Annotated in this window: 105 protein-coding genes and 3 pseudogenes (1 of these 108 only partly in view); 52 read left to right on the top strand and 56 right to left on the bottom strand. The window is 72.7% G+C overall.

Annotated elements, in window-relative coordinates:
- The 5 genes in view from D0D28_RS03420 to D0D28_RS03400 are tightly spaced (at most 1 nt apart) and all read left to right on the top strand, a layout consistent with a single transcriptional unit that may run on beyond the window.
- Positions 1-1,996, top strand: partial view of a xanthine dehydrogenase family protein molybdopterin-binding subunit gene (locus tag D0D28_RS03420; RefSeq protein ID WP_116109689.1) — the 3' portion only. 407 nt of this gene lie to the left of the window's left edge; only the last 1,996 of its 2,403 coding nucleotides appear in the window; its start codon lies beyond the left edge, outside the window; the stop codon is at positions 1,994-1,996.
- Positions 1,993-2,490 (top strand): (2Fe-2S)-binding protein, encoded by a 498-nt coding sequence (locus D0D28_RS03415; RefSeq protein ID WP_116109688.1) that lies wholly within the window; start codon positions 1,993-1,995, stop codon positions 2,488-2,490. The genes D0D28_RS03420 and D0D28_RS03415 overlap by 4 nt, the downstream gene beginning before the upstream one ends.
- The gene (locus tag D0D28_RS03410; RefSeq protein ID WP_116109687.1) at positions 2,487-3,152 is read left to right on the top strand and encodes an SRPBCC family protein; all 666 of its coding nucleotides are present in this window, start codon (positions 2,487-2,489) and stop codon (positions 3,150-3,152) included. Before D0D28_RS03415 ends, D0D28_RS03410 begins: the two co-directional genes overlap by 4 nt.
- Positions 3,139-3,822, top strand: coding sequence for an isochorismatase family protein (locus D0D28_RS03405; protein ID WP_116109686.1), 684 nt, complete (start codon positions 3,139-3,141; stop codon positions 3,820-3,822). The genes D0D28_RS03410 and D0D28_RS03405 overlap by 14 nt, the downstream gene beginning before the upstream one ends.
- Position 3,823: 1 nt before the next feature.
- A complete protein-coding gene (locus tag D0D28_RS03400) occupies positions 3,824-4,732 on the top strand; it encodes an alpha/beta fold hydrolase (RefSeq protein WP_116109685.1) in 909 nt (302 codons plus the stop codon).
- Here D0D28_RS03400 and D0D28_RS03395 read toward each other — a convergent pair.
- Positions 4,676-5,554 (bottom strand): helix-turn-helix domain-containing protein, encoded by an 879-nt coding sequence (locus tag D0D28_RS03395; RefSeq protein ID WP_116109742.1) that lies wholly within the window; start codon positions 5,552-5,554, stop codon positions 4,676-4,678. The genes D0D28_RS03400 and D0D28_RS03395 overlap by 57 nt on opposite strands.
- A gap of 142 nt (positions 5,555-5,696) precedes the next feature.
- On the opposite strand from D0D28_RS03395, the gene D0D28_RS03390 reads away from it, so the two are divergent.
- The 4 genes and pseudogenes from D0D28_RS03390 to D0D28_RS03380 form a co-directional block, all read left to right on the top strand.
- A complete protein-coding gene (locus D0D28_RS03390; RefSeq protein ID WP_116109684.1) occupies positions 5,697-6,335 on the top strand; it encodes a DUF6338 family protein in 639 nt (212 codons plus the stop codon).
- Positions 6,335-6,475 carry a hypothetical protein gene (locus D0D28_RS36005; protein ID WP_167481433.1) on the top strand — a complete coding sequence of 47 codons (141 nt, stop codon included), beginning with the start codon at positions 6,335-6,337 and terminating at the stop codon, positions 6,473-6,475. The genes D0D28_RS03390 and D0D28_RS36005 overlap by 1 nt, the downstream gene beginning before the upstream one ends.
- A gap of 3 nt (positions 6,476-6,478) precedes the next feature.
- Entirely contained in the window at positions 6,479-9,946 is a 3,468-nt protein-coding gene (locus D0D28_RS03385) for a CHAT domain-containing protein (RefSeq protein WP_116109683.1), read from the top strand.
- A 186-nt stretch (positions 9,947-10,132) separates the two neighbouring features.
- A pseudogene (locus tag D0D28_RS03380) lies at positions 10,133-10,408 on the top strand (type II toxin-antitoxin system death-on-curing family toxin); the annotation flags it as partial.
- Between the two features lie 278 nt (positions 10,409-10,686).
- On the opposite strand, the gene D0D28_RS03375 reads toward D0D28_RS03380, so the two are convergent.
- Genes D0D28_RS03375 through D0D28_RS03360 form a run of 4 tightly spaced genes read right to left on the bottom strand, consistent with a single transcriptional unit; the run spans position 10,687 to position 17,603 of the window.
- Positions 10,687-11,853 (bottom strand): Wadjet anti-phage system protein JetD domain-containing protein, encoded by a 1,167-nt coding sequence (locus D0D28_RS03375; protein WP_116109682.1) that lies wholly within the window; start codon positions 11,851-11,853, stop codon positions 10,687-10,689.
- Positions 11,850-15,254: an ATP-binding protein gene (locus D0D28_RS03370; protein WP_162830966.1), complete on the bottom strand. Its 3,405-nt coding sequence runs from the start codon at positions 15,252-15,254 to the stop codon at positions 11,850-11,852. Before D0D28_RS03370 ends, D0D28_RS03375 begins: the two co-directional genes overlap by 4 nt.
- Positions 15,251-16,102, bottom strand: a complete 852-nt coding sequence (locus D0D28_RS03365) for a DUF4194 domain-containing protein (protein WP_116109680.1) — start codon at positions 16,100-16,102, stop codon at positions 15,251-15,253. The genes D0D28_RS03370 and D0D28_RS03365 overlap by 4 nt, the downstream gene beginning before the upstream one ends.
- The gene (locus D0D28_RS03360; RefSeq protein ID WP_116109679.1) at positions 16,095-17,603 is read right to left on the bottom strand and encodes a DUF3375 domain-containing protein; all 1,509 of its coding nucleotides are present in this window, start codon (positions 17,601-17,603) and stop codon (positions 16,095-16,097) included. Before D0D28_RS03360 ends, D0D28_RS03365 begins: the two co-directional genes overlap by 8 nt.
- Positions 17,604-17,887: 284 nt before the next feature.
- Between D0D28_RS03360 and D0D28_RS36510 the strand changes: the two are divergent.
- A pseudogene (locus tag D0D28_RS36510) lies at positions 17,888-17,950 on the top strand (type II toxin-antitoxin system CcdA family antitoxin); the annotation flags it as partial.
- A gap of 159 nt (positions 17,951-18,109) precedes the next feature.
- On the top strand, positions 18,110-18,577 hold the full coding sequence (locus D0D28_RS03350) for a type II toxin-antitoxin system VapC family toxin (protein ID WP_116109740.1): 468 nt from the start codon (positions 18,110-18,112) through the stop codon (positions 18,575-18,577).
- Here D0D28_RS03350 and D0D28_RS03345 read toward each other — a convergent pair.
- The 3 genes from D0D28_RS03345 to D0D28_RS03335 are packed head-to-tail and all read right to left on the bottom strand — an operon-like array spanning position 18,537 to position 22,306.
- Complete coding sequence (locus D0D28_RS03345) at positions 18,537-19,799, bottom strand: mannitol dehydrogenase family protein (RefSeq protein WP_116109678.1); 1,263 nt, start codon at positions 19,797-19,799, stop codon at positions 18,537-18,539. The genes D0D28_RS03350 and D0D28_RS03345 overlap by 41 nt on opposite strands.
- Positions 19,796-21,223, bottom strand: a complete 1,428-nt coding sequence (uxaC, locus tag D0D28_RS03340) for a glucuronate isomerase (protein ID WP_116109677.1) — start codon at positions 21,221-21,223, stop codon at positions 19,796-19,798. The genes D0D28_RS03345 and uxaC overlap by 4 nt, the downstream gene beginning before the upstream one ends.
- Positions 21,224-21,259: 36 nt before the next feature.
- Entirely contained in the window at positions 21,260-22,306 is a 1,047-nt protein-coding gene (locus D0D28_RS03335) for a LacI family DNA-binding transcriptional regulator (RefSeq protein ID WP_240323075.1), read from the bottom strand.
- Positions 22,307-22,373: 67 nt separating this feature from the next.
- Here D0D28_RS03335 and uidA point away from each other — a divergent pair, with 67 nt between their 5' ends.
- The 3 genes from uidA to manD are packed head-to-tail and all read left to right on the top strand — an operon-like array spanning position 22,374 to position 26,739.
- Complete coding sequence (gene uidA, locus D0D28_RS03330; RefSeq protein WP_116109675.1) at positions 22,374-24,152, top strand: beta-glucuronidase; 1,779 nt, start codon at positions 22,374-22,376, stop codon at positions 24,150-24,152.
- A gap of 8 nt (positions 24,153-24,160) precedes the next feature.
- Positions 24,161-25,489, top strand: a complete 1,329-nt coding sequence (gene uidB / locus D0D28_RS03325; protein ID WP_116109674.1) for a glucuronide transporter — start codon at positions 24,161-24,163, stop codon at positions 25,487-25,489.
- 11 nt (positions 25,490-25,500) lie between these two features.
- Complete coding sequence (manD, locus tag D0D28_RS03320; protein ID WP_094002737.1) at positions 25,501-26,739, top strand: D-mannonate dehydratase ManD; 1,239 nt, start codon at positions 25,501-25,503, stop codon at positions 26,737-26,739.
- A 203-nt stretch (positions 26,740-26,942) separates the two neighbouring features.
- Here the strand turns inward: manD and D0D28_RS03315 are convergent, their stop codons facing one another.
- Positions 26,943-27,497: a TetR family transcriptional regulator gene (locus D0D28_RS03315; protein ID WP_116109673.1), complete on the bottom strand. Its 555-nt coding sequence runs from the start codon at positions 27,495-27,497 to the stop codon at positions 26,943-26,945.
- A gap of 107 nt (positions 27,498-27,604) precedes the next feature.
- On the opposite strand from D0D28_RS03315, the gene bioB reads away from it, so the two are divergent.
- The 4 genes from bioB to D0D28_RS03295 all read left to right on the top strand — a co-directional run bounded on the left by bioB (position 27,605) and on the right by D0D28_RS03295 (position 32,401).
- Positions 27,605-28,666 (top strand): biotin synthase BioB, encoded by a 1,062-nt coding sequence (gene bioB, locus D0D28_RS03310; RefSeq protein WP_116109672.1) that lies wholly within the window; start codon positions 27,605-27,607, stop codon positions 28,664-28,666.
- Positions 28,666-29,925, top strand: a complete 1,260-nt coding sequence (locus D0D28_RS03305; RefSeq protein ID WP_116109671.1) for an adenosylmethionine--8-amino-7-oxononanoate transaminase — start codon at positions 28,666-28,668, stop codon at positions 29,923-29,925. The genes bioB and D0D28_RS03305 overlap by 1 nt, the downstream gene beginning before the upstream one ends.
- Positions 29,922-31,058, top strand: a complete 1,137-nt coding sequence (locus D0D28_RS03300) for an 8-amino-7-oxononanoate synthase (RefSeq protein WP_116109670.1) — start codon at positions 29,922-29,924, stop codon at positions 31,056-31,058. Before D0D28_RS03305 ends, D0D28_RS03300 begins: the two co-directional genes overlap by 4 nt.
- 152 nt (positions 31,059-31,210) lie before the next feature.
- Positions 31,211-32,401 carry a cytochrome P450 gene (locus D0D28_RS03295; protein WP_116109739.1) on the top strand — a complete coding sequence of 397 codons (1,191 nt, stop codon included), beginning with the start codon at positions 31,211-31,213 and terminating at the stop codon, positions 32,399-32,401.
- Here the strand turns inward: D0D28_RS03295 and D0D28_RS03290 are convergent.
- From D0D28_RS03290 to D0D28_RS03280, 3 genes are all read right to left on the bottom strand, one after another.
- Positions 32,391-32,549: a hypothetical protein gene (locus D0D28_RS03290; protein ID WP_205413177.1), complete on the bottom strand. Its 159-nt coding sequence runs from the start codon at positions 32,547-32,549 to the stop codon at positions 32,391-32,393. The genes D0D28_RS03295 and D0D28_RS03290 overlap by 11 nt on opposite strands.
- A gap of 150 nt (positions 32,550-32,699) precedes the next feature.
- Positions 32,700-33,263 (bottom strand): TetR/AcrR family transcriptional regulator, encoded by a 564-nt coding sequence (locus D0D28_RS03285; RefSeq protein ID WP_094002742.1) that lies wholly within the window; start codon positions 33,261-33,263, stop codon positions 32,700-32,702.
- 5 nt (positions 33,264-33,268) lie between these two features.
- Positions 33,269-34,084, bottom strand: coding sequence for a mycofactocin-coupled SDR family oxidoreductase (locus D0D28_RS03280; protein ID WP_094002743.1), 816 nt, complete (start codon positions 34,082-34,084; stop codon positions 33,269-33,271).
- A 145-nt stretch (positions 34,085-34,229) separates the two neighbouring features.
- Here D0D28_RS03280 and D0D28_RS03275 point away from each other — a divergent pair, with 145 nt between their 5' ends.
- Both D0D28_RS03275 and D0D28_RS03270 read left to right on the top strand, forming a co-directional pair.
- Complete coding sequence (locus D0D28_RS03275; RefSeq protein ID WP_094002744.1) at positions 34,230-35,516, top strand: MFS transporter; 1,287 nt, start codon at positions 34,230-34,232, stop codon at positions 35,514-35,516.
- Positions 35,516-36,832 carry an alpha/beta hydrolase gene (locus D0D28_RS03270; RefSeq protein ID WP_240323074.1) on the top strand — a complete coding sequence of 439 codons (1,317 nt, stop codon included), beginning with the start codon at positions 35,516-35,518 and terminating at the stop codon, positions 36,830-36,832. Before D0D28_RS03275 ends, D0D28_RS03270 begins: the two co-directional genes overlap by 1 nt.
- Here the strand turns inward: D0D28_RS03270 and D0D28_RS03265 are convergent.
- Positions 36,799-37,281, bottom strand: coding sequence for a MarR family winged helix-turn-helix transcriptional regulator (locus tag D0D28_RS03265; RefSeq protein ID WP_094002746.1), 483 nt, complete (start codon positions 37,279-37,281; stop codon positions 36,799-36,801). The genes D0D28_RS03270 and D0D28_RS03265 overlap by 34 nt on opposite strands.
- A gap of 35 nt (positions 37,282-37,316) precedes the next feature.
- Positions 37,317-38,003 carry a type 1 glutamine amidotransferase domain-containing protein gene (locus tag D0D28_RS03260; protein WP_116109668.1) on the bottom strand — a complete coding sequence of 229 codons (687 nt, stop codon included), beginning with the start codon at positions 38,001-38,003 and terminating at the stop codon, positions 37,317-37,319.
- A gap of 82 nt (positions 38,004-38,085) precedes the next feature.
- Between D0D28_RS03260 and D0D28_RS03255 the strand changes: the two genes are divergently transcribed.
- From D0D28_RS03255 to D0D28_RS03245, 3 genes and pseudogenes are all read left to right on the top strand, one after another.
- Positions 38,086-38,964: a LysR family transcriptional regulator gene (locus D0D28_RS03255; protein ID WP_116109667.1), complete on the top strand. Its 879-nt coding sequence runs from the start codon at positions 38,086-38,088 to the stop codon at positions 38,962-38,964.
- A gap of 526 nt (positions 38,965-39,490) precedes the next feature.
- Positions 39,491-40,222, top strand: coding sequence for a hypothetical protein (locus tag D0D28_RS03250; RefSeq protein WP_116109666.1), 732 nt, complete (start codon positions 39,491-39,493; stop codon positions 40,220-40,222).
- A gap of 25 nt (positions 40,223-40,247) precedes the next feature.
- Positions 40,248-40,859: pseudogene (locus D0D28_RS03245) on the top strand (aspartate/glutamate racemase family protein).
- A gap of 55 nt (positions 40,860-40,914) precedes the next feature.
- Here the strand turns inward: D0D28_RS03245 and D0D28_RS03240 are convergent.
- The 3 genes from D0D28_RS03240 to D0D28_RS03230 all read right to left on the bottom strand — a co-directional run bounded on the left by D0D28_RS03240 (position 40,915) and on the right by D0D28_RS03230 (position 43,806).
- A complete protein-coding gene (locus D0D28_RS03240) occupies positions 40,915-41,616 on the bottom strand; it encodes a lysophospholipid acyltransferase family protein (protein WP_116109665.1) in 702 nt (233 codons plus the stop codon).
- A 74-nt stretch (positions 41,617-41,690) separates the two neighbouring features.
- Entirely contained in the window at positions 41,691-42,782 is a 1,092-nt protein-coding gene (locus tag D0D28_RS03235; RefSeq protein ID WP_094002751.1) for an LLM class flavin-dependent oxidoreductase, read from the bottom strand.
- Positions 42,783-42,852: 70 nt separating this feature from the next.
- Complete coding sequence (locus D0D28_RS03230) at positions 42,853-43,806, bottom strand: threonine ammonia-lyase (RefSeq protein ID WP_116109664.1); 954 nt, start codon at positions 43,804-43,806, stop codon at positions 42,853-42,855.
- 83 nt (positions 43,807-43,889) lie between these two features.
- Here D0D28_RS03230 and D0D28_RS03225 point away from each other — a divergent pair, with 83 nt between their 5' ends.
- Both D0D28_RS03225 and D0D28_RS03220 read left to right on the top strand, forming a co-directional pair.
- On the top strand, positions 43,890-44,948 hold the full coding sequence (locus D0D28_RS03225) for a DUF917 domain-containing protein (protein ID WP_116109663.1): 1,059 nt from the start codon (positions 43,890-43,892) through the stop codon (positions 44,946-44,948).
- Positions 44,945-46,306, top strand: coding sequence for a hydantoinase/oxoprolinase family protein (locus D0D28_RS03220; RefSeq protein WP_116109662.1), 1,362 nt, complete (start codon positions 44,945-44,947; stop codon positions 46,304-46,306). The genes D0D28_RS03225 and D0D28_RS03220 overlap by 4 nt, the downstream gene beginning before the upstream one ends.
- Here the strand turns inward: D0D28_RS03220 and D0D28_RS03215 are convergent.
- Entirely contained in the window at positions 46,282-47,781 is a 1,500-nt protein-coding gene (locus tag D0D28_RS03215; protein WP_116109661.1) for a PucR family transcriptional regulator, read from the bottom strand. The genes D0D28_RS03220 and D0D28_RS03215 overlap by 25 nt on opposite strands.
- A gap of 149 nt (positions 47,782-47,930) precedes the next feature.
- On the opposite strand from D0D28_RS03215, the gene D0D28_RS03210 reads away from it, so the two are divergent.
- Genes D0D28_RS03210 through D0D28_RS03195 form a run of 4 tightly spaced genes read left to right on the top strand, consistent with a single transcriptional unit; the run spans position 47,931 to position 53,128 of the window.
- Positions 47,931-49,964, top strand: coding sequence for a hydantoinase/oxoprolinase family protein (locus tag D0D28_RS03210; protein WP_116109660.1), 2,034 nt, complete (start codon positions 47,931-47,933; stop codon positions 49,962-49,964).
- Positions 49,961-51,712, top strand: a complete 1,752-nt coding sequence (locus D0D28_RS03205; protein ID WP_162830965.1) for a hydantoinase B/oxoprolinase family protein — start codon at positions 49,961-49,963, stop codon at positions 51,710-51,712. Before D0D28_RS03210 ends, D0D28_RS03205 begins: the two co-directional genes overlap by 4 nt.
- Positions 51,709-52,758 carry a dipeptidase gene (locus D0D28_RS03200; RefSeq protein ID WP_116109658.1) on the top strand — a complete coding sequence of 350 codons (1,050 nt, stop codon included), beginning with the start codon at positions 51,709-51,711 and terminating at the stop codon, positions 52,756-52,758. The genes D0D28_RS03205 and D0D28_RS03200 overlap by 4 nt, the downstream gene beginning before the upstream one ends.
- Positions 52,742-53,128 carry a RidA family protein gene (locus D0D28_RS03195; protein ID WP_094002759.1) on the top strand — a complete coding sequence of 129 codons (387 nt, stop codon included), beginning with the start codon at positions 52,742-52,744 and terminating at the stop codon, positions 53,126-53,128. Before D0D28_RS03200 ends, D0D28_RS03195 begins: the two co-directional genes overlap by 17 nt.
- 44 nt (positions 53,129-53,172) lie before the next feature.
- On the opposite strand, the gene D0D28_RS03190 is transcribed toward D0D28_RS03195, so the two are convergent.
- Positions 53,173-54,096, bottom strand: a complete 924-nt coding sequence (locus D0D28_RS03190) for a LysR family transcriptional regulator (protein ID WP_240323073.1) — start codon at positions 54,094-54,096, stop codon at positions 53,173-53,175.
- Between the two features lie 97 nt (positions 54,097-54,193).
- Here D0D28_RS03190 and mdlC point away from each other — a divergent pair, with 97 nt between their 5' ends.
- On the top strand, positions 54,194-55,762 hold the full coding sequence (gene mdlC, locus D0D28_RS03185; RefSeq protein WP_116109656.1) for a benzoylformate decarboxylase: 1,569 nt from the start codon (positions 54,194-54,196) through the stop codon (positions 55,760-55,762).
- 27 nt (positions 55,763-55,789) lie between these two features.
- The gene (locus D0D28_RS03180) at positions 55,790-57,025 is read left to right on the top strand and encodes an MFS transporter (protein WP_116109655.1); all 1,236 of its coding nucleotides are present in this window, start codon (positions 55,790-55,792) and stop codon (positions 57,023-57,025) included.
- Here D0D28_RS03180 and D0D28_RS03175 read toward each other — a convergent pair.
- Positions 56,996-57,817, bottom strand: coding sequence for an alpha/beta fold hydrolase (locus tag D0D28_RS03175; protein WP_116109654.1), 822 nt, complete (start codon positions 57,815-57,817; stop codon positions 56,996-56,998). The two genes, D0D28_RS03180 and D0D28_RS03175, sit on opposite strands and share 30 nt — an antisense overlap.
- Positions 57,818-57,914: 97 nt before the next feature.
- Here D0D28_RS03175 and D0D28_RS03170 point away from each other — a divergent pair, with 97 nt between their 5' ends.
- The gene (locus D0D28_RS03170; RefSeq protein ID WP_116109738.1) at positions 57,915-58,283 is read left to right on the top strand and encodes a winged helix-turn-helix transcriptional regulator; all 369 of its coding nucleotides are present in this window, start codon (positions 57,915-57,917) and stop codon (positions 58,281-58,283) included.
- A 205-nt stretch (positions 58,284-58,488) separates the two neighbouring features.
- Positions 58,489-60,198, top strand: a complete 1,710-nt coding sequence (locus tag D0D28_RS03165) for a BCCT family transporter (RefSeq protein ID WP_240323072.1) — start codon at positions 58,489-58,491, stop codon at positions 60,196-60,198.
- Between the two features lie 28 nt (positions 60,199-60,226).
- Here D0D28_RS03165 and D0D28_RS03160 read toward each other — a convergent pair whose 3' ends face one another.
- On the bottom strand, positions 60,227-61,075 hold the full coding sequence (locus D0D28_RS03160; RefSeq protein ID WP_116109652.1) for an SGNH/GDSL hydrolase family protein: 849 nt from the start codon (positions 61,073-61,075) through the stop codon (positions 60,227-60,229).
- Positions 61,076-61,213: 138 nt separating this feature from the next.
- Positions 61,214-62,095, bottom strand: coding sequence for an alpha/beta fold hydrolase (locus D0D28_RS03155; protein ID WP_162830964.1), 882 nt, complete (start codon positions 62,093-62,095; stop codon positions 61,214-61,216).
- Between the two features lie 173 nt (positions 62,096-62,268).
- Here D0D28_RS03155 and D0D28_RS03150 point away from each other — a divergent pair, with 173 nt between their 5' ends.
- Complete coding sequence (locus D0D28_RS03150; RefSeq protein ID WP_116109736.1) at positions 62,269-62,901, top strand: TetR/AcrR family transcriptional regulator; 633 nt, start codon at positions 62,269-62,271, stop codon at positions 62,899-62,901.
- 101 nt (positions 62,902-63,002) lie between these two features.
- On the opposite strand, the gene D0D28_RS03145 is transcribed toward D0D28_RS03150, so the two are convergent.
- Positions 63,003-63,857, bottom strand: coding sequence for a GNAT family N-acetyltransferase (locus tag D0D28_RS03145; RefSeq protein WP_116109651.1), 855 nt, complete (start codon positions 63,855-63,857; stop codon positions 63,003-63,005).
- 72 nt (positions 63,858-63,929) lie between these two features.
- On the opposite strand from D0D28_RS03145, the gene D0D28_RS03140 reads away from it, so the two are divergent.
- Positions 63,930-64,265, top strand: a complete 336-nt coding sequence (locus D0D28_RS03140) for a VOC family protein (protein ID WP_094002769.1) — start codon at positions 63,930-63,932, stop codon at positions 64,263-64,265.
- 13 nt (positions 64,266-64,278) lie between these two features.
- On the opposite strand, the gene D0D28_RS03135 is transcribed toward D0D28_RS03140, so the two are convergent.
- From D0D28_RS03135 to D0D28_RS03085, 11 genes are all read right to left on the bottom strand, one after another.
- A complete protein-coding gene (locus tag D0D28_RS03135) occupies positions 64,279-64,911 on the bottom strand; it encodes a GrpB family protein (protein WP_240323071.1) in 633 nt (210 codons plus the stop codon).
- On the bottom strand, positions 64,908-65,351 hold the full coding sequence (locus tag D0D28_RS03130) for an ABA4-like family protein (protein WP_116109650.1): 444 nt from the start codon (positions 65,349-65,351) through the stop codon (positions 64,908-64,910). The genes D0D28_RS03135 and D0D28_RS03130 overlap by 4 nt, the downstream gene beginning before the upstream one ends.
- Positions 65,348-66,307: a hypothetical protein gene (locus tag D0D28_RS03125; protein ID WP_116109649.1), complete on the bottom strand. Its 960-nt coding sequence runs from the start codon at positions 66,305-66,307 to the stop codon at positions 65,348-65,350. The genes D0D28_RS03130 and D0D28_RS03125 overlap by 4 nt, the downstream gene beginning before the upstream one ends.
- Positions 66,308-66,391: 84 nt before the next feature.
- Positions 66,392-67,240, bottom strand: coding sequence for a TIGR03620 family F420-dependent LLM class oxidoreductase (locus D0D28_RS03120; protein WP_116109648.1), 849 nt, complete (start codon positions 67,238-67,240; stop codon positions 66,392-66,394).
- 69 nt (positions 67,241-67,309) lie between these two features.
- Positions 67,310-67,642 (bottom strand): ArsR/SmtB family transcription factor, encoded by a 333-nt coding sequence (locus D0D28_RS03115; RefSeq protein ID WP_116109647.1) that lies wholly within the window; start codon positions 67,640-67,642, stop codon positions 67,310-67,312.
- A gap of 26 nt (positions 67,643-67,668) precedes the next feature.
- On the bottom strand, positions 67,669-68,028 hold the full coding sequence (locus tag D0D28_RS03110) for an MmcQ/YjbR family DNA-binding protein (protein WP_116109646.1): 360 nt from the start codon (positions 68,026-68,028) through the stop codon (positions 67,669-67,671).
- A gap of 65 nt (positions 68,029-68,093) precedes the next feature.
- Positions 68,094-69,077, bottom strand: coding sequence for a pirin family protein (locus D0D28_RS03105; RefSeq protein ID WP_116109645.1), 984 nt, complete (start codon positions 69,075-69,077; stop codon positions 68,094-68,096).
- Between the two features lie 25 nt (positions 69,078-69,102).
- Positions 69,103-69,561: a DUF4383 domain-containing protein gene (locus tag D0D28_RS03100; RefSeq protein WP_094002776.1), complete on the bottom strand. Its 459-nt coding sequence runs from the start codon at positions 69,559-69,561 to the stop codon at positions 69,103-69,105.
- A 199-nt stretch (positions 69,562-69,760) separates the two neighbouring features.
- Positions 69,761-70,936: an RNA polymerase sigma factor gene (locus D0D28_RS03095; RefSeq protein ID WP_233157001.1), complete on the bottom strand. Its 1,176-nt coding sequence runs from the start codon at positions 70,934-70,936 to the stop codon at positions 69,761-69,763.
- Between the two features lie 37 nt (positions 70,937-70,973).
- Positions 70,974-71,354 (bottom strand): YciI family protein, encoded by a 381-nt coding sequence (locus D0D28_RS03090; protein ID WP_094002778.1) that lies wholly within the window; start codon positions 71,352-71,354, stop codon positions 70,974-70,976.
- Between the two features lie 145 nt (positions 71,355-71,499).
- Positions 71,500-71,799 (bottom strand): DUF1540 domain-containing protein, encoded by a 300-nt coding sequence (locus D0D28_RS03085; RefSeq protein WP_094002779.1) that lies wholly within the window; start codon positions 71,797-71,799, stop codon positions 71,500-71,502.
- A 353-nt stretch (positions 71,800-72,152) separates the two neighbouring features.
- Here D0D28_RS03085 and D0D28_RS03080 point away from each other — a divergent pair, with 353 nt between their 5' ends.
- Both D0D28_RS03080 and D0D28_RS03075 read left to right on the top strand, forming a co-directional pair.
- A complete protein-coding gene (locus D0D28_RS03080) occupies positions 72,153-74,225 on the top strand; it encodes an N-acetylmuramoyl-L-alanine amidase (RefSeq protein ID WP_240323070.1) in 2,073 nt (690 codons plus the stop codon).
- A gap of 324 nt (positions 74,226-74,549) precedes the next feature.
- On the top strand, positions 74,550-74,921 hold the full coding sequence (locus D0D28_RS03075) for a DUF4267 domain-containing protein (RefSeq protein ID WP_094002859.1): 372 nt from the start codon (positions 74,550-74,552) through the stop codon (positions 74,919-74,921).
- On the opposite strand, the gene D0D28_RS03070 is transcribed toward D0D28_RS03075, so the two are convergent.
- A complete protein-coding gene (locus D0D28_RS03070) occupies positions 74,893-75,741 on the bottom strand; it encodes an SDR family NAD(P)-dependent oxidoreductase (protein WP_094002781.1) in 849 nt (282 codons plus the stop codon). The two genes, D0D28_RS03075 and D0D28_RS03070, sit on opposite strands and share 29 nt — an antisense overlap.
- A 71-nt stretch (positions 75,742-75,812) precedes the next feature.
- Between D0D28_RS03070 and D0D28_RS03065 the strand changes: the two genes are divergently transcribed.
- Together D0D28_RS03065 and D0D28_RS03060 are read left to right on the top strand one after the other, a co-directional pair.
- A complete protein-coding gene (locus D0D28_RS03065; protein WP_116109643.1) occupies positions 75,813-76,730 on the top strand; it encodes a LysR family transcriptional regulator in 918 nt (305 codons plus the stop codon).
- Positions 76,731-77,022: 292 nt separating this feature from the next.
- Entirely contained in the window at positions 77,023-77,631 is a 609-nt protein-coding gene (locus D0D28_RS03060; protein WP_116109642.1) for a class I SAM-dependent methyltransferase, read from the top strand.
- A gap of 103 nt (positions 77,632-77,734) precedes the next feature.
- On the opposite strand, the gene D0D28_RS03055 is transcribed toward D0D28_RS03060, so the two are convergent.
- A complete protein-coding gene (locus tag D0D28_RS03055) occupies positions 77,735-78,664 on the bottom strand; it encodes an AraC family transcriptional regulator (protein ID WP_094002784.1) in 930 nt (309 codons plus the stop codon).
- A 139-nt stretch (positions 78,665-78,803) separates the two neighbouring features.
- Between D0D28_RS03055 and D0D28_RS03050 the strand changes: the two genes are divergently transcribed.
- Entirely contained in the window at positions 78,804-80,027 is a 1,224-nt protein-coding gene (locus D0D28_RS03050; RefSeq protein WP_094002860.1) for a cytochrome P450, read from the top strand.
- A gap of 1 nt (position 80,028) precedes the next feature.
- Positions 80,029-81,033 (top strand): 2Fe-2S iron-sulfur cluster-binding protein, encoded by a 1,005-nt coding sequence (locus D0D28_RS03045; RefSeq protein ID WP_116109641.1) that lies wholly within the window; start codon positions 80,029-80,031, stop codon positions 81,031-81,033.
- Here the strand turns inward: D0D28_RS03045 and D0D28_RS03040 are convergent.
- The 3 genes from D0D28_RS03040 to D0D28_RS03030 all read right to left on the bottom strand — a co-directional run bounded on the left by D0D28_RS03040 (position 81,017) and on the right by D0D28_RS03030 (position 82,582).
- Positions 81,017-81,325, bottom strand: coding sequence for a DUF1905 domain-containing protein (locus tag D0D28_RS03040; protein ID WP_116109640.1), 309 nt, complete (start codon positions 81,323-81,325; stop codon positions 81,017-81,019). The genes D0D28_RS03045 and D0D28_RS03040 overlap by 17 nt on opposite strands.
- A gap of 58 nt (positions 81,326-81,383) precedes the next feature.
- A complete protein-coding gene (locus D0D28_RS03035; protein ID WP_094002861.1) occupies positions 81,384-81,716 on the bottom strand; it encodes a TfoX/Sxy family protein in 333 nt (110 codons plus the stop codon).
- A 143-nt stretch (positions 81,717-81,859) separates the two neighbouring features.
- Positions 81,860-82,582 (bottom strand): LysR substrate-binding domain-containing protein, encoded by a 723-nt coding sequence (locus D0D28_RS03030; RefSeq protein WP_240323069.1) that lies wholly within the window; start codon positions 82,580-82,582, stop codon positions 81,860-81,862.
- Positions 82,583-82,627: 45 nt separating this feature from the next.
- Here D0D28_RS03030 and D0D28_RS03025 point away from each other — a divergent pair, with 45 nt between their 5' ends.
- The 5 genes from D0D28_RS03025 to D0D28_RS03005 all read left to right on the top strand — a co-directional run bounded on the left by D0D28_RS03025 (position 82,628) and on the right by D0D28_RS03005 (position 85,897).
- Positions 82,628-82,996: a DUF5997 family protein gene (locus tag D0D28_RS03025; protein WP_094002862.1), complete on the top strand. Its 369-nt coding sequence runs from the start codon at positions 82,628-82,630 to the stop codon at positions 82,994-82,996.
- A 109-nt stretch (positions 82,997-83,105) separates the two neighbouring features.
- Positions 83,106-83,537 carry an SRPBCC domain-containing protein gene (locus tag D0D28_RS03020; protein ID WP_116109638.1) on the top strand — a complete coding sequence of 144 codons (432 nt, stop codon included), beginning with the start codon at positions 83,106-83,108 and terminating at the stop codon, positions 83,535-83,537.
- Positions 83,527-83,862 carry an ArsR/SmtB family transcription factor gene (locus tag D0D28_RS03015; protein WP_094002789.1) on the top strand — a complete coding sequence of 112 codons (336 nt, stop codon included), beginning with the start codon at positions 83,527-83,529 and terminating at the stop codon, positions 83,860-83,862. Before D0D28_RS03020 ends, D0D28_RS03015 begins: the two co-directional genes overlap by 11 nt.
- Before the next feature lie 28 nt (positions 83,863-83,890).
- On the top strand, positions 83,891-84,556 hold the full coding sequence (locus tag D0D28_RS03010; RefSeq protein ID WP_094002863.1) for a DUF899 domain-containing protein: 666 nt from the start codon (positions 83,891-83,893) through the stop codon (positions 84,554-84,556).
- Between the two features lie 123 nt (positions 84,557-84,679).
- Positions 84,680-85,897, top strand: coding sequence for an MFS transporter (locus D0D28_RS03005; RefSeq protein WP_116109637.1), 1,218 nt, complete (start codon positions 84,680-84,682; stop codon positions 85,895-85,897).
- 12 nt (positions 85,898-85,909) lie between these two features.
- On the opposite strand, the gene D0D28_RS03000 is transcribed toward D0D28_RS03005, so the two are convergent.
- Both D0D28_RS03000 and D0D28_RS02995 read right to left on the bottom strand, forming a co-directional pair.
- A complete protein-coding gene (locus D0D28_RS03000) occupies positions 85,910-86,164 on the bottom strand; it encodes a helix-turn-helix domain-containing protein (protein WP_094002791.1) in 255 nt (84 codons plus the stop codon).
- Entirely contained in the window at positions 86,164-86,643 is a 480-nt protein-coding gene (locus D0D28_RS02995) for a DUF2975 domain-containing protein (protein ID WP_116109636.1), read from the bottom strand. Before D0D28_RS02995 ends, D0D28_RS03000 begins: the two co-directional genes overlap by 1 nt.
- Positions 86,644-86,798: 155 nt before the next feature.
- On the opposite strand from D0D28_RS02995, the gene D0D28_RS02990 reads away from it, so the two are divergent.
- The 3 genes from D0D28_RS02990 to D0D28_RS02980 are packed head-to-tail and all read left to right on the top strand — an operon-like array spanning position 86,799 to position 90,319.
- The gene (locus D0D28_RS02990; RefSeq protein WP_116109635.1) at positions 86,799-88,157 is read left to right on the top strand and encodes a GntP family permease; all 1,359 of its coding nucleotides are present in this window, start codon (positions 86,799-86,801) and stop codon (positions 88,155-88,157) included.
- A 16-nt stretch (positions 88,158-88,173) separates the two neighbouring features.
- Complete coding sequence (locus D0D28_RS02985; protein ID WP_094002794.1) at positions 88,174-89,379, top strand: CaiB/BaiF CoA transferase family protein; 1,206 nt, start codon at positions 88,174-88,176, stop codon at positions 89,377-89,379.
- Positions 89,372-90,319: a hydroxymethylglutaryl-CoA lyase gene (locus tag D0D28_RS02980; protein WP_116109634.1), complete on the top strand. Its 948-nt coding sequence runs from the start codon at positions 89,372-89,374 to the stop codon at positions 90,317-90,319. The genes D0D28_RS02985 and D0D28_RS02980 overlap by 8 nt, the downstream gene beginning before the upstream one ends.
- Here the strand turns inward: D0D28_RS02980 and D0D28_RS02975 are convergent.
- Both D0D28_RS02975 and D0D28_RS02970 read right to left on the bottom strand, forming a co-directional pair.
- The gene (locus D0D28_RS02975; RefSeq protein WP_094002796.1) at positions 90,285-91,079 is read right to left on the bottom strand and encodes an IclR family transcriptional regulator; all 795 of its coding nucleotides are present in this window, start codon (positions 91,077-91,079) and stop codon (positions 90,285-90,287) included. The genes D0D28_RS02980 and D0D28_RS02975 overlap by 35 nt on opposite strands.
- A gap of 23 nt (positions 91,080-91,102) precedes the next feature.
- Positions 91,103-92,224 carry an extracellular catalytic domain type 1 short-chain-length polyhydroxyalkanoate depolymerase gene (locus tag D0D28_RS02970; protein WP_116109633.1) on the bottom strand — a complete coding sequence of 374 codons (1,122 nt, stop codon included), beginning with the start codon at positions 92,222-92,224 and terminating at the stop codon, positions 91,103-91,105.
- Between the two features lie 174 nt (positions 92,225-92,398).
- Between D0D28_RS02970 and D0D28_RS02965 the strand changes: the two genes are divergently transcribed.
- Positions 92,399-94,612, top strand: coding sequence for a serine/threonine-protein kinase (locus D0D28_RS02965; RefSeq protein ID WP_205413176.1), 2,214 nt, complete (start codon positions 92,399-92,401; stop codon positions 94,610-94,612).
- A gap of 30 nt (positions 94,613-94,642) precedes the next feature.
- Here D0D28_RS02965 and D0D28_RS02960 read toward each other — a convergent pair whose 3' ends face one another.
- Genes D0D28_RS02960 through D0D28_RS02950 form a run of 3 tightly spaced genes read right to left on the bottom strand, consistent with a single transcriptional unit; the run spans position 94,643 to position 97,427 of the window.
- Entirely contained in the window at positions 94,643-95,449 is an 807-nt protein-coding gene (locus tag D0D28_RS02960; protein WP_094002799.1) for an HpcH/HpaI aldolase/citrate lyase family protein, read from the bottom strand.
- Entirely contained in the window at positions 95,446-96,264 is an 819-nt protein-coding gene (locus D0D28_RS02955; RefSeq protein WP_116109632.1) for an FAS1-like dehydratase domain-containing protein, read from the bottom strand. The genes D0D28_RS02960 and D0D28_RS02955 overlap by 4 nt, the downstream gene beginning before the upstream one ends.
- A gap of 11 nt (positions 96,265-96,275) precedes the next feature.
- Complete coding sequence (locus D0D28_RS02950) at positions 96,276-97,427, bottom strand: acyl-CoA dehydrogenase family protein (RefSeq protein WP_116109631.1); 1,152 nt, start codon at positions 97,425-97,427, stop codon at positions 96,276-96,278.
- A gap of 121 nt (positions 97,428-97,548) precedes the next feature.
- On the opposite strand from D0D28_RS02950, the gene D0D28_RS02945 reads away from it, so the two are divergent.
- On the top strand, positions 97,549-98,247 hold the full coding sequence (locus D0D28_RS02945) for a GntR family transcriptional regulator (RefSeq protein ID WP_116109630.1): 699 nt from the start codon (positions 97,549-97,551) through the stop codon (positions 98,245-98,247).
- Here the strand turns inward: D0D28_RS02945 and D0D28_RS02940 are convergent.
- From D0D28_RS02940 to D0D28_RS02925, 4 genes are all read right to left on the bottom strand, one after another.
- Positions 98,240-98,878 carry a class I SAM-dependent methyltransferase gene (locus D0D28_RS02940; protein WP_275895885.1) on the bottom strand — a complete coding sequence of 213 codons (639 nt, stop codon included), beginning with the start codon at positions 98,876-98,878 and terminating at the stop codon, positions 98,240-98,242. The two genes, D0D28_RS02945 and D0D28_RS02940, sit on opposite strands and share 8 nt — an antisense overlap.
- A 75-nt stretch (positions 98,879-98,953) precedes the next feature.
- Entirely contained in the window at positions 98,954-99,688 is a 735-nt protein-coding gene (locus D0D28_RS02935) for a GH12 family glycosyl hydrolase domain-containing protein (protein WP_116109628.1), read from the bottom strand.
- A gap of 81 nt (positions 99,689-99,769) precedes the next feature.
- Complete coding sequence (locus D0D28_RS02930) at positions 99,770-101,365, bottom strand: MDR family MFS transporter (RefSeq protein ID WP_116109627.1); 1,596 nt, start codon at positions 101,363-101,365, stop codon at positions 99,770-99,772.
- Positions 101,362-101,970, bottom strand: a complete 609-nt coding sequence (locus D0D28_RS02925) for a TetR/AcrR family transcriptional regulator (protein WP_233156992.1) — start codon at positions 101,968-101,970, stop codon at positions 101,362-101,364. The genes D0D28_RS02930 and D0D28_RS02925 overlap by 4 nt, the downstream gene beginning before the upstream one ends.
- Positions 101,971-102,103: 133 nt before the next feature.
- Between D0D28_RS02925 and D0D28_RS02920 the strand changes: the two genes are divergently transcribed.
- The gene (locus tag D0D28_RS02920) at positions 102,104-103,321 is read left to right on the top strand and encodes a cytochrome P450 family protein (protein ID WP_162830963.1); all 1,218 of its coding nucleotides are present in this window, start codon (positions 102,104-102,106) and stop codon (positions 103,319-103,321) included.
- 42 nt (positions 103,322-103,363) lie between these two features.
- Here the strand turns inward: D0D28_RS02920 and argG are convergent, their stop codons facing one another.
- The 6 genes from argG to D0D28_RS02895 form a co-directional block, all read right to left on the bottom strand.
- A complete protein-coding gene (gene argG / locus D0D28_RS02915) occupies positions 103,364-104,821 on the bottom strand; it encodes an argininosuccinate synthase (RefSeq protein WP_094002808.1) in 1,458 nt (485 codons plus the stop codon).
- Between the two features lie 29 nt (positions 104,822-104,850).
- Positions 104,851-104,976 (bottom strand): hypothetical protein, encoded by a 126-nt coding sequence (locus tag D0D28_RS37265; protein WP_275895884.1) that lies wholly within the window; start codon positions 104,974-104,976, stop codon positions 104,851-104,853.
- 59 nt (positions 104,977-105,035) lie between these two features.
- A complete protein-coding gene (locus D0D28_RS02910) occupies positions 105,036-106,187 on the bottom strand; it encodes a VWA domain-containing protein (RefSeq protein ID WP_116109625.1) in 1,152 nt (383 codons plus the stop codon).
- Positions 106,184-108,370, bottom strand: coding sequence for a DUF5682 family protein (locus D0D28_RS02905; RefSeq protein WP_116109624.1), 2,187 nt, complete (start codon positions 108,368-108,370; stop codon positions 106,184-106,186). Before D0D28_RS02905 ends, D0D28_RS02910 begins: the two co-directional genes overlap by 4 nt.
- Complete coding sequence (locus tag D0D28_RS02900; protein ID WP_116109623.1) at positions 108,367-109,446, bottom strand: ATP-binding protein; 1,080 nt, start codon at positions 109,444-109,446, stop codon at positions 108,367-108,369. Before D0D28_RS02900 ends, D0D28_RS02905 begins: the two co-directional genes overlap by 4 nt.
- Positions 109,443-110,688 (bottom strand): DUF5691 domain-containing protein (locus D0D28_RS02895; RefSeq protein WP_116109622.1); only part of this gene is annotated, 1,246 nt, incomplete at its 5' end. The genes D0D28_RS02895 and D0D28_RS02900, both read right to left, overlap by 4 nt.

Raw genomic sequence — 110,688 nt, 5'->3', positions numbered from 1 at the left:
CGTCGTGGACTACGAGCCCCTCGGGGCGATCGTGTCGGAGGAGACCGCGCTCGCCGAGGGCGCGCCACTGGTGCACGAGGAAGCACCCGGCAACGTGCTGCTGGACGTGTCCATGTTCGACACCCCCGGGGTGGACGAGGCGTTCGCGGCCGCCGCGTGCGTGGTCGAGGTCGTCACCCGCAGCGGACGGCAGAACGCCCTCCCGCTGGAAACCCGCGGCGTGATCGCGTCCTGGGACGACCACGACGACCAGCTGCTGGTGCAGATGTGCACCCAGGTCCCGCACCAGGTGCGCACCGCGCTCGCCCGCTCGTTGCGCGTGCCCGAGCGGACCGTGCGGGTCACCGTCCCGGACATGGGCGGCGGGTTCGGCCAGAAGTGCGTGGTCGGGCGCGAGGAGATCGCGGTGGCGGCCGCGGCGAGGCGCCTGAACCGGCCGGTGAAGTGGATCGAGGACCGGCGCGAGGCCCTGACGGCCGGGTTCCTGGCCCGGGAGCAGCGCTACCGCACCCGGGCGGCGTTCGACGCCGGCGGGCGGATCACCGCCCTGGACGCCGACATCGTGTGCGACATGGGCGCCTACTCCTGCTACCCGTTCACCGCCGGGATCGAGCCGCTGATGGCCTCGGCGGAGATGCCCAGCGTGTACCGGGTGCCCGCCTACCGGGTCCGGGCCCGCGCCATCACCAGCAACAAGGCGCCCACCGCGCCCTACCGGGGCGTCAGCCGGCCCCAGTACGTGATGGCGATCGAGCGGGTGATGGAGCGCGCCGCGCGCGAACTCGGCCTCGATCCGCTGGAGATCCGGCGGCGGAACCTGATCACCCAGTTCCCCTACACCGGGGTCAACGCCGTCACCTACGACCCCGGCACCTACCGGGAGTCGCTGGACCTGGCCGAGGCCACGCTGCGCGACGAGGGGTGGTACGAGCTCCGGGAGACCGCGGCCGCCGAGGGCAGGCACCTCGGCATCGGCTTCTGCTGTTTCTCCGAGCGCACCGGGTACGGGTCGGGCGCCTTCGCCAAACGGAAGATGACCGTGGTGCCCGGGTTCGACATCTCCGAGATCCGGATGGACACCACCGGCTCGGTCGTCGTCACCAGCGGCACCATGAACCACGGCCAGTCCCACGAGACGACGCTCGCGCAGATCGTCGCCGACCGGCTGGGGGTGCACCTCGACCAGGTGAAGCTGCGCCAGGGCGACACCGAGCGCATCGCCTACGGGTGGGGAACCTTCGCCTCGCGGTCGGTGACCATCGGCGGCTCGGCCGTGGCGCTGGCGGCCACGCGGCTCGGTGAGCTGCTGTGCCGGATCGCGGCGCACCTGCTGGAGACCAGTCCGGACAACGTCCGCCTCGACGGTGCGGGCGGCGTCGTCCAGATCGACGACCCGGGCCGGCGCGCGTCGTTCGAGGAGATCGCCGACGTCGCCTACCTGCGCAGCCACCTGCTGCCCAAGGACGTCGAACCGACGCTGACGGCCACGGCGAGCTTCGACGTGCCCGGCGACGGCACCTTCTCCAACGCCACGCACGCCGTGGTCGTGGAGGCCGACCCGGGCACCGGCGCCATCACGATCCTGCGCTACGTGTGCGTGGAGGACTGCGGGGTGGTGATCCACCCGCAGGTCGTCGACGGGCAGTGCCGCGGCGGGATCGCCCAGGGCATCGCCGGCGCGTTGTTCGAGGAGGTCACCTACGCCGGCAACGGTGAACCGTCGGCCGCCAGCTTCATCGACTACCTCGTGCCGACCGCCACCGAGATCCCCGACATCACCGTGTCCCACCTGGAAACGCCCTGCGCGTTCACCGAGAACGGCGCGAAGGGCGCCGGCGAAGGCGGCACCATCGGCGCGCCGGCCGCGGTGCTGAACGCGATCAACGACGCGTTGCGCCACACCGGTGTCGAACTCGACACGACACCGGTGCACCCGCAGACCGTGCTCGCCGCGCTCGACGCGGCCCCGGAGCGAGAAACGAGTACCGCCTCATGACCGACCGGCACCTGATCGTCCTGACCGTCAACGGCAGCGAGCACGAGGCCGTCGTCGAGCCCCGCAAGACCCTGCTCGACGTCCTGCGCCACGACCTCGGCCTCACCGGCGCGCACGCGGGGTGCGAGCACGGCGTGTGCGGAGCCTGCACCGTCCTGGTGGACGGCGAACCGGTGCGGGCCTGCCTGGTGTTCGCCGTCCAGGCCGAGTCGGCCGACATCCGCACCGTCGAATCGCTGAGCCGGGACGGTGAGCTGTCCGACCTGCAACAGGCCTTCCGCGAGCACCACGGGCTGCAGTGCGGCTTCTGCACGCCGGGATTCCTGATGCTCGCCGAGGGATTCCTGGCCCAGCAACCGGACGCGGACCGCGCGGAGATCCGCGAAGCGGTCTCGGCGAACCTGTGCCGCTGCACCGGTTACCAGACGATCGTGGACGCCGTCGCGGCGACCGCGGCCCGCCGTCGTGACACCGAGAAGGAAGTGACCTCGTGATCCTGGAAAACCAGCTGTCCGTCCCGGCCGATCCCGGCGCGGTGTTCGCGTTGATCAACGACGTCGAGCGGGTCGCGGGCTGCCTGCCGGGCGCGACCCTGGACGGGCAGGAGAGCGACGCGTACCTGGGCCGGGTCAAGGTCAAGGTCGGCCCCATCACCGCGGCCTACTCCGGCAAGGTGCGCTTCACCGAGGTCGACACCACCGGGCGGCGGCTGCGCCTGTCGGCGCGGGGAGCGGACACCCACGGCAACGGCGACGCCGAAGCCGACGTCACGCTGATCGTCCGGGAGGCCCCCGGCGGCGCCACCATCGACCTGCGCACCGACCTGTCCCTCCGCGGCAAGCTCGCCCAGTTCGGCAAGGGCGCCATCAGTGCCGTGTCGGCCCGGTTGCTCGACCAGTTCGCCCGCAACCTCGCCGCCCAGCTGAGCGCCCAGCCGGGCGCGGGGGAGGAGCCCCGGGCCGCCGCCCCGGCGGCGCCGGTACCGGCGGACGGCGGCGAGTCGCTCGACGGGCTGGCCATGCTGCTGCCCCCGGGCGCCAAGCGGTACGCCGCCGTCGCGGCCGCCGCCGCGCTCCCGCTGTTCCAGGGCTGGCTGCTGGGCCGGATCCGCACCCAGGACAAACTGATCAAGGAGTTGCAGCGTGCCCGTCGATGACCACCGCGGCCTGCACGGCGCCGAGACCGACGCTGTCTACGACCGGGCCGGGTTCGGCGCCACCGTCCCCCGTGGACAGAGCCCGGCCCTGATCGTGGTCGACCTGACCCGCGGCTTCACCGAACCCGGTTTCCCGTCCGGAGCCGACCTCACCGCCGAAGTGACCGCGGCCGCCACGCTCGTGAGCGCGGCCCGACGCGGTGACGTCCCGGTGATCTACACCGCGATCAGCTACACCCCGGCCGAGGCCGAGGGGGACGCCGTGGCCTGGCTCCGGAAGGCGCCCGGCATGCGCGGCCTGCGCGAAGGAAGTGACGCCGTTGCGCTCGACCCCCGGCTGGACTGCCGCGACAGCGACCACCTCGTGCTGAAGAAGGGCGCTTCGGCGTTCCACGGAACCGGGCTGGCGGCGCTGCTGACCGGGCTGGGCGCGGACACCGCGCTCGTCTGCGGAGCCACCACCTCCGGGTGCGTCCGGGCGACCGCCGTGGACGCCGTCCAGTCCGGCTTCGACACCCTCGTCGTGCGCGAAGCCTGCGGCGACCGGGCCCGCGGGCCGCACGACGCGGCGCTGTTCGACCTGCAGGCCAAGTACGCCGACGTGGTCGCACTCGCCGACGCCGCGGCCTACCTCGACGCGCCGGACCGAGCCGGCAGAAAGGTGTCCTGACATGGTTCCCGAGTCCCCGTCCGCGCGCACGCTGAGCCAGCCCGCGCTCGCCGACCTCGCCGAGGTCCCGGCGACCAGCCGCTGGGTCCGGTCCGGGGCGGTGCGGCTGCACCTGCTCGACTACGGGCCGGCGGACGGCATCCCGCTGCTCGTGCTGCCCGGCATCACCAGCCCCGCGATCACGATGGACTTCGTGGCGCGCGAACTCACCGGCCTGGTGCGCCCGATCGTGCTCGACGTCCGCGGCCGCGGGCTGTCCGACAGTGCCGATACCGGGCCGGAGGGCTACGACCTGGCCACCTACGCCACTGATGTCGCTGCCGTCGCCTCCGGGTTGGGGCTGGACCGGCCGGTCCTCTTCGGACATTCGATGGGAGCGCGCATCGCGGCCGCGGCCACCGCCCGCTGCGAGGTGCGCGGCACGATCCTGGCCGACCCACCGATGAGCGGCCCCGGCCGCGGCCCCTATCCCACCACGCTGGAGGCGTTCCTCGGCCAGCTCGACCAGGCCCGCCGCGGCACCGACGCCGACGAGGTGGCGCGGTCCTGGCCCCGGTGGCCGCGCCGCGAACAGGAGCTGCGTGCCCGGTGGCTGTCGTCGTGCTCCCGCACCGCGATCGCCGCCACCCACGCCGGTTTCGAGTCGGAGGACTTCTTCGACCACTGGCCCCACGTGCCCGCCCCGGCCGTTCTGCTGTACGGCGGGGACAGCCCGGTCGTCACCGCCGCCGGCGCGGCCGAAGCCGGCCGCGCCAACCCGGCCGCCGAACTGGTCGCGATCCCGGACGCCGGGCACATGGTGTTCTGGGACCAGCCCGCACCCGCCCTCACCGCCCTGCGGGAGGCGCTGCGATCAGTTCTCGCGGTAGGCCGAGGGCCGCACGCCGACCTGGTTCAGGAACGCCGCTGACAGCGCGCCGGGACTGGCGAAGCCGCACCGCGCGGCGATGCCGGCGAGGGTGAGGGTGGTTCCGGACAGCAGCCGCTGGGCCTGCTCGATCCGCAGCCGGGTGAGGTACCGGTGGGGTGTCTCGCCGGTCGCCGCCCGGAAGACGCGGATCAGGTGGTACACGCTCAGGTGCACCTCGGCGGCGATGTCGGCCATCGCCAGCGGCTCGGCCAGCCGGTCCCGCATGACGGCGATGGCCGCGCGGACGGCGGCGTGCTCCGGCCCCGGCGGCGGCGCGTGCCGGCCGCGCGTCACCAGGTGCGTGGCGAGGAACGCGGCAGCCGATTCGGCGTACAGATCGTCCGTGTCGCGGGCGGCGGGCAGCGCGCGGAGGAGCTGCCCGACGAGCGGATCGCCCGCGGCCAGCGCGGCGGACAGCGCTGCGAAGTCCGGCGCCGGGCCGTCCAGCTGGGCCGCGGTCCGGGCCAGGGTCGCCGACGGGATGTGCACCTGGATCGTGCGCATCGCGGAGTGCGCGCGGTAGTCGCGCACGCTGGCACGGCCGGGCACGACGAGTTCGAGGTCGCCGGGCACCCGGCGGCCTCGGACCGGTTTCCCGTCCGCGCGCGTCCGCATGTCCACGTCCCCGGCCACGTAGAGGATCAGGTGGACGTCGGACACGCCGGGCAGCCGGAGCTGCTCGACCGCCGGCGCGTGGTCGAAGCACTGCACGAGCAGCGACCGCCAGCCCGCGTCGGCCCAGCTGCAGTAGGTGCGCCGCACCGGCGCCGACGTGCCGAACCCCGCGTAGGGCGCCAGATCGAAGTCGGGCGAGTCGAACATCATCCGAACGTAGCCGAGATCCCGGCGGTGAACGAGCCGGGTACGCGGCCGACGTTCGGGCGAAACCGGGCGGTCCGGCACAACCCGGGGCGGCTTGGCGCTAGCGTGATCACGCCGAGGGCGTCCGGGAGGGGATGAGGCGATGCAGGCACCGTCGACGGTCGTGCAGCTCGCGCTGCTCGTCCTCCTCGTGCTGCCCGGCATCACCTACCAGTTCGTGCGCGAACGGCGGCGCGGGCCGGTGCCGGGGGAGCGCGACCTCGGCGAGCGGGTGCTGCGCGCGATCGTCGCCTCCATCGCCCTCGACGCCGCCTACGCGATCGTCGCCGGGCCCGCGCTCGTCCGGCTCGCCCGGGGCACCGGGCCCGGCGACTGGACCGGGTTCACCGAGCAGCCCCGTCTGGTCGGCGCGGTGGCGGTGCTGCTGTTCCTCGTCGTCCCGGCGCTCGCGGCCGGCGCGGTGTCGCTGGTGGAGCGCCGCCGCCGCGGCTCGCGGTACCTGCGCACCCCCACCGCCTGGGACCACGCCTTCCGCGACCGCGAACCGTGCTTCGTCCGCGTCCGCCTCAAGGACGGCAACTGGGCGGGCGGCTGGTACGGCCACCGCTCCTACGCCTCCTCCTACCCGCACCCGCCCGAGCTGTACCTCGAATCGGCGCGCGTGATGGGCCCGGACGGCAGCTTCGGCGCGCGCGTTCACGGCACGGCGGGCCTGCGGCTGCGGGCGGAGGACTTCGACGTGCTGGAGTTCGTCGAACCGGACCAGGGGAAGGAGAAGTGATGGACCGCGAACTCACCCCCGAAGAGGAGGAGATCGTGCGCACGAGCGTGTCGCGCGGCTACACGCCCAAGCGCGAGGTCACCGAACCCGAGGACCCGCCTGCCGGGTCCGCCGGCACCTCCCAGGCGGCCGAGGACTGACCCGTGACCGACTGGGGCGAGCGGTTCTGGGACGCCTACCGGGTGGCCCGGCACAGCCCGGACCCGGCCTCGGTCCAGACGGCCATCGAGTACGGACGCCAGGCGCTCGCGGCCGCGGGCGGCGACGAGCGCACCACCTACCTGCGGAACCTGGGCGGCCTGCTGCAGACCCGGTTCCACCAGACCGGCGACCTGAGCTACCTGCGGGAAGCCGTCGACGGCCTGCTGGAGGCGGTCCTGCTCACCGCGGACCGCCCGGCCGAGGAAGCCGCCCACGCCAACAACCTCGGCATGGTGCTGCACACCGCGTTCCAGCACAACCGCGACCCGGCCACCCTGGACGACGCGGTGTGGTGGAGCCGGCAGGCCGTCGAGGGCGCGGCGCCCGAGGACAAGGCCGACTACCAGGACAACCTCGTCGTCGCGCTGCTGACGGTGTTCACCGTGACCGGCGACGAGGACGCGTTGCGGGAAGGCATCGAGCAGGCGCGGGACGCGGCGCGCCACGCACCGGACGCCGAGATCACCGGCCGCAGCCTGCACTTCCTCGCGGTTCTGCTCCGCCGCTGGTTCTCCCACACCGGTGACCCCGCGGTGCTGCCGGAGGCCGTCGACGCGGCGCGCCGCGCCGTCGAGCTCACCCCGGCCGGCTCGGCCGACCACCTGGACCGGCTGGCGCACCTGTGTGTCCTGCTCGACGACCGCCACCGGCTCACCGGCACCCGCGACGACCTGGCCGAGCTGGTCGAAGCCCGCACCACCCTGGTCGCGATCACCCCGCCCGGCGACCCGAGGTATTCGCGGTTCTCCACGAACCTGCTGTTCACCCAGCGCGAGTGGACCGCGCTCACCGGCGAACGCCCCGAGCGCGCCGGGCACGTGGCCGACCGCGCCGGGGTGGAGGCCGAAATGTCCGGCCTGCTCGCCGCCGAGTTCGGCCGGACCCGGAACCCGGAACTGCTGGAGCGGGCCGTCCGGCACGGCCGCGCGGCGATCGCCGCCACGCCCGCCGGGCACCCGCACCGGGCCGAGCGGCTGGACCACCTCGCGGCGGCGCTGGCGCAGCGCGGCGAGGCGTTCGGCGACCGCGCCGCGCTCACCGAATCGGTGGAGCTGCAACGGGAAGCGGTCCGGTGCGCGCCGTCCGGGGACCCGCGGCGGCCCCGGTACCTGGGCAACCTCGCCGTCACGCTGAACACGCTGTTCCTCGCCACCGGCGAGCTCGCCCTGCTCACCGAGGCGATCGACGCGGCCCGCGCGGCCGCCGCCACGACCGCCGGGCACCCGGACCACCCGGTGATGCTGGCCAACCTCGCCGCGACGCTGCACCGCCGGTTCCGCGTCACCGGCGAGCTGCGGATGCTGACCGACGCGCTCGACGCCGCGCGGGAATCCGTCCGCCTCGGCGCCGGCCGCGTCGCCGGGCACGCCCGCCATCTCGGCAACCTCGCCACCATGCTGTCGGACTGGTTCGAGCGGACGGGCCGGGCGGCAGCCCTCGACGAGGCCATCCGCGTGCACCGCGCCGCCGCCGACGCGACCCCGGCCGGCCACCCCGACCGCGCGCTGCGCCTGGCGAACCTGGGCGGCGCCCTGGGCACCGCCTACGCCCGGTTCGGCGACCAGAACGCCCTGCGCGAGGCGATCGCCGCGCGGCGCGCGTCGGTGGCCGCGGCCGCCGAGGGCAGCCCGGAGCGAGCCGGTTACGTGGCCGGTCTGGCCGGGGCGTTGTGCGACTGGTCCGCGCGGCCCGGTGCGGGGGAGACGGACCCGGCGATCCTCGACGAGGCCGTCGCGCTCGCGCGTGAAGCGGTCCGGGGCCGGGAGGGCGAGGCGTTCTCGCGGACCACGACGCTGAGCACGCTCGCCGACGCGCTGCGGCTGCGGTTCCGCCGGTCCGGCGACCGCGACGCGCTCACCGAGGCGCTCGACGTCTACCGCGAGGCCGCGCTCTTCGCCGGATCACCGACGGTCCGGCGGGTGGAGGCGGCCGAGCGGTGGGGCGAGCTGGCCGCCGAGGGCGGGTTGCCCGCGACGGCGGCCGAGGGCTACGCGGTCGCGGTCGGGTTGCTGCCCCAGCTCGCCGGCCGCCGTCTGGACCGGGGCGACGCCCAGTACTGGCTGGGCCGCTTCGCCGGGCTCGCCGCCGACGCGGCCGCGTGCGCGCTGAACGCGGGCGACCCCGAGGGTGCGGTGACCGTGCTGGAGTCCGGCCGCTGCGTGCTGGCGGCCCAGGCGCTCGACAGCCGCGGCGACCTGTCCGAGCTGCGCGAGCGGGCGCCCGGGCTGGCGGCGGAGTTCGAGGCGCTGGGCGCGGAGTTCGAAACCGACACCACGCGGGACCGCCTCGCGCTCGCCGCGGAACTGGAGGCGCTGGCCGTGCGCATCCGGGAACTGCCGGGGCTGGACCGGTTCCTCCGGCCGCCGTCGCTGGACGATCTGACGGCGCAGGCGCACGAGGGCCCGGTGGTCTACGTCAACGTCAGCCGCTACCGGTGCGACGCGGTGATCCTCACCCCGGACGGCGTCCGCGCCCGGCCGCTGCCGGACCTGACCGAAGACGCGCTGCGGCAGCGGGTGCGTGCCTTCCGCGCCGCGCTGGCCGCGGAACCCGGTGAGCGGCAGGCCGCCGAGCGCACGATCCACGACACACTGGAATGGTTGTGGGACACCGTGGCCGGCCCGGTCCTGGACGCGATCGGCGTGACCGGATCGCGGATCTGGTGGGCGCCGGTCGGCGTGCTCAGCCTGCTCCCGCTGCACGCCGCCGGACACCACCGCGGCGGCGGCCCGGCGGTGATGGACCGGGTGATCTCGTCGGTCACGCCGACGGTCCGGGCGCTGGCCCACGCGCGGACGCGGCGGCGGGGGAGTGGCGAGCGGCCGCGGCTGCTCGTCGTCGCGATGCCGTCCACTCCGGACGGTGCCGACCTGCCCGGCGCGCGGGCCGAAGCGGAGTTCCTCGCCGCCCACGTCCCCGGTGCCACGGTGCTGGCCGGCGCGGACGCCACCCGCGACGCCGTTCTCGACGCGCTGCCGTCCGCCGGCTGGGTGCACTTCGCCTGCCACGGGTACAGCGATCCGGACAACCCGTCGGACAGCCACCTGGTGCTGCACGACCACGCCCGCGCCCCGCTGCGCGTGGTCGACGTGTCCCGGCTGCGCCTGCCGGACGCGCGGTTCGCCTACCTGTCCGCCTGCGACACCGCCCGCACGAGCGAAACCCTGTCCGACGAGGCGATCCACCCGGCGGCCGCGTTCCAGATCGCCGGGTTCGCCCAGGTCGTCGGCACGCTGTGGCGGGTGGAGGACGCCGTCGCGCCGGTGCTGGCGCAGTGGATCTACCGGGACCTGCTCACACCCGGAGCCGGGACGACGGCGACGGCGGTGCACCGGACGGCCCGCGCGCTGCGGGAGAAGTACCCGAACCTCCCGTCCGTGTGGGCGGCCCACGTCCACTTCGGCGCCTGATGATCTTGATACCAGCTGGGTATCGTCGGGTGCGTGGCCATGACTTTGCGCTTGACCGAGGAGCAGGAGCGCGCTCGCGATGCTCGCCGAGGCGCAGGGTGTCAGCAAGCACGAGGCGGCGGTGCGCGCGGTGGTGCTGACCGGCGCGGGCAAGGCGTTCCGCGCGGGCCAGGACCTAAGGAGCACGTCGGGCTGCTGGACTCCGCGGCGCACCGCCCGCAGGTGTCGGTGATGGGGCAGGACGCCTATCCCGGCCTGCACGAGAAGGCCGCCGTCCTCCTCGAGTCGATCGTGCGCAACCCTCCGCTGATCGACGGCAACAAGCGGCTGGGGTGGATGGCGGTCTTCGTGTTCCACGGGCTCAACGGTGCCGACCCGGAGGCCGCGGAGCATCTGGCCCGGTGGACGCGTCCCGGCGTCACCCCGCTACGCGACCCGGCCGGCTTCCGCTTCGGCGCCTGACCGCCGACAGGCGGCCGCGGCACCGCCGGCAGTCGGCTCGCCACCGACGTCGTCGCGTACGTGCCCGTCTTCCCTCTCGGGGGCATCACCCCGCTCCAGTCCTCGGTGGTCGCTGCCCGGTTGGCGGTGACTCCGGTGGCCGTGGAACCGACCTGACTTCTCCAGCGATCACCGAACATCCAGCTCATCCCTGGCACCCCGTCGACGGCACACCTGCGCTAGAACATCGGATCCCGCTGGTCATCCACCCACCGCGGAGCCCCGAAGGTGAGCCGCTATCAGTGCCCGTTCGAGGACGCGGTGCGAGCAGTAACGACGCTAGCGGCGGTGTGCAGCGGTATGCGTTCCTGTTCGATGCGCCGGTAACCGCGAAACATCGGGTCAGTGAGGCGTTCATAAACGGCGCGCTCGTCCGGCGTGAGGTGTGGCAGGGACTTGGGGCTTCCCGGTTCGAGGCGTTGGCCCCGTTGGTCTGTATTGGTGCCGTAGGGCTCGTAGGTGTCGTATGTTGTGGTGTCCATGAGGATGCTGGCGACAGGCACGCCGTCGTCGCGCCAGCCGTTGAGGATTTCGTAGCCATGCGCGTCGATGTCACCCCAGTAGTAGAGGTGCGGCGCGGCGGTGAGCCAGGGGAAGGCGGCCGCGGTCTTGCCACCGAATCCACCACCCTCGACGGCGATACCGCCGGTGATGGGCGGGAAGTGGATCGCGGTGTCTTTGTTCTCGGAGATGATGACCACGGTCGGGGCGTAAGCGGGCGTGACGCTGTCGCCGACGGTCGCGGAGTCGTGGCGACGTGCGCCCGAGGCTTGGTAGGTGGGGTCGAGGTAGCTGAAGTGGATGCGGGCGGGGTGTTTGGGCAGGAGGCCGAGGCTGTCACGTCCGGTGAGTGCGAGGATCAGCGGCTGATGGGTGTTGAGCCACTTGGAGTGGACACCGGGTATCGGGACCTGACGTGGTGTGTAGCCACTGGCGTCGTGGGCCTGGAACCAGGCGGCGACGGTGAGCAGGAGCTCGAAGTCGGTGTCCTCGTAGCGGTTGGCTGTGCGGATGACGAGGGCGGGGTCGGCGGCGGCGGGGAAGTGGGTGGTGACACGAGTCAGGTGAGCCCGCGCTTTCGCGAGTCGTCTCTCCCAGCCATCGCCGACGACAGCGGCGGCGCTGCCGACATCGACGATTTCGAGGTGCGTGGGGATGTCCTGGGTCGTGGTGTATACCCGCTTCTGCTGGGTGTGCAGCCGTACCGGACGTCCTCGGGCCCAGTCGCGCCACTGCCGGATTCGCGGCTGGTAGATGGTTTGCCAGCCGGCTTCGAGCTGGGTCTTCGTGGTCGTGCCGAGGGCGAACCGGTGTGGCCACGATGTCGTGGCGCCGGCGACGTCACCGGCCCAGGTGCGGTCGAGTCGTCGACGGATGTCGCCGAGGACGTCGGCGGGCGTTTTCATGCGGGCATCTCGGTGACGTCTGCCTGTGCGTCCGCTCGGCGTTCCGTTCGGGAAAGGGTCTTCACGGACGAGTAGCCGCGGCTGTTCTTCGCCATGTACAGAAAGTGGCTGGCGTGTGGCTCGAGCGCGGTGAACTGGCCGTACGGGGCGCCGATGATGAGCTGGAAACCGAGGCCCTTCCACGCGTCTACCGCACGGCCCGCGAACTCGCTGTCGGCTTTCACGAATCCTTCGTCGAGGAAAACGGGCGCGAATCCGGGTCGTGCGTCGGTTTCGTCGCCGAGTTGAAAGCGCAGTGCGGCGCCCACGATGAAGGCGACCAGCTCCTGGGACTCACCACCTGATTTCCCGCCGAGCGCGGCGTAGGTTGACCGCTCACGACCGTGACTGTCGTAGGAGACGGCGGTGATCTCGATGTGCTTGCGCACGTCGAGGAAGTAGTCGCGGTTGTTCTTGCCGGCGGTGTCCTTCCGGATCGCGCCCATGAACCGGCGTAGTTTCCTGTACCACTTTTGGACCTGGTCGTCGGTGAAGGCGTCGATGTCGGCTCGGGACAGAGTGTTCAGTTCCCTCTTGAACTTCTTGATGTCGTCGCGGTTCAACTCGCGCAGATCGATCTTGAGCCGGTCACGGTGGGCGCCGAACGGGAGTTGTGCGAGAATTTTGTTGACGGGTTCGAGCCGGTTGCGGATGTCGTCGATCGCGAGACCGAACGCGCCGGCGAGCGGTACGAGATCTTGTCCGGACCAGTCCGTGAGCCGTTTCGCCCATTCCTGTCGGCGTTCGTGGAGGCCGGTGGCGACGATGCTGTCCAGTATGCGCCGGAATGACGGGTAGTTCTCGATCGAGGCTGACAGGTTCGGGTCGTCCCACCGGTCCAGATACCGTTGAAACGCGGTTTCGAGTGCTTGCGTCGCCTTGTCGGCCTTGCCCAGTTCTCCCTGCTCGAGTTCGACGAGCCTCCCCTTGAGACGGCCGGCCCCAGCTCGGAACCCACTGAGGTCTCCTACGGTTGCGACCTGTGCGAACTGGGTGTCGAGATAGGCTGACTGCTCGTCGGTGAGCGTGACGGCCTGCTCGCGGTTGATGCGCTGGAGTTCCCCGACGATGTGGTCCTTCCGGTCGATGATCTCGCCAAGGTCGGCATCGAGCCTTTCGATGGTCTGCTCGGCCGCGTAGATCTTGCCTCCGGCGTCCTTCAAGCTGGTGTTGAGGGCTTCGAGTTCGGCCTGGAACGTGCGGAGGGCGTCGTCCGAGGCCAGGATGCGCTTCCTCTGCTGTTCTCGGCTGTCGATCTCACGCTGGACGCCGTCGGGATCGATGCTGCGCCACCTGGTGGAGAGGATGTGTTCGTGGGAACTCTTGTCCGCGAGGAGCGCTGTGAACTCGCGGTCGACGTCGGCTCGCCGTCTGTCGAGATCGCCGAGGACCTTCTCCAGTTCGTCGAGGCGGGTCTCGATCTCTGCCAGGCGCTCCTCCTTCGAGAACCCGATGACGTACGGCGCGTTGATCGAGCCGTGAGCGCCGGACCTTCCCCTGCGGGTTTGGCCATTCACTGTGACGCGGCGGCCCCCTCCACCCAGCCCGCCGGCATTGTCGACGCACAACGCATCGACGCCGGCGCCGGAGATGCGGTCCTGGACCCATGCGGTGAAGCGCGTGGGCTTGTAGTCCAGTTTCCCCGACACGTAGGCCGGGTCGAAATCTCTGGGTTCGTACGAAGTGAGATGCACTCCTTCGTAGTTGACCCGGTGCGGAAGGTCGAGTGGGTCGATCACACGAGAGACTCGATCGAGCTCGTCTGCGTCGATGAGGAGGACGCGGGCGAGGCCGAAGAGAGTGGTTTCGATGGCCTTCCGCCATTTCCTCTGCTCAGCCGGCACGTCGAGGAGCTCGCCGACGAACGGCAGGTCCTCCGGCGGGATACCCGTCGCGTGGGCGATCATCATCCGCGATTTGTCCAGCTTCGGATCCATGCGTCCTTCGCGGTGTGCCAGCGAGTCGCGTTCGTCGACGAGCTCGCCTTTCTCCTTGCTGGGCTCGTAGACGGCGATTTGAAGAGCGTGCCGTCGCGCATTGACGACCTCGAGTGCGGCCTCGAACCCGTCGACGAACGTGCGGGACTGCTTCTGGGTGGCGGTGAAGTCGTCCTCGTTGTCGATGGTGAGGCCGAGCCGGGCCGTCAGCTCGTCGAAGGTGGCGCGTTGGGCGGACGCGGCGTTCAAGTCGGATCCGAGCCGGTTGATCTCCGCTTCGAGACGGGCGAGCGTCGCATGTGACTCGTTCTTGCGGAGGTCGGCTTCGACATCGATCTTACGAGATGTCAGCTCGGCATGTCGCTTCTCGGCTTCACCCTTGTCCTTGACGGCTTGGGCCCGCTGGCTGCGCCTGGCGGTTTCGGCCGTTTCGAGCAGGGTGTCTTCGGTACCGAGCATCCACACAGTGAACGGCGTGTCCCCGCTTCGATGAATACCGAACGTGTCGATCAGGCGAGCCTTCTCGAGTGCTTCCTGCCGGTCCCGGTGCAGCTCGGGAATCCGGGCGAGAACCTCGGACTTCTGTCCCTCGGTCTCCATCGCGTCGTAGGCGTCTTCGAGATTCTTGAAGTGCTCGACCGCGTCGTCCGCGGCGGCGTAGGTACCCGGTAGGTCGATGACCATGGACTTGTACAGGTCGTCAACCGTGCGGACCTGGTATCCGGCCTGGATGCGCGCTAGCAGGCGGAGTGCCTTGGCGCCGTCGCCGTGGGCGCCGATACCCAGCCGCGTGAAGAACGCCTGGGAGAACGACCCGTAGGTCTCGTGCATCTTCAGGTTCGGAAATCTGCCCTCGACCGTCCGCTTGTCGAACTTGTCCTTGGCGAAAGGCTCGACCTCGGACAGGTCGATCGTGCCTTCGACGATGCACATCTTCCGGGTGAGATCGCTGTCCTTGGTAGCCGCGCGGGGAACGTGGTAGAGGCGGGCGACGGTGTAGCGATGTTCGTTGTCGTCGACGAACGTGACCGCCAGCGCCCCCCATGTCGCGGAGCTTTCTCCCCGCAGAACCTGGTCGGCCAACCCGCCACCGGTGATCCGGCTCGTATCCAGCTTGCCGCGTAGATAGGAGATGAGGCTACGCTGGTCGGCGCTTCGGGCACGTCCGACGGTCGCGTCGTTGGACGCGCCGTTGAAGGGGATGTTGGAGTCCATCATCACCGCGATGTAGGCGTCGAGCAAGGTCGACTTACCTGTCCCGGATGCGCCGGACAGCAGGGTGGTAGTCGGCGCGAAGCTGACGATGCTGTGGCCGTGGAAGCCGCCCCAGTTGATCAGCTGGAGCGTGTCGACCTTCCATTGCGTGGCCCCCTCGGTGGTGCCGGGAAGGCGGAGCAGCTGCCGCTCGGAGTGGTTAGTCGTCAACTGGATGCCTTTCCCTCGGTTTTCGCGGGAGCCGCATGGGCAGGGTCGACAGCGAGCGCGTCGTCTGCCCCGGTGCCGGGTTCGGTGCCGTTGAGCTGCATGAGCCACTCCCACAGCTCCTGGAGTTTTCGCAACGGCAGCAGGACCGCGATGACCGGAGAGATCCGTAAACGGGACGCGTCATTGGTGCGAGTGAGGACCTTCGCCCTGATCAGGCTGTCGATGGCGTTGTTGGCTTTCGACTCGTCACCCGCGCGGTTGGTCGCGTGAGCCGGCCGGAACGAGGCAATGTGCGCGATGAGTTCGTCTCGTTCGACGGTGACGTCTTCGTGCCCGGACGCTCGTTCGCTCTGGAATCGGTGCCGCAGGAACACCAGCGAAATCGTCTCCTCACGGGTGTACACCGTGTCGTGGAGAAGCGTCGGAAACTCCCGCCCGCCACCTTCGGAGGCCGCCTGCTGTTTGAACGCGACCTCGTGGTTCGGATCCACGTGGAGATCGAGGAACATGTCGTTCAACCGGGACTTGATCGGAACCGGATCCTCTCGGATGACGCGCCATTCCGCGGGATTCCGTGCCGCCGAGATGAACCGGTGCTTCAGCAGTGCGACCAAGGCGCGGCGTTGTTCGAGCGACAGACCGCCCGCGTCTCCTTCGAACAGTGCCAGCGACGATCCTTCCTGCTTTTCCTCGCCGGCGAAGCCTTCGTCGACGTCGCCGAGGAATTCGGTGTCGTCGTCGAGGAATTCGGTGTCGTCGTCGACGTGCGAGTCGAAGTCCTCGCCAGCGCCAGCCTGAAGGAAGTACGAAGCGGCGTTCTCGGCCGACCCGTCCGTGGTGTCACTCACCAGCGGATCCGTTGAGTGTGAGACCGGCGAGCGCTGCGGCTTCGGTAGGGGTGAGGGACATCCTGGGTACCAGGAAGTGACGTCGATCGCCGTTCGGGCGAATCGCTTCGAACACCTCGGTTTCGTCGTCGTCACTCATCGCGTCGATACGCGACACGAGGTGGAGGAGCCCGAGAACCTCGACGGGGCGCCGCAGTCGCTTCGGCAGTTCATTGAACAGATGTCCCACCGTGTCACTGTTGCCGGTGGTGAAGGCGTCGATCAACGCCGCCCGCAGCTCGTCAAGCGAAGGCCCGCCCTGCATTCGCAGCTCCTCGACCGTGGGTGGCTCCAGACCGTCGTCGTCGACCCGTTCCAGTGGCGGCGGGGGTTCGGCCGAGGCGGGATCCCAGAGCCGGGTACGCAGGTGGCCCACCTTCGCCACGGGCGGCAGCAGTTCGACCGGAACCGTGGCTCGCGGACCCGCGGTCTCCATCCACTTCGCCAGTTCACGCTCGATCCCTCGCAACACCCGGTCGAGCTCGCGCTCCTGGAGCACGTCGCGGTTGACGATGTGCTCCTTCAACGTCGCGGTGAGCCGCCGGCGCTGGGCGAGCACGTCCTTCATGCCCTGGCGAATGATCGTCACCGCCCCGCGGATCTCGCTGACGTCTCTCGTGTCGAGGACTTCCGCCGCCGGGTGCGCGAGGAGTGCCTGAACGTTCTCCCGCAGCTCCAGCAGGAGCGCGTCGTCGCGAAGCAGAACGAACGCTCCATCGAACGCTCGTCCCTCCGGCGTCTCCTTCACCAGCTCGTCCTGCCTCGCGAGATACTCGTCGAGGACGTCGATAACAGGGCGGTCCTCGTCGCGGAAGTCGCGAAGAATCTTGCGATGCATGTCCAGCACGGATTCCTCGACCCGTTTGAAGTCCGAGGGCAGCTGGCCGATCAGATCGATGAGGTTCGTGTACCCGTCGAGCATCCGCTCGTCCGACGCTGTAGCCGCGTCGCCGCCCGTTTCGAGGCGATCACGTTCGGCTTCCAGCTCGCGAATCTGGCTGTTCAGCCGCTCGATGCGGGCCTGAGCATCAGGCGATGCTTCCAGTGCCCACCGGCGGACCGTGTCCAGAATCGTCGTCAGCCGCGACTCCGACACGAGCACGCGGTCACGAGACAGGTTCTGCACCAGGTCGAGCGCTTCCAACGCCGACGAGGTCAGCGAATAGACAAGACTGTCATCTGCAGCGTTGTCCCGGAACAGCCACTGGTCGTTGACCCATAGGTTGCACAGTGCCCGTCCGTTCATGCTCGGCGGAACATCGATGCCGTCGCGCTGCAGCTCGGTCAGATACGTGTCGATCTGGGTGTGGAGCACGTCCGTCTGGACCGACCGGCGATCGCGGGAAAACGAACAACGGAACACCGCGACTCGGAATGCCGCCCACTTGCCGTCCAGGAGGCGCAGTGTGGGACGGGCAAGTGCGTCCTGTGCCCGTGTGAGCTCACCGAGAACCCTGCTCATGCAACCTCCCAGTCGCCCCCTCCGGCCACGGCTCGAACGATAGGCCCCATGACCGACAGTTTTCGGGCGCCGGCCCACGGGCACGTCGGTCCAGCCGACAACCCATGAGTCGTTCCGTGACTACTCAATGTTACTGATTGAGTGAGCGGCGGGACACGAACTCGGCGGGACTGCCCCGCCGCGCCGATCGGGACTGACGCTGTCGGCTTTCCTTGCGAGCTCGGCATCGTCCGCAGGGCGCGCCGCGGCGGTCACCGACACCGGGACGTGTGTATAGGGTGTGTATGGCGAGGCTGAACGTCTACGTGCCCGATGAGCTGGCCCAACGCGCCAAGGCCGTGGATCTGAACGTGTCCGCTCTGGTGCAGGCCGCGATCGCGGACGAGCTGCAACGCCGGCTACCACCGCCTGGCTGGACGCGCTGCCGTCGCCGCGGCGCACGGTTTCGCACGACGCGGCTGTCGAGGCCTTGGACGGCGCCCGGGCGGAACTGGCCGGTGCCGAGGATGAGTGACGCGCCCGCCGAGATCGCCGTCCTGGACGCTTCCGTTCTCGTGGACCTGCTGGCCGGCACCGGCTACGCGCCCGCCGCGAAGAAGCGGCTCGCGGGTACCGTTCTGCCCGCGCCGGCGCACCTGGATGCCGAGGTGCTCTCTTCGCTGAGCCGCCTGGAGCGTGTCGGGCAGCTGCCCGCGTCCGAGGTGGGCGCGGCGCTGGGTGCGCTGGCGACGATCCCCCTCACGCGGCATCCCGTCGTCGAACTCGCGGCCGGGGCCTGGGCGCGCCGTGCGGATCTGCGTCTCGCTGATGCGCTCTACGTCGAACTCGCCGGGCGGTTGCACGCCCGGGTTCTCGCCACGGATCACCGCCTCGCCCGGGCGACCTCTCTCGCCGAAGGGATCAGCCGGTGGCCCCGGCCGGGCGTCGGACGGGTCACGTGCTGCGGGCCGGGTGTCGTGGTAGTTCGGTGTTGATCGCGGTGAGTAGTTCTCCGTCGTCGGCCAGGGTGGGGTCCATCGCGGGCAGGACGCGGTGCGCGGGTTTTTCCGCGCGCGCCAAGGGGATCAGCTCCGCGGCACGCGCGTCCCGCACCTCGTGGCCGCGCAGGTACGCCAGCCACGCGGCCAGGCCGGCGACCGCGCTGTGCGGCAGCCGTCCCCGCGCCCGCTCGCGGTGCAGCACGGGGAGGATGCGGACCGGGATCTTCTGCGAGCCGTCCGCGGCGATCTGGCTCAGCAGGTGCCGGATGCCGGGCGCGGCGAACCGCTCCCGCAGCCGGTGCCGGTAGCCGGCGATCCCGGCGGGGGACAGGTACGGGGCCGCGGTGTCCCACCACGACTCGACCAGCTCGCCGAGCACCGGATCGCCCGCGGCCTCGGCGACCGTGGCGTGCCCGCGGGCCAGCCCGGTGTAGGCCAGCAGCGAGTGCGCGCCGTTGAGCAACCACAGCTTGCGTTGCTGGTACACCTCGATGTCGTCGACGAACCGCGCCCCCGCCCGCTCCCACGCCGGGCGACCGCGGGGGAAGGTGCCGGCGATCTGCCACTCGGTGAACGGTTCGGTGACCACGGGCGCGAGGTCCCGCACCCCGCTGATCTCCGCGACCCGTCGCACGTCGCGTGCCGTGGTCGCCGGGGTGATGCGGTCGACGACCGTGCCGGCGATGGCGACCTCGTCTTCCACCCACGCGGCGAACCCGGGCTCGGCGCACACCTTGCGCAGCACCGAGCGCAGCACGTCCCCGTTGCCGGCGAGGTTGTCGCACGGCACGAGCGTGATCGGGGCCCCGTTGGCGTGGAAGCGCGCCCGCAGCCCGGCCACCAGCCGGGACACCGCCGAGTCGGCACCCGGCTCGGGGACGGTGTATGCGGCCTCGGTGACCGTGAGGGTGATCAGCGCGACCTCGGGGGAGGCCACGTCCGCCAGCCACTGCCGGGTGTCCGCCCCGGCGTGCGCGCGAGTGATCGAGCCGACCGGTTCCACCCGATCACCGGAGTCCTCGCGCACGAGCAGGGAGAACAGCCCGCCCTGCCGGGTGAGCAGCTCCGGCAGTTCGGTGCTGCGGAAGGTGTAGGCGGCGATGCCCCACGCGGGATCGGCGGCGGTGTACCAGGCCTGATGCGCCCGGTGGAACGCCCCGAGTCCCAAGTGGACAGCGCGGACGGGCGCCGGTTCCCCGGCGCGAGTCAGCGTCACAGCCGGAACGCCTTGCGCGGCTGGCGGTCGTTGAGGTCGCGCAGCACGTCGTGGGCGTCGTCCTCGCTGAGCACGTGCTCGGCGACCAGGCTCGCCAGGTGCGCGGCGTCGACCCGGCGCGCGGTGTCGTGCCGGGCCGGGATCGAGCAGAAGCTCCGGGTGTCGTCGATGAACCCGGCGCTGCGGTGGAACCCGGCGGTTTCGGTGACGGCGTCCCGGAAGCGGCGCATGGCCCGCGGGGCGTCGAGGAACCACCAGGGCGCGCCGAGGTAGACCGTGGGGTAGAAACCGGCGAGCGGGGCGAGCTCCCGCGAGAACACCGTCTCGTCGAGCGTGAACACCACGGTCTGGAACACCGGATGGGTGCCGAACCGCTCCAGCATGGGCTTGAGCGCCCGCGTGAACTCGGCGCGCACCGGGATGTCGTGACCGGTGTCGGCGCCGTACCGGGCGAAGGTCGGCTCGTGGTGGTTGCGGTCGACGCCCGTGTGCAGCGCGAGGACCATCCCGTCCTCACTGGACATCCGGGCCATCTCACCGAGGAGGTGCCGCGACAACGTCCGGGCGTCCCCGGGCCCGGCCGTGCCGGCGCGCACCGCGTCGAACAACCGCGACGCCTGCGCCTCGGGCAGGAACTCCATGCGCGCGTCCGGGGCGCTGTGGTCGGTCGCGGTGGCGCCGTGTGCGCGGAAGAACTCCCGGCGCTGCTCCAGCGCGGCGATCGTGCCGCGGTAGCTGCCGGTGTCGATGCCGCTCGCCTCGGCGAGGCGGTCCAGCGCCGCCGGCCAGCCGGGGTTCGTGGCGTCGAGGTAACGGTCGGGCCGGAAGGTCGGCACCACCCGGCCCCGCCACGCCGGGTCGGCGGCGAGCGCGCGGTGGTGCCGCAGGTCGTCGGCGGGGTCGTCGGTCGTGGCGAGCACGGCGAGGTTGAACGACTCGTACAGCTCCCGGGGCCGGAAGCCGGGTTTGGCGAGCCGCTCGGACAGCTCGTCGAACAACGCGTCGGCGGTCGCCTCGGAGGGGTGCACCGTCACGCCGAGGACGTCGTGCAGCTCGGCCTCCAGCCACTGCCGGGACGCCGTGCCCAGGAAGAACCGCCAGTGGGTGCAGAAGGTGCGCCACACCTCACGAGGCGGGGCGGTACGCCCTTCCGGGTCGCGCAGGCCCAGGTCGCGCAGCGGGACGCCGTGTGCGTGCAGCAGCCTGGTCACGTAGTGGTCGGGGGTGACCAGCAGCTCGGCGGGGTTGCCGAACGGTATGTCCTGCGCCAGCAGCGCGGGGTCGACGTGCCCGTGCGGGCTGACCAACGGCAGGTCGCGCACGCTCTCGTAGAGCCTGCGGGCGATCGACCGCTCGGCGGGGTCGCTGGGCAGGAGCCGGTCCGGATGGGGTGCGAGGGCGATCCCTGTCGAGCCACGGTGCATTCCCGCAGGCTCGCCGCCGGCGCCCGCCCCGTGCAACTAGTTGCCGCCAGTTGCCACGGGCGCGGGGCCGGTCGAGCCGCGGACGACCAGGTGGGCGTCGAAGCGCTGCGTCACCTCGTGGCCGCCGCGCCCGGTGAGATCCGCGCACAGGGCGTCCACGGCGGACCGGCCCAGCTTCGCGGCCGGGCCGGCGATCGTGGTCAGCGCGGGCACCGTGAGGCCGGCGCCGAAGATGTCGTCGCAGCCGATCAGGCTGATCTGCCCGGGCAGCCGGATCCCGGCCAGCTGCAGGCGTTGCAGGGTGCCGAGCGCGATCAGGTCGTTGTAGGCGATCGCCGCCGTCGCCCCGTCGAGGATCAGCGCGTCGGCCGCCTCGTGGCCGCCCTGCTGGTTGGGCGCGAACGGGCCGAGGAACCCGGCCCGGATGCCGAGCGCGCCGGCTTCTTCCCGGGCGGCGCGCCACCGCTGCCCGTTGACCCAGGAGCTGCGCGGCCCGGACAGGTAGGCGATGCGGCGGTGGCCGAGCGCGGCGAGGTGGCGCACCGCCTTGCGCATGCCGCCCGCGGTGTCCACGACCAGGCTCGGCAGGCCGTGGATCTCCCGGTTGACCACGACCAGCGCCCGGTGCTGGGCGAGCTGGCGCACCACGTCGTCGGACAGGCGGGACGTCGCCAGGATCCCGCCGCTGGTGGCGGCGAGCAGCTGCCGGAGGTTGCGCGCCTCGACCTCGGGCGATTCGTCGCTGTCGGTCAGCGCCAGGGTGAAGTCCCGCTCGATCGCCCGCGCCTGCGCCGCCTTGATCAGCGGTGCGTAGTAGGGGTTGGCGATGTCGGTGACCACCAGCATCAGCGTGCGGCCGCGGCCCGGCGATCCGGCCCGGGCCAGCGGCCGCGGCTGGTAACCGATCGCGCGCGCGGCGGCCCGGACCCGCTCGCGGGTGGCCGCGTTGACCCGCGACGGATTGCTGAACGTCCGCGAGACGGTGGACGCGGCGACCCCGCAGTGCCGCGCCACGTCGTAGATGGTGACCCGTCCCTCGTCCACGCCCTGCCCTCCGGTGATCGTGGCAACAGCTGGCAACAAATTGTCATGCTACCGGCGGCCTCCTACCTTCGGGCGATACCTCTTGTTGCCCAGAAGGGAAGCAACGATGCTTCGACCGATCGTCAACACCTGGCGAGATCGCCGCACCCTCACCGGGCTCTGGCGCTTCGCCGTCGATCCCGGCGGAGTGGGCCGGGACCGGAAGTGGTGGCAGCAGCCGCTTCCCGGCAGCGTCGAGATGCCGGTTCCGGCCAGCTACAACGACGTGATCCCGGACCCGGCGATCCGCGAGCACGTCGGCGACGTGTGGTACCAGACCGACGTGCCGGTGCCCGCGGGCTGGGCGGGGGAGCGCGTCGTGCTGCGGTTCGACGCCGCGACCCACCGCGCGGTCGTGTGGGTGGACGACGAACGGGTCGCCGAGCACGAAGGCGGGTACACCCCGTTCGAGGCCGACGTGACCGCCCTCGTGCGGCCGGGGGAGACCAGCCGGGTCACCGTGGTCGTGGACAACCGGCTCAGCTGGGAGTCGATTCCGCCGGGGTACGTCGAGCAGACCGCGGAGGGGCCCCGGCAGCGGTACTACCACGACTTCTTCAACTACGCCGGGCTGCACCGGCCGGTGTGGCTGTACTCCACGCCGGTGACGCACGTCCGCGACGTCACCGTCCGGACCGGACTGTCGGGCACCACCGGCACGGTGGACTACGACGTGACGATCGCCGGTGACGGCGAGGTGGGGACGCGCGTGGTCCTGCGTGACGCGTCGGGCACCGAGGTCGCGAGCGGCGTCGGGACTTCCGGCACGCTCACCGTGGCCGGCGCGCACCCCTGGCGTCCCGGCGAGGGCTATCTGTACACAATGGACGTCGAACTGTGGCAGGACGGCTCGCCCGCCGACCGCTACTCGCTCGACGTCGGCATCCGCACCGTCGCGATCGAGGGCACCCGGTTCCTGATCAACGGGGAACCGTTCTACTTCACCGGGTTCGGCATGCACGAGGACCACGCGGTCCGCGGGAAGGGCCACGACGACGTGTCGATGGTCCACGACTTCGCGCTGCTGGACTGGATCGGCGCCAACTCGTTCCGGACCTCGCACTACCCCTACGCCGAGGAGATCCTCGACTACGCCGACCGCAAGGGCATCGTCGTCATCGACGAAACCGCCGCGGTGGGGCTCAACCTCGGCATCGGCGGCGGCATCCTGCAGGGTGCGCGGCAGCCGACGTTCTCCGCCGAGACGGTCTCCGACGCCGCGCGGCGCACGCACCTGCAGGCGATCCGCGAGCTGGTCGCCCGGGACAAGAACCACCCCAGCGTCGTGCTGTGGAGCATCGCCAACGAACCCGAATCGCACACCGAGGAGTCCCGGAAGTACTTCGAGCCGCTGTTCGCCGAGACGCGGCGGCTCGATCCCACCCGCCCGGTCGGCTTCGTGAACATGATGCTGTCGCCGTCGGACCAGTGCCTGGTCACCGACCTGGCCGACGTGGTGATGATCAACCGGTACTTCGGCTGGTACACCCAGACCGGCGACCTGGCCGCGGCCGAGCGCGAACTGGAAGCCGACCTGACCGCGTGGGCGGCCCGGCACCACAAGCCGATCCTCGTCACCGAGTACGGCGCGGACACCGTGGCGGGCCTGCACTCGGTCGTCCCGCAGCCGTGGACCGAGGAGTACCAGGCCGAGCTGCTGGACATGTACCACCGGGTGTTCGACCGCGTGGACGCCGTCACCGGCGAGCACGTGTGGAACTTCGCCGACTTCGCGACCTCCGCCGGTGTCTTCCGGGTGGAGGGCAACAAGAAGGGCGTGTTCACGCGCGACCGCAAACCCAAGGCGGGCGCGTTCACCCTGCGGCGCCGCTGGAGGCGGCCGTGAAACTACGCATGAGACAGCTCTTCGGGTACGCCGCCGGCGACGCGGGCAACAACCTGGCGTTCTCGATGTCGTCGATGTTCCTGCTGCTGTACTACACCGACATCGCCGGGATCCCCGCCGCCGCGGCCGGCACGATCTTCCTCGTCGTGCGGATCTGGGACGGCTTCGCCGATCTCGCCGCGGGCAGGCTGGTCGACCGGACCAGCTCCCGCTTCGGGAAGTTCCGCCCCTGGCTGCTGTACGCCTCGGTGCCACTGCTCCTGCTGAGCGTGGCCACCTTCGCCGTACCGGACTGGCCGATGACGGCCAAGATCGTCTACGCGTACCTGACCTACGCGGCGATGGGCACGGCCTACAGCCTGGTCAACATCCCCTTCGGTTCGCTCGCGGCCGCGATGACGCAGGATCCGGTCGAACGCACCAAGCTCGCCAGCGCCCGCGGGATGGGGGCGGCGGCGACGATGCTGATGCTGACCTTCGTGGTCTCGCCGCAGATCAAGGACTCGCAGAACCTGCAGCGGTCGCTGCTGCTGACCACACTCGCCTTCGTGGTCGTCGGCGCCGCCCTGTACCTGTTCACGTTCGTCACGGCCAGGGAGACGGTGCCGCGGGCCGTGGCCAAGGTCGGCTTCAAGGACAGCATGCGCACGCTGCGGCGGAACAAGCCGCTGATGATGCTGTGCGTCAGCTCGTTGTTCTTCCTGACCGCCATGTTCTCGATCCAGACGATCGGCGTGTACTACGCCCGGGACGTGCTCGGCAACCCGAGTCTCTACATCGCCATCTCCGCCCCGCAGCTGGTCCTGATGTTCGTGCTGGCGCCGCTCGTGCCGAAGCTGGTGCGCCGCTTCGGCAAGGTACCCAGTTACGTCGCCGGTGGCGTGGTGATGGTCGTCGGCGCGCTCGGTGTGCTGTTCGCGCCGGCCTCGGTCCCGTTCGTGTCGCTGGGGTTCTTCGTGCTGATCGGCGCGGGCACCGGGCTGGTCAACACGCTCATGTGGTCGCTGGAGGCGGACACCGTGGACTACGGCGAGTGGAAGACCGGCGCCCGCACGGAGGGCACGACGTACGCGGTGTTCTCGTTCGTCCGCAAGATCGGCCAGGCGCTCGGCGGCGCCGCGGCCGCGTACACGATCGCCCTCGCCGGGTATGCCGGCGGCGCGCGGGTGCAGAGCGACGGGGCGCTGTGGGGCATCCGCGCGGCCGCGGGCCTGGTGCCTGCCGCCTGCACGGTGATCGCGGTCGTGATCATGATCGGCTACCCGCTGACGGAGAAGCGGCTCCGCGAGATCACCGCCGAGGTCGTGCGGCGCCGGAACCAGTTGGTCGAGTCATGAACGGAGAACCAGTGCGTATCGAGAGCGCCGAGGTCATCGTCACCAGCCCGGGGCGGAACTTCGTCACGCTGAAGATCACGACCGCGGACGGGGTGGTCGGCTGGGGCGACGCGACGCTGAACGGCCGGGAGCTGTCGGTCGCCAGCTACCTGCGCGACCACGTCGCACCCTTGCTGATCGGCCGGGACGCCCATCGCATCGAGGACACCTGGCAGTACCTCTACCGGGGCGGCTACTGGCGGCGCGGCCCGGTCACCATGGCCGCGATCGCCGCGGTCGACACCGCGTTGTGGGACATCAAGGCCAAGGTCGCGGGCATGCCGCTGTACCAGCTGCTCGGCGGCGCCAGCCGGGACCGCTGCCTGGTCTACGGGCACGCCAGCGGGCGCGGGATCCCCGAGCTGCACGACTCGATCCGGGAGCACCTCGAACTCGGGTTCCGCGCGATCCGGATCCAGACCGGCGTGCCCGGTCTCGACTCGGTGTACGGCGTGGCGAGCAGTTCGGCCGCGTCGGTGGGCGGCTCCGGCCGGTACGACTACGAACCGGCGCGCCGTGCCGCCCTGCCCGCGGAGGAGTCCTGGGACACGCGCGCGTACCTGCGGCACGTGCCTTCGGTGTTCGAGGCGGTCCGCAACGAGTTCGGCCCCGAGCTGATCCTGCTGCACGACGCGCACCACCGGCTCACGCCCGTCCAGGCGGCGCGGCTCGGCAAGTCGCTGGAGCCCTACGACCTGTTCTGGCTGGAGGACGTGACGCCGGCCGAGAACCCCGAGGCGCTGCGCCTGGTCCGCGAGCACACCACGACCCCGCTGGCGATCGGCGAGGTGTTCAACACCGTGTGGGACTACCAGACGCTGATCCGGGAGCAGCTCATCGACTACGTCCGCTCGCCCGTCACGCACGCCGGAGGCGTCACGGGGGTGCGCCGGATCATCGACTACGCCGCGATGTACCAGGTGAAGTCCGGGATGCACGGCCCGACCGACGTGTCACCGGTGGGCCTCGCGGCGGGTGTCCACCTGGGACTGGCGGTGCACAACTTCGGGATCCAGGAGTACATGCTGCACAGCCCGGAGACGATGGCGGTGTTCGGCCCGACGTTCACCTTCGCCGACGGCGGGCTGCGCCCGGGCGAGGAGCCCGGGCTCGGCATCCACTTCGACGAGGACCTGGCGGCGAAGTACCCCTACGAGCCGGCGTACCTGCCCACGAACCGTCTCGGCGACGGCACCGTGCACGACTGGTGACCCCGGGCCGGTCCCGGCGCAGGACGAGCCGGCCGGAGTAGCGGCCGCGGCGGCCGGCCCGGCCGGCCGCCGCGACGTGGTGCGGTGGCCGGCCGGGGCGGCGGGTTCGGGGATTGCCGCCCGCCGCGCTCGCCGGGTTCGCGCGGCGTGATCGCATGGCGCCCGTCCACCACGGGCCGTCCGCTGGCGGCCCGCGGCCGTCGTCAGCGGCGCACCCGCGAGCGCAGGCCGTCCAGCAGGAGTTCGATACCCTGCTCGAAGTCGCCGGGGCCGCCGGGGTCCCGGTCGATCGCTCCGGCGCTGGCGGCCTGGAGCGCGGCCTGTTCCTCCGCCGTGTGCCCGAAGACGAGGTGCAGCAACGCGCGGGTGCCCACCTCGACGAGGTCGCCGTCCAGGCCGCCGTCCCGCAGCGCCTCCCGCAGCTGCGTCGCCGGTTCGCTGGCGCCCAGGCCGAAGGTGTGCGCCGTGGCGACCACTTCGGCGCCGTCCCGGTAGGCCAGCATCGCGTCGCGCAGTTCGGCGCAGATCTCCACCACCCGCCGGTCCCACTCGGCCGCCCGGCGTTCGCGCTTGCCGCGCGCCAGGATCTCGTCGGCGATCGCGGCCAGCAAGGTCTGCTTGTTGGGCACGTGGTGGTAGAGCGCGCTCGGCTGCAGGCCGAGTTCGGCGGCCAGCCGGCGCATGGTGAGCGATTCCAAGCCGTACTCGTCGAGGACCTCGATCGCGCGCTCGACGACATCGCGCCGGTGGTAGCGCACGCCGACTCCTCCCGTTGACCCGTTCGCGGCGCCCAGTGTACCGTCGGCGCCGCAACCGAACATCGTTCAGGTTGTAATCGAACGGTCACGCAGAGTCAGGAGAAGTGATGGGCTCCAGGTTCGAGCAGCTCGCCGACGCGGTCCTCGCCGGGGTTCCCGCCGGGCCCGGTGACGCGCTCGCCGTGCTGGCTGCCGACGACGCCGAGGTGATGTCCGTCGTCGCCGCCGCGGGCGGGCTGCGCCGCGCGCATTTCGGCAACACCGTCAAGGTGAACTACCTGGTGAACCTGAAGTCCGGCCTGTGCCCGGAGAACTGCAACTACTGTTCCCAGGCGCTCGGCTCCGCCGCGCCCATCCTCAAGTACTCCTGGCTGTCCAAAGAGGAGACGCTCAAGCAGGCCGGCGCGGGGATCGCCGGTGGCGCCGCCCGGGTGTGCCTGGTCTCCTCCGGGCGCGGACCGTCCAACCGGGACATCGACCGCGTCACCGAGATGGTCGGCGCCCTCAAGGAGGAACACCCGGACGTCGAGGTGTGCGCCTGTCTCGGCCTGCTCTCCGACGGGCAGGCCGAGCGTCTCGCCGAGGCCGGGGTGGACGCCTACAACCACAACATCAACACCGCCGAGAGCCACCACCACGCGATCGTCCAGACCCACACCTACGCCGACCGGGTGGACACCGTGACGAAGGCGAAGCACGGCGGGCTGTCCCCGTGTTCGGGCCTCATCGCCGGGCTGGGGGAGACCGACGAGCAGCTGGTCGAGGCGCTGTTCGCGCTCAGGGAGCTGAACGCCGACTCGATCCCGGTCAACTTCCTGATGCCCTTCGACGGCACCCCGCTGGCGGACACCTGGGAGCTGTCCCCGCTGCGGTGCCTGAAGATCCTGGCGATGGCCCGGTTCGTGTGCCCGGACAAGGAGATCCGCATCGCCGGTGGCCGCGAGATGCACCTGCGTTCGCTGCAGCCGCTCGCGCTGCACGTCGCCAATTCGCTCTTCCTCGGCGACTACCTCACCTCCGAGGGACAGGCGGCTCAGGCCGACTTGGAGATGATCCGGGACAACGGGTTCGTCGTGCTGGGCTCAGAAGAGGACCGGGCCCGGACCGAACCGGTGGACCCGCCGATCCGCCGCCGCGGCGCCGGCACCGGCCTCGTCCCCAACGCCTGATGTCACCCGAGGACCTGCTCGCCTTCGACCGCGAGCACCTGTGGCACCCGTACACTTCGATGACCGACCCGGCGCCGGCGCGGCTGGTCACCGGCGCGTCCGGCAGCCGGATCACCCTCGACGGCGCCGGAGACGTGGTCGACGGGATGGCGTCGTGGTGGTCGGCGATCCACGGCTACCGGCACCCGGCGCTCGACGAGGCGGCGCGCCGGCAGCTGGCGACGATGTCGCACGTGATGTTCGGCGGCCTCACCCACGAGCCCGCCGTCGAGCTGGCCGCGCGGCTGATCGGCCTGGCCCCCGCGGGGCTGGAGCACGTGTTCCTCGCCGATTCCGGGTCGGTGAGCGTCGAGGTGGCGATGAAGATGGCGCTGCAGTACCAGCGCGGCATCGGCCACCCGGAGCGGACCCGGTTCCTCACCGTCCGCGGCGGCTACCACGGCGACACCTTCGACTGCATGAGCGTGTGCGACCCCGACGGCGGGATGCACGCGATGTGGTCGGGTGTCCTGCCGGAGCAGGTGTTCGGGGACCGCCCACCCCGGAGCGAGGCGGACGTCGCCGCCTGGGCCGCGGGTTTCCGCGCGCTCGCCGCCGAGCACGCCGGCCGGCTGGCCGGGCTGATCGTGGAACCGCTGCTGCAGGGCGCCGGCGGCATGCACCCCTACCCGGCGAGCTGCCTGACCGTCTTCCGGGAGGTGGCCGACGAGCACGGGCTGGTGCTGATCTTCGACGAGATCGCCACCGGTTTCGGCCGCACCGGCACCCTCTTCGCCGCCGACGCCGCCGGGGTGGCGCCGGACGTGATGTGCGTGGGCAAGGCCCTCACCGGCGGCTACCTGTCCCTGGCCGCGACCCTGTGCACCAGCGAGGTCGCGGATGGACTGTCCGCCAGCGAGTCGGGTGTGCTCATGCACGGGCCCACCTTCATGGGCAACCCGCTGGCCTGCGCGATCGCGTCGGCCGGCCTGGATCTGCTGTCCACCGGGGACTGGCGGGGCGACGTGCGCCGGATCAACACGGGTTTGCAGGCGCTGCACGGGATCGAGGCCGCCGACGTGCGCGTGCTCGGCGCGGTCGGCGCGGTCCAGCTCGATCACCCGGTCGACGTGGACAAGGCGACCGAGGCGGCGCTGGCCGAGGGTGTGTGGCTGCGCCCGTTCCGCGACCTGATCTACACCATGCCGCCCTACGTGTGCACCGACGACGACATCGCCGCGATCTGCCGCGGCATCGCGGCCGCGGCGGCGGTCGCATGAGCTGGGCGGAGTGGTTCGCCGGGCAGCGCGCCGCGCGCGAGGCCGCCGGCCTGCAGCGCGTGCTGCGCCCGCGGGCGGCCGGGGACGAGGCGATCGACCTGGCGAACAACGACTACCTGGGACTGAGCGGCCACCCGGACGTCCGCCGCGCGGCGGGCGAGGCCGCCCTGGTCTGGGGCGCCGGCGCCGGCGCGTCCCGGCTGGTGACCGGCACGACCACCCTGCACGCCGAGCTGGAGCGCGAGCTGGCCGGGTTCACCGGCCGCGCGGCGGCGCTGGTGTTCTCGACCGGCTACCACGCCAACCTGTCGGTGGTGACCGCGCTGGCGGACCGGGACACGGTGATCGTCTCGGACGCCCACGTGCACGCCTCCCTGATCGACGCCGCGCGCCTGTCCCGGGCCGTCATCCGGGTGGTCCCGCACAACGACGTCACCGCCGTGCGGGACGCGCTCGCCGCGGCCGGGGGCAGGCGGGCGCTCGTGCTGACCGAGTCGATCTTCTCGGTCCTCGGCGACGCCGCACCGCTGGCCGAGCTCGCCGAGACCTGCGCCGCCCACGCCGCGCTGCTCGTCGTCGACGAGGCCCACGGGCTCGGCGTGGCCGGTGACGGTGGCCGCGGCCTGCTGCACGGCCTCGGCCTGCACGACCACCCGCACGTGGTGATGACCGCGACGCTGTCCAAATCGCTGGGCGCCATGGGCGGGGCGGTGCTCGGCTCCGCCGCGCTGATCGACCACCTCGTCAACCGGGCGCGCCCGTTCATCTTCGACACCGGTCTGGCGCCGGCCCCCGCCGCCGGAGCCCTGGCGGCGCTGCGCGTGCTGCGCGGGCAGCCCGGCCTGCCGTCCCGGATCCACGAGCGCGGCGCCGCACTGGCCGACCGGCTGGGCGTGCCGCGCTCGGCGGGCGCGGTGCTGTCGGTGCCGATGCCCTCCCCGCGGATCGCGCTCGCCGCCCAGGCCCGCGCCCTCGCGGCGGGAGTGCGGGTGGGCTGCTTCCGGCCGCCGTCCGTGCCGGACGGCGTCTCCCGGCTGCGCATCACGACCCACGCCGGCCTGGACGAGATGAGCTGGGAGCGTGCGGTCGGCATCGTGGCCGCGGTCGCCGCCGAGCACCGGCAACTCGTGTGACCAGAGTTAAATCAATCGCTTGACTTAGCACGCCGGGCCCGGTTAGCTGGTCACCGAGGCGAGGGCCCGGCGGAGGACGCCGGTGTCCGTTGTGGACGGCCGGTCCCCGGCTGGACCCCGCCGCCGGAAACGCCCTGGACTGGAGTTTCGCGATGACCGTTCCCGCATTCCCCATGGCGCGCGCGGCGCGGTGCCCGTTCGACCCGCCGCCCGCGGGCATCGAGCTGATGAAGCAGGGCCCGCTGGCCCGCGTGCGGCTGTGGGACGGCAGCACCCCGTGGCTGGTGACCCGCTTCGACGAGCAGCGCGCGCTGCTGGCCGATCCCCGGGTCAGCGCGGACATCACGCGCCCCGGCTACCCGAGCCCGGCGCCGGTGCAGCCGGGCGGCAGCGGGATCGGCTTCATCCTGATGGACGACCCCGACCACGCCCGCCTGCGCCGCATGGTGACCGCGCCGTTCTCGGTCAAACGCGTGCGCGCGATGGCGCCCGCGGTGCAGCAGATCGTCGACGACGTCGTCGGCGACCTGCTCGCCGGGCCCAATCCGGTGGACCTGGTCGAGGCGTTCGCGCTGCCGGTGCCGTCGCTGGTGATCTGCGAACTGCTCGGCGTGCCCTACACCGACCACGAGTTCTTCCAGGACCACAGCAGGACCATCATCCGCCGGGACGCCGCGCCGGAGGAGCGGTCCGCCGCTTCGGCCGGGCTGGTGAACTACCTCGACGGGCTGATGGGGGACAAGCTCACCAGGCCGGGCGACGAGCTGCTGTCCGGGCTGGCCGAGCGCGTCACCGCCGGTGAACTGTCCAGAATGGACGCCGCGCAGATGGGCGTCCTGCTGCTGATCGCCGGTCACGAGACCACGGCCAACATGATCGCGCTGGGCACGCTGGCGCTGCTGCAGCACCCGGACCAGCTGGCGCTGCTGCGCGAGGGCGACGACGCGCTGGTGGCCTCGGCGGTCGAGGAACTGCTGCGGTACCTGAACATCACGCACAACGGCCGCCGCCGGGTGGCCCTGGAAGACATCGAGATCGGCGGGACGGTCATCCGCGCGGGCGAGGGCATCATCCTCGCCAACGACCTGGGCAACCGCGACCCGTCGGTCTTCCCGGACGGCGACCGGCTCGACATCACCCGCAACGCGCGGCGGCACGTGGCCTTCGGGTTCGGCGTGCACCAGTGCCTCGGGCAGCAGCTGGCGCGTCTGGAGCTGCAGATCGTCTACGGCACGCTGTACCGCCGCGTCCCGACGCTAGCGCTCGCCGCGGGCATCGAGGACATCCCGTTCAAGCACGACGGTTCCGTCTACGGCGTCTACGAGCTGCCGGTCACCTGGTAGCCCGGCCCAGCCCGTCCAGCAACAGATCCGCCACCGCCTTCGCCGACGGCACCGGACCGCCGGGAGCGACCGAACTGGCCGAGGAGGTGGCCACCAGCATCCGCGCCGCCGCGTGGTGGCGCGGCGTCGCCTTCGCGTGGCCGGTCACCTGGGCGCGCGGCGTAGTCCGTTCAGCAGGAGATCCGCCACTGTCTTTGCCGGCGGTGCTGGTCGGCTGGGTGTGAGGAGCCGGCCGAGGAGGTGGTCAGCAGCTTGCGCGCTGCCGTGTGGTGTCGCGGGGTGGGTTTCGCGTGGCCGGTCACCTGGTAGCCCGGCCCAGCCCGTCCAGCAACAGATCCGCCACCGCCTTCGCCGACGGCACCGGACCGCCGGGAGCGACCGAACTGGCCGAGGAGGTGGCCACCAGCATCCGCGCCGCCGCGTGGTGGCGCGGCGTCGCCTTCGCGTGGCCGGTCACCTCGGCGAGATAGCCGCTCACGGCCGCGGTGATCGTGTCGTGGATCTCGCGGGCCCGGGCCCGCAGCTCGGGGTGGTGCTCGCTCTCCCGGAACACGATCCGGTGCATCGGCGTCTGCTCGCCCAGCAGCCGCGACAGCCGCCGCCACAACTCCACCACGGCGGCGTGCGGATCGGCCGGCACCGGGGACGGGACCAGATCGGCGAGGGTCCGCGTCGACCGTTCCCGGATCAGCGCCAGCAGCAGCCCTTCCTTGGTGCCGAAGTGGTAGAAGATCAGCCCCTGCGGCACCCCGGCGGCTGTCGCCAGGCGGGCGGTCGACGTGCGGGCGTAGCCGCGTTCGGCGAACAGCTCCTCGGCCGCGGCCAGGATGCGGTCGCGGCCGGAGGAGGCGGGTCCGTCCACCGGGGTCAGAACTCGGTGACGCCGGCGTCGGGGGCGAGCTCGTGCGCGGTGACGTACTTCGACTCGTCCGAGGCCAGGAACAGCACCGTGTCGGCGACGTCCTCGGGCTCGGTGATCGCCACCGGCAGCAGGTTCGTCAGCATCCCGGCCAGCTTCGGGTCCCGCTCGAACCCCTTGGCGAACGCGGCCTGCAGTCCCTCGCCGGTCATCCCGGTGTTCACGCCCGTCGGGTGCACGCTGTTGACGCGGATGTTGTGCCGCGCCAGCTCGGTGGCGAACGCCTTCGCCATCCCGCGCACCGCCCACTTGCTCGTCGTGTAGGGCACCAGGAACGGCTGCACCTTCATCCCGGCCGCCGAGCTGATCAGGATGATCGACCCGCCGCCCCGCTCGACGAGGTGCGGCGCGCCCGCCATCACGGTGTTCCACACGCCGCGCACGTTCACGCCGATCGTGTCGTCGAAGATCTCCTCGGTCACGTCGTCCCAGGGCGCGGGCACGCAGATCCCGGCGTTGGCCACCACGATGTCCAGCCCACCCAGCTCCGCGACACCGGCGTCGACGCCCGCGCGCAGCGTTGCCAGGTCCCGCACGTCCGCCTGCACCCGGACCGCCCGCCGCCCGGTCTTCTCCACCAGGCGCACGGTCTCGTCCAGGTCGGCCGGCGTGGGGGAGGCGTAGGTGACGCTGGGCAGCTCGGCGGCGATGTCCACCACGATCACGTCGGCGCCCTCCTGCGCCAGCCGCGCCGCGTCCGCCCGGCCCTGACCCCGTGCCGCGCCGGTGATCAACGCGATCTTGCCCGCAACCCGTCCCGCCATCGTGTGAGTCTCCTCGTCTCCCGCGCCGTCGCGGGTCACCGCCGAGACTGCCCCTGAGTGAGTACTCAGTCAAGAGCCTTGACCGGCCCGGCCCGGAATGCCATTCTTCGACGGCATATCAGAGGCTCTGATGATTGGTGGTTCGATGACGCACCAGCAAGCCGTCTCCGCGCCGGGCTCCGGGACCCGCGAAGCCCGGCGAGTGGCCGTCGCCAGCTTCGTGGGCACCGCGATCGAGTGGTACGACTTCTTCCTCTACGGCGCGGCCGCCGCGCTCGTCTTCGGGCCGCAGTTCTTCCCGTCCGGCAACCCCGCCGTCAGCCAGCTCGCGTCGCTGACCACGTTCGCGGTCGGGTTCCTGGCGCGCCCGGTCGGCGGGATCGTCGCCGGCCACTTCGGCGACCGGATCGGCCGCAAGCGGATGCTCGTCATCTCGCTGCTGATCATGGGCACGGCCACCGTGCTGGTCGGGCTGCTGCCGACCTACGCCCAGATCGGGGTTGCCGCGCCGATCCTGCTCGTGGTCCTGCGCCTGGCCCAGGGGGTGGGCGTGGGCGCCGAATGGGGCGGCGCGGCGCTGATGGCCGTGGAGCACGCGCCACCGTCGCGCCGCGGGCTCTACGGCGCCGCGCCACAGCTGGGTGTCCCCGCGGGCGCGATCGCCGCGAACCTGGTGCTGCTGGTGGCCTCCACGTCCACCCGCGAGGCGTTCGTGGAGTGGGGCTGGCGGCTGGGTTTCCTGGTCAGCTTCGTGCTGGTGATCTTCGGCCTGGTGATCCGCCGCCGCCTCACCGAGAGCCCGTTGTTCGAGCAGGCGGCCCGGCAGCGCCCGGCCCGCGTGCCGCTGCTGGAGGTGCTGCGCGACCACCCGCTGGCCGTGGTGCGGTCGGTGTTCGTGACCGGCGCGTCGACCGCGATGGGCTACATCATCCTCACCTACATCCTGTCCTACGGCACCGCCGAGATCGGCTACTCGCGCAACGCGCTGCTGGTCGTCGTGATCCTCACCAGCGTGGTGCAGCTCGGCGCGATCTACGGGCTGTCCGGGCTGGCGGACCGCTTCGGGCGGCGGAAGGTGATCGCCGCGGGCGCGATCGCCCAGGCGGTGGCGGCGCTGCTGTTCTTCCTGGTGTTCGACACCGGGGTGTTCGTGCTGGCGCTGGTGGCGTGCGTGGTCGCGGTGATCACCGTGTCCGCCCAGTACGGGCCGCTGCCCGCGCTGCTGTCCGACCAGTTCCCGACCCGGATCCGCTACAGCGGCGTGTCGCTGGGCTACCAGCTGGGCAACGTGGTCGGCGGCGGCCTCGCGCCGGTGGTGGCGACCGCGATCTTCACCGCGTCCGGCAGCTCGCTGCTGGTCGGCGTGTACCTGGCCGGGATGGCTCTGCTGGCGCTGGTCGCCGTCGCGCTGACGCCGCGGGGTGACGCGTGATGCGCCGCCTCGGGATCGCGCTGCTGACCTTCGTGCTCGCCGCCGTCCTGCCCGCGGCGCCCGCGAGCGCGGCGACCCGGCTGAGCGGCACGCTGCCGGACGGCGCCACCTGGATCGCCGACGTGCCGGACGGCTGGAACGGCACGCTCGTGTTGTTCAGCCACGGTTTCCGCCCCGGCCCGGACAACCCGGCCGCGAACGCGCCGGACCCGGCAACCGCCCAGGCGCTGCTGGACCGCGGCTACGCGCTCGCCGGTTCGTCCTACGCCCACGCCGGCTGGGCGCTGGACACCGCGGTGGCCGACCAGCTCGGCACGCTCGCCGCGGTCGAGGACCGCATCGGCCCGGCACGGGAGGTCGTGGCGCTCGGGCAGTCCATGGGCGGCCTGGTGTCGGCGCTGCTCGCCGAGCGCGCGGCCGGACGCGTCGACGGTGTCCTGACCACGTGCGGCCTGGTCGGCGGCGGGATCAACCTGAACAACTACCAGCTCGACGGCGAGCACGCCCTGGCCGAGCTGCTGCTGCCCGGGCAGGATGTGCAGCTGACCGGGTTCACCACGCCCGCGCAGGCGGCCGCGACCGTCGCCGCGCTCACCACGGCGGTGCGGCGGGCGCAGGAAACCCCGGCGGGGCTGTCGCCGATCGCGCTGGCCGCGTCGCTGATGAACACGCCGATCTGGGCCGCCGGGCCGCAGCCGCCGACGGACCACGCCGCCCGGCAGCAGGCCCAGTACACGTGGCTGTTGCAGACGCTGCCGTTCGTGATCCCGTCCCGCGTCAGCATCGTCTCCGTCGCCGGCGGCGACAGCGGCTGGAACACCGGCGTGGACTACGCGCGCCTGATGCACCGGTCCGCGCGGCTGCCGCAGGTCGCGGCGCTGTACCGGGAGGCGGGCCTGGACCTGCACGCCGACCTGGGCACGCTGACCCGCGCCGCGGACATCGCGCCGGACTCCGCAGCCGTGGCGTGGATGCGGCGCACCTCGACGCCGACGGGACGGTTGCGGGTGCCGGAGCTGACCCTGCACACGATCGCCGACCAGCTCGCGCCCGTGGAGTACCAGCGGGACTACGCGCTGCGGGTGGCCGGGGCCGGGGAGAGCGCCCTGCTGCGGCAGGCCTACGTGCAGCGGGTGGGGCACTGCGCGTTCACCCCGGCCGAGTACCTGGCCGGGGTGTTCGCGGTGCAGCACCGCATCCGCACCGGCGCCTGGTCGGACGCCGCGCGGCCGGAGCGGCTGCAGGACGTGGCGTCGGCGATCGGGGACGCGGCGTTCGTGCGTTACTCGCCGCCGCCGTTCGTCAACGCGCGCTGAGCGTTGGCGTGCGAGGCGAGCATGCCGTAGCCGTCCTCCAGGCCCTGCCGGAAGGCGGCGCGGCTGCCGGCGTCCATGCCGGCCAGCATCCGGTCCTCGAGCTGGCGCACGAGCGGGGTGCACTCGTCGAGGACCTGCCGTCCGCGCTCGGTGAGGGTGGCGAGGAGGACCCGGCGGTTGGCCGGGTCCTCCGCACGCTCGATGAGCCCGTACTTCTCCAGCGTGAGGACCATGGTGTGCATGGTCTGCGGCCGGACGAACGAGCGGCGCGCCAGCTGCGCCGACGACAGGCCGTTGCGGTGCCGCAGCGCCGTCAGCGCGGTGTACTGCAGGGTGGTCAGCCCGAACGGGCGCAGCGCGTCGTCCATCAGCGAGCGGATCACCAGCTCCAGCCTCTTGACCAGGTAGAGGGTCAGCGGGGCGTCGTCGGCGTGGTGTTCGGTCACCACCCCATGCTGCCACGGTCCGGTGTGGACCTTCGCGATCAGGGCAGCAGCTTCAGCAGTTCCGCCGCGAGCGGGGCCGACGACGCCGGGTTCTGCCCGGTGACCACGGTGCGGTCGACGACCACGTGCGGGGCGAACGGCTCGCCCGTCTCGACCTTCAGGCCCGCCTCGGTCAGGCGGTCCTGCAACAGCCAGCGTGCCTTGGCGGCGTTGCCGGCCAGCTCCTCCTCGGCGTTGCTGAAGGCGGTGATCCGGTATCCGGCGAAGGCGTTGCCGCCCTCGTCGGTGTCGGCCAGCAGCGCGGCCGGGCCGTGGCAGGCCACGCCGATCGGTTTGCCGTCCCGCAGCGCCCGGGTGAGGAGGCGGCCGGAGCCGGCGTCGGACGCGAGGTCCTCCATCGGGCCGTGGCCGCCGGGCACGTAGACCGCGTCGAAGCCGTCCGGGTCGACGTCGGCCAGCGCGACCGGGTGGGCGAAGGCGGTGGCCGCGACCTCGCGCAGGTGTGCGGCGGTCTCGGCGCCGCCGGTGGCCTCGGGGGTGAGGCTGGCCTCGTCGACGGGTGGCACGACACCGCCGGGCGTGGCCACGGTGACCCGGTGGCCGGCCGCGGTGAACGTCTCGAACGGGACCACGGCCTCCTCGGCCCAGAAGCCCGTCGGGTGCTGGGTGCCGTCCGCGAACGTCCAGCGGTCGGCACCGGTCATCACGAAGAGAATGTTCGCCATGTCCTCGACGGTAGGCGCGCTGTCATCGGAAATCGAATAGAAGAGGCGATCGCTGCCATCGGTTTTCCGATACCTTGTCCGGGTGGACCTGAACCTGTTGCGCACCTTCCTCGCGGTCTACCGGTCGGGCTCGTTCACCGCGGCCGCGCCGCTGCTGGGGCTGTCCCAGCCGACGGTGACCGCGCAGGTGCGCACGCTCGAACAGCAGCTGGGCCGCGCGTTGTTCACCCGTGTCCCGCGCGGCGCCGAGCCGACCCACCTGGCGCACGAGCTGGCGGGGCGCGTCGCGGGGCCGGTCGACGCGCTGGCCGCCGTCGCCGGGACGGACATCGTCCACTCCGGACCGCCGGAGCCGGTGTACCTGGCCGGGCCGGCCGAGCTGCTGTGCGTGCGCGTGATGCCCGCGCTGGCACCGCTGGTCGCCGGGGGAGTGCGGCTGCGCGTGGCGACCGGGCTGACCGATCCGCTGCTGGAGCAGTTGCGGGCCGGCCACCACGACCTGGTGGTCTCGACCCGCCGTCCCCGCGGCCGCGCGCTGGTGGCCTACCCGTTGATGGACGAGGACTACGTGCTCGTCGCGGCGCCGTCGTGGGCGGCGCGGGCCGGTGACGACGTCTGCGGCGCGACGGCGGGCATGCCGCTGGTGACCTACGCCGAGGACCTGCCGATCGCGCGCCGGTACTGGCGGGACGTCTTCGGCAAGCGGCTGACCGCCGAGGCGGCGGTGACGATGCCCGACCTGCGCGGGGTGGTGGCCGCGGTGACCGCCGGCGCCGGGTACAGCGTGCTGCCGAGGTACCTGTGCGTCGCGGAGCTGGCCTCCGGCACCCTGGTCCCGCTGCACGAGCCGGAGGAGGCCCCGATCAACACGGTGTTCCTGGTGCAGCGGCCGGGCGCCGGGGCGAACCCCGCGGTGGAGCACGTGCGGGACCTCCTGCTGCGCGAGGCCCGCACGTGGTAGCTCGGTAGCCGGTGGCGCATCCCGCGCCGCCAGGGACAGCTCGGTGAGGGCGAAGACGTCGCCGACTGCCGGGCCACGGCCGGGTCCTCCTCGGGGCGGGGCGCGTTGCGGGTGCGCCGCAGGAAGAACTGCGCACCGACGCGATCGAGCCGTTCTCCAGCAGTTTCGGCGTGGTGAGGACAGTCAGCAGCGCGATGGCCGCCGCCTGGATGGCCAGGCGGAGGAGGCCCTCCCAGCCGGACCGGAGGGTCGCGGCCGCCACGACCACGGCGACCACCGTCGCGCAGGCGCTCACCGTGATCACGGTGCTCCGGCGCCGGTACCACGGCGGCAGCGGCCCCGCCTCGCCGGTCCACCGCACGGTTACCGCTGTTCTACTTCGGATTGGGCACCGAACGGCCTCGAAACGGTCACCGAGCGCGATCGGGGGTGATCTTGCTCCTCCGTTCGGGGTAGCGTGCGCCTGCTCGTCGCGCCGGCCGTGGGATCGGCGCGCGCCCTCTCCCGACCCCCTGGAGTTCGCACGATGACGCTCATCCGACGCCGGTCGCTGCGCGCGGCCGTCGCCGGGGCCCTGCTGGCCACCGGTTTCGTTCTCGGCACCGCGACGGCCCACGCGGCCGCCGAGGACCCCCGCGCCACGCGGCACGACGGCAACGCCAGCACCTGCGCCGGCGCCAAACTCGCCGGCACCACCCTCACCGCGCCGGGCGACTACACCTTCACCCGCGGCAAGCTCGACGACGACCAGTACCTCGACATCGTCTCCGTGTCGCCGGACATCACGGTGACCGGCATCGTCGTCAAAGGCGGCAACGCCTACAACGTCTACGAGCCGGGCAAGCTCGGCCTCTCGAACACCCCGCCGTGGACGGACCTGCGCGCCCCCGCGACCGGCAAGAACGACAACATCCCGCAGCTGAGCCACTGGTTCGTCTGCGGCATCGGGAAAACCACCACCAGCACCAGCACCTCGGCGGCCAGGACCAGCACCACGACGACCGCCGCGGCCACGTCCACCAGCGCGGTCAGCACCAGCACCCCGTCGCGGTCCACCGCCGGGACCACCGCCAGCAGCTCCCCGGCCGGCGCCGCCGCCGTGGCGGCCACCAGCGAAACCCCGAAGGCCACCGCGCGCGACGCCTCCGACCTGGCGCACACCGGCTTCGACGGCGGCTGGCTGATCGGCCTCGGCGCGGCCCTCGTCCTCGGCGGCGCGGCGCTGGTGTTCCTGGTGCGCGCCCGCCGCAAGGCCTGATCACCCGCCCGGCAGACTGGTCGCCGTGGAGGTGATCGGTCTGCCGGGCGGCATGAGCTGGGAGTCCTCTGTGGAGTACTACCGGCTGGCCGACGAGCGGGTGCGGGCGCCGAGCTGGCCCGGGCGGCGCGGGCGCTGGAGGCGGCGGGCGCGGACGTCGTCGTGTTGTGCACCAACACCATGCACAAGGTCGCCGGGACGATCGCGGACGCGGTCGGAATCCCGATGCTGCACCTGGCCGACGCCACCGCCGCCGCGATCACCGACGCCGGCCGTCGGCCTGCTGGGCACGCGGTTCACCATGGAGCAGCCGTTCTACCGCGATCGCCGCGCCGCGCACGGGCTCGACGTGCTGGTGCCCGAAGCGGTCGACCGCGACCTGGTGCCCCGGATCATCTACGACGAGCTGGTCCGGGGCGTGACGCGGGAGGAGTCCCGCGCGGCCTGCCGCGGCGTGATCGAACGGCTGGTGACGGCCGGTGCCGAGGGCGTCGTGTACGGCTGCACCGAGTTCGAACTGCTGGTCGGCGAGGCCGACAGTGCCGTGCCGGTGTTCCCCACCACGCGCCTGCACGCCGAGGCCGCGGCCGACTTCGCGCTGGGCGTCCGCCCGCTGCCCGCCGCGCCGGTCGGCTGATCCCCGCGCGGTCGGCGTCCGGTCGGCCAAACCCGGGCGGGCGAGCGGCGGCGGGTCAGGGCTGGGGCGCGGTGCCGCCGAGGTGGGCGGGCAGCCACCAGAGGTCGTCCGGGCCGGCGGGCTTTTCCGGGTACTCCGCCTGGGCCCGGTCGAGCAGCAGGCTCATCCGGTCACGCAGCTCGCGGGTGACGGCGTCGGCGTCGTCGGCCGGGCCGGGGCGCAGCGGCTCGTCCATCAGGATCGAGATCGGCACGTGCCGCTGGGTGAGCCGGCGCGGCCGGCCCTTCGTCCACAGCCGCTGCGAGCCCCACACGGCCATCGGGATCAGCGGCACCCCGGCCTGGGCCGCCATCCGCGCCGCGCCCGACTTGACCTCCTCGACCGTGAACGACGGGCTGATCGTGGCTTCCGGGAACACGCCCACGACCTCGCCGCCGCGCAGCCGGGCGACCGCCTCGTCGTAGGCGCCGCCCCCGGCCGCGCGATCGACCGGGATGTGGCCCATGCCGCGCATCAGCGGGCCGGAGATCCGGTGGTCGAAGACCTCCTTCTTCGCCATGAACCGCACCAGCCGCTTCGCCGGCTGCGCGCCCAGGCCGCAGAAGATGAAGTCCAGGTAGGAGACGTGGTTGCAGGCGATGACCGCGCCACCGCGGGCGGGGATGTGCTCGCTGCCCTCGACGCGCAGTTTCAGGTCGAGGACCCGGAACATGGTCTTCGCGAACAGGACGACGGGTGGGTACACGAGCTCTGCCATCCCGTCAGGTTACGGGACCGTAGGTTACTTCTCCGTAGGGTCGCGATGTGACGTTCGTCCGGTTCGCCGGAGGCTCAGGAAGCCGCCTTCGCCCGTGCCGCCTCGACGCGCTCGGCGTGGCTCGGCGGGTTCGCCGGCACGTGCGCGGGCCGCTTGGCCTCCATCTCCTTGCGCAGCACCGGGACGACCTCCTCGGCGAGCAGGTCGATCTGCTCCAGCACGGTCTTCAGCGGCAGGCCCGCGTGGTCGATGAGGAACAGCTGGCGCTGGTAGTCGCCGACGTCCTCGCGCATCGCCGCGTACCGGTCGATCACCTGCTGCGGGCTGCCGACCGTCAGCGGGGTCGTCGCGGTGAAGTCCTCCATCGACGGGCCGTGGCCGTAGACCGGGGCGTTGTCGAAGTAGGGGCGGAACTCGTTCCACGCGTCCTGGGAGTTCCTGCGCATGAAGACCTGCCCGCCGAGCCCGACGATCGCGGTGTCGGCCGGGCCGTGGCCGTAGTGCTCGAACCGCTGCCGGTAGAAGTGCACCATCTTCTTCGTGTGGGACATCGGCCAGAAGATGTTGTTGTGGAAGAAGCCGTCGCCGTAGTAGGCGGCCTGCTCGGCGATCTCCGGGCTGCGGATCGAGCCGTGCCAGACGAACGGCGGAACCCCGTCGAGCGGACGCGGGGTGGCGGTGAAGCCGCGCAGGGGGGTGCGGAAGTTGCCCTCCCAGTCGACGACGTCCTCCTCCCACAGGCGGCGCAGCAGGGCGTAGTTCTCGATCGCGAGCGGGATGCCCTGCCGGATGTCCTGGCCGAACCACGGGTAGACCGGCCCGGTGTTGCCACGGCCCATCATCAGGTCCATCCGGCCGCCCGAGATGACCTGCAGCATCGCGTAGTCCTCGGCGATCTTCACCGGGTCGTTGGTGGTGATCAGCGTCGTCGAGGTGGACAGGATGATGTTCTTGGTCACCCCGGCCAGGTAGCCGAGCAGGGTGGTGGGGGAGGACGCGACGAACGGCGGGTTGTGGTGCTCGCCGGTGGCGAAGACGTCGAGCCCGGCCTGGTCGGCGTGCTGGGCGATGGTCAGCATCGACCGCACGCGCTGGGTGTCGTCCGGAGTTTGGCCGGTCGTCGGATCCGTGGTCACGTCGCTGACGGAGAAGATCCCGAACTGCATGACAGCCTCCTGCTGATCTGGTGTCCCCGGCCGGTAGAACGTCTCGCGCGGAAGAATATTCCGGGCGAGATTATCCGCCGGTCCAGCGGCGGTGGGCCTCCGGGTCGACGTTGCCGCCGCACACGATGGTGACCACGTGCCGCCCGGCGAAGCGCTCGCGGTCTTCCAGGATGGCCGCCACGCCCAGCGCGGCCGACGGTTCGACGACCAGGCCGGCGTGGTCGAGCAGCATCCGCATCCCGGCGATGATCGACTCCTCCCGGACCAGGACGGCGTCGTCGGCGACCCGGAGGAGGTCGTCGAGCACCGCGGGAATGGGGCACCGCCCGGCGACGCCGTCGGCGATCGTGTCGGTGGCATCGGTGGTGACCACGCGCCGCTCGCGCCAGGACAGCGTCATCGCCGGTGCGCCCAGCGGCTGGACGCAGATCACCTCGGCGCCGGGCAGGCAGTCCTTCACGACGTGACCCACCCCGGTCGCCATCGCGCCACCGCCGAGAGCGATCAGCACGGCGTCGAACGGCGGCGCGGCGTCCACCAGTTCCAGGCCGATGGTCGCCGCGCCCTCGCACGTCTCGATGTCGAGGCTGTCCTCGACCAGCCGGATCCCGTCGTGCCGCGCGATGTCCGCCGCCCGCTCGCGGGCCAGCTCGAAGTCGCCGTCCACCAGCTCCAGCCGGGCGTCCAGGGCGCGGATGCGGTCGAGCTTGGTCACCGGCGCAAAGCGGGACGCCACGACGGTGACGTCGAGCCCCCGGTTGCGGCCGGACCAGGCCAGTGCCTGGCCGAGGTTCCCCGCGCTGGCGCACACCACGGCATCCGCGCCGGGCGCGCTCGCGATCACCTCGGTGCCGCGGCCCTTGAAGCTGCGCACCGGGTTCGCCGTCTCCAGCTTGATGCTGACCGCGCAACCGAGGCCGGGTTCCAGCGCCACGCAGCGGTAGAGCGGGGAGCCGAGGAACAGCGGGTCGATCACCTGGCGGGCGGCCCGGATCCGGGCCGTGTCGAGACGCGTCGTCAGCATGCCCCCACCCTGGCGCGCGCCCGGCGGCCAGGTCCAGCAGTGTCCCACCCGTGGTGAGGGGCCGCGGCGTGGATACTCGTGCGATGAGCCCGGGCACGCTGCCTCGCCGGATCGGCCGCCGTGACGTGGCCGCGTTCGCGCGCGGCTGCGCGGTGCTCGGCTGCGGCGGCGGGGGCGGGGTGACGCTCGCCGAGCGGCTCGCGCGCGACGCGGTTGAGCGGTCCGGCCCGGTCCGCGTGGTGGATCTCGACGAGCTGCCACCCGATGCGCTCGTCATGCCGTGCGGCATGCTCGGCTCCCCGCTGGTGTTCGAGGAGCGCCTGCCCACCGGGGACGAACCGGCCGAGCTGGCCGCCGCCGTGCGGGACGTCCACGGACGGCCGGTCGACGCGCTGATGCCCTTCCAGCTCGCCGGCGCGAACGGGCTGATTCCCCTGGCCTGGGCCGCCGTGCTGGGACTGCCGCTGGCCGACGCCGACGGCACCGGGCGCCCGATGCCGAACATGGCCACCGTGATGGGCCTGGCCGGGGTGCCGCCGACGCCCGCGTTCGTGGTCGACGGCGCCGGCCAGAGCATCACGATCCGGGCCCGCACCCGGGAACGGTTCGTGACCACCGCGTTCGGTGTGCTCGCCGGGGTCGGCGGTCTCGGCGCGTTCGCGTTCGAGCTGATGGAGGCGGCGGTGGCCCGGCGGGCCGCGCTCCGCGGCACGGTGTCCCGGGCGCTCGCCATCGGCCGCGCCGCGCTCGGCAGGGCCGGGAGCGTCGAATCCGCGCTCGGCGGTGGTCGTGTCCTGGTCCGCGGCCACGTGCGGCACCTCCGGCACCACGGACCCGAGCAGCGCACCGGTGGTTCGCTGATGATCGACAGCGCGGACGGGGACCGGTCGCTGCGCGTCGAGTTCCAGGAGGAGTTCCTGCTGGCGCTCGACGGCGGCCGGGTCGTGGCCGCCACTCCGGACACCATCGTCCTGTTCGCCACGGAAACCCGCCGTCCGCTGCTGATCGACGAGCTGCGCGAGGACCTGCTGGTGACGGCGATCGCCGAGGTCCTGCCCGCGGCCTGGCGGACACCGGAGGGCCTCGCGCTCGCCGGGCCGGCCGCCTTCGGGTTCGATCTCGCCGGGGAGGCGCCGCGATGACGACCGGGCCGGTGCGGGTGGCCGTCGCCCTGGGCAACCAGCGGACCGAAGCCGCGGCGGTCACGCCGGACGGCCACCCGGTCGCGGCCGTCGAGACCGCCGCCACGGGATCGGCGGCGGCGGACGTGGACGCGGCGCTGGCCCGGTTGCTGGCCGCCGGGCCGGTCCGGCCCGGTGCGGTGGCGGCCGTCGTGGTCGCGGGGAACTGGGCGGCGACGGGATTGCACCGGCTCGGCGAGCTGAGCCCCGTCCTGGCCGTGCGGCTGGCGGCCTCGCCACGATCGGCCTTCCCGCCGCTGGCCGGCTGGCCGGAGGCGCTGCGGACCGCCGTCTCGGCCGGCGAGGTGATCGTCTCCGGCGGGCGCACCGTCGACGGCAGCGCGCCGGAACCGCTCGACCGGACGGGGTTGCGCGACGCCCTGGCACACGCGGGCGCCACGGCGGCGGCGGTATCGGTCACCGGCACGTTCTCCGGGGTTTCGGATGCGGACGAGCGGGCGGCCGAGCGGATCATCGAGACCGCGCTGCCCGGGCTTCCGGTGGTGCTGAGCCACCACTTCGGCGTCCTGGGACTGCTGGAACGCGAGAACACCGCGGTGCTGAACGCCGCGCTGACCGGGGTGGGGCGCCGCGTGACGGACGCGGTGGCCGCGGCCTCGCGCGAGCGGGGCGTGCACGCTCCCTGTTTCGTGGTGCGCACCGACGGGACACTCATGCTCGCCGAACACGCGGCCCGCTTCCCGCTGCTGACCCACGCCGGCTGCGACGCGGCCTGGCTGCGCGGCGGCGCCCTGCGGATCGGCGTGGCCGAGGCGTTCGTCTGCCGGGTCACGCGCGGCGGGGTGGCGGTCGGCGTGGTGCGCGCCGGCCGTCCGCGCCTGACCCCGGGACGACGCATGATCGCCGGGGTGCCGACGACCGTGGCGGTCCCGCAGGTGGTCACGGCCCGCGCCGCCACCGGGTCCCGGTTCCTGCGGGCGATCGAGCCGATGCGGGACCGCGGGGCGCCCGACCAGCTGGTGGTGGTCGGTCCGCCCGATGACCTCCCGGCCGGCCTGCCCGGCTTCGATGACGTGCTGCGCCCCCGGCAGGGTGAGTTCGCCGCGGCCCTCGGCGCGGCGCTGGCGCCCGGCGGCGCCACCGCCGAGGCCATCCTGCCCCGCGGCACCCCGGCCGGTGAGCGGCGCGCCACGCTCACCCGGCGGGCCGTCGAGCGAGCGGTGGGCCACGGCGCCGACCCGGACGCGATCTCGGTCGTCGAGGTGAGCGAGCTGCCGTTGCCCTACCTGCCGGACAGCCCGGTCCGGGTCCGGGCACGCGTCGAAGGACCGCCTCAGCTGCGCGTGCGGCCTTCCTGAAGCAGCCGGATCCGGCAGGCCAGCTGGAGCATCATCCACTGGTCCGGGTCGTCGAGGTCGACGTCCAGCATCGCGAGGATCCGCTGGATCCGGTACGACAGCGAGTTGCGGTGCAGGTGCAGCGCCTCGGCCGCGTGCAGCAGCGACCCGTGGTGGTCGAGGTAGGCGGCCAGGGTGCGCACCGCCGTCGCGCACCGCTCCGGATCCAGCCGGTCCAGCGGAGCGAGCAGGGTCCGGCTGATGTCCCGGCCGCTCGCCGACGCCGACCACTCGGCCAGGAACCGGTTGGTGCCCAGGGAATCGAACGCCACGACCGGATCCTCCCGGGCGGCCAGCGCCCCCCGCGCCTGCGCCACCGAGCGCCGCATCCCCTCCGGGCCGGGATGCGCGCTGCCCACGCCGGCCCGCGCCGGGATGCCCAGATCGGCCGCGCCCGCCACGATCTCCCTGGCGACGGCGGTGACCGCGGGGACCGCGCCGAGCCCGGGATCGGTGGGGTCGATCCGCACGAAGAGCTGCGCGGCCCCGCTGCGCGCCCGCTGCCACACGCCCCCGGCGTCGCGCGCGACTTCCAAGGCGACGCGCCGGACCTCGGTGGCCCGGTCGAACCGTGCGCTCTCCCGCAGGTCGTCCGCGCCGGGGTCACCGGTGTCCAGCAGCAGCGCCGTGTACCAGCCGTCGATGTCGATGCCGAGGGCACGCGCCCGGTCGAGCAACCGTTCGGCGCCGGCCCGTTCGGCGGACAGCAGTTCGGTCAGCAGCTCGGCACGGCGCTGCTCGGGCGCCTCCTCGGCGCGCCGGGTGCGCCGGACGACCTCGCCGACGGCCGCGGCGCACAGCGCGAGCACCAGCTCCTGCGCCATGTCGTCCGCGCGGTCGCCCGTCCGGGCGGCGCTCAGCGCTCCTTCCTCGCGGCCGTCGACCAGCACCGGGGCCGTCAGTTCGCCCGGTCCCGGCGGGCGGTACGCGACGGGTCCGGCGATCGTCCCCGCCGCGGCGAGGAGATCGTCCAGTGAGGCGCCCTCCGCGAGCAGGCCGCACAGCCGCGTCAGCCCGTGGTCGTCCCGCTCGAGCGCGGCCGCGGCGCCGGTGGTGAGCCTGCGGTCCACCGCCACCACCAGCTCGGCCGGCGAGGTCCGCGCATCGGCGTGCAGCACCACGACCGGGCCGGACACCGCGATCGCGGACGCCGAGGGCTCGATCACGGGCGGTTCCGCGGTCAGCAGGACCACCGCCGCCACCGCGTGCTCGGCCGCCACGCGGAGCGCCACGTCGAGCCGGTAACCGGTCAGATCCGCCGACGCGCGGGCGGTCAGGATCACCACCGTGCCCGCGCCGGCACCCGCGATCCCGGTGACGTCCTCGGCGATCGACACCCCGGTGACCGGCACCCCGGACACCTCGCCGCCGGGTGCCAGCCGGGTCACCAGCCCGGCCAGATGGGGGTCGCGCAGCACTTCGCCGACCGTCGTCATCCCTCCATGATGCTGTGCGTTGTGCACGAACGCGACCACAAAACCGTGCGATCGACCCGAAGACGGCCGGGTTCCGGCTTCACATACTGGGCGCACATCGGACGAAGGGAGTCCCAGTGCCTGCACCAAGCAAGACACCTGGAACCCGCGTGGCCGTCGACGTCGGCGGGACGTTCATCGATTTCGTCATGCTCGACGAGGCCAGTGGCGAGCTGGTGATCGAAAAGCAGCCGTCGACGTCGTCGAAGCTGGTGGAGGAGTTCCTCACCGGCCTCGGCAGGCTGCCGGTCGGCATCGGCGCGATCGAGCGGATCTTCCACGGCACCACGGTCGCGATCAACACCATCCTGCAGGAGCGCGGGGTGGCGGTCGGCCTCATCACCACCGGCGGCTTCCGCGACGTGCTCGCGCTGGCCCGCGGCGGGCGCCCGGAGATCTACAACCTGTGCTACGAACCCGTGCGTTCGCTGGTGCCCCGCGACATGCGGGCGGAGGTCCGGGAGCGGATCGCCGGGGACGGCACGATCATCGAGCCGCTCGACGAAGCCGGGGTGCTCGCGGCCGCCGGCCTGCTCGTGGGACGCGGCGCCGAGGCGATCGCGATCTGCTTCCTGCACTCCTACGCCAACCAGGAGCACGAGCGGCGGGCGGCCGAGCTGGTGCGGGAGGCGCACCCCGGCGTCGCGGTGACCGCCTCCAGCGAGCTGATCACCGAGTGGCGCGAGTACGAGCGGACGTCCACGACCGTGCTCAACACCTACGTCCAGCCCGGGTTCGAGCGCTACATCGGCGACCTGGTCCGGAACCTGCGGTCGCACGGCTACGACCGGCCGGTCGCGCTCATGCAGTCCAACGGCGGCGTGATCGCCGAGCACCTCGCCGCGCGCAAGCCGATCCGGACGCTGGAGTCCGGGCCCGCCGGCGGGGTGATCGGCGCGGCGGCGCTGGCCGCGCGGCTGGGCCACCGGGACGTCATCTGCGCGGACGTCGGCGGCACCAGCTACGACGTCGCCCTCATCGAAGGCGGGCAGATCCTCGAGCGGTCCGAGACGGCGGTGGCCGGGCGCCCGATCCTCGGCCCGACCATCGACATCGTGTCCATCGGCGCCGGGGGCGGGTCGATCGCCTGGATCGACCACCGCGGCGTGCTGCAGGTGGGACCGCGCAGCGCCGGGGCCCATCCGGGGCCGGCCGCCTTCGGGCTCGGCGGCACCGAACCGACCGTCACCGACGCCCACCTGCTGCTCGGCCGGATCGATCCGGAGCGCTTCCTCGGTTCCCGGATGCGGCTCTCGGTGGATGCCGCGGCCGCGGCGATGAGGTCGAAGATCGCCGGGCCCCTCGGCCTGTCGGTGGAAGAGGCCGCCGCGGGCACGCTGGCCATCGCGGAGACGAGCATGACCTACGCCATCCGCGCGATCACCGTGGAACGCGGTCTCGACCCGCGCGACTTCGTCATGTACTCCTACGGTGGCGGTGGTGGCCTGTTCGCGGCGGCGGTGGCCGGCCACTGCGAGGTCGGCAAGGTCGTCATCCCCCGGGCGCCGGCGAACTTCTCGGCGTGGGGCATCCTCAGCTCCGACTACCGGGAAGACGCGGTGCTGACGCGGGTGCTGCCGTGGGAGGAGACCCGCCGCGCCGAGGTCGTCAAGATCCTCACCTCGCTCGCCGATCAGGCCGCCGACCAGGTGGCGCAGTACGGGTTCACCGGCGACTCCCTGATCACCACGTTCCAGCTCGACATGCGCTACGCGGGCCAGGACGCCACCATCCCGGTGCCGGTGGAGCGGGAGTGGCTGGACTCCGGCGACGCGCTGCTGCCCCGGGTGCGCGAGAGCTTCGTCGGCGCCCACCGCCGGCTGTACGGCCACGGCGCGGCGGACGCGGATCTGGAACTCGTGCACTGCCGGGCCCGGGTCGTGGGGCCGGTGACCAAACCGGACTGGCCGGTGTGGACCCCACGGGAACCGGCGCAACCACGCGAGATCCGTCCCGTGTACTTCGGGCAGGGCTTCACCGACACCGCGATCTACGAGCGCGACGCCCTCGCCACCGGCCAGCGCGTGCCGGGACCGGCCATCGTCGAGGAATGGACCACGACCACCGTCGTGCCGCCCGGCTGGACGCTCGAAATCGACGACCTCGGAACCATGATCATCACGCGAACGGAGGACCAGCCGTGACCGGGCCGGACCGCATCGACGTCGTCACCGCCGAGATCATCCGCAACGGAATGACCTCCGCGGCGCTGGAAATGGCCAGAACCCTGCGGCTGACCGCGTACAACCCGTTGCTGTTCGAATCGCAGGACTTCGGGCTCGGCATCGTCTCGCCGGAGGGCGAGATGTGGGGCGAGGCGCCCGGTGTCGCGGCCTTCATCGGCTGCCTCGGGGACACCATCCGCACCGGTGTCGCCGGCCTCGGCCTCGACGCGTTCGGCGAGGGTGACGTGTTCATCGTCAACGATCCCTACCTCAGCGGGACGCACATCTCCGACACGACCATCTACCGCCCGGTCTTCCACGCGGGCCGGCTCGTCGCGTTCTCCTCGGCCACCGCGCACTGGGCCGACATCGGCGGCAAGGAGCCGGGCGGCTGGTGCCGCGACTCGACGAGCATCTACCAGGAGGGCATCTGCTTCACCCACCTCAAGCTGGTGTCGGGCGGCGAACGGAACGCCGAGCTGTTCAAGCTGATCGCCGCGAACGTCCGGTTCCCCGGCCTGGTGATGGGTGACCTGGAAGCCAAACTGGCCGCCACCCGCCAGGGCGCGCTGCGCGTGCAGGCCCTGTGCGAGAAGTACGGCGCCGACGTGGTCGCCGCGTCGATGGCGTTCGTCATCGAGCGCACCGACGCCGCCGTCCGCCGGAAGATCGCGGAGATCCCGGACGGTGAGTACGGGGCGGCCATGTGCCTGGACTCCGACGGTGTGGTGGAGAACGACCCGGTCCGGCTCGCGGTGAACCTCCGCGTGGACGGCGATCGCATGACCGCGTCGTTCGAGGGCACCAGCCCGGCCCGGACCGGCCCGGTCAACCTCAACCCGATCGTCGCCGGGAGCGCGGTGCGGATCGCGCTCAAGGCACTGACCATGCCGACCGACCCGACGAACGCGGGCCACTTCCGGGCGCTGGACTTCGACCTCACCCCGGGCACGGCGCTGACCGCGGAGCGCCCGGCGCCGTGCGATTCCTACGGGTACTCGGTGGTCACCGTCGTCGAGCTGTGCGTGCGGGCGCTGGCCGAGGCGGTGCCGGACTGGTGCCCGGCGGGCGGTTCGCAGCTGACCGGCATCGTGCTGTCCCGCTCGGACCCGCGCGACGGCATGCCGTTCATCTTCAGCGACCCGGTCGACTGCGGCACCGGCGGACGGCCCGGCGGGGACGGCGCGGTGCTGAACGTGATGGGCAACGGTGACGTGCCGACGACCCCGGTGGAGATCATCGAGACGCGGTACCCGGTGCGGATCGAGCGGTTCGAGTACGCCCCGTACGTCGCGGGGGCCGGGCGGCACCGCGGTGGCGCGGGGGTTCGCCGCGACTACCGGATCCTGGACAACGGGCTGAACCTCAACGTGATGGTGGAGAACACCGTGGACGTGATGGGCCGGGGCGCGCACGGTGGCCGCCCGGGCAAGCCGGCGCGGGTGGTCGTGCGTCCCGGCACCGACCGGGAGGTCGTCGTGACCAGGCACAACAGCGCGCACCGGTTGTGGCCGGGCGACTCGTTCACCGCGGTCACCTCGGGTGGCGGCGGGCTGGGCGACCCGTTCGACCGGGATCCGGCGGCGGTGCTGCGCGCCGGCGGCGAGGAGCTGCTCAGCGCCGAGGACGCGGAATTCCTCTACGGGGTCCGGGTCCGTCAGGAATCCGGCGCGTGGCGCGTCGACGAGAAGAGCACGGAGGCGCTGCGCGCCGGTGGTGCTCGATGACCCGGTTCGCCGACGCGCACAACGACCTGCTCTACGAGGTCGCCCATCGCGCGCACCTGCCGAACCCGTTCGGCCGGTACTGGCTGGGCCAGTTGCGGCGGGGACAGGTCGCGCTGACGGTGTGCCCGGTCAGCGCGGGGCTGGAGCAGCTGCCCGAAGGCGGCCGGCGGGCGGCGCTCACCCAGTGCGGCGCCTTCCACCGGGCGCTGCGGGAGAACCCGGAGGATCTGGTCTGGGCCCGGGGCGCCGGGGACCTCGCCGAGGCCGAACGCAGCGGCCGGGTCGCCCTGGTGCTGAGCATGGAAGGAACCGAGCCCTTCGGGTACACGCCCGCCCTGCTCGAGCCGTTCGTCGCGCTCGGCGTGCGGATGGTCGGGCTGACCTGGAACCGCCGCAACCCGTTCGCCGACGGCCTGGGCGAGCACGACAGCGACGGCGGGCTCAGCGCGCTCGGCCGCACCCTGGTCGACGCGCTCGTGGACCGGCACGTCGCCATCGACCTCGCCCACGCCAGCCCCCGCACGCTCGACCAGGTCCTGGACCGGGCGGCCCACGGGCACGTGCTCGTCAGCCACGCCGCGTGCCGCGCGGTGTACGACAGCCCGCGCAACCTCAGCGACGAGCAGCTCACCGCCGTGGCCGGCGCGGGCGGGCTCATCGGGGTGATGCCGCACCCGGTGACGCTCGGCGTCGAAGGCGGTGCGGCGACGCTCGACAAGGCGGTCGACCACCTCGACCACGCCCGCGAGGTCGTCGGGGTGAAGCACCTGGCGATCGGGTCCGACTTCTCCCGCCAGATCGTCCGGTCCGGGGCGCTGCACATCCCGCCGGACGTGATCATGCCGGACGGGATGACGTTCGACGCGGCGGTGGACGGGTTCGAAGGACCCGCGGACTTCCCCCACCTCGCCGAGCGGATGCGGGCGCGCGGCTGGTCACCCGCCGAGTGCGACGCCGTCCTGCACGACAACCTGCGCGCCTTCCTCGACGGCGTGCTCGACCACCACGAACCCAGCACGGGAGCCGCACATGCGCACCAACGTTGACCCCGGCACCGCGAAGGGCGCCTACACCCCGCTCATCGTCGCCGGTGACCTCCTGTACGTGTCCGGCCAGGGCGGATTCGACGCGGACTTCGCGATCGTCCCCGGTGGCATCGAGAGCGAAACCCTGACCGCGCTGGGAAATCTGGAGCGCATCCTCGCCGAGGCCGGCGCCACGGTGGACGACCTCGTCGCCGTGACCTGCTATCTCGCCGACATCGACGACTGGGCCGCCATGGACGCCGCCTACCGGCGGTTCTTCGGTGACCGCCAGCTGCCCACCCGGACGACGGTCGGCGTCGCCGCGCTGCCGTTCGGCCTCCGCGTGGAGATCACCGCGGTGGCCTACCGCCCGGGAGCCGGCCGGCCCTGATCCCGCAACTCGTGACCGGCGGTGCCGCCGAGCGGCACCGCCGGTCACGGCTGCGCCGGCGCGGCCCCCGGCCTGGCGAGGGTCTCGTGCATGAACCCGGTCAGCCACTGCTGCGCCGGGGTGCGGGCGTGGCTGTGCCGCGCGTACACCGAGACCTGCGCGGGCTCGATGTCGAACGGCAGCTCCAGCAGCCGCACGCGGTGACCGCTCGCGAAGGCGTCCGCCACCAGCCTCGGCACCATCGCGACCAGCTCGCTGTCCTGCACCAGGTAGGGCAGCGTGGAAAACCGCGTCACCTCCAGTACCACCCGGACCAGCAGGCCGCGCGCCTCGAGGGCCCGGCGCGGGCCGTGGTGCCCGGTCGGGCCGAACACCGTGATGTGCCGCTCCGCGGTCAGCTCCGCCACGGACATGGCAGCGCCGCGCAGCCGGGGGTGGTCCCGCGCGACCATGCCCACGTAGCCCTCGGAGAACAGCGGGATCCGCGTCACCCGCTGCGAGCTGATCAGCGGTGAGGCCACGAACGCGTCGATCTCGCCGCGGCCGAGCTGGTCCACCGCGCTGTCCACGTCCAGCGGCCGCACCGTCAGCGTCACCCCGGGCGCCCGCGCCGCCAGCGCCGCCATCAGCCGGGGGAGCAGTGTCACCTCACCCAGGTCCGACAGGGCCAGCGTGAACCGCGCGCACGCGGTCGCCGGGTCGAAGGAGTGCGCGCCGCTCAGCGTGGACTCGATCTCGGCCAGCGCGTGGTGCAGCGGCGGGTACAGGGCCTGCGCGGTCGTGGTCGGCACCAGCCCGCCGCCGGTGCGGCGGAACAGCTCGTCGGAGAACCGCCGGCGCAGCTTCTGCAGGCTGTAGCTCACGGTCGGCTGCGTGACGTGCATCGACTCCGCGGTCGCCGTGACGCTACGCGTCTCGTAGAGCAGCACGAACGCGCGCACGAGGTTGAGGTCGAAGTCCCGCATCATCGATCCTGTCTATGAGGGCGGTCGGCAACATTGATTGGAGCACGACCGGATGATCTGCCACCCTCGGGACACCCCGTTGCCGAGGAGGACACCGAGCATGCCGACCGTCCGGAAGATCGCCCACGAGTTCCTCGAACGCCGTGGCCTCACCACGATCTTCGGCAACCCCGGCTCGAACGAGCTGCCGTTCCTGGCCGATCTGCCCGCGAGCTTCACCTACGTGCTGGGCCTGCACGAGGGCGTGGTGGTCGGCATGGCCGACGGCTACGCCCAGGCCACCGGCCGCCCGGCGCTGGTCAACCTGCACGCCGCCGCCGGGTCGGGCAACGCGATGGGCGCGCTGACCAACGCCGTCTACTCCCGTTCGCCGCTGGTGCTGACCGCGGGTCAGCAGGTCCGCTCGGCGATCGGCCTGGAGGCGATGCTCGCCAACGTCGACGCCACCTCCCTGATGCGGCCACTGGCCGGCTGGTCCGGCGAACCCAGCTGCCCCGGCGACGTGCCGCGGTCGCTCGCGCAGGCGGTGTTCGAGGCCGAACTGCGGCGCCGCCCGACCTACCTGTCCGTGCCCTACGACGACTGGTCCGCCGAGATCGACGACAACCCGGTTCTCGACCGCGCGGTCCGCCGCGGCCTGTCCCCGGACGCGGCGCAGCTGGACGACCTCGCGCGACGGCTCGCCGCCGCGCGGAATCCCGTGCTGGTGCTCGGCGGCGACATCGACGCCCTCGGCCTCTTCGACCGCGCGGTGGCCTTCGCCGAGCACTTCGCCCTGCCGGTGTGGGTGGCGCCGTCGCCGCACCGGTTGCCGTTCCCCAACCGGCACCCGCTGTTCCGCGGCGTCCTGCCGGCCGGGATCGGCTCGGTGTCGTCGCGGCTCGACGGGCACGACCTGATCCTGGTGCTGGGCGCGCCGGTGTTCCGGTACCACCAGCACGTGCCCGGCCCGTTCCTGCCCGACGGCGCGGCGCTGGTCCAGGTCACCGACGACCCGGGCGAGGCGGCCCGCGCGCCGATGGGGGAGTCGCTGGTCGCCGCCGCCGGGCCGGTCCTGGACGGCCTGCTCGCCCGGCTGCCCGCGCGCGAGGCGGGGGAGACCGCGTTCGCGCCCACCCCGGAGCCGGCCACCGGCGAGCGGGCCCTGCACCCGGAACAGGTGTTCGCCGCGCTGCGCGAGACCCAGCCCGCCGACACCGCCTACGTCGTGGAGTCCACGTCGACCAATTCCGCCTGGTGGCGGCAGATGGACCTGCGCCGCCCCGGCTCGTACTTCTGGCCCGCCGCGGGCGGTCTCGGATTCGGGATGCCCGCCGCGGTCGGGGTCGCGATGGGCCTGCCCGGCCGCCCGGTGGTCGGCGTGATCGGCGACGGCTCCGCGAACTACGGCATCACCGCGCTGTGGACCGCGGCCCACTACCGGGTGCCGGTGACGTTCGTGATCCTGCGCAACGGCACCTACGGCGCGCTGCGCTGGTTCGCGGACCTGCTGGGCACCACGGACGTGCCGGGCACCGAGATCCCGGGCCTGGATTTCACCGCGATCGCCGCCGGCTACGGTGTGCCGGCCACCACGGTGTCCGATGTGGACGATCTGCGGGCCCAGCTGAAGACCGCTCCGGCCGGGCCGCGCCTGATCCAGGTCGACACCGAACCGACCACTCCCTGATTCCCCCACCCCACAAGGAGAACGGCAATGACGACGTCTCCCGCCCGCTCGGTCTGGACGGCGGTGCTGTGCTGGCTGACCGTCCTGCTCGAGGGCTACGACCTGGTCGCGCTCGGCGCCACCATCCCGACGCTGCTCAAGACCGGGCACCTCGGGTTCACCGCCGCCGGCGCGACCGCCGTGGCGACCGTGTCGCTGATCGGCGTCGCGGTGGGCGCCGCCGCGCTCGGCCCGCTGACCGACCGGTTCGGCCGCCGCATCATGCTCATCGGCTCGGTGCTGCTGTTCTCGGTGTTCACCCTGGTGCTGCCGCTGGCCCCGAACGTCGCCACCTTCGGCGTGTTCCGGTTCGTCGCCGGGCTCGGGCTGGGCGCGTGCATGCCGGTCGCGCTGACCGTGATGTCGGAGAACCTGCCCGCGCGGCGCCGGGCCAGCGCGTCCACGTTCACCATGACCGGCTACCACGTCGGCGCGGTGCTCACCTCGGTGCTCGCGCTGGCCGCGGTGGAGAACTGGCACGTGCTGTTCTACGGCGGCGGCATCGCCGGGGTGCTCGTGGTGCCGATCATGGTGTGGAAGCTGCCCGAGTCGGCCGCCTACCTGGAGGCCAAGCAGGACGCCGCGAAGTTCGGCTTCCGCGACCTGATCGGCCCGAAGTTCCGCCGCATCAGCATCGCCGTCTGGACCGGTTCGTTCATGGGCCTGCTGCTGGTGTACGGGCTGAACACGTGGCTGCCGCAGCTGATGCGCACCGCCGGCTACCCGCTGTCCACGTCGATCACGCTGCTGCTGGTGCTCAACATCGGCGCGGTGATCGGGCTCGTCCTCGCCGGCACCATCGCCGACCGGTTCGGGATCCGCCCGATCGCGCGGATCTGGTTCGGCGCCGGCGCGGTGCTGCTGGCGCTGCTGAGCCTGAAGATCGGCAACGCCTTCGTGCTCAACGGGCTGGTGCTGCTGACCGGTGTGTTCGTGTTCTCGGCGCAGGTGCTGATCTACGGCTACGTCGCGCACGCCTTCCCGGCCCAGGCGCGCGGCACGGCGCTGGGCATGACCTCGGCGATCGGCCGGCTCGGCTCGATCCTGGGCCCGTTCGTCACCGGCGCGCTGGTGACCGCCGGGGTGGCCTACCCGTGGGGCTTCTACTTCTTCGCGGTCGTCGCCGCGCTCGGCCTGGGCGCGATCCTGCTGCTGGGCTCGGGCAAGCGCGAGGCGCCGTCGGCGGCTCCGGCGTCACCGGCGCAGGAAGGGCTCCAGCACTGACAGCAGCTCGGCCGGCCGGTCCAGCGGGATGATGTGCCCGCAGTCTTCGATGAGGTGGCTGGTCAGGTCGTCGGTGACCGGCCGGAGCTGGCGGGCGAGCGCGTCGCCGACCGGGTGCGCGCCGATGGCCAGGGTGGGCACGGTCAGGCGCCGGGCGCGCACGGCCGCCTCGATCTGCCGGGCGCTGCGCGGCAGCTCGCGGTAGTAGGAGAACGCGCGGCGCAGGGCTTCGGTCCCGGTGTAGGCGGCGACGACGGCGTCCCGGACCGCGGCCGGGACGCCGCGCCCGCGCGTGCCGGCGGCGAGGAACCAGCCGAGGTAGGCGGCTTCGTGACCGGTGAGGACCTCCTCGGCCAGGCCGGGCATCGCGTGGAAGCCGAACCACCACGGCGGCCCGGCGGCGAGGAAGTCCCCGCTGCCGGGCAGGGTGCCCAGCAGCGATTCCATGACGGCCAGGCGGCCGGCTCGGCCGGGGTGCCGCAGGGCGAGCAGTGCGGCGGGTGTTGTGCCCGCGTCGATGCCGACCACCGCGGCGGTGTCCTCGCCGAGCGCGTCCAGGACGCCCAGCGCGTCGGCGGCGAGCGTGCCGGCGTCGTAGCCGCCGGCGGCGTCGCTGCCGGTCCAGCGCATGTCCGGCGCGATGACGCGGTGGTGCCTGGCGAGCGCGGGCACGATCCCGTGCCACACGTGCCTGGTGTGCGGGAAGCCGTGCAGCAGCAGGACGGCCGGGCCCTCTCCGGCGGTGGTGACGGTGGTCTCGATGCCGTTGGTCCGGACGCGGTGCAGGTCCACGGGCTCCTCCTGGGGTTACCATTGGTGACCACGTCAACGTAGGTAACCGGCGGTGAGCCGGGAAGACCGCACTTTCGGCACAGGTGGTGAGTTCGAGGTGACCACGTCTCCCCGGGGTGATCTGTTCGATCCGGACTGCCCGACCCGCGCGCTGCTGGACCGGATCGGCACGAAGTGGACGTCGATGGCGGTGAAGGTCCTCGCCGAGGCGGCCCCGGGCGAGGTGCGGTTCGCCGAACTCCGGCGGCGGATGCCCGGCGTTTCGCAGAAGATGCTGTCCACGACGCTGCGCAGCCTGGTGCGGGACGCCCTCGCCGAACGGCGGGTCGAGCCGACCGTGCCGCCGAGCGTGCACTACCGGCTCACCGCGCTGGGGTTGTCGCTGGAGGAGGCGCTCGCGGTGGTGCGGAACTGGGCGGAGACGCACATGGCCGAAATCGACCGCGCCGCGACGGACCGCTCTTGAACGCCGTTCTTGAGCCGTTCGTGTCCGGACTGTGGCGAACCTGCCATTCCGCAGGTGGACACGCCAACCGGCACCCGGAAACGGGCCCGTGAGGTTGCTCATTTCCGACCCATCGGCAACGGTAGGTCGACCAATGATTTAGGTTTGACCCGTTCGGGTTACCGCACCGGAAGGGAGGCCGCGCCCCTCGCGAAGGCGCGTGAGTATGTCTGCTGACTCTGAAGCCGAGGCCCGCGCAAGGGTTCCCGAGGAGACCGGTATCGCCGGGCACCTCCCGGACGAGCACGTGCCTCCGGTCGGCGCGGCGGGTGAGCCGCCGCGGACCGATCGCACGGTGTTCGGGGTGGCCGCCGCGCTGGCGCTGGCGATCATCGCCTGGGGGGTCGCCTCGCCGGGCAGCCTGGCCGACGTCGCCGGCACCGTGCTCAACGACGCGGTGATCCCGTACGGCGGGTGGGCGTTCGTGCTGGCCGCGAGCGGGTTCGTGGTCTTCGTCGTCGCGCTGGCGGTGAGCCGCTACGGGCGCATCCGGCTGGGCCGCGACGACGAGAAGCCCGAGTTCCGCACCGCCTCGTGGATCGCGATGATGTTCAGCGCCGGCATGGGCATCGGCCTGATGTTCTTCGGCGTGTACGAGCCGGTGTCGCACCTGGCCAGCCCGCCGCCGGGCACCGCGGCTCCCAGTTCGGACGAGGCCGTGCACACCGCGATGGCCACCACCCTGTTCCACTGGACCGTCCACCCGTGGGCGATCTACGCGGTCGTCGGGCTCGCCATCGCCTACAGCACGTTCCGGCGCGGCCGCAGCCAGCTGATCAGCTCGGTGTTCGCGCCGCTGCTGGGCAGGCGCCGCACCGAGGGGCCGCTGGGCAAGGCGATCGACGTGATGGCGATCTTCGCGACCCTGTTCGGGTCGGCCGCCTCGCTCGGCCTGGGCGCGCTGCAGGTCGGCGGCGGCATGGCGTCGGTCGGCTGGATCGACAACCCGGGCACCGGCCTGCTGGTCGGGATCATCGCGATCCTCACCGTGGCGTTCATCGCCTCCGCGGTGTCCGGCATCGCCAAGGGCATCCAGTGGCTGTCCAACATCAACATGGTGCTGGCCGCGCTGCTCGCGGTGTTCGTGCTCGTGGTCGGCCCGACCGTGCTGATCCTCAACCTGGTGCCCAGCGCGATCGGCGACTACTTCCGCGAGCTGGCCGAGATGTCCGGCCGCTCCGGCGTGACCGGCGGCGCGGAGATGCAGACCTGGCTGTCCGGCTGGACGGTCTTCTACTGGGCGTGGTGGATCTCCTGGACCCCGTTCGTCGGCATGTTCATCGCCCGCATCTCGCGCGGCCGCACGATCCGGCAGTTCGTCATCGGCGTCATCGCGGTGCCGAGCGTGGTGAGCCTCGTGTGGTTCGCGATCTTCGGCGGCGCGGCGATCGAGAAACAACGGTCCGGTGTGGACATCGCGGGCGCGGGCAGTTCCGAGTCCGCCACGTTCACGCTGCTGGAGCACCTGCCGTGGTTCGTGCCGATGGCGATCCTGGTGATGATCCTGGTGTCGATCTTCTTCGTGTCCGGCGCCGACGCCGCGTCCGTGGTGATGGGCACGCTGTCGCAGAAGGGCTCGGTCAACCCGCACCGCAACGCGGTGATCTTCTGGGGTGTGCTGACCGGTGCGGTTGCGGCGGTGATGCTGCTCGTCGGCGGCGAGGACGCGCTGACCGGCCTGCAGAACCTCACCATCCTGGTGGCGGTGCCGTTCGTCGTCGTGATGATCGGGTTGTGCGTGGCGCTGTACCGGGATCTGCGCACCGATCCGCTGGTGATCCGGGAGCGCGAGATGCTGCGCTCGCTGGCCGAGATCCACGACGAGCGCACCGGCGACGAGCGCAGGCGCCGCCGCCTGCGCTCCCGCCGCACGTGATCCGGCGCCCGGGCGGGCGGCGTTCAGGTCAGCGCAGGCCCAGCACCGCGAGCGTCCGGGCGGCCATCGCGGCCTCGCCCCTGGCGTTCGGGTGCACCACGACCGGATTGGTGCCCTGCAGGACCGGTTCGATCCAGCGCACGCCCGGCGCCTGGCACGCGTCGTGGCCTTCGGAGGCCGCCGACAGGTCGACGTAGGTCGCGCCGGTTTCGCCGGCCGTGCGTTCGACGGCGTCGTTCAGCGTGGCCTGGAGGCTGCGCAGGTAGGGCACGTCGCCGGCGGCGATGGGCATCCGGTCGAAGCAGCCGCCGGTGGCGGGCAGGATCCACGGGTAGCCGAGGATTGCCACCTCGGCGTCCGGGGCCTTGTCCCGCACCGCCCGCAGCGCGGTCACCAGCGCCGGGTAGGTCTTGGTCCGGACGGTGTCCTCGAAGCTGGAGCCGTGGATGTCGCGGCACGGGCTGCCCTGGCCGAGCGTGAGGATGCCGGCCGAGCCGCACGCGAGGATCGCGGAGATGAACACGCCGCTGTCGTTGCCGCCGATGGTCATGGTGATCAGGTCGGTGTCCGCGCCGACGGCGTCGAGCTGCGGCGGCACGCCCGGGTACTGGGCGGTGGTGAAGTGCTTGGTCTCCGCGGCGCCGCAGGTGACGTCGGTGAGGTGCGCGCCGGTCTCGGCGGCGAGGACGTGCGGGTAGTTCCGGCTGGAGCGCAGGCACAGCGGCGAGGCGGCCGGATCGGGCGGGAGCACCCCGGAGGCGGCGCTGTAGGAGTCGCCCAGCGCCACGTAGTCCAGGGATTCGGCGTGGGCGGCGGGTGCGGCGAGGGTGGCGGCCGCGGTGGCCGCGGCGAGGAGGACGGCGAGGCGGCGAGGCATGGCTTCTCCCGGGCGTCGTTGACGGGTGCCGAAACTACTGACGAGTAGGTAGCTGATCGTCGGGCATCCGCGAAACGCTTGTCAAGGAGCCCGGTCGCATCCCGCGACCGGACCCTCACCGGTGTGACAAGTCCGCCCTCACGCGCCGTCGTGGATCTTGGCGCCGGCGCGGTCCCGGTCCAGGAGGTGGCGCAGGGCGGCGAGGACCTCCCGCGGTGCCTTCTCCGTCACGAAGTGCCCGGCGCCCGCGATCAGGGTGAGTTCGGCGCGCGGGATCCCGGCGGCGAGTTCCTCGGCGATCGTGGTGCGCAGGTAGTCGTCGCCGGTGCCCCACACGATCGCCGTGGGGCAGGGGATGCGGCCGAGGCCCTCGGCGAGATCGCGGCGGGCGGGGACGCGGTAGTCGCTGAAGTAGTGCAGCAGCCAGCGGGCCCCGTCGGTGCCCCGCATCCAGCCGAGGTAGTCGTCGAGGGTGCCGCGGTCGATCACGTCCTCCCGCAGCGGGGTGCGCAGGCCCGCGCGGTTGATCGCGGCCACGGGCAGGATCTTGGCGAACGGGCCGGCGAGCGGGCTGCGGCCGAGCAGTCCCACCAGGGAGAACACGGCGTACCAAGCGGGCACGAAGGTGCGGTGGGCGCGGCTGTTGAGGATCGCCAGCCGCCGCACGCGGGCGGGGTGGCGCTGGGCGAAGCCGAGGGCGAGAAAGCCGCCGTAGTCGTGGCCGAACAGGTTGCACTCGCCGATGCCGAGGGCGTCCAGGACGCGGCCGAGGCGGGCGACCTCGGTGTCGTAGTCGAACCGCAGATCGGTCCGGCGCTCCGAGGCGCCCCAGCCGAGCCAGTCGAGGGCCAGCACGCGATGGCGCTCGGCGAGTGCGGGGATCTGGTGGCGCCAGGAGCGGTGGTTGGCCGGATAGCCGTGCAGCAGCACGACGGGTTCCGCGGCGGGGTCCCCGAGGTCCAGGTAGGCGAGCCGGGCGCCGTCGACTCGCACCGACCGCATCTCAGCGGGCTGGGACATGGGTTTCCTCCTGGGCCGGGTACCGGCGCGGACCGAGCTTCCAGGAGATGTCCCGGGCCCAGGTTGTCGTCATCCCTGCCTCCGTAGTTCCTGCAATCGTTGCAAAAGTGGGCTCACAGTAGCAGGCGCGCGGAGTTCTTGCAACGGATGCAGGAACGCGTAGGGTGTCCGGCATGGCCACCGGCGACGTCAAGGCACGGGATCCGCGGAAGCAGCGCACGATCGACGCCCTCCTCAAAGCCGCCGAACAGGTCTTCGCCCGCCGCCCGGTCGAGGAGGTGACGGTCGAGGAGATCGCCGAGCGCGCCGGCGTCGCGGTCGGCTCGATCTACAACAACTTCGGTTCGAAGGCCGGCCTGCACGCCGCGGTGGTCGACCGGGCGCTGGACGTGGACCGCGAGTACATGGACCGCGCCTACACGCCGGACCGCTCGCCGGTCGAGCAGCTGGAGGCCGCCGCCGAGCAGTACCTGCGGTTCTACCTGGAGCAGCCGGAGTTCTTCCGGATGCTGGCCTTCCCCGCGCCGCTGGGCAACTACGACGCCGCCGCCGAGACCGCCGCGCGGCTGGCGCGCCGGGTGGACGAGCAGAACGCGCGCATGATCGACGCGATCGAACGGGGCATCGCCGACGGCACGATCCGCTCGCTGGACGCGCGCAAGGCGGCGAAGGTCCTGTGGTCGAGCTGGAACGGCGTGATCAGCCTGGCCTGGCGCCCGGACGAGCTGCGCGAGGACGAACGCGGACTGGCCGGCCTGCTGGCGCTGGCGGCGGACCTGGTCGGCTGGGGCCTGCGGCGGCCCTAGGCGTCGCGGTGGTAGGCGGCGCGCTCGGCGGGTGGCCGGGCCGCGGAAGCGGCCGTGCAGCCCCCCTTTTTCCGCGCCCGGCAGTGTGCTGAGAAGACTCCCTAGGCGTCGCGGTAGAGGTCCAGGCGCTCGGGCAGCTGCCGGAAGCCGGCCGAGCGGTAGGTGGCCACCGCGGCGACGTTGGTGCTCGGGGTGGAGACCAGCGCGCTCGACGAGCCCAGTTCGCGGAGTGCGGCCGCCGCGGCGAGGGTGATCGCCCGGCCGTGGCCGTGCCGCCGGTGGCCGGGGTGCACGCCCACCGGCTCCAGCAACCCGCGCCTGCCCGGGCCGGCCGACCAGACCGCCACCGCCGCCACCGCCGTGCCCCGGTCGTAGGCGAGCAGGCAGCGGGCGTCGGCGAACGGGGCGCCCGCCGCCATCGCGTGCCAGCGCTGCTCGGTGAACGTCGAGCCGTCGAAGGACGCGCGCAGCACGGCGCTCCACGCGGGAGCCTGCTCCGGCCCGGTCACCTCGATCCGCAGGCCCGGGTCCGCCACCGGCTCGGTCAGGTCGCGGACCAGCGGCGTCCACGCCTCGCCGGCGCGCCAGCCGTCCTCGGCGAGCAGGTCCCGGACCAGCGCGCCGGGAGGGGCTTCCAGGAACACCTTGCCCGGCGGCAGGACACCACGCGCCGGGTCGGCGAGGTCGCCGGCCAGCTGCCGGGCCAGCTCCTCGTCCCGGAGCGCGCCCGGTGCGACCGCCAGCCGCAGCAGATCGGGTCCGTCCAGCAGCCCGGCGGCGACGATCCGCCCGTCCCGGCGCCAGGTCCGGACCGCCGCGGCCGTGGCCTCCGCGCCGGAGCGCCAGAACCAGCCGACGTCGCCCGGATGCAGCTGCACCGGCGCGTCGTCGCGCTGCCACTCCCGCAGTGCGGCCACGGCCCCGGCCAGGTCGCCGGCGGCTGGTTTGATCGTCATACCGCCGATCACACACCACCGGGGAGGGTGAGGGCACCCGGTTTTCGGCCGGTCGTGGTTAGGCTGCGGCGCATGGACCTCTTCGCCGGGATCCCGGTCAGCGATTACGCCGCCGCGCGCGAGTGGTACGAGCGGCTGCTGGGACCGATCACCTTCGAGCCGAACGACGTCGAGGCGGTGTGGGAGCTGGCCGAGCACCGCTACGTCTACATCGAGCACCGGCCCGGGCACGCGGGCCACGCGCAGCACACGATCTTCGTCGACGACCTGGACGCGGTGGTCGCCGGAATCGCCGAACGCGGGCTGGAACCGGCCCAGCGCGAGATCTACGACAACGGCGTCCGCAAGATCACCTTCCGCGACCCCGACGGCAACGAGATCGGCTTCGGCGGCGCTCCCGTGGCGTGAGCACCGCCGGGATCTAGAGCATCCCGTGGGCGCGGAACAGCCGGTCGTGGATCTCGCGGATCGTGGCCTGCTTGCGGGCGTTGTAGTCCATCACGGTGCCGCCGCCGGGGATCGCGGCCAGCTTCGCCTCCTGGTAGCGCACGCGGTCGCCGGGATGGGCGCGCAGCCAGTCGCGGAAGAGGCGGTGCCGGATGGTCTCCGGGCAGTCCGGCCCGAACACGTGCAGGTTCACCCGCGGCTCGGCCAGGGTCAGGCAGCGGTGCTCGTGGAAGGACGGCTCCCGGATCGTGAGCACGTACCCCCGCCGCTCCAGCGCGGGCACGTAGGCCTCCTCGGCGCGCGGGTCGGCGACGGTGAGGTCGATGTCGATGACGTCCTTCGCGGCCAGCCCGGGCACCGAGGTCGAGCCGACGTGCTCCAGATCCAGGACGGCCGCCCCGAGCGCCGCGCGGATTCCCGATGCCAGTTCCCGGTAGCGGCGCGGCCAGGCCGGGTCGTGGGGCACGATCCGCACGGTCACCGGCGCGGGCGGGCCGTGCACCCACGGGTTCTCGTCCGGATCGGGGTCGTGGTGGCGGGTGATCCCCGCGAACGTGGCCACCACCCCGAAGCCAGCAGCGCTGGACCCGCCCTTCCAGGGCGTCATCGCCGCGCCGAAAGTGTCCTCTGTGGACTTCGCGCCGAGCGGACCGCCAGGTACGCCAGCAACCCGAACGGCGACAGCAGGATCGTCAGCACCAGGATCGGCGCCAGGAACGCGTGACGCACGTCCCGCTCCCGTGCGTCGAAGTACATCCAGCGGCCGATGAACAGGTCGAAGGCGATCAGGTGCGCCCAGATCGCCGCCGCGCCCTCGGGGGTGCCCAGGAACGCCCGCAGCGTCTCCAGGTCCGGGCGGCTCACCACCGCCCACAGCGTGCCGAAGTCGCCGATCGCGAACACGGTGTAGATCACCAGGGGCGGCAGGACGATCCACGGCGAGGCGATGACCCGCCGCGTGCCGGACCATCCCGGCGCGAGGATCATCAGCGCCCAGAACGGCGCGGCCAGGTAGAAGGTGATCTGGAACAGGCTCGTCGTGCTCACGAGACCCCCGCTTCCACGCGGTCGCGCGAGGCGGCCAGCGCCCAGGACGCGCCCGCCGCGACGGCGACGACCAGCCCGGCCAGCGCCAGCGACGTCCAGGCGTCGGGGCGGATCAGCGGCTGCCCGCGCAATGCCTGCCAGGTCACCAGCGCGACCACGCCGGCGTAGCCGAACCCGGCCACCGCCACCAGCCGCGCCCGCACGACACCGGACTCCAGGCGCGCGAACCTCCGGGCCAGCACGGTCAGCAGGAGCGCGAACAGCGGCAGCACCTGCAGCGCGTGCATGCCCACGAAGTGCGGGATCCGCAGGTCGCCGCCGGTCGTGCTCCACCCGGTGAGCGGCATGCCCGGCCCGCCGTCGGCCACGCCCACGCTGTGCGCGCCGATGAGACCTTCGAACGTGCCGTCCCGCAGCGACCGCGACTGCTCCTCGGTCGGTCCGACCATCAGCGCGCCGAGCCCGATCCCGGCCAGCGACACGACCGCGCCGAGCCGGATCGCCCACCGCGCCGCCGGATCGGCGATCTCCGTGCGCAGCAGCAGGATCGTGAGCACGAGCGTGCCCGTCCACAGCGCCGCGATCGACACGCCCATGATCGCGAACAGGGCGGCGTCGAACGCGGTCGCGGCGTTGAAGTGGCTCGCCCGGCCGCGCACCACCTGCAGCACGATGATCGCGTACTCGACCACCACGATCACCGCGATCGCGGTGGACACCCCGGCGGCCAGGCGCTGTCCCCGGCGCAGCAGCGTGAGCAACCACGCCCAGGTCACGCAGTACACCGCGATCGAGATCGCGAACTTGAGCGGCTTGAGCCAGATCGGCGCGCCGAGCAGGACCCGGTCGTCGAGCGCCAGGCCGGCGAGCGACACCACGGTCATGCCGGCCATGAGCCCGGCGGTCCACATCATCGGGCGGTGCCAGGCCGGGACCCGGCCGAGCAGGGTTGTCATGGTTTCTCCTCCCAGTCGGATAGCGTAACTATCCACTACGGGAAGCTACGCTATCCATCCTGAGAGAGTCCACAGGAAAACCGGTCAGGGCAGGAGCGCCTCGCCGAGTTCGCGCCAGCGCGGCCGCGCGGTCGAGCCCGGCGGGATGCCGATGACCTGCACGGCGACGTGATCCGCGCCCGCCGCCACGTGCCGGCGAAGCTTCTCGGCGATGGTCGCGGTGTCGCCCCAGAACACCAGGTCGTCGACGATCCGGTCGCTGCCGCCGCCGGCGAGGTCGTCCTCGGTGTAGCCCAGCCGCCGGAACTTGGCGACGTTGTACGGCGTGGTCAGGTAGGTGTGCAGGTGCTCCCGCGCGACCGCCCGCGCCTTCGCCGGGTCGGTCTCGAACAGCACCGCGTGCTCGACGGCGAGGAACGCGTCCGGGCCGAGGATCCCGCGTGCCTGGGCGGTGTGCTCGACGTTGACGTGGTAGGTCTGCGCGCCCGCGGCCCGGTCCCGCGCGAGTTCGAGCATCTTCGGCCCGTAGGCGGCCAGGATGCGGCGGATCGGAGCCGCGGACTCCCGCGCGTCCAGCTCGTCGAGGTAGGTGCGCAGGGCGGCCAGCGGTTTCACGCCCGGGTGGGGCGTGCCGCCGAACCCGAGGCCGAGGACGTGCCGGCCGGGGTAGGCGTCGGCCAGCAGGGCGGCCGCGCCGTGTGCCGAGGCCGCCGGGTGCGGCCAGATCTGCGCGATGCCGTTGACGACGCGCAGCCGCTCGGTGGCCGCGAGGAGGACGGCGGCCTGCGTGAACGCCTCGCGGCCGCCGACCTCGGGGAACCAGAAGGCGCGCCAGCCCTGCTCCTCCAGTTCCCGGACCGACTCCCGCATCAGCGCCGCCGGCTGGTGTTCGAAGTCGAACGTGTAGATCCCGAACGTGCCCAGGTCATCCATGTATCGAAGTATCGCAGATTCTCGATATGACCGCGTGCGTGGGCCTCCCGTCCAGGGGAGCGGGGGGCGTCAGAGGGTCTGGCCGAGCACCACGCCCAGCTCGGCGATGCGTTGCTCGTCGCGCTTGTAGTGGGTCCACTTGCCCACGCGGGTGGCGCGCACGAGGCCGGCGCGCTGCAGCTCGGCCAGGTACGCCGACACCGTGGACTGGGCGAGCCCCGCCTTGGCCTGGATGTGGCTCACGCACACCCCGACCTCGGCCGGATCGGCGATCGCCTGGTCCATCGGGAAGTGCCGCTCGGGTTCGCGCAGCCAGGACAGCAGCTGCAGGCGCACCGGATTGGACAGCGCCCGCAGCGCGCGGACGACGTCGGGGTCCGGGGTGACCGCGGCTTCCGTCATGGCGTCCAGGTTATCCGGCGCGACCGTCATCCCGGGCCGCCGGGATGGGCGAGGTCGTAGGCGCGGGAGAGCTTCCGGGGGACCACCATCCGCCACGCGTCCACGACGAGCTCGCGGGCCTCGGCCGGGTCCAGCGCGGCGAGCTCGGCGCGAACCCAGTTGAACCGCATGTCCGGCGCCGACGGCAGCCGGAACTTGTGCGGCTCGCCGGCGACGAGCGCGGCGCGCTCCTCCTTGGGGAACGCGAACTCCATCACCGTTTCGTCGGGGGAGAACGCGACGTAGACGATCTGCCGGACCCGGAACTTCAACCGGCCGCGCACGTACACCGGATACGAGCGCTCGAGCTCCGAGCCCAGCGCGCGAACATCGTCGAGCACAGCCATCCGCACCTCCGCACCCGGTCGCGGGCCGCCCCGTCACCAGTGTGCCGTCCATCCGCGGGCCGGAACTACCCCGGCGCAGGCGGGTTGCGGCGCGCCTTGATGCGCGCGTGCGGCAGCTCCGGCGCCGGCAGCCGGGACACCGCTCCCCGGTAGCCCTCGACCCGGCCGAACTGCTCCGACCCCGCCTGCCAGGCCGCCCGGTAGGCGGCGATCTCCTCGTGGCTGCGGCCCACGAAGTTCCACCACATCACGATCTCCTCGGCGAACGGGGCGCCGCCGGGCGGGAGGACCCGCGCCGGGCCGCTGCCGTCGTTCACCAGCTCCAGCTCACCCGCGCCGGGCGCGAGGCAGGCGAGGTCGCCGTTGCTCAGCTTCCTGCCCGCGACGGTGACCCCGCCGAGGTCCTGCAGCACGCCGTGCTCGAAGGCCGGGTCGACGTCCAGCACGTCGCGCGCGCCGGGGCCGAGCGTGAGTTCGGCGCCGAGCAGGGGAGTGAATGACGGGACCGGCGAGGTGCTGCCGGCGAGGCTGCCCAGGAAGACCCGCACGGCCGCGCCGGGCAGCTCGGCCACCGGCGGCGCGTGGTGGTGGAAGTCCCGCGCGGTGTGCCGGTGCTCGTCCGGCAGCGCGATCCACAGCTGGACACCGTGCAGCGTCGTGGTGTCCGGTGTGGACACCTCCGAGTGCGCGATGCCGTGCCCGCCGGTCATCAGGTTCAGCTCGCCGGGCCGGACCAGCGCGTGCGTGCCGAGGCTGTCGCGATGCTCGATCTGGCCGCTGAACAGCCAGCTCGCGGTCTGCAACCCGGTGTGCGGGTGTGGCGCGACGTCCATGCCGCCGCCCGCGGCGACGTCCTCCGGGCCGTAGTGGTCGGCGAAGCACCACGCGCCGATCAGCGACCGCTGCCGCTGCGGCAGTGTCCGGCGGACCCGCATCGCGCGTGGCCCGCCCAGCGGGACATCGCGCGGCGTCAGGACGGTCACGGTGCGCGCCGCGGCGGGCCGGTCCCCGCACACCAGCTCGGCGGGGTCCGCCTCGACATTGCTCATGGCCTCATCGTGCCACCCGCGCGGTTCAGCGCGTGTCGGCGCGGGGACGGCCCGCCGAGAGCGGGAACAGGCCGAGCACGATCATCCCGACGCCCAGGCCCAGGTGCAGCCAGTTGTCGGCGTCGTTGACCGGCACGAAGTTGGCCGCCGAGCCGTGGTCGATGAGCAGGCCGTAGAGCCACAGCACGAGGTAGACGAGCCCGCCGCCGATGAGGAAGGCGCGGGCGCCGCGCGCGGTGCGGGCCAGCACCAGCCCGGCGACGCCGAACAGCAGGTGCACCAGGTTGTGCAGCACCGACACGGCGAACACGCCGAGCAGCATCGCGCCCGAGTGGTGGCCGGCGAAGGTGAGCTGGTCGTAGTTCGTGGTGAGCCCCGGGATGAACCCGGCGATGCCGACCAGCAGGAACACCACGGCGACGACCGCGGCGAGGATCTGGGTGACGGTGCGGGCGGTGCCCGCGGCGGTGGGGGTGTGCGACATGGTCCTGCCTCCCGGAAGTCGGTTCACCGGGGTGGCTTCCCGGCCGCCGGCGGCCTAACCGTCGGCGAGCGCACGCGGGCCGCTGGTGACCGTGCTCAGCGCGGCCGCGGCTCCGGTCCGGGACGGCGCGGATCCCGGCGGCACGGCAGGCGCCGCCGATGTCCGGGCAGCCCCGGCCGGTGGCCGAGAATGGACGGTCTCAGGTGGACTCCGGCTCGCCGAGGGCGGTCAGGCGGGCGGCCAGGAAGCGGCGGTCGGCGGGGTTCGCGGCCAGGTCGTGCGCCCGCCGGTAGGCCGTGGCGGCCTCGGTGGCGCGGCCGAGCCGGCGCAGCAGGTCCGCGCGGGCGGCGTGGAACAGGTGGTAGCGGTCCAGGCCGTCGATCCGCTCCAGCAGCGCCAGCCCGGCCGCGGGCCCGTCGGTCATCGCGACGGCGACCGCGTGGTTGAGCGCCACCACCGGCGACGGCGCGACCCGCAGCAGTTCGGCGTAGAGCGCGGCGATCCGCGGCCAGTCGGTCTCGCCGGCCGAGCGCGCCTGCGCGTGCAGCGCCGCGATCGCCGCCTGCAGCTGGTACGGGCCGGGCGTGCCGTGTCGCAGCGCGCGGTCCAGCACCCCGACGGCCTCCGCGATCGCGGCCCGGTCCCAGCGGCCGCGGTCCTGGTCGGCCAGCAGGACCACCTCGCCGGTGGGGGAGTGCCGCGCGGCGGCCCGCGAGTCGTGCAGCAGGAGCAGCGCGACCAGCCCGAGTGCTTCCGGCTCGTCCGGCATGAGGGCGGCGATCAGCTTGGCGAGGCGGATCGCCTCGGCGCGCAGCGTGCCCGCCTCCGCGGGCGCGGCCGTGTAGCCCTGCGTGAAGATCAGGTACACCACCGCCAGCACCCCGGACAGCCGCTCCGGCAGCAGGTGGTCGGCCGGCACGGCGAAGCTGATCCCGGCGTCGCGGATCTTGCGCTTGGCCCGCACCAGCCGCTGCGCCAGCGTCGCCTCCGGCACCAGGAACACGCGCGCGATCTCCGCCGCGGTCAGCCCGGCCACGGCCTGCAGCGTGAGCGCGACGCGGGCCTCGGGCGCCAGTGCCGGGTGGCAGCAGGTGAAGATCAGGCTCAGCCGCTCGTCACCGATGGCGAGCAGGCGTTCCGCGCCGGGCTCGCTCATCGCGGGCCACCCGGCGCCGGCCCGCTCCTCCTTCTCCCGGCCCGCCCGCTCCCGCCGCAGCCGGTCGATGGCCCGGTTCCGGGCGGTGGTGAGCAGCCACGCGACCGGATCGCCGGGCACCGTCTCCCGCCACGCGCGCAACGCCAGCGCGCACGCGTCCTGCAGCGCGTCCTCGGCCAGCTCGAAATCGCCGAGCACCCGGACCAGCGCGGCCAGCATCCGTGCGCGGTGCTCGCGGTAGACGCGCCCGACCGCCTCAGCCGGCACCGGAGGGCGCGGGGCTGTGGCCGACACCGGGCACGTGCGCCAGCGGCCGGACCTCGATGGTGCCGCTCTCGGCGAACGGGCACAGCGCGGCCAGCTCCAGCGCCTCGTCGAGGTCCCGGCAGTCCAGCACGTAGTAGCCGCCCAGGTGCTCGTGCGTCTCCACGAACGGCCCGTCGGTGATCAGCGTCCGCCCCTCGCGCACGGCCACCGTCGTCGCGGTGTGCACGTCCTGCACCGGGTCGCCGGCGACCAGCACGCCACGCCGCCGCAGCTCGTCGGCGAACGCCGTCACCCGGGCCAGGGCTTCGGCGAAGCCCGGATCCGGCGGTTGCGGCCGCTCGCAGTTGTAGATCATCAGCAGGTAGCGCATCCGTCCTCCCCGTCGTCCTCATCCGAAGATGACGAACGGGATGCCCCTGACTCGACAGCCCGCCGGGAGATTCTCGCCCGGGCGCGCGGGAAAAGCACGAGGGCACGGCCGCGCGCGGCGGCCGTGCCCTCGTCGTCCCGGGCGCTCAGCGCGGGGTGTAGGTGAGGCAGTTGGCGGCGTGACCGCCGGTACCCGGCCCGACCCGGACGCCCGAGGCGGTGCACTCGAGCGAGGAGTTGTACGTGCAGTCGGTGCGCGAGCAGGCGCCGACCTGCGCGACGACCCGGTCCAGGCCGCCCTTGGTGTTCAGCGGCACGAAGGTGCCGCAGTCCGCCGAGCCGTTCTCGCCCATGACGGTGATGGCGAAGGCGTGGCATCCGTCGTGGTTGTACGAGCACCCGGTGACGGTGCACTCGGCCACAGCGGGCATCTCGGTGCTGGTCATAACCGCTCCTCACGACAGGGTGGTGGGACATCGTCCGGTACCCCGGACAATGCCACCGCCGGGCGTGCGCGGCAATTCGGCGGGATTTAGGTGAGCCTATCCTTGAAGGTGCGGTTTGCGCTGGTGGGAGCGCGGACGAGAATTGCGGGAGGGCGCCCCCGGAAATGATTCCCGCCCCTTCGGGTGATTGTCCGTACCACTGTTGTCCACTGTAGACGATCGCCTGGTGGCGGGATAATTCCCAACCATGATCACCCGGTTCCCGTGTGAAAAATTCTCGAATTTTTCGTCCTCATGATCCGGTTCGTCGCGTAGGCTCCTCGCGTTTGTGTCGGCTTCACCGAGGAGTTTGCGTGCGCCCGCGTCACTGGGGTTCGTTGTTGTCCGTCGTCGCGGCCGTCGCGCTCGTGGTGTCCGCGCCCGCCGCGGCGCAGCCCGGGGCGGGGCCGGTCGAGCCGAAGGCGTCCACCGTGGCGCTCGCGAACGCGCCCGAGGTGGCGCCGGGCGCGCGGGAGGTCGCGGCGCGGGAAGGGTTTTCGCTGGCCGGGCTGAGCTGGCGGGGCGCGGCGCCGGAGAAGGTGTCGGTGCGGTGGCGGTCGCAGCGCGGCGCGTGGAGCGACTGGCGCGCCGTGGACCGGCAGGACTCGGGCCGCGACGGGGTGGCGGCGCCGTCCACGACCGAGCCGATCTGGACCGGCCCGGCCGACCGGCTGCAGGTGCGCGCCGAACGCGGCGGCGTGCCGGTGACCGGCGAGCTGTCCGCCGTGCTGGTCGATCCCGGGACCTCCCCGGCGGATGCGACGGTGGCGCAGGCGTCGGGGGTGCCGTCGATGCCGGCCGTGGTGACGCGGGCGCAGTGGGGCGCCGACGAATCGCTGATGACCTGGACGCCGGAGTACGCGCCCACCGTCAAGGCCGTGACGCTGCACCACACCGACAACAGCAACGACTACACCTGCGAGGAGTCGGCGTCGCTGGTGCGGGGCATCTACTACTACCACGCGGTCACCAACGGCTGGGGCGACATCGGCTACAACGCCCTGGTCGACAAGTGCGGCACCGTGTTCGAGGGCCGCGCGGGCGGGCTGAACCTGCCCACGATCGGCGCGCACGCGGGCGGGTTCAACACGTCCACGTTCGGCATCGCGATGCTCGGCACGCACAGCACGGTCGCGCCGAGCGAGGCGACGCTGGACGCGGTGGCGCGGATGACCGCGTGGAAGCTCGGCAACGGCTACACCGACCCGTCCGGTTCGACCACGCTGGTCAGCCGGGGCGGCGGCACGTCGAAGTACCCGGCGGGCACCGAGGTGACGCTGCCGACCGTGTTCGGGCACCGGGACGTGGGCGCCACCGAGTGCCCCGGCAACTCCGGCTACGCGCAGCTGCCTGCCCTGCGCACGCGCGCCACCGAACTGGCCGGCGACTGGCGGTCCGGCGCGGTGCACCAGAAGTGGGTGGCGGTCGGGACGGCCGCGGCGGGCCCGGTGTACGCGGTCGAGACGGACTGGCCGGGCGGTGGCCGGGCGACGACGTTCGGCGGTGGCGGGTCGACCATCGCGTGGCGGTCCGACCTGGGCGCCTACTGGGTGCACGGCGCCATCCACGGCACGTTCACCGCGCTGGGCGGGCAGTCGCTGTTCGGGTACCCGACGACGGACGAGCGGGGCACGCCCGACGGGGTGGGCCGCTACAACCACTTCAGCGAGAACGCCTCGATCTACTTCACCCCGGACACCGGCGCGCGCGGCATCCACGGGCCGATCCGCGACAAGTGGGCCGCGCGCGGCTGGGAGACCGGGCTCGGGTACCCGCGCACCGATCAGAGGGTCACGCCGGACGGGGTGGGGCGGTACAACCACTTCACCGGGAACGCGTCGATCTACTGGACCTCGGGCACCGGCGCGCAGGCGATCCAGGGCGCGATCCGCGACACCTGGTCGGCGCTGGGCTGGGAGGCGGGCCCGCTGGCCTACCCGACGACCGACGAGCGGGGCACGCCGGACGGGGTGGGCCGGTACAACCACTTCACCGGCAGCGGCGGCGGGTCGATCTACTGGACGCCGGGCACCGGCGCGCGGGCGATCTACGGCGCGATCCGGGCGCGGTGGAGCGCGCTGGGCTGGGAGGCGGGCCCGCTCGGCTACCCGACGACGAACGAGCTGGTGACGCCGGACGGGGTGGGACGGTACAACCACTTCAACGGCAGCGGCGGCGGGTCGGTGTACTGGTCGCCGGGCACGGGCGCGCACGCCATCTACGGCGCGATCCGCTCCCACTGGGCGTCGCTGGGCTGGGAGAAGTCCTGGCTGGGCTACCCGACGAGCGACGAGTACGCCGTGGCGGGCGGCCGCCGGAACGACTTCCAGGGCGGCTACATCGTCTTCTCGTTCGCCACCGGCAAGGCGGTGGCGTACCGGTACTGAGCCGGGGGATGGGCTCTGGCGGTCAGTGGGGCGGTCGCTTGGCCTGCGCCGGTCGCTGATCGGTAAGAGCCGCCGCTGCCTCGCGGCGGCTCTTACCCGCGCCGTCCGAGCCCATCAAGCTGCTCGCCCCTGCCTCCGCACGCGACTCGGCCGCTCCGGTCCGCGGCCGCAGCGGCTCATCCGGCCGCCTGATTCAACCGCTCCCGCTCCGCGCCCGGGGCGCCGAACGGATCACATCTCCCACCTATCTAGCAGTGCTAGCGCTTCTGTCGCCGACACGCTAGTGTCGATTACGTACCTAGCAACGCTAGCAAGGAGATGAAGATGCTCACCCCGGTCGCCTACGGGCTCGCCATCCTGCTCAACCTGCTGCTCGTGTTCATCGGCGCGCGGTTCCTGTTCACGCCCCGCGCCGCCGCGGCCGGCTACGGCGTCCCCGCCCGGACCGGCGGCGACCCGGCCTACCTGACGATCAAGGGGCTGCGCGACGGTGGCTACGGCCTCGTCGGCCTGGCCCTGCTGGCCTTCGCCGGACCGCACGCCGAGGCCTGGTTCATGCTGGTCGTCGCGCTGCTCCCGTTCGGTGACACGGTCGTCGTGCTGCGCAATGGCGGGCCCAAGGCGGTCGCGTTCGGCGTCCACTTCGCGACCGCCGTCGTCATCCTGCTCAGCGCCGTGCTGCTGTTCCTGGTGTGAACGGCACGACCTGCCCGAACCGCACCAGCTCGCCGTAGTGCTCGGGCTTCCCGGGCTCGAGCACGAGGTCCAGCAGGGCAATCGCGGCCGTGGCGGGCGTCGGCGCGTCGCTGACGTCCCACCACAGCGCGGAGGTCGGGGTGTTGATCATCCCCGGGCACACCGCCGCCAGCAGGATCCCGCGCGTCAGGTCGCCGTCCCGGCGCTGCGAGGCGAGGGCGCGCACGGCCGCGACCTGGGCGATCTTGGACGGGATGTTCACGAAACCCGGCCAGGCGCCGGAGCGGGCGCTGCCGTCCTTGACCGCGTCCCGCCACGCGGCGACCTGCTCGTCCACCTCGTCGAGCGCGGTCAGGCCGTCGAAGTGGTGGTGCAGCACCGGCGCGAGCTGCTTCAGCGTGCCCAGCGAGCTGGCCACCACGATGAGGCTGCCGTCGTCGCGCACCAGCGGCGCGAACGCCCGCAACAGCCGCGTGGTGCCGAAGTTGTTGACCTCGGTGTAGGTGTCGATGATCGCGCGCGGGTCGTCGTCCGGGCCGACGCGCATGACGGCGTTGCCGAAGACGATGTCGACGCCACCGTGCCGCTCCCGGACCAGATCGGCGAACCGGGCGGCGGCTTCCGGGTCGCCCACGTCGAAGACCTCGCCGCGGACGTGGGCACCACCGGCGGGCATCGCCTCCACCGCCTGCTGGATCCGCTCGTGGTCACGCCCGGTCAGGTACACGGTGTCCCCTGTGGACAGACGCTGCGCGAGACCTTCGACCAGTGCGAGGCCGAGACCCTGGGTGGCGCCGGTGACAACTGCGACTCTGTTCATGCCTCCGACGTTAGGAACCCCGGAGCCATCCGGGTAGCGAAAGTTCCGCACCTGGGGTATTCCTGTTCATCATGGCCTTCACCGATGCCTCCCTCACCGCGCTGCGGGTTTTCCGGGAGGTGGCCGAGCGGGGCACGCTGACCGCCGCCGCGGCCGCGCTGGGCTACACGCAGTCCGCGGTGTCCCGGCAGATCGCGTCGCTCGAACGCGCCGCCGGGGCGCCGCTGCTGGAACGGCGGCACGACGGCGTGCGGCTGACTCCCGCCGGCCGGGTGGTGGTGCGCCGCGCGGCGAGCGTCGTCGACCAGATCGACGCCACCGCGCGGGAGCTGGCCGGCCTGCCCGACGAGCACAGCACGGTGCGGTTCGGCTGGTTCGCCAGCGCCGGGGCCGGACTGGTGCCGCAGGCGCTGGTCGCGTTGCGCGAGACCCACCCGGCGATCACCGTGGTGACCCGCGAGGGTAGTACCCCGGCGCTGGTACGCGCGTTGCGTGCCGGAACGCTGGACCTGGCGCTGATCGCGGCCGCGCCGCCGTTCCGGCCGCCGGACAGCGAAACGCCGGCGCTGGAACTGCGGACGCTCGCCGAACGCGGACTGTGCGTCGCCGTGCCCGCCACGCATCCGCTGGCGCGCGGCGACTTCGTGGACATCGCGGATCTGCACGGCCAGCGGTGGATCGCGGGCGCGGGCGGCGACAAGGTGATGGGGGTGTGGCCGGGCCTCGACGAGCGGCCCGAGATCGCCCACACGGCGCGCGACTGGCTGGCGAAGCTGAACCTGGTCGCCGCGGGCTGCGGCATCACGACGGCGCCCGCGTCGCTCGCCGCGGTGGCGCCGGCGTTCGTGCGGATCCTCCCGGTGCACGGCGGCCCGTCCGAACAACGGCGGCTGATGCTCGCGCGGCTGCCCGGCGCACTGCCCCAGGCGGTGGCGCGGGTGGCGGAGGCGCTGCGCCTGGCGGCAGTGGAGGCGCCGGCGCTGTCGTGAGGTGGGCGGGCTGGCGTGAGGCCGGTTGCCGCTGGCGTTGCGCGGTGCCGGCCGGTGGGGAGCGGAGTGGGGGTGCGTGGGCTGTCGTGAGCCGGCCGCTCGCCGGTGTGGGTGGTTGCGGCCGTTGTGCTGGCTGTGCGTGGTGCTGGGCCGGTGGCGGAGGTGCGGGCCGGTCGTGAGGTCCGCTGCAGTGGTGGGCGGCCGCCGCTTTCCCGGCTCGGTGCGAGTGGTGTCCGCGGTGCGGTCGTCGCTGCGTGTGCCTGGTTGGGGGCGGAACGCCTAGGCTGCTCCCATGAGCGTGCCATCCACCGATCTCGCTGCGACGCGGGCCTTCTTCGGGCCGCGGGCGGCGGCCTGGGAGCTGAAGTTCCCCGACGACGGGCCGCGCTACCGGCGTGCCGTCGCCGAGCTGGGCCCGCCGGTGGGTGGGGCGGTGGCCGACATCGCTTGCGGCACGGGGCGCGCGCTGCCGGAGTTGCGGGACGCAGTCGGTCCGGAAGGGACGGTCATCGGGGTCGATGTGACGCCCGAGATGCTCGCCGAGGCCACCGTGCGCGGGCGCCATCGCCTTGCGGCGCTGGTGCTCGGGGACGCGGTGCACCTTCCGTTGCGGTCCGGGGTGCTGGACGCGGTGTTCGCCGCGGGGCTCGTGTCGCACCTGGCCGATCCGGTGGCCGGGTTGCGGGAGCTGGCCCGGGTCTGCCGGCCGGGTGGGCGCCTCGCGTTGTTCCATCCGGTCGGGCGCGCGGCACTCGCGCGGCGGCAGGGCCGGGAGCTGACCCCGGAGGACCTGCGCGCCGAGCCGAACATCCGCGCCGCCCTCACCGCGGCCGGCTGGCGCCTCGACACCATCGACGACGGCGCGGACCGCTACCTGGTCCTGGCCACCGCGAAGGGGTGACCGCTCCGGGGCGCGTGACCACCCGGCACCGGGGACGCGCCGGTAGTGGGGGAGTCAGGTGGTGTGCTCGGCCGGCCGAACGGCCCGGCACCGCAGAAGCCGCTCAGCGGCGCGCCTGCGCCGGAGGCACCCCGTACCGCCGCCGGTAGGCGGCCGCGAAACGGCTGGCGCTCGAGAAGCCCCAGCGGGCCGCCACCTCGCTGACCGTGCACCCCGACGAAGCCAGGTCCGCGTCGGCGCGTTGCAGGCGGATTCCCAGCAGGTACTCGGTCGGGCTGCAGCCCACCCACTGCCGGAACCCCTCCTGCAGCCGCCGGACGCTGGTGCCCGCCACCTCCGCCATGTCGCCCGCCGTCCAGGCTCGTCCCGGGTCGTCGCGCAGCCGGTCCAGCACGCGGTTGATCGCCCGCGGGCGCGGCACCGGGCCCGCGCCCGCCTCGGGGCACCCGGCCAGCAGGAAACTCGCCGCCAGCGCACCCGCCAGCTGCTCCCGCACCACCTCCCCGAGCATCCCGGGCTCGTGCAGGTTCGCCGCCAGGCCGCCCACCAGCTGACGCCAAGCGCGGCCCTGCCCGGCGCCCAGTTCGAGCTGGTCGGGCAGCTCACCACGCAGCGTCACCCGGTCACCGCCCAGCACCCGCTCGGCCTCGCGGTCCAGCCACGCGCTGTCGAACTTCACGCCCAGCACCGTGCAGGTCGCGTCCCAGTGGCTGATCAGCGACGGCGTGTCGGCGCGGAACACCGTCGCCTGCCCGGCCACCGACACCACCGGCCCGTGCCTGCCACGGCTTTCCAGGTGCCCGGTCAGCGGCATGTTGACCTCGTACGCGCCCGGGTACTCACACCCGATCCGCACGTCGGCGCCCCACCCGACATGGCCCACCAGCACCGGGCCCAGGTCCAGCGTGCGCAGCGTCAGGCGCGGGTCGCGGCCACCGCCGAGCGGCCGCAGCTCGTGCGGGAAATAAGCCTCCGCCACCTTCCGGGAGGCCTGGTGCCAGTCCCGGGGCGGCGCACTACGCCGTGCGGGCATGCGCAGGAGGCTACCAGAGACGCACGTCACGAACCGGCCGCGCGATCCGTGCCGTCACCGCGCGAAGCGTGTCGCCGCGCGGGTCAGCGCTGCCTAGCCTCCCGTGTCATCCCGGACGACGATGTGGGAGGACACCGCGATGACGACGACCGAACGGCCCGACCTCGCCTGGCTCGACGAGGTCACCATGACGCAGCTCGAGCGCAACCCGTACGAGGTGTACGAGCGGCTGCGGGCGGAAGCTCCGCTCGCCTTCGTGCCCGTGCTGGGCTCCTACGTCGCCTCGACCGCCGAGGTCTGCCGCGAGGTCGCCACCAGCCCGGACTTCGAGGCCGTCATCACCCCGGCCGGCGGCCGCACCTTCGGGCACCCGGCGATCATCGGCGTCAACGGCGACATCCACGCCGACCTGCGCTCCATGGTCGAGCCCGCCCTGCAGCCCGCCGAGGTGGACCGCTGGATCGACGACCTGGTGCGGCCCATCGCGCGCCGCTACCTCGAGCGGTTCGAAAACGACGGGCACGCCGAACTGGTCGCGCAGTACTGCGAGCCGGTCAGCGTCCGCTCGCTCGGCGACTTGCTCGGCCTGCAGGACGTGGACTCCGACAAGCTGCGCGAGTGGTTCGCCAAGCTGAGCCGCTCGTTCACCAACGCCGCCGTCGACGAGAACGGCGAGTTCGCCAACCCCGAGGGCTTCGCCGAGGGCGACCAGGCCAAGGCCGAGATCCGCGCCGTGGTCGACCCGCTGATCGACCGGTGGATCGAGCACCCCGACGACAGCGCCATCTCGCACTGGCTGCACGACGGCATGCCGCCCGGCCAGACCCGCGACCGCGAGTACATCTACCCCACGATCTACGTCTACCTGCTCGGCGCGATGCAGGAACCCGGCCACGGCATGGCGTCCACTTTGGTCGGTCTGTTCAGCAGGCCCGAGCAGCTGGAAGAGGTCGTCGACGACCCGGCGCTGATCCCGCGGGCGATCTCGGAGGGGCTGCGGTGGACCTCGCCGATCTGGTCGGCCACCGCCCGCATCTCCACCAAACCGGTGACCGTCGCCGGGGTCGACCTGCCCGCCGGGACGCCGGTGATGCTGTCCTACGGCTCGGCCAACCACGACACCGGCAAGTACGAGGCCCCTTCGCGGTACGACCTGCACCGCCCGCCGCTGCCGCACCTGGCCTTCGGCGCCGGCAACCACGCGTGCGCGGGCATCTACTTCGCCAACCACGTCATGCGCATCGCGCTGGAGGAGCTGTTCGAGGCCATCCCGAACCTGGAGCGCGACACCCGCGAGGGCGTGGAGTTCTGGGGCTGGGGCTTCCGCGGCCCGACCTCGCTGCACGTCACCTGGGAGGTCTGAGGTGACGTTCGCGGTCAGCGTCGGCGGCAGGCGGGTCGAGTGCGCCCCCGGCCAGACCCTGCTCGAGGCGTTCCTGCGCGGCGGGGTGTGGATGCCCAACTCGTGCAACCAGGGCACCTGCGGCACGTGCAAGCTCAAGGTGCTCACCGGCGAGGTCGACCACGGCGCCGCGCCGGAGGACACCCTCAGCCCCGAGGAGCGCGCCGCGGGCCTGGCGCTGGCCTGCCAGGCCCGGCCGCTCGCCGACACGGAGGTCAGCAGCGCCGCCGACGCCGGGCGCGCCACGCACCCGCTGCGCGACCTGACGGCCACCGTGCTGGAGGTCGCCGACATCGCGCGGGACACCCGCCGGGTGCTGCTGGGCCTGTCCGAGCCGCTCGCGTTCGAGGCCGGGCAGTACGTCGAGCTGGTCGTGCCGGGCTCCGGTGCGCGGCGGCAGTACTCGCTGGCCAACACGGCCGACGAGGACAAGGTGCTGGAGCTGCACGTCCGGCGCGTGCCCGGCGGGATCGCCACCGACGGCTGGCTCTTCGGCGGGCTCGCCGCCGGGGACCGGGTGGAGGCGACCGGCCCGCTCGGCGACTTCCACCTGCCACCGGCGGAGGAGGACGACGGCGGCCCGATGGTGCTCATCGGGGGCGGCACCGGGCTGGCCCCGCTGGTCGGCATCGCCCGCACCGCGCTGGCGCGGCACCCGGAGCGGGAGGTGCTGCTGTACCACGGCGTGCGGGGCGCGGCGGACCTGTACGACCTCGGCCGGTTCGCCGAGATCGCCGGGCGGCACCCGGGTTTCCGGTTCGTGCCGGTGCTGTCGGACGAGCCGGATCCGGCGTACCGCGGCGGGTTCCCGACCGACGCGTTCGTCGAGGACGTGCCGAGCGGGCGCGGCTGGTCGGGGTGGCTGTGCGGCCCGCCGGCGATGGTGGAGGCGGGTGTGAAGGCCTTCAAGCGGCGCCGGATGTCGCCGAGGCGGATCCACCGGGAGAAGTTCACGCCGGCCTCGTGAGGGGTTCCAGGGTGACGGCCGTGGTGTCGCCCGGCTGGAGGCCCTCGGCTTCCCGGACGGCGCGCTTGACCGGCAGCACGTAGCAGCCGCGCGCCTTGTCCGGGAAGACCGAGGTCGTCCAGGTGGTCGCGCCGACGCGGACGCGCACCCGCACCGATCCGAAGCCCTGCCGGCTGCCTTCGGTGAGGTCGCTGATCTCGTCGGAGGCGCCGGCGGGCAGGCTCACGAACGTCCAGGTGTCGGCGCGCCGCACGTCCCACACCCACAGTTCGGCGTCGAAAGCGATGTTCACGCGGTCAGACTGCCACGGGGCACCGACAGTTTCGGGGCCGCGGCGCGCGGGCGATCGCTCAGGCCTTCGCGGGCAGGGCCCGGGCGTAGGACACGCCCCGTTCGACCCATTCGCCGAGCTGCTCGGGAGTCCGGACGGCGGCGGGGCCGACGCGCAGCCAGCCGCGCATCTCGCGCCCGCGCATCACCATCGGCTGCACGTCCCCGCCGAGGAGCCGCTCACCGTCGTCCGGCTCGACCCGCACGAGCAGCCCACCGCCGGAGGCCGCGGCGAGGGCCATGTTGCCGTGGACGAGGAACCCCAGCCCGCCGAACATCCGCTTCTCGCTCATGCCGTCCGCGCCGGACAGCAGATCCCGGACCCGGTCGGCGAGTTCGTGGTCGTAAGCCATGCCCGAGTATGGCCGGTGCGCCCCCGTGGCCGCCGGATGTGCGGCACGCGGGAGAACCGCACGGCCGGGCTTCGGTCGCGGCGGCAGATCGCCCCGGGACGGGCGTTCCGGCGTCCGCTCAGCGCGGGTCGACGCGCCGCGGGTCAGCGGCGGCGGGGCTTGCCGCGCCGGCCGCCTTTCGCCGCGCCCCGCGGCTGGTTCCGGCGCGGCGCGGGCTTGCGCTCCTCCGCGGGGCGCTTCGCCTTGGGTTGTTTCGGCATGGGTGGCCGGCCGCGCGTGCTGTTGACGGTCCGGCCGCGCACGATGCCGATGAACTGCTCCATCAGGTCGGTCGTCTCGTCTTCGAGCCAGGAGAGCGCGACGCGCGACTGCGGGGCGTCGGTCAGCGGCCGGTACGTCAGGTCGCGCCGGTGGTGCAGCCGGGCGAGCGACTGCGGCACCACCAGGACACCCACGCCGGCCGCGACGAGCTGGATCGCGTCGGCCGTCGTCGCGGGGCGCTCCAGCGCGGGCCGGCCCGGCGGGTGCTCCCAGCCGAGGGTGTCGTCGAGCGGGTGCAGCACCAGCTCGTCGGCCAGGTCCTCGCCGGTGACGTCGTCCGCGGCGGCCACCAGGTGGTCCTTCGGCACGACGACGACCGTCGTCTCGGTGTAGAGCGGGATGGCGTGCAGGCCGCTCCGGTCGGTCGGCAGGCGCAGCAGCACCGCGTCCACCGCCCGGTCGCGCACCCGGTCCGCCGCCGCGTCGGCGGTGACCTGCACCAGGTCCAGCGGGATGTCCGGCGTCCGCTCCTGCCAGATCCGCACCCACTTGCCGGGCGTCACCCCCGGGACGTACCCGAGGGTGAAGGAGGTCGGCTCTGTCACCACGCCAGGTTACCGGCCGTGACCGCGGTCGTTACCCTGGACCGCATGACGTCGCAGAAGACTCCCCAGACGATGAAGCCCGCGACGGCGGCCAAGAAGCTGGGCGTGTACCTGGAAGCCACCCCCGCGGAGTTCCAGGAGGGTGTCGTCTCGCGCGACGAGCTGAACGCCCTGCAGGCCGACCCGCCGGAGTGGCTGCGCGAACTGCGCCGCAACGGCCCGCACCCGCGGCCGGTGGTCGCGGCGAAGCTGGGCGTGTCCATCGGCGGGCTGGCCCGGGCCGGGATCACCGAGCCGCTCACCACCGAGCAGATCGACGCGCTGAAGGCCGAGAACCCCGAGTGGCTGCAGCACGAGCGCGCCACCCAGGCCGAGGTGCGCAAGGAGGCAGCGCGGCTGAAGAAGCAGAAGTAGGCGCCGCGGCCGGTCTCCCCGATACGGGAGGCCGGCTTTTTTCGCGCCCGTTGACGCAACCGTTCGGTTGCCATAGTGTGGCAACCAACGAGTTGCAACAGGAGGCGTCATGGCATTTCCGGATCGCATCGAGCGGGTCGTCGAGCTCGGCCACCCGCCGGAGACGGTGTGGGCCGCGCTGACCACCGCCGAGGGGCTGGGCACGTGGTTCGGCCAGAAGGCGTCGATCGACCTGCGGCCGGGCGGCGCGGCGGAGCTGAAGTGGGACGACGGGTCCCGCCAGGACCTGCGCATCGAGCGGGTCGAGGAGCCGCGCGTGTTCGGCTTCACCTGGCGGATCTACGGCCTGCCCGAGGACGACCCGCGCCGGACCTACGTCGAGTTCACCCTGGAACCGGCCGGGCGCGGCACGCGGCTGACCGTCGTGGAGACCGGCTTCGCCCAGCTGCCCGGTGGCGCGCACCGCGAAGCGTTCGACGGCAACAACCGAGGCTGGGCCCGTGAACTGGGCGAGCTGGCCGCCTACCTCGATGCGGCGTGACGCCGAGGCCGTCGCCGAGCAGGTCTTCGCCGCGCTGGCCGATCCGACGCGGCGGGCGATCCTCGCCGAGCTGGCCGCGCGGGGGCCGGCCACGGCCACCGACCTCGCCGGCCGGCTGCCGATCACCCGGCAGGGCGTCGCCAAGCACCTGGCCCTGCTCGCCGACGCCGGTCTCGTGACCGCCGAGCCGGGGGAGCGGCGCCGCGTCCGCTACCACCTCCGGCCGGCGCCGATGCAGGTGGCGCAACAGTTCCTCGCCGCACTGGCCCGCGACTGGGACGACCGGCTGGGGAAACTGCGCGATCACCTGGGAGGTACCGCATGATCGTCCGATGTGGAAGGTGGAGAATCCGATGAGGACACCCCCGATCGTCTCGCGGCCGGAGTGGGAGGCCGCGTGGCGGGAGCTCCTGGTGAAGGAAAAGGAGCTGACCCGCGCCAAGGACGCGATGGCCGCCGCGCGCCGCCGCATGCCGTGGACCGAGGTGGACCGGGAGTACCGGTTCGACGGGCCGGACGGCCCCACGACCCTGCTCGGCCTGTTCGACGGCCGCCGCCAGCTGATCGTCTACCGGGCGTTCCTCGAACCCGGCGTGCACGGCTGGCCCGGCCACGCGTGCGTCGGCTGCTCGATGGTGGCCGACCAGGTCGCGCACCCCGCCCACCTCAACGCCCGCGACACCACGCTGGTGTTCGCCTCGCGCGCGCCGCAACCGGACATCGAGCGGGTCAAGGCGCGGATGGGCTGGACGATGCCCTGGTACACCATCCTGGACGACTTCGACAGCGACTTCGGGGTGGCCGAGTACCACGGCACCAACGCCTTCATCCGCGACGGCGACCGCGTGTTCCGCACCTACTTCGTCAACAACCGCGGCGACGAGGCGATGGGCGGCACCTGGAGCTACCTCGACATCACCGCGCTCGGACGGCAGGAGACCTGGGAGGACTCACCCGAGGGCTACCCGCGCACGCCGCCCTACGAGTGGTGGCACTGGCACGACGACTACCCGGCCTGATCCGGTCGCGCGGGCAGGAGCGGCCGGCGCTCCCGACGGTGGGGTCGGAAACCTGCCAGACCGCCCGCGCCCCGGCTGCTGGACTGGTGCCCGGATGATCGACCACCAACCGGGCGAGGAGTCATGGCGGCAGCCACCACACACGACGCCGGACGCGGCGGCACCGGCGTTCACCCGCTTCCGGCGTGGCGGGGCCGCGTCGCCGTCCTGTCGGTGACGATGGGAATCTTCGTCATCGTCACCACCGAGATCCTGCCGATCGGCCTGCTGACGCCGATCGGCGCCGCGTTCGCCGTCTCGGACGGCACCACCGGCCTGATGATGACCATGCCGGGAATCCTGGCCGCGATCGCCGCCCCGGTCATCACCGTCGTGACCGCGCGCCTGGACCGCCGGCGGATGCTGTGCGCCTTCCTCGCGGTGCTGACGGTGGCGAACGTCGTCGCGGCCGCCGCGCCCGGCTACTGGGCCGTGCTGGTGTCGCGGGTCCTCGTCGGGGTCACCATCGGCGGGTTCTGGGCGATCGCGTCCGGGCTCGCCGAACGCCTCGTCCCGCCCCGGTCCGCGGCGCGGGCCACCGCGGTGATCTTCTCGGCGGTGCCCCTCGGTTCGGTGCTGGGCGTCCCGGCGGGAACCTTCCTCGGCGACCTCTCCGGCTGGCGCACCGCCTTCGTCGTCCTGGCGGTCCTCTCCGGCGCGGTGCTCGCGGCACTGGCCGTGGTCCTGCCCCCGCTGCCGCCGCTCCGGGCGACCAGCCGGGGCGTGCTGACCGCCGTGCTCGGCCGCCCGGGCACCCGCGCGGCCCTGCTGGTGACGGTCCTCGTGGTCCTGGCGCACTTCGGCGCCTACACCTACGTGCGGCCGTTCCTCGAGCAGGTGACGGAGGCGTCCCCGGCGGCCATCACGGTCGTGCTCCTGATCTACGGCACGGCCGGGATCGCCGGCAACTTCCTCGCCGGTGCCGGCCTCCCGCGGTATCCACGCGTGGTCTTCGGAGTGAGCGCGGGGCTGCTGGCGGCCGCGACCACGCTGCTCCCGCTCGCCGGGACCTCGCTCGCGGGCGCGGTGGCGCTCCTGGTCGCGTGGGGCCTGGCGTACGGGGCCGTTCCGGTCGCCTCGCACACGTGGTTCGCCCTGGCGGCACCCCGCGCGGCGGAAGCGGCCTCGGTCCTGTTCACCGCGTCCTTCCAGGCCACGATCGCTCTCGGCGCCCTCGCCGGTGGTTTCGTCGTGGACCGGAGTTCCGCCTCGGCCGTCATGGTGTGCGGCGGGCTCACCGCGGCTGCCGGTGTGGTGGCCATCGCGGCGGGGGGCGCGCGATCCCGCTCCAGCCCGGCATGATCGACGGCGGTGTCACGGGCTGAGGGTGCCCGCCTGGTCCGCGGTCTCCGCGTCGGCGTCGTCGTCGGCGACCCACTCCAGCAGGTCGCCCGGCTGGCAGCCGAGCACCCGGCACATGGCCTCCAGCGTGGAGAAGCGCACGGCCTTCGCGCGGCCGTTCTTCAGCACCGCGACGTTCGCCGGGGTGATGCCGACCCGCTCGGCGAACTCGCCGACGCTCATCTTGCGCTTGGCGAGCTGGACGTCGATGCGCACGACGATCGGCATCAGATCACCGCTTCCATGTCGGTCCGCAGCGTGGTGGCCTGCCGCAGCAGCGCGCGCATCACGACCATCAGCAGGCCCGCCACGGCGACCCCGACCACCATCAGGAACAGCAGCAGCGGGAGGCCGGGGTCGTCGGCGCGGAAGCCGACGTACAGGAACACCGCCACGAGCGCGAGCCACCCGGCGGCGATCGCCCCGACGATCACGTTGACCCACCGCATCGACCCCGCGCTGAAGATGCGGTCCTTCCGCACCATCGTCAGCAGCCGCCACATCGCCACGATCACCACCTGGACGCACAGCACCCAGAACACCGTGACGGCGGTGGCCGGCCACCGGAGGTGGGCGAGATCGGGGTTCTCCCGCGCCATGTGCGCGAACTGCCCGGGCAGCGACATCACCTGGAGCAGCACGAGGATCCCGAACAGCGCCACGAGGAGGATCCGGAGGAGGGGGACGACCCAGCGTTCAGCGAACATGCACCGAGTATCGCTCGATATCTATTGAAAATCAATTGGTTTCTGTCGACTGGTGGCACGTCGGTTACTCACTCACGCACTATTGACCCACATGGTGGGTTCATGTTCATATTGTGGCGAACAGTGCAACGTGGCACGAGCGACGGGACAACCGCATGTCAGACACGGCAACACTGATCAACACCGGGGTCACGGTCGCGGCCATCGTGGTGTTGATCGTCCGCTTCCGGCTCAACCCGGTCATCGCGCTGGTGCTCGGCTCCTGCTACCTGGGGCTGTCCACCGGGCTCGGCGTCGGCAAGACCGTGGAGGAGATCACCACCGGCTTCGGTGACGTGATGGCCGAGATCGGCCTGCTCATCGCGTTCGGCGTGCTCATCGGCGCCATCCTGCGCGATCTGCGGGCCATCGAACGCCTGGTGGACAAGCTGCTGACGGTGTTCGGCCCGCGCCGGATCCCGTACGCGATGGCCCTGACCATCGCCACTGTCCTGCAGTCGATCTTCCTCGACGTGCTGCTGGTGATCTCCGGTCCGCTGGCCAGGGGCATCGGCAAGCGGCTCGGGCCGCGCGGGGTCGCGCGCATGGCCACGGCGCTGGCGATCGCGCTGGAGTGCGGCATCGTGTTCACCGTTCCCGGCGTCGGCGCGCTGGCCCTGGCCGGCCTGCTGCACGTGCCGCTGGGCAAGTACCTGCTCTTCGGTCTCGTCGTGATCATCCCGACGGTGACGATCGCGATCGCGATCATGTCGGTGCTCTTCGCCCGCGGCTGGTGGGACCCGGCCAAGGACGAGATGGCCGACGAAGCCGTGGCACCGGAAGCGCCGCGGGGCGGCCCGGGCACCGTGGCCGCGCTCGACCTGCGCAAGCCGCCCGCCCTGCCGGTGGTGTTCAGCCCGCTGCTCGGCGCGCTCGTGCTGATCGCCACCGGCGCGGTGGCCGAGATGCTGGCGTGGTCGAACCCGGTCGTGGCGTTCCTGTCCAGCCCGGTGGTGGCGCTGCTGCTCGGGCTGGTCGGCACCTGCCTGATCGGGCGGCGGTACATGGGCCAGCCCGCGGTGGAGTCCGCGCTCGGCTCGGGCCTGCGCGACAGCGGGCAGATCCTGCTGCTCAACGGCGTCGGCGGATGCCTGGCCGCGGTGCTGGCCGCGGCCGGGCTCGGCGACATCCTCGGCAAGTACTTCTCCGCCAACACCTGGGCCCCGCTGCTGCTCGTGTGGCTGATGGCCGCGGTCCTGCACATCGCGGTCGGGTCGGTGACGATCTCCGCGATCACCTCGGCCGGCCTGCTCGCCCCGATCGCCCCGTCCCTCGGGCTGGACCCGGTCCTCATCGCGCTGGCCGCGGGCGCCGGATCGCTGTTCATGGTCCACCTGACCAGCAACACGTTCTGGCTGCTGCAATCGCTGCTCGGGCAGACGACGCGCGGCGCGCTGAAGACCGTCTCGGTCGGCGTCTCGGTCGCCTCCGTGGTGGCGCTGGGCCCGATCCTGGCCCTCAACCTCGTCCTCTAGACACGGAAAGGTTCCGATGGACACCGAACACGCACACCTGCCGCTGCGCGGGATCCGCGTCCTGGAGCTGGGCAACTACATCGCCGGGCCGACCGCCGCGCGGCTGCTGGCCGACCTGGGCGCCGAGGTGATCAAGGTCGAGCGGCCCGGCCGCGGCGACGAGCTGCGCGGCTGGCGGCTCTACGCGGGCACGGTGTCCATGCTGTTCCACACCGTCAACCGCAACAAGAAGTCCATCGCGGTCGACCTGCGGACCGCGGCGGGGCGGGACATCGTGCTCGGCCTCGTGCGCCGGTGCGACGTGGTGATCGAGAACTTCCGCCCCGGCACGCTGGAGAAGTGGGGCCTGGGACCGGCCGAGCTGGAACGGGCCAACCCGGACGTCGTGCTCGCGCGCATCTCGGCGTTCGGCCAGACCGGGCCGCTGGCCGGCCGGCCCGGGTTCGCCGCGGTGGCCGAGGCGATGGGCGGACTGCGCAACCTGGTGGGGGAGGCCGACCGGCCGCCGTCGCGGGTCGGGGTGTCCATCGGGGACTCGATCGCCGGGCTGTACGCCGCGTTCGGGGTGATGGTCGAGCTGTACGAGCGCGCCGTGCTGCCGAAACGGCGGCCGCTGCGTGAGCGGGTGGTCGACGTCGCGCTGCACGAGGCGGTGTTCTCGATGATGGAGTCGCTCGTGCCGGACCACCTCGCCTACGGGGTCGAGCGGCAGCGCGTGGGCGGGCGGATGGAGGGCATCGCGCCCAGCAACGCCTACGAGTGCGGCGACGGCACCAGCGTGGTGATCGCGGGCAACGGCGACTCGATCTTCCGCCGTTGCATGCTCGCCATCGGCCGCCCCGACCTCGCCGGCGACCCTGGGCTGGCGGACAACGCGGGCCGCTGGGCGCGGCGCGACGAGCTGGACGAGGCGATCGGGGAGTGGACCCGCGGCCGCGACCGGGACGAGGTGCTGAAGGTCCTCGACGAGGCCGGGGTGCCGGCCGGCCCGATCTACACGGCCGCCGACATCTGCGCCGACGAGCAGTACCGCGCCCGGGCGATGATCCAGCCGCTGCCCGTCGACCCGGGCACGGGGGAGGAGGTGCCGATCGGGTTCCCCGGGGTCGTGCCGGTGATCGGCACCGAGTCGCTGCCGCTGCGCACCCCGGGGCCGGAGCTCGGCGAGCACACCGCGGAGATCCTGCGCCTGCTGGGCCGGAAGGAGGCCGGGAATGACTGATCTGCGGGACGTGACGTTGCGGGACGGCCTGCAGCTGACCGGGAAACCGCTGCCGACCGCACGCAAGGTCGCGGTGATCCGGGAGCTGCTGGCCGCCGGGGTGCCCAGCATCGAGATCGGTTCGATGGCGCGCCCGGACCTGGTGCCGCCGCTGGCCGACACGCTCGACGTGATCCGGTTGCTGGAACCCGGAGAGCTGGCGCGCTGCTGGGTGTGGGTCGCCACGCCGCGGCACGTCGAACGCGCCGGGGAGGCCGGTGCGGTGAACTTCCAGTACTGCCTGTCCGCATCCGATGCGCACAACCGCGCCAACCTCGGACGCTCCACTGAGGACAGTCTCGCGGCGATGCCCCGTGCGGCGTCGGCGGCGGCCGCCGCCGGTGGCCGTATCCAGCTGTGCATCGCCACGTCGTTCACCTGCCCGTTCGACGGCGCGGTGCCGGAGGATCGGGTGCTGGCGATCGCGCGCGACCCGCGGGCCCAGGGCGCCGGGGACATCGTGCTGTGCGACACCCTGGGACAGGCCGTGCCCGCGCAGGTGACCAGCCTGGTCGCCCGGGTGGCGGCGGAGACGCCGCCGCGCCGCATCGTCTACCACGGGCACGACACGTGGGGCCTGGGGGTGGCGAACACGCTGGCCGCCATCGCGGCCGGGGCGTCCGAAGTGGATGGTGCGCTGGGCGGGCTCGGCGGGTGCCCCTTCGCGCCCGGCGCCAGTGGGAACGCGTCCACTGAGGACCTGCTCTTCGCGGTGCGGCCGCCGTGGCTCACGCCGTCGTCGTTCGCGCGGATCGTGCGGTTGTCCGGCGATCTGCTGGACGAGCTGGGGGAGCCGAACCGGTCGCGGGCCGCGCAGGGGGCCCGCACGAGCGCGACGGCGTTCCCGTGGGCGATCGGCGAGCGGCTCAGCCCGGGTGGCGGCCGCCCAGCGCGCGGGTGATCCGTTCCGCGTGTTCGACCAGCACGTCCACCCAGTCCAGGCACTTCTCGTACGGCATGCGCATCGTCGGGCCGCTCACCACCAGCGCGCCGACCAGGTCGGCCGCCGAGTCGAACACCGGCGCGGCCAGGCCCGAGGCGCCGTCCACGCGCTCGCCGACCGTGATCGCGTAGCCGTCGGCCGCGGTCTGCTTGATCAGGCGCCGCAGCTCGTCCCGGTCGGTCACCGTGCTCTCGGTCAGCTGGGGCAGGTCCTCCCGCAGCACCTCCTCGGCCAGCCCCGGCGACCACGCCAGCAGCACGCGCCCCGGCGACCCGACCGTGATCGGCGCGATCTTGCCGACCGACATCTCCCGCCGCAGCGCGTGCCGCGTCTGCGCGACCGCGATGCACACCCGGTGGTGCCCCTCCGCGCGGAAGAAGCACGCCGTCTCGCCGGTCGCGTCGCGCAGGTCCTTCAGCACCGGGTTCACCACCGACAGCACGTCGAGGTCCTTGCCCGCCGCCGCGCCCCAGTAGGCCATCCGCACCCCGAGCCGGAACCCGTCCCCGGCGCGGTCGAGGAAACCGTGCGCGACCAGGTTCGTCACCAGCCGCTGCACCGTCGACTGCGGCAGCCCCGTCTTCTGCTGCAGCTCCCGCAGCGTGAGCGAGGGCTGGTGCAGGGTGAACGCGTCCAGGATGTCGACGATCTTGCCCAGCACGAGCAGCGGACGCGGACCGCCCTCGCCGTCCGCCCTGCGCTCGTCCGCGGTGCCCATACGCCGAAAATACGGCACCAGCATCAGACCGGCGTGCAATCGGGCCGGTCGGTCCAGTTCGTGCCGCACAGGTACAGGGTGATCGGCGCGGTGTAGCCGTAGCGGGCGCCGAGCGCGTTGTACCCGGTGACGTCCACCCGCCCGGCGACGTAGTGGTCGGTGGCGGTGCCGACCGCGGTGTCGGTGTGGCCGGCCGGTGGGGCGCCGGTGTCGTCGGCGATGCCCCAGAAACGGCCCAGGTGGTAGGCCGAGCAGAGGTTCACGTCGAGGAGGTAGGCGCCGGCGGTGCCGCACTGCGTGGCCTGCGTGCCCGGGTCGATCGGCTGACCGTGGCCCATCCCGGTGATCTGGAAGTACTCGACCGCGCCGCCGTAGATCCGGTGCGGATAGCCCGCGACCGTGTCGCTCACCTCCGGCGTCTGGTCGGTGCCCGCCAGGTTGGTCCACTGCTCGACGAGTTCGGTGGCGTTGCGCGGGGCGACGGTCGTGTCGGCGGTGCCGTGCCAGATCGACACCCGCGGGTGCGTGCCGGAGTGGTCGGCCGCGGCGCGCACCTTGTCGCCCCACTGCGCCGGGGCCTGGTCGGTCCCCGGGTTCATGCAGCTGAACGCGGTGACGGCGGAGGTCGCGCACCCGTACGGCAGCCCGGCGACGATACCGCCGCCGGCGAACACGTCCGGGTAGGTGGCGAGCATGACCGCGGTCATCGCGCCCCCGGCGGACAGCCCGGTGACGTAGGCCGACGAGGCACCGAGGTCGGCCTTCGTGCGGTCGACCATCTGCTTGATCGACAACGCCTCACCCGAGCCGCGGCGGGTGTCGGCCGGTTCGAACCAGTTGAAGCAGCTGCTGGCGTTGTTGGCGGAACTCTGCTGCGGGAACACCACCGAGATCCGCCACTGGTCGGCCAGTTTCATCCAGCCGGTGCCGGTGGCGTAGCCGGCCGCGTTCTGGGTGCAGCCGTGCAGCGCCACGACGACCGGGCGGCCGGCGGGCAGCCCGTCGGGGGCGTAGCGGAACATGCGCAGGTTGCCCGGGTTCGAGCCGAAGCCGGTCACCTCCGCCGGCCCGGCGGCCTGCGCCGGCGGTGCGAGGCCCAGCAAGGCCAGGACGAGCGTCAGCAGGGCGGTCAGCGCGCGGCGCATCGGCACACCTCCACGTCGAGGTCGGTTCCGGTGCCGCTGATGGTAAGAACCACGCCGTCGCGGGACCGCGTTGCCGGGCAACACAATCGGCGAGCCGGTCATGGTGCCCGTCACCACCGCGAATACCGCGGTTTCGGTGGCGCGACCGGTTCGTTCGTGCTCTGATACCGGATCATGGACCATCGGTGGCGGGTGCCCGGCTACACCGAGCTGGAGGTGCTCGGCACCGGCGGCTTCGGCCACGTCGTCCTGGCCAAGCACGAGACCTCCGGGCAGCTCGTCGCGATCAAGTACCTGCACGCGGAGTTCCTGGCCGACCCGGGAATCCTGGACGGGTTCCGCCGCGAGGCCCATCTGCTGCACGGCGTGCGCAGCCCGCACGTCGCGCGGCTGCACGAGTTCGTCGAACGCCCGGAGGGCGCCGCGCTGGTCATGGAGGCCGTTCCCGGGGTCTCGCTGCGCGTGCTGCTGGCCGCCGAGAAGACCCTGGCGCCCGAATCGGCTTTGGCCATCCTCAAGGGCTCCCTGCTGGGGCTGGCGGCCGCGCACGCCGTCGGCGTCGTGCACCGCGACTACAAGCCGGGCAACGTCCTGGTGTCGCAGGCGGGGGAGTCCAAGCTCGTGGACTTCGGACTGGCCACATTGGACGGACAGGCCGGGCTCGCCGCCGGGTCGCCCTCCTATATGGCCCCGGAACAGTGGGCGGGGCTGCCGGGACTGCCCGCCACCGACGTCTACGCCGCCACCTGCGTGTTCTTCCAGTGCGTCACCGGGCACCGGCCGTTCGAGGCGGACACCACCGAGCGGTTGCGCGCGCTGCACCAGTCCGCGCCGGTGCCGACGGTGGCGGTGCCCGAGCCGCTGCGGGCGCTCATCGCGCGCGGCATGGCCAAGGACCCCCGGCAGCGCCCGGTCACCGCCGACGCGTTCGTGGCCGAACTCGAAGCCACCGCGCGCGTCGCCTACGGCCCGGACTGGGAAAGCCGCGGGTGGAAGCGGCTCGCCGCACCCGTCGCCGCCCTGACGGCCCTCACCCCGCTCGCGCTGCTCGCGACCGCCGGAACCGCGGCCGCCCCGCTGACGGCCGCCGCGCCGGCCGGAGCGGGGATCGCGGCCACGACCATCGGCAAGGTGGTCATCGGTGTTCTGGTGACCGCGGTGCTCGCCGTCGGCGGATTCCTGGTCTACCAGCAGTTCGACGATCCGCCGCGGCAGGCCGCCCTGAGCGTGGACATCGAGACCACGGCCGGCACCGACCCCGCGCTGCCGATCACCTACGACCTGCAGTACCCGCGGGTGACCGGGCACCCCGACGCCGCCGTGCAGGAGCGGATCAACGCCGCGCTGCGGTCGCCGGCCGACGAACGCCTGCGCTCGCTGCGGGAGGGACTGTCCCGCCCGGACATCCTGCCCGACTTCCTCAGCCGCGGCGAAACCGTGGGCGTGCGGACCACCGCGGTCGTCGCCCTGCGCACCGACCGGCTGCTGTCCGTGCGCTACGACCACGCGCTCGACTCGGATTTCCTGTCCCACACCAGCTGGCGGTTCCCGGAGAGCGTCACCGTCGACCTGGCCACCGGGCGGGTCCTCGGACCGCGGGACGTCTTCCGCGAGGACGTGCTGACCGCGCAGGGCATGGCCACGCTGACCGAACGGCTGGTGGCGCGCTCGGCGCAGGGGTTCTGCCGCCGGGTCAGCGTCAGCGGGCCGGGTGCGCCCGCGTCGATCGACACCGCGGACACGCCCGCCGTCGGCGACCACGTACCGGCCGCGGACCTCGTGTTCACGCATGCCGGCGTGGATTTCCTGGTGCTGTACTCCGAACTCGGCTGTACCACCGCCGCCGGCCAGGAGACGATCACGCTCCCGTACGCGGAGATCACGGACCTGCTGCGGCCGGAGCTGCTCGCGATGCTCGGCCGCGGCGCCGGTGTCCCGTCGTCCTTCCCGGCCGCGGACGACGGCACCTACACCAACGCCCGCTTCGGGTTCACCGCGCTGGTGCCCGAGGGCTACCAGCGGCAGCCCTACACGCCGCCCGGTGGCGACGGCATGGAGTTCACCGACCCGAGCCTCGGGGCGACGATGACCGTGTGGGGAGCCAACAACACCGCCGGCCACTCCACCGCGGACGTCCTGGCCGGGGCGGCGGAGGACATCCGCGCCGAAGGCGGGCAGGTCACGGCCCAGCGCGTGGAAGGCGAGCTGTACACGATCTCCGGCTACCGCGGCGACGGCCGCATCTTCTACGAACGCGGTTTCGTCGGCCCCGGCTCGACGGCCACGCTGCGGTGGGTCTACCCGCGCGCGGCCAAGGACGCGCTCGACGGGCCGGTCAGCCGCACGGTGAAGACCTTCCGCGCCGGGGACCTCACCCGGCCGCACTGAGCCGCCGGGCGGGCCCGTCCGCGGGCGCGGTCACCGAGCCGTCCCGCGCGCGAGGATGGCCCGCGCGCGCAGGATCACCGGCCGGTCCACCATCCGGCCGTCGTGGACACCGACCGACCCGTCGGTGGCCGAGGCCAGCACCTCCTCGGCCCACCGGACCTCCGCCGCCGAGGGCGTGAAGGCGTCGTTGACGAGCGGCACCTGGCGGGGGTGGATGCACAGCTTGCCGGTGAACCCCAGCTCGGCCGCGTGGGCGAGATCGTCCCGCAGCACGGTGTCGGCGTCCAGGACCGTCGTGACCCCGTCGACCGGCGCGCCGCATCCGGCCGCGGCGGCGGCGAGGACCACCGCGGAACGCGCGTGCTGCAGCGCCGCGTGCGAGGCGGGGTCGACCCCGAGCTGGGCCGCGAGGTCGATGCTGCCGAACGCGGGCCGCACCACCGCATCGGCCCGGCACACCTCGACCGCGCTCGCGACACCCAGCGCGGTCTCGATCAGCGGGATCAGCGCGGCGCCGGACCTGCGTGCGATCGCGTCGAGCACCGCCCGGTCCTCGGCCTTGGGCACCATCACCGCGGCGGCCCGGCCCGCGACGGCGGACAGGTCGTCGCCGGACCACGGGGTGCCGGGCGCGTTGATCCGCACCACCGCCCGTTGCCCGTCGTCCAGCCAGGACCGGACGTGCTCACGGGCGTCGGCCTTGCGGTCCGGGCCGACCGCGTCCTCGAGGTCCAGCACGACCAGGTCGCACCCGGAGGCCGCGGCCTTGGCGAACCGGTCCGGCCGGTGTCCCGGCACGAACAGGAAGCTGCGGGCGCCGGCGAGCGGATCGGTCATCGCGCGCTCCGCACGGCTCCGGTCGCGGTCTGACGCCCGTGCACGTCCCGCACCGCGGTGGTGGTCTGGTCCTGCTCGGTGACCGCACCGGCGATCAGGCCCTGGTGGTCGAACAGCGGCGACACCAGCCGGTAGCCGAACTCCAGATCGCCGCCGCGGCCGGTGGCGCGGGCGGCTTCGGCCATCGCGAGAGCCTGCAGGGGGCCGTGGGTGAGCAGGCCGGGGTAGCCCTCGACGTCGCGGGCGTAGTCGCGGTCGTAGTGGATCCGGTGGGCGTTGTAGGTCAGCGCCGAGAACCGGAACAACAGGGTGGGGGACACCTCGATCGCCCGTTCGCCCGGCCCGGCCGGCACGATCGTCTCGCTGTCCGCGGCGGGCAGGCCACCCGACGTGGCCGGCCGGTACACGATGTCCTGCTGCTCGTCGACCACGATCCGGCCGCCCTGGGAGATCCGGTGCTCGACCACCACGAACGTCAACGGCCCGGACCGGCCCTGCTTGTCCCGCACCGACAGCACCCGGGTGCGCCGCGTCGCCGGCTCCCCGCACCGCAGTGCCCCGCGGGTCCGGACGCGGCCACCGGCCCACATGCGGCGGCGGCCGGGACCCGGCGGCGCCGGGACGCAGTTGCGGACCGGGTGCCCGTCCGGGCCCAGATCGGCCTGGGCGGGGCGTTCCAGCAGGTACAGCCAGTGCCACAACAGCGGCAGGCCCTCGCCGCGGTCGAGGTCCGGCACCGGCGCGTCCAGCAGCGCGCCCAGCGCCCGCGCGGGCTCCGGCAGCAGCACCTCGGTGCGCTCGACGATCTCCGACATGACCTTCCTGCTCAGATCCGGTTCCGGTTGACGAGCTGACGGGCGATCACGGTGCGCTGGATCTCGTTGGTGCCTTCCCCGACGATCATCAGGGGCGCGTCGCGGAAGTAGCGTTCGACGTCGAATTCGGTGGAGTAGCCGTAGCCGCCGTGGATGCGCACCGCGTTCAGCGCGATCTCCATCGCCGTTTCGGAGGCGAAGAGCTTGGCCATGCCGCATTCCAGGTCGGCGCGCCGGCCGGAGTCGTAGCGGCGGGCGGCGTGGTGCACCAGCTGACGCGCCGCCTCCAGCTTCGTCGCCATGTCGGCCAGGTAGTTCCCGATCGACTGGTGCTGCCAGATCGGTTTGCCGAACGACTCCCGCTGCTGGGCGTAGCGCAGCGAATCCTCCAGCGCGGCGCGGGCCACGCCCAGGGCACGGGAGGCGACCTGGATGCGCCCGATCTCCAGCCCGCGCATCATCTGCGCGAACCCCCGTCCCGGCACACCGCCCAGCACCGCCGAGGCGGGCACCCGCATGTCGTCGAACGCGAGCTCGCAGCTCTCCACGCCCTTGTAGCCCAGTTTCGGCAGGTCCCGGGACACGTGGAAGCCGGGGCCCTTCTCGACGAGCAGCACGCTGATCCCGGTGTGCGGCGGGTCGGCCTCCGGGTCGGTCTTGCACAGCAGCGCGACCAGGCCGGAGCGGCGGGCGTTGGTGATCCACGTCTTGGACCCGTTGACCACGTACTCCGCGCCGTCCCGGCGCGCGGTCGTGCGCAGGGCCTGCAGGTCCGAGCCGCCACCGGGCTCGGTCAGCGCCATGGTGGCGCGCAGCTCGCCGGTCGCCATCCGCGGCAGGTAGCGGTCCTGCTGCTCGGCCGTGCCGTGGTCCATCAGCAGCTTGGCGACCACCGTGTGGCCGCCCATCGCGCCGGCCAGGCTCATCCAGCCGCGCGCCAGCTCTTCGGTGACCGCGGCGTAGCACGGCGCCGACACCGCCGCCCCGCCCCACGGCTCGGGGATCGCCAGCCCGAAGATGCCCATCTGCTTCATCTGATCGATGAGCTTCTCCGGATAGGTGCCGGCGTGCTCCAGTTCCCGCACCACGGGCCGCACCTCGCGGCCGACCCACTCGCCGACCGCCGCGACGATCGCGGCCTCGTCCTCGGTCAGGCCGTCCATCCGGTGTCCTTCCTGGGTTGCGTCGTGGTCACTACCGCTCACCTGCCGCAGCGGACGCTATTCTATAGAATCTGTTCCCGGGGATAGGATGTGGCCAGTTTTCCGGCACGGAGGCGGGGGCATGGGTGCAGCGCAGGGCCGCGGGAGCAGCCCGCGGCGCACGTCGTTCGGCGACAAGCAGCAGCTCAGCGAGAAGGTCGCCGCCTACATCCGTGAGGGCATCATGGTCGGCCAGTTCCGCGCCGGCGAGTACATCCGGACCGAACGGCTGGCCGAGGAGCTGGGGGTCAGCCCCACCCCGGTGCGGGAAGCGCTGATGCTGCTGGGCAGCGAGGGGTCGGTGCGGTGGGAGCCGCGGCGCGGGTACCGGGTGGTGCCGCTGACCACGCGGGACGTCAGCGACCTGTTCCGGGTGCAGGCGTTCATCGCGGGCGAGCTCGCCGCGCGCGCCGCCACCGAGCTGCGCGACGACGAGCTGGATCTGCTCGAGGAGACCCAGGCCAAGCTGGAGCAGGCCGAGCGGGACGGCGACTTCGAGCTCGTCGAGACGCTCAACTACCGGATCCACCGCACCATCAACAAGGCGTCGGACTCGGCGCGGCTGGCCGTCCTGCTCGGCGTCACCGTGAACTACGTGCCGCTGGGCTACTACGCCTCGATCGAGGGGTGGTCGTCGGCCTCGGCCCACGACCACAGCGCGATCTTCCAGGCCCTGCGCGCCCGCGATCCGGAGGGAGCCCGCCGGGCGATGTCGGCGCACATCGAGCACGTCGGCGGCCAGCTGGTGGACCACCTGCGCCGGCGCGAAGTGCTCAGCTGACGGTTCTCGTGGCGACGGCGACCAGGTACTCCCAGTCGCCGGCGAAGGTGCCGTCGGTGGCGAGGTTGTTGTCCTGCGCGAGGGTGACGAGGTCGGCGCGGAACGCGTCCCGCCCCTCCTGGGTGAGGCGTTGCGCGGCCAGGTGCGTCGGGCCGTAGTGGGTGAGGAAGAAGTCCGTGACCCGGTCGCCCAGCAGCTCGCGCACGGTCTCCTCGGTGCCCCACCGGGTGGGCGGCAGGGCGCCGGCCGGTGGCGGCGCGTGCCGGCCGACGATCGCGAGCAGTGCGCCGATGGACCCGGACGGGGTCCAGCCGGCCAGGCCGATGGTGCCGCCCGGACGGCAGACCCGGACCAGTTCGCCGGCGGCGCGCTGGTGGTCGGCGGTGAACATGACGCCGATGGCGGACAGGACGACGTCGTACTCGCCGTCGGCGCAGGGGAGGGCTTCGGCGTCGGCTTCGCGGAAGCGCACCTCCAGCCCCTCCGCCTCCGCGCGCCGCCGGGCGACCTCGAGCAGGGCGGGCACGTAGTCGATGGCGGTGACCCGGCAGAACCGCCGCGCCGCCGCGAGCGCGACGTGCCCGGTTCCGGTGGCGACGTCCAGCACGCGCGCACCGGGCCGCGGATCCACCGCGGCGCACAGCGTTTCCGCGAGCGGGACGGTCAGCCACGCGATGCGGCCGTAGTCGCCGCAGGCAGAGCGAGATCAGGTCATCGTCACGGAGAAGCCGGTCACGGTGAAGCGGGCCGGGGCGCCGTTGGTGGAGCAGAACTCGATGCCGTAGCCGATCTGGTTCACCGTCGGGTCCGGTGGGACGTACCCCCGGCCCACCGCCCAGTCGATCATCGCCTTGATGTCGATGCTGCCGGAGAACTGGGTCGATCGCGCGACGAACGCGAGGTAGCCGTCGTCGTGCCACACGTCGTAGGTCACGCCGCCCGCGGTGTAGGTGGTGACCACGTCCCCGGCGGGCACCTGGTGGTGGTTCTCCGTCCACACCATCAGCTCCGTCACGCCCGGCCCCTGGCCGACGCCGTTGAGCCAGATGTCGTAGGCGACGTTGTAGATCCCGGTGCCGGGCCCGCGCCCGGCGAAGGTGGAGGTGATGGTCGAGTAGTCCGACAGCGGTGCGCCGTCGAGGTCGTTGATGTCCTTGTGCACGTTCGGGTACGTCTTCACCGACGTCGTGCCGGGCTGGGTGGACTCCACGTACCAGTCGTCGTGGGAGCAGGCGTAGAGGGTCTGCGGACCGGCCTCGGCCTGGTTCCACATGTTGTTGTGCACGTAGTAGCCGCCGACGGACCAGCCGCCGTTCGGGTCGCTGGTGGTGAACACCGGGTCGGCGCAGGTCGTGCTGGCGGCGGAGACCGTGGTGCCGGCGGTGGTGGTCAGCAGGAGCAGGGAAGCGGCGAGCAGCACCGCCGGCCTCGTGCGTGTCATGTGCGTCTTCCCCAACCTGTCGGGTGGTCCCCCAGCCGACGGTCGGAAAGTAGCACGGATGACGGTGAGATCGCCGCCATGTCACCCGCGACGGTGTTCGGCCTCCAGGCGTTCGGCCTCCTCGCCGCCGATGGCCTCGCCGCGGGCCACCAGGCCGGCCACGTCCGACAGCGGGATCTGCTTGAGCACCAGCGACAACGCGAACGCGATCCCGATGAACGGCAGCAGGTACCAGAACACCGGGGCGAGCGCGTCGGCGTAGGCGGTGACCACCCCGTCGCGCACCGGCTCGGGGAGCTGGTTCAGCGCGGCCGGGTCGAGGGTCGCCGTGGTGGCCGAGGCGTCCGCGGCCGAGGCGCCGGCCGCGGTGAACACGCCGTTGAGGTTCTCCGTCAGGCGTGTGGTGAAGATCGTGCCGAACACGGCCGTGCCCAGCGCCGCGCCGACCTCGCGGAAGTAGTTGTTCGTGCTCGTCGCGGTGCCGATCATCGCGGCGGGCACCGCGTTCTGCACCACCAGCACGACCACCTGCATGATCAGCCCGAGCCCGGCGCCGAACACGAACAGGTACCCGCAGATCAGCCAGATCGGCGTGTCCGCGGCGAGCGTGGTCATCAGGACCATCGCCACGGCGGTGAGGACGGTGCCGAGGATCGGGTAGATCCGGTAGCGCCCGGTCTTGGTGATCGCCGACCCGGAGACGATCGAGGTGCCGATCAGGCCGGCCATCATCGGCAGGAGCAGCAGGCCGGACGCGGCCGCCGAGGTGCCCGACGACATCTGCAGGAACGTCGGCACGAACCCGATCGCGGCGAACATGCCCAGGCCCAGCGCCAGCCCGATCGCGGTGGCGTTGACGAAGATGCCGTTGCGGAACAGGCTCAGCGGGATGATCGGGTCCGCGGCGCGTTTTTCCGCCACGACGAACGCCACCGCCGACACGAGCAGCCCCAGGCCCCACGCCCAGGTCTCCAGCGCCGCCCAGCCGTGGTCGGAGTCGCCCCCGAAGTCGGTGAAGAAGATCAGGCACGTGGTGGCCAGCGACAGGAACACCACACCGGCCAGGTCGATCGGCTGGGTCGCCTTCTTGCTCGGCAGCGTCAGCGCGACCAGCGCGATGACGAACGCCGCCACGCCGACCGGGATGTTGATGTAGAACGCCCACTGCCAGGTGAGGTGGTCGACGAAGAACCCGCCGAGCAGCGGGCCGCCGACGGCGGACAACCCGAAGACGGCGCCGAGCGGGCCGAGGTACTTGCCGCGCTCGTTGGCGGGCACGATGTCGGCGATGATCGCCTGGGACAGGATCATCAGCCCGCCGCCGCCGAAGCCCTGCAGCGCGCGGAACACCACGAACACCCAGAAGTCGGTGGCGAACGCGCAGCCGACGGAGGCGAGGGTGAACAACGCGATCGCGACGAGGAACAGCCGCCGCCGGCCCAGGACGTCGCCGAACTTGCCGTAGATCGGCATGACGATCGTGGTGGCGAGCAGGTAGGTGGTGGTGATCCACACCTGGTGCTCGACGCCGCCGAGGTCGCCCACGATCGTCGGCATCGCGGTCGCCACGATCGTCTGGTCGAGGCTGGACAGCAGCATGCCCGCGATGAGGGCGCTGAAGATGATCCAGATCCGTCTCTGCGTCAGCAGCAGCGGGGCGGGCGCGGTGGTCGTCATGACGTCCGTTCGGGGTCGGGGGACAGGAGGGTGCGCGCGGCGTCCAGCCGGCGCGTGAGGAGGTCGGCGAAGGGCGTGGTGCTGCCCTCGGACACGAATTCGCGGACGGCGGCGCCGGCCAGGGCGCCGACGACCTGCACGGCGGTCGCGGCGCGCACGTCGCCGCGCGGCAGGCCTTCCCGCCGTTCGACCAGCTCCACATCGGACTGTTCGTCGCGCAGGAGCTGCTCGAGGAACTTGGCGAGCAGCCGGGGTTCCCGTTCGACGGCGGCCTGCACCTCGCGGCAGTTCTCGACCGTCATGTCGGCGCGTGCCCAGCGCTGCGCCGTCAGCCGGGCGAGGTCGTCGAGCAGGGGGGCGGTGCCGTCGAGGAAGGCGGCCACGAGGTCCTCGTCGTCGCGGTGCGCGGACCGGCCCAGGACGGCGTCGTCCTTGGTGGCGAAGTAGTTGAAGAAGGTGCGGCGCGAGATGCCGGCGCGCTCGCACACCTCCTCGACGGTGAAGCCGGTGAGGCCCCGCTCGGCGGTGAGCCGGCGCGCCACGGTGGTCACCCGGGCGGCGGTGGCGGCCATCCGCTCGGAGCGGCCGGTAGGTGCACTATTCATGTCATAGTGCATTGTTGCACTCTCACGGTGGGAGTGCAAAGGCGGGTCTTCCCGAATGGCGGATTGCGTGGTCCGGGTTCAGTTGACGTACCGCGCCCGAACACGGGCGCACGGTGCCGAAAGGGCTCATGCCATGACCGCTGGCCTTCCCGCGTTTCCCGCCGCCGACGAACGACCGCTCGACACCTGCCTCCGTCTCCGCGAGATCGCCCCGGTGGTCCGCGCGGAGTTCCCCGGCGGCGTGCCCGCCTACCTCGCGCTCACCCACAACGCGGTCCGGGAGATCCTCGCCGGGGACAACAGGACGTTCGCGCGCGATCCGAAGCACTGGCCCGCGCTGCACGACGGGTCCATTCCGGCGGACTGGCCGCTGCGCAGCATCGTCCAGGGCGACCACCTGTCGACCAAGGACGGTGCCGACCACCGGCGGTTGCGCGGCCTGGTCGGCAAGGCGTTCACCCCGGCGCGGGTGCTCGACCTGGAGCCGCGTATCCAGCAGCTCGTCGACGAGCTGCTGGACGGGGTCGTGGCCGCGGGTGACGGGGTCGACCTGGTGCCGGCCTTCACCGAGGTGCTGCCGATGTCGGTGATCTGCGAGCTGTTCGGCGTGCCCGGGCCGGAGCGGATGCGGTTGCGGAAGTGGACCGCCACGCTGCTGGCCCACACGACCCCTGCCGTTGAGGCGTTCGCGACGCAGAAAGCCCTCATGGCCTACCTGCGGGAACTGGTGGAGCGGAAGAAGGCCGAGCCCGGCGACGACCTGACCACCAGCCTGGTCCAGGCCCGCGACGAAGGCGACGAGCTGACCACCGACGAGCTCGTCGGGGTGCTGTGGCTGATGCTCATCGCCGGGCACGAGACCACCGTGCACCTCCTCGGCAACGCCGTCATCGCGCTGTCGCAGCACCCGGGCCAGCTGGAACTGGCGAAGCGCGAACAGCGCTGGGCCGACGTCGTCGAGGAGACGATCCGGTACCGGCATTCGGTGATGATGACCAGCTTCCGCTTCACCCTCGCGGACGTGACCGTCGCGGGCGTCGACATCCCCAAGGGCAACGCGGTCGGGGTGGTCTACCAGGCGTGCGGGCTCGACCCGGAGGTGTACGGCGAGACGGCCGGGGAGTTCGACATCAGCCGCGAGCAGGGCGCGAACCTGGGGTTCGGCCACGGCCCGCGGTACTGCATCGGCGCGCCGCTGGCGCGCCTGGAGAGCAGGCTGGCGCTGGCCGCGCTGTACCGGCGGCTGCCCGATCTGAGCCTGGCCGTCGATCCGGACGACATCCCGTACTCGCCGTCGTTCTTCACGATCGGCCCGCTGTCGATCCCGGTGAACCTCGGCCTGCCGGGCTGACCGGACGGGGGGCGAGGCGACTCGCCCCCCCGTCCGCGGCCGTCAGTCGTTGCCGGCTTCCAGCGCCGCGTGGTCGAGCAGCTCGACGTCCTCGGCGCTGGCGCCGCGTGAGGCGATCACCTCGCCGCCGCCCTCGGTCATGGCGCCGATCAGGCCAGTCGAGGCGGCCTGGGCGGCGCCGACCAGCCCGGGCTGCTGGGTGCCGCCGGTGCCGACCATGCCCAGGCCCGCGTACTGCTCCAGGCGCGAGCGGGAGTCGGCGATGTCCAGGTTGCGCATGGTCAGCTGGCCGATGCGGTCCACCGGGCCGAACGCGGCGTCCTCGGTCCGCTCCATCGACAGCTTGTCCGGGTGGTAGCTGAACGACGGGCCGGCGGTGTCGAGGATCGAGTAGTCCTCGCCGCGCCGCAGCCGCAGCGTGACCTCGCCGGTGACGGCCGTGCCGACCCAGCGCTGCAGCGACTCGCGCAGCATGAGCGACTGCGGGTCCAGCCAGCGGCCCTCGTACATGAGGCGGCCCAGGCGGCGGCCCTCGTTGTGGTAGCTGGCGACCGTGTCCTCGTTGTGGATCGCGTTGAGCAGCCGCTCGTAGGCGGCGTGCAGCAGCGCCATGCCCGGGGCCTCGTAGATGCCGCGCGACTTGGCCTCGATGATCCGGTTCTCGATCTGGTCGGACATGCCCAGCCCGTGCCGGCCGCCGATCGCGTTGGCCTCCAGCACCAGGTCCACGGCGGAGGCGAACTCCTTGCCGTTGATCCGCACCGGGCGGCCCTGCTCGAAGGCGATGGTGACGTCCTCGGCGGGGATCTCGACCTCGGGGTCCCAGAAGCGGACGCCCATGATCGGCTCGACCAGCTCGATGCCGGCGTCGAGGTGCTCCAGGGCCTTGGCCTCGTGGGTGGCGCCCCAGATGTTCGCGTCGGTCGAGTAGGCCTTCTCGGTGCTGGCGCGGTAGGGCAGGTTCCGGGCGGTCAGCCACTCCGACATCTCGGTGCGGCCGCCCAGTTCGGTGACGAAGTCGGCGTCCAGCCACGGCTTGTAGATGCGCAGGGCCGGGTTGGCGAGCAGGCCGTACCGGTAGAAGCGCTCGATGTCGTTGCCCTTGAAGGTGGAGCCGTCGCCCCAGATCTGGACGTCGTCCTCGAGCATCGCGCGCACCAGCAGCGTGCCGGTGACCGCGCGGCCCAGCGGGGTGGTGTTGAAGTAGACGCGGCCGCCGGAGCGGATGTGGAAGGCGCCGCAGGCCAGGGCGGCCAGCCCCTCCTCGACGAGCGCCTCCCGGCAGTCGACCAGCCGCGCGATCTCCGCGCCGTAGGTCTTGGCCCGGCCCGGCACGGAGGCGATGTCGGGCTCGTCGTACTGCCCGATGTCGGCCGTGTAGGCGCAGGGGACCGCCCCCTTCTCGCGCATCCACGCGACCGCTACGGACGTGTCGAGGCCCCCGGAAAAGGCGATCCCGACACGTTCACCGACAGGCAGAGAGGTGAGCACCTTGGACACGAGGACAGTATATGCATGGCGATGCATGGTCATGCAAAGGGGGCGGGGGTGTTCCCGGCCACGCGGATCAGCCGGCGGAGGAGGTCCCGGGCCAGCCGGCCGGCGAAGCCCGGTGCCGCGCCGCTCAGGTCGTTGCTGATGCGCTGCTCGTCCACGCCCTCCTCCTTCGCCGCGGCATCGTCTCACGAAGAACGGCTGCCGCGGGCGGAACGCGCTAGTCCTCGCCCGCGGCGGTCGGGATATCGTTCGCCGCCGCCCAGGCGGCCACGTCCTGCCGCTGGATCGCCGCCGCCATCAGGTCCGGGAACTTCTCCGGCGTGCACGCGAACGCGGGGATCCCGAGCGCCGCCAGCGCGGCCGCGGTGTCGTGGTCGTAGGCGGGTGCTCCGTCGTCGCTCAGGGCGAGCAGGCACACCACCAGCACGCCGTCCGCCTGGAGCGCCTGCGCGCGCTGCAGCATCTCCTCTTCGTTGCCGCCCTCGAAGAGGTCGCTGATCAGCACCAGCACCGTGTCCCGCGGGGCGTCGATCCGGGTCTGGCAGTACGCCAGCGCCGCGTTGATGTCGGTGCCGCCGCCCAGCTGGACGCCGAACAGCAGCTCCACCGGGTCGGCCACCGACTCGGTCAGATCCGCCACCGCGGTGTCGAACGCGACGACCCGCGTCCGCAGCGACCGGATCGACGCCAGCACCGCCCCGAACACGCTCGCGTACACCACCGACGCCGCCATCGACCCGCTCTGGTCCAGGCACAGCACGATCTGCCTGCTCACGCTCGGCAGCCGCCGCCCGAACCCGACCAGCCGCTCCGGCACCACGGTGCGCTGCTCGGGCTGGTAGTGCTTCAGGTTGGCCAGGATCGTGCGGTTCCAGTCGATGTCGCCGTGCCGCGGCCGGCTCGTGCGGTTGGCGCGGTGCAGCGCCCCGCTCACCGCCTGCCGCGTCGGCTGCGCCAGCCGCTTCTCCAGGTCCTCGACCACCTTGCGCACCACCGCCCGCGCGGCCTGCCGCGACCGCTCCGGGATGGCCCGGTTGAGCGACAGCAGCGTGCCCACCAGGTGCACGTCGGGCTGCACCGACTCCAGCATCTCCGGCTCCAGCAGCAACTGCCGCAGCCCGAGCCGTTCCATGGCGTCGCGCTGCATCACCTGCACCACCGAGCTGGGGAAGTAGCCGCGGATGTCGCCCAGCCACCGCGCCACCCGCGGCGACGACCCGCCGAGCCCGCCCCGGCGGTCCTTCTCCTTGTCGTACAACGCCTCCAGCGTCGCGTCCCGCCGGGTGTCCACACCGGACAGCGACACGCCGGTGCCGTCGGCGTCCTGCCCGCCGAGCATCATCCGCCACCGCCGCAACCGATCGGTCATCCCAGCAGCTCCAGGATCCGCGGCACCACCAGGGCGGCCCGCTCGTGGTCCAGCGTTTCGTCCGCCGCCCGCACCCCGGACGCGCCGTCGCCGCGGTCGAGGCGTTTCACCCGCAACCCGATCTCCCGCCGCTCCGGCGCGGTGAACTCGGCGAACGTCCGGCGCAGCAACGGCAGCAGGTGGTCGAACACGTCCTCGCTCACCCCGGTGGCCCACCGGTCGACGATCTCCAGCAGCTCCGGCTCGTGCACCATCAGCGCCGCCTCCCCGGACAGGAACCCCTCCAGCCACCCCGCGGCCTGGGTGGCGTCCGCGGCCAGCGACAGCTGCCGGGACAGCCGGTCACCGGCGTCGGACACATCGAGCAGCCCGGCGTCCAGCAGCAGCCGCACCGCGCGGCCGGCGATCACCCCGGGCACGCCGAGCCGGTCGGCGACCGTCCGCAGCGCGCCGTACCAGACCTCCCGCAGCTCCCGCTGGTCGAGCAGCCCGATCCCGCGCTGCACGCTGTCGAGCAGCTGCCGCACCTCACGCCCGGCCTCGTCGTCGAGACCCGCGCACGCGGCGGGCAGCCCGACCGCGATGCGCGTGACCACCCCGGTCAGCACCCGCTGCACCAGCTCGGTGTCGGCGCGGCGCACGTTGCCGTAGCGGCGGACGCGCGCCATCGGCTCGACCGCCGCCATCAGCCGGGTGGTGTCGTGCTGGCGCGCCGCCCGCTCGTCGAGCGCGGCGAGCGCCCCGGCCAGCGCGTCCGGCAGGTCCGCGGTCAGGGTGTCCTCGACCAGCGCGCTGAGCTCCGCGATGTCGGCCCCGGCGGTGATCTGCCGCCCCACGGCCGTCGCCGCGGATTCGATCGTGGTGCCGTGCCCGCTCGCCTCGATCAGCGCCACCGCCAGCTCCGGCCGCCACTGGAGCACCCAGGATTCGCGGAACGTGCCTTTCGTCCGGGTGGTCTCCGCCGGCTCGCCCCACCGCACGCCGAGCAGCAGGAGCCGGTGCAGCAGCTTGCTGCGTTCCAGGTGCGTGGGCGTGCGCAGGTCCAGTTCCAGCGGCTGCTCGGCCGCGCTCTGCTTGAGCCGCAACCGTTTCCGGGTCGCTTCCAGGTCCTTCGCCAGCGGCACCATGGGCGTCTCGGCGGGCACGCGGCCGAGGATGTCGCCGACCAGCAGCTCGCGGGCGACCAGCCGCATCGGGACGTCCGACCCTCCACACAGGACGGACTGGCACGCCTCCAGCACCTCGGGCAGCCCGGGGTGGGGCCGGTTGCGCAGCACGGCGAGCGCGTCGGCGAGCCGGACGGCTTCGATCACCGCGGCCGGGGACACGTCGTGCTGCTCGCGGCCCAGCAGGTGCGCCACCCGCACCAGCCACCGGCGCACCGCCTCGTCCCGGGCGGTGGTGAACAGGTGGTGGTACCAGCCGGGGGAGGCGATGCCGGCGCCGTAGCCGCTGGCCAGGGCCAGCCGCGACGACGTCCACGGTACCCAGGTCGCGGCGACCTTCGTGGTGCGCAGGCCCTTGAGCAGCCGGTTGTCGGCGGCCTGCGACGGGAACTCCGGCGGCACCAGCACCGGCGCGTGCCAGGCCCCGCACACCACCGCGATGGTCCCGGCGCCGGCGCGGATGACGCCGCGCAGCACCCGCCGCATCGCGGCCTCGCGCCGTTGCGTGCGCAGGTCCGGCACGTGCCCTTCACGCAGCGCGCGCATGGCGTCGAGCAGCGCGTCGAACACCTCCAGCCCGTGGTAGCGCAGCTCGACCGCGTCCTCCCACCACCGTTCCGGGTCGTCGTACCCGGCGGCCGCGGCCAGCGTCGCGATCGGGTCGACCGGCGGTTCGGCGGCCGGGTCGTCGGCGTCCTCCAGCGCCAGCGCGACGTTCGCGGGCAGGTCGAGGAACCGCACCTGCCGGCCGTGCTCCAGCGCCCACCGCAGCGCCACCCACTCCGGGGAGAAGACCGCCATCGGGTAGAACGCGGCGGTGGCGGGCTTGTCGGCCGCGTACACCAGCCCGGCGACCGGCGGCCGCATGCCCGCCGCGGCGGCGAGCGGGGCGACCGCGTCCAGCTCCGGCGGCCCCTCGATCAGCACGACCTCCGGATCGAGCCGGCCCAGGGCGTCGGCCACCGCGCGGGCCGAACCCGGCCCGTGGTGGCGGATGCCGAGGACGTGGACGGTCACACCAGTTCCCGGCACGCGCGGTAGAGGTCGGACCACGGCTTGCGCTCGCGGACCACGGTCTCCAGGTACTCCTGCCACACGATCCGGTCCTGCACCGGGTCCTTCACGACCGCGCCGTGCAGCGCGGCCGCCACGTCGTCGGCGCGCACCACGCCGTCGCCGAAGTGCGTGGCCAGCGCGATCCCGTTGGTCATCACCGAGATCGCCTCGGCCGTGGACAGCGTGCCCGACGGCGACTTGATCCTGGTGCGGCCGTCGGTGGTGACCCCGTCGCGGAGCTCGCGGAACACCGTGACCACGCGGCGGATCTCGTCCACGGTCTCCGCCCCGGCCGGCAGCTGGAGCGACCGGCCCAGCTGCTCGACGCGCAGGCGGACGATCTCCACTTCGGACTCGGCGTCCTCCGGCAGCGGCAGCACCACGACGTTGAAGCGGCGCTTGAGCGCGGCGGACAGGTCGTTCACGCCGCGGTCGCGGTCGTTGGCGGTGGCGATCACGTTGAACCCGGCCAGCGCCTGCACCTCGCTGTCCAGCTCCGGGATCGGCAGGGTCTTCTCGCTGAGGATCGTGATCAGCGCGTCCTGCACGTCGGAGGGGATGCGGGTCAGCTCTTCGATCCGCGCGATGCCGCCGGTCTCCATCGCGCGCAGCACCGGGCTGGCGACCAGCGCCTTGGGCGAGGGGCCCTCGGCGAGCAGGCGCGCGTAGTTCCAGCCGTAGCGGATCGCCTCCTCCGCGGTGCCGGACGTGCCCTGCACGAGCTGCGTCGAGTCGCCGGAGATCGCCGCGGCCAGGTGCTCGGACAGCCACGTCTTCGCCGTGCCGGGCACGCCCAGCAGGAGCAGCGCGCGGTCGGTGGCGAGCGTGGCGATCGCGACCTCGACGAGCCGCCGCGCCCCGAGGTACTTCGGCGTGATCGGCGTGCCGTCCGGGGCTTGTCCGCCCAGGACGTAGGTGGCGACCGCCCACGGCGACAGCTTCCAGTTGGGCGGCCGGGGCCGGTCGTCGGCGGCGGCGAGCGCGGCCAGCTCGCCGGCGTGCTGCTGCTCGGCGTGTGCTCTCAGCACATCCGTCATGTGAACTCCTGCAGGATGGTCGCTCGGATGGTGAGCGCGTGGGCGATGCCGCGCAGGGTGCGCGCGGCGGGGTTGCGGTCGGTGCCGAGGCTCAAGAGCCAGTTCTCGACGGCGGCGAGCGCCGCGGGGTGCAGGTGCTCGGCCATGGCGCGGGCGGCCAGCCGCAGGACGGCGTCGGCCTTGCCGGTGCGCAGCCGCCCGACGATCTCGGTGGAGAACGCCGCCGGCCACGGCCCGGGCGCGGCGGCGAGCAGCGCGCCGAAGCGGGCGTCGAGTTTCTGCCGGCCGCCCAGGATCTCGGCGGCCACCTCCGGGGTGAGCGCGGTGATCAGCTCCGGGGTGGGCTGGTGGCGGGCGAGCGCGGTGAGCCAGTCCTGGTCGCGCTGGCGCAGCGCGGCCTTCGTCCAGCCGAGGAGGACGTCGTGGTCCGCCGCGGCGATCCAGCGGGTGTCCCAGGTGGACAGTGGGGTGGCGGCGAGGATCTGGATCAGCCGGGACGCGGCGCGGCCCAGGCCGGGTTCGCGGTGGCCGGTGACGCCGTCGCGGCGGGCCGCCTCGTCGGAATCGCCGGGCAGGTCGAAGGCGCCGCCCCGCTGGTGGAGCGCCTGGGCGCGCGCGGCCATGCGGCGGGCGCGGGCCGAGCCGGGCAGGTGGTCGAGCAGGGCGGTGGCGGCCGCGCGGACGGTGGCGGCGCGGTCGTCGAGAGCGCGTTCGAGCAGGGGTTCGTCGTCGCCGGACAGGCCGGTGCGCAGGGTGTCCAGGAACGCGGCGCGGGTGGCGGCCGGTTCGGCGGCCCAGGTTTCCCCGACCAGGTCGCGGGCGCGGGCGGGTTCGGTGGCGCGCAGATCGGTCAGCAGCGCCACCCGCTCGGCGCGGGTGCCGGTGGCGAACCGCTCGGCCACCTCGCCGGGCGGGACGGTGGCCGCCCAGCTCCACGCCGGGTTGTGCCCGGCCAGCCAGGCGCCGCGCGGGCCGATGACCTCCCGGACGAGGCCGCGGGCGGTGGCGGTGGTCGTGCCGAAGCGGAGCAGCTCGGGCAGCAGCCGGTGGGGCGGGCGGCGTCCGGCGTCGCGGGCGGCGGTGAGCCAGTCGGTGGTGAGCGGTTCGGTGCCGGCTTCCAGGCGGATGGCGCGGGTGAGCAGCAGTTCCAGCAGCTGGGCGGCGGCCGGGGTGCACTCGGGACGGTCGTAGGGGGCGGCGGGTCCGGCTCGGGTGCCGCTGGCCCTTATACACATCTCCGAG

The sequence above is a fragment of the Amycolatopsis ruanii genome, assembly GCF_003385175.1.
GTDB lineage: Bacteria > Actinomycetota > Actinomycetes > Mycobacteriales > Pseudonocardiaceae > Amycolatopsis_E > Amycolatopsis_E thermalba.
The sequence above is the reverse complement of the archived record's forward strand: the minus strand, read 5'-3'. Positions and strand labels throughout refer to the sequence as shown.

Bases quoted from the DNA above. Each gene is read 5' to 3' on its own strand.
- D0D28_RS03415 (WP_116109688.1), top strand. From the start codon at position 1,993: ATGACCGACCGGCACCTGATCGTCCTGACCGTCAACGGCAGCGAGCAC.
- D0D28_RS03400 (WP_116109685.1), top strand. From the start codon at position 3,824: ATGGTTCCCGAGTCCCCGTCCGCGCGCACGCTGAGCCAGCCCGCGCTC.
- D0D28_RS03395 (WP_116109742.1), bottom strand. From the start codon at position 5,554: ATGTTCGACTCGCCCGACTTCGATCTGGCGCCCTACGCGGGGTTCGGC.
- D0D28_RS03390 (WP_116109684.1), top strand. From the start codon at position 5,697: ATGCAGGCACCGTCGACGGTCGTGCAGCTCGCGCTGCTCGTCCTCCTC.
- D0D28_RS36005 (WP_167481433.1), top strand. From the start codon at position 6,335: ATGGACCGCGAACTCACCCCCGAAGAGGAGGAGATCGTGCGCACGAGC.
- D0D28_RS03375 (WP_116109682.1), bottom strand. From the start codon at position 11,853: ATGAAAACGCCCGCCGACGTCCTCGGCGACATCCGTCGACGACTCGAC.
- D0D28_RS03360 (WP_116109679.1), bottom strand. From the start codon at position 17,603: ATGAGCAGGGTTCTCGGTGAGCTCACACGGGCACAGGACGCACTTGCC.
- D0D28_RS03350 (WP_116109740.1), top strand. From the start codon at position 18,110: ATGAGTGACGCGCCCGCCGAGATCGCCGTCCTGGACGCTTCCGTTCTC.
- uxaC (WP_116109677.1), bottom strand. From the start codon at position 21,223: ATGCACCGTGGCTCGACAGGGATCGCCCTCGCACCCCATCCGGACCGG.
- uidA (WP_116109675.1), top strand. From the start codon at position 22,374: ATGCTTCGACCGATCGTCAACACCTGGCGAGATCGCCGCACCCTCACC.
- uidB (WP_116109674.1), top strand. From the start codon at position 24,161: ATGAGACAGCTCTTCGGGTACGCCGCCGGCGACGCGGGCAACAACCTG.
- bioB (WP_116109672.1), top strand. From the start codon at position 27,605: ATGGGCTCCAGGTTCGAGCAGCTCGCCGACGCGGTCCTCGCCGGGGTT.
- D0D28_RS03305 (WP_116109671.1), top strand. From the start codon at position 28,666: ATGTCACCCGAGGACCTGCTCGCCTTCGACCGCGAGCACCTGTGGCAC.
- D0D28_RS03300 (WP_116109670.1), top strand. From the start codon at position 29,922: ATGAGCTGGGCGGAGTGGTTCGCCGGGCAGCGCGCCGCGCGCGAGGCC.
- D0D28_RS03295 (WP_116109739.1), top strand. From the start codon at position 31,211: ATGACCGTTCCCGCATTCCCCATGGCGCGCGCGGCGCGGTGCCCGTTC.
- D0D28_RS03280 (WP_094002743.1), bottom strand. From the start codon at position 34,084: ATGGCGGGACGGGTTGCGGGCAAGATCGCGTTGATCACCGGCGCGGCA.
- D0D28_RS03275 (WP_094002744.1), top strand. From the start codon at position 34,230: ATGACGCACCAGCAAGCCGTCTCCGCGCCGGGCTCCGGGACCCGCGAA.
- D0D28_RS03270 (WP_240323074.1), top strand. From the start codon at position 35,516: ATGCGCCGCCTCGGGATCGCGCTGCTGACCTTCGTGCTCGCCGCCGTC.
- D0D28_RS03260 (WP_116109668.1), bottom strand. From the start codon at position 38,003: ATGGCGAACATTCTCTTCGTGATGACCGGTGCCGACCGCTGGACGTTC.
- D0D28_RS03250 (WP_116109666.1), top strand. From the start codon at position 39,491: ATGACGCTCATCCGACGCCGGTCGCTGCGCGCGGCCGTCGCCGGGGCC.
- D0D28_RS03240 (WP_116109665.1), bottom strand. From the start codon at position 41,616: ATGGCAGAGCTCGTGTACCCACCCGTCGTCCTGTTCGCGAAGACCATG.
- D0D28_RS03235 (WP_094002751.1), bottom strand. From the start codon at position 42,782: ATGCAGTTCGGGATCTTCTCCGTCAGCGACGTGACCACGGATCCGACG.
- D0D28_RS03230 (WP_116109664.1), bottom strand. From the start codon at position 43,806: ATGCTGACGACGCGTCTCGACACGGCCCGGATCCGGGCCGCCCGCCAG.
- D0D28_RS03225 (WP_116109663.1), top strand. From the start codon at position 43,890: ATGAGCCCGGGCACGCTGCCTCGCCGGATCGGCCGCCGTGACGTGGCC.
- D0D28_RS03220 (WP_116109662.1), top strand. From the start codon at position 44,945: ATGACGACCGGGCCGGTGCGGGTGGCCGTCGCCCTGGGCAACCAGCGG.
- D0D28_RS03215 (WP_116109661.1), bottom strand. From the start codon at position 47,781: ATGACGACGGTCGGCGAAGTGCTGCGCGACCCCCATCTGGCCGGGCTG.
- D0D28_RS03200 (WP_116109658.1), top strand. From the start codon at position 51,709: ATGACCCGGTTCGCCGACGCGCACAACGACCTGCTCTACGAGGTCGCC.
- D0D28_RS03195 (WP_094002759.1), top strand. From the start codon at position 52,742: ATGCGCACCAACGTTGACCCCGGCACCGCGAAGGGCGCCTACACCCCG.
- D0D28_RS03190 (WP_240323073.1), bottom strand. From the start codon at position 54,096: ATGATGCGGGACTTCGACCTCAACCTCGTGCGCGCGTTCGTGCTGCTC.
- mdlC (WP_116109656.1), top strand. From the start codon at position 54,194: ATGCCGACCGTCCGGAAGATCGCCCACGAGTTCCTCGAACGCCGTGGC.
- D0D28_RS03180 (WP_116109655.1), top strand. From the start codon at position 55,790: ATGACGACGTCTCCCGCCCGCTCGGTCTGGACGGCGGTGCTGTGCTGG.
- D0D28_RS03165 (WP_240323072.1), top strand. From the start codon at position 58,489: ATGTCTGCTGACTCTGAAGCCGAGGCCCGCGCAAGGGTTCCCGAGGAG.
- D0D28_RS03160 (WP_116109652.1), bottom strand. From the start codon at position 61,075: ATGCCTCGCCGCCTCGCCGTCCTCCTCGCCGCGGCCACCGCGGCCGCC.
- D0D28_RS03155 (WP_162830964.1), bottom strand. From the start codon at position 62,095: ATGTCCCAGCCCGCTGAGATGCGGTCGGTGCGAGTCGACGGCGCCCGG.
- D0D28_RS03150 (WP_116109736.1), top strand. From the start codon at position 62,269: ATGGCCACCGGCGACGTCAAGGCACGGGATCCGCGGAAGCAGCGCACG.
- D0D28_RS03145 (WP_116109651.1), bottom strand. From the start codon at position 63,857: ATGACGATCAAACCAGCCGCCGGCGACCTGGCCGGGGCCGTGGCCGCA.
- D0D28_RS03140 (WP_094002769.1), top strand. From the start codon at position 63,930: ATGGACCTCTTCGCCGGGATCCCGGTCAGCGATTACGCCGCCGCGCGC.
- D0D28_RS03135 (WP_240323071.1), bottom strand. From the start codon at position 64,911: ATGACGCCCTGGAAGGGCGGGTCCAGCGCTGCTGGCTTCGGGGTGGTG.
- D0D28_RS03125 (WP_116109649.1), bottom strand. From the start codon at position 66,307: ATGACAACCCTGCTCGGCCGGGTCCCGGCCTGGCACCGCCCGATGATG.
- D0D28_RS03120 (WP_116109648.1), bottom strand. From the start codon at position 67,240: ATGGATGACCTGGGCACGTTCGGGATCTACACGTTCGACTTCGAACAC.
- D0D28_RS03115 (WP_116109647.1), bottom strand. From the start codon at position 67,642: ATGACGGAAGCCGCGGTCACCCCGGACCCCGACGTCGTCCGCGCGCTG.
- D0D28_RS03110 (WP_116109646.1), bottom strand. From the start codon at position 68,028: ATGGCTGTGCTCGACGATGTTCGCGCGCTGGGCTCGGAGCTCGAGCGC.
- D0D28_RS03105 (WP_116109645.1), bottom strand. From the start codon at position 69,077: ATGAGCAATGTCGAGGCGGACCCCGCCGAGCTGGTGTGCGGGGACCGG.
- D0D28_RS03100 (WP_094002776.1), bottom strand. From the start codon at position 69,561: ATGTCGCACACCCCCACCGCCGCGGGCACCGCCCGCACCGTCACCCAG.
- D0D28_RS03095 (WP_233157001.1), bottom strand. From the start codon at position 70,936: ATGCTGGCCGCGCTGGTCCGGGTGCTCGGCGATTTCGAGCTGGCCGAG.
- D0D28_RS03090 (WP_094002778.1), bottom strand. From the start codon at position 71,354: ATGCGCTACCTGCTGATGATCTACAACTGCGAGCGGCCGCAACCGCCG.
- D0D28_RS03085 (WP_094002779.1), bottom strand. From the start codon at position 71,799: ATGACCAGCACCGAGATGCCCGCTGTGGCCGAGTGCACCGTCACCGGG.
- D0D28_RS03075 (WP_094002859.1), top strand. From the start codon at position 74,550: ATGCTCACCCCGGTCGCCTACGGGCTCGCCATCCTGCTCAACCTGCTG.
- D0D28_RS03070 (WP_094002781.1), bottom strand. From the start codon at position 75,741: ATGAACAGAGTCGCAGTTGTCACCGGCGCCACCCAGGGTCTCGGCCTC.
- D0D28_RS03065 (WP_116109643.1), top strand. From the start codon at position 75,813: ATGGCCTTCACCGATGCCTCCCTCACCGCGCTGCGGGTTTTCCGGGAG.
- D0D28_RS03060 (WP_116109642.1), top strand. From the start codon at position 77,023: ATGAGCGTGCCATCCACCGATCTCGCTGCGACGCGGGCCTTCTTCGGG.
- D0D28_RS03055 (WP_094002784.1), bottom strand. From the start codon at position 78,664: ATGCCCGCACGGCGTAGTGCGCCGCCCCGGGACTGGCACCAGGCCTCC.
- D0D28_RS03050 (WP_094002860.1), top strand. From the start codon at position 78,804: ATGACGACGACCGAACGGCCCGACCTCGCCTGGCTCGACGAGGTCACC.
- D0D28_RS03035 (WP_094002861.1), bottom strand. From the start codon at position 81,716: ATGGCTTACGACCACGAACTCGCCGACCGGGTCCGGGATCTGCTGTCC.
- D0D28_RS03025 (WP_094002862.1), top strand. From the start codon at position 82,628: ATGACGTCGCAGAAGACTCCCCAGACGATGAAGCCCGCGACGGCGGCC.
- D0D28_RS03020 (WP_116109638.1), top strand. From the start codon at position 83,106: ATGGCATTTCCGGATCGCATCGAGCGGGTCGTCGAGCTCGGCCACCCG.
- D0D28_RS03015 (WP_094002789.1), top strand. From the start codon at position 83,527: ATGCGGCGTGACGCCGAGGCCGTCGCCGAGCAGGTCTTCGCCGCGCTG.
- D0D28_RS03010 (WP_094002863.1), top strand. From the start codon at position 83,891: ATGAGGACACCCCCGATCGTCTCGCGGCCGGAGTGGGAGGCCGCGTGG.
- D0D28_RS03005 (WP_116109637.1), top strand. From the start codon at position 84,680: ATGGCGGCAGCCACCACACACGACGCCGGACGCGGCGGCACCGGCGTT.
- D0D28_RS03000 (WP_094002791.1), bottom strand. From the start codon at position 86,164: ATGCCGATCGTCGTGCGCATCGACGTCCAGCTCGCCAAGCGCAAGATG.
- D0D28_RS02995 (WP_116109636.1), bottom strand. From the start codon at position 86,643: ATGTTCGCTGAACGCTGGGTCGTCCCCCTCCTCCGGATCCTCCTCGTG.
- D0D28_RS02990 (WP_116109635.1), top strand. From the start codon at position 86,799: ATGTCAGACACGGCAACACTGATCAACACCGGGGTCACGGTCGCGGCC.
- D0D28_RS02985 (WP_094002794.1), top strand. From the start codon at position 88,174: ATGGACACCGAACACGCACACCTGCCGCTGCGCGGGATCCGCGTCCTG.
- D0D28_RS02980 (WP_116109634.1), top strand. From the start codon at position 89,372: ATGACTGATCTGCGGGACGTGACGTTGCGGGACGGCCTGCAGCTGACC.
- D0D28_RS02975 (WP_094002796.1), bottom strand. From the start codon at position 91,079: ATGGGCACCGCGGACGAGCGCAGGGCGGACGGCGAGGGCGGTCCGCGT.
- D0D28_RS02970 (WP_116109633.1), bottom strand. From the start codon at position 92,224: ATGCGCCGCGCGCTGACCGCCCTGCTGACGCTCGTCCTGGCCTTGCTG.
- D0D28_RS02965 (WP_205413176.1), top strand. From the start codon at position 92,399: ATGGACCATCGGTGGCGGGTGCCCGGCTACACCGAGCTGGAGGTGCTC.
- D0D28_RS02960 (WP_094002799.1), bottom strand. From the start codon at position 95,449: ATGACCGATCCGCTCGCCGGCGCCCGCAGCTTCCTGTTCGTGCCGGGA.
- D0D28_RS02955 (WP_116109632.1), bottom strand. From the start codon at position 96,264: ATGTCGGAGATCGTCGAGCGCACCGAGGTGCTGCTGCCGGAGCCCGCG.
- D0D28_RS02950 (WP_116109631.1), bottom strand. From the start codon at position 97,427: ATGGACGGCCTGACCGAGGACGAGGCCGCGATCGTCGCGGCGGTCGGC.
- D0D28_RS02945 (WP_116109630.1), top strand. From the start codon at position 97,549: ATGGGTGCAGCGCAGGGCCGCGGGAGCAGCCCGCGGCGCACGTCGTTC.
- D0D28_RS02935 (WP_116109628.1), bottom strand. From the start codon at position 99,688: ATGACACGCACGAGGCCGGCGGTGCTGCTCGCCGCTTCCCTGCTCCTG.
- D0D28_RS02930 (WP_116109627.1), bottom strand. From the start codon at position 101,365: ATGACGACCACCGCGCCCGCCCCGCTGCTGCTGACGCAGAGACGGATC.
- D0D28_RS02925 (WP_233156992.1), bottom strand. From the start codon at position 101,970: ATGAATAGTGCACCTACCGGCCGCTCCGAGCGGATGGCCGCCACCGCC.
- D0D28_RS02920 (WP_162830963.1), top strand. From the start codon at position 102,104: ATGACCGCTGGCCTTCCCGCGTTTCCCGCCGCCGACGAACGACCGCTC.
- D0D28_RS02910 (WP_116109625.1), bottom strand. From the start codon at position 106,187: ATGACCGATCGGTTGCGGCGGTGGCGGATGATGCTCGGCGGGCAGGAC.
- D0D28_RS02900 (WP_116109623.1), bottom strand. From the start codon at position 109,446: ATGACGGATGTGCTGAGAGCACACGCCGAGCAGCAGCACGCCGGCGAG.